This is a genomic window from Paenibacillus sp. J31P316, from assembly GCF_056269105.1.
Window position 1 is genome coordinate 1 of record NZ_JBWDNI010000012.1, and the last position, 115343, is coordinate 115343.

Annotated in this window: 89 protein-coding genes and 1 pseudogene (1 of these 90 running past the window's edge); 71 read left to right on the forward strand and 19 right to left on the reverse strand. The window is 56.3% G+C overall.

Features of this window, described 5'->3' with window-relative positions; all coding sequences use genetic code 11:
* Nucleotides 1-901 precede the first annotated feature (901 nt).
* The 5 genes and pseudogenes from AC0YNU_RS24405 (at nt 902) to AC0YNU_RS24425 (ending at nt 4859) form a co-directional block, all read left to right on the forward strand.
* Nucleotides 902-2176: an ABC transporter substrate-binding protein gene (locus AC0YNU_RS24405; protein ID WP_475761292.1), complete on the forward strand. Its 1275-nt coding sequence runs from the start codon at nt 902-904 to the stop codon at nt 2174-2176.
* Between the two features lie 3 nt (nt 2177-2179).
* Nucleotides 2180-3217, forward strand: a complete 1038-nt coding sequence (locus tag AC0YNU_RS24410) for a FecCD family ABC transporter permease (RefSeq protein WP_475761293.1) — start codon at nt 2180-2182, stop codon at nt 3215-3217.
* Nucleotides 3214-4014, forward strand: a complete 801-nt coding sequence (locus AC0YNU_RS24415) for an ABC transporter ATP-binding protein (protein ID WP_475761294.1) — start codon at nt 3214-3216, stop codon at nt 4012-4014. The genes AC0YNU_RS24410 and AC0YNU_RS24415 overlap by 4 nt, the downstream gene beginning before the upstream one ends.
* Before the next feature lie 23 nt (nt 4015-4037).
* Nucleotides 4038-4433 (forward strand): annotated as a pseudogene (locus tag AC0YNU_RS24420) (hypothetical protein); the annotation flags it as partial.
* Between the two features lie 30 nt (nt 4434-4463).
* Nucleotides 4464-4859: an antibiotic biosynthesis monooxygenase gene (locus tag AC0YNU_RS24425; protein ID WP_475761409.1), complete on the forward strand. Its 396-nt coding sequence runs from the start codon at nt 4464-4466 to the stop codon at nt 4857-4859.
* Between the two features lie 198 nt (nt 4860-5057).
* On the opposite strand, the gene AC0YNU_RS24430 is transcribed toward AC0YNU_RS24425, so the two are convergent.
* Nucleotides 5058-7433, reverse strand: coding sequence for a discoidin domain-containing protein (locus tag AC0YNU_RS24430; RefSeq protein WP_475761295.1), 2376 nt, complete (start codon nt 7431-7433; stop codon nt 5058-5060).
* A 332-nt stretch (nt 7434-7765) separates the two neighbouring features.
* Between AC0YNU_RS24430 and AC0YNU_RS24435 the strand changes: the two genes are divergently transcribed.
* From AC0YNU_RS24435 to AC0YNU_RS24465, 7 genes are all read left to right on the forward strand, one after another.
* Complete coding sequence (locus AC0YNU_RS24435) at nt 7766-8872, forward strand: Gfo/Idh/MocA family protein (protein WP_475761296.1); 1107 nt, start codon at nt 7766-7768, stop codon at nt 8870-8872.
* A gap of 500 nt (nt 8873-9372) precedes the next feature.
* Nucleotides 9373-10131: a sugar phosphate isomerase/epimerase family protein gene (locus AC0YNU_RS24440; protein WP_475761297.1), complete on the forward strand. Its 759-nt coding sequence runs from the start codon at nt 9373-9375 to the stop codon at nt 10129-10131.
* Entirely contained in the window at nt 10128-11207 is a 1080-nt protein-coding gene (locus AC0YNU_RS24445; protein ID WP_475761298.1) for an oxidoreductase, read from the forward strand. Before AC0YNU_RS24440 ends, AC0YNU_RS24445 begins: the two co-directional genes overlap by 4 nt.
* Nucleotides 11208-11234: 27 nt before the next feature.
* Nucleotides 11235-12065 (forward strand): sugar phosphate isomerase/epimerase family protein, encoded by an 831-nt coding sequence (locus tag AC0YNU_RS24450; RefSeq protein ID WP_475761299.1) that lies wholly within the window; start codon nt 11235-11237, stop codon nt 12063-12065.
* A gap of 641 nt (nt 12066-12706) precedes the next feature.
* Nucleotides 12707-13654 (forward strand): carbohydrate ABC transporter permease, encoded by a 948-nt coding sequence (locus tag AC0YNU_RS24455; protein ID WP_475761300.1) that lies wholly within the window; start codon nt 12707-12709, stop codon nt 13652-13654.
* Nucleotides 13651-14493 carry a carbohydrate ABC transporter permease gene (locus tag AC0YNU_RS24460; protein WP_475761301.1) on the forward strand — a complete coding sequence of 281 codons (843 nt, stop codon included), beginning with the start codon at nt 13651-13653 and terminating at the stop codon, nt 14491-14493. The genes AC0YNU_RS24455 and AC0YNU_RS24460 overlap by 4 nt, the downstream gene beginning before the upstream one ends.
* A 107-nt stretch (nt 14494-14600) precedes the next feature.
* Nucleotides 14601-16046 carry an ABC transporter substrate-binding protein gene (locus AC0YNU_RS24465; RefSeq protein WP_475761302.1) on the forward strand — a complete coding sequence of 482 codons (1446 nt, stop codon included), beginning with the start codon at nt 14601-14603 and terminating at the stop codon, nt 16044-16046.
* A gap of 109 nt (nt 16047-16155) precedes the next feature.
* Here AC0YNU_RS24465 and AC0YNU_RS24470 read toward each other — a convergent pair whose 3' ends face one another.
* A complete protein-coding gene (locus AC0YNU_RS24470) occupies nt 16156-16917 on the reverse strand; it encodes an SDR family oxidoreductase (RefSeq protein ID WP_475761303.1) in 762 nt (253 codons plus the stop codon).
* Nucleotides 16914-17300 carry a MerR family transcriptional regulator gene (locus AC0YNU_RS24475; protein WP_475761304.1) on the reverse strand — a complete coding sequence of 129 codons (387 nt, stop codon included), beginning with the start codon at nt 17298-17300 and terminating at the stop codon, nt 16914-16916. Before AC0YNU_RS24475 ends, AC0YNU_RS24470 begins: the two co-directional genes overlap by 4 nt.
* A gap of 245 nt (nt 17301-17545) precedes the next feature.
* Between AC0YNU_RS24475 and AC0YNU_RS24480 the strand changes: the two genes are divergently transcribed.
* Nucleotides 17546-18253 carry a DNA alkylation repair protein gene (locus AC0YNU_RS24480; RefSeq protein ID WP_475761305.1) on the forward strand — a complete coding sequence of 236 codons (708 nt, stop codon included), beginning with the start codon at nt 17546-17548 and terminating at the stop codon, nt 18251-18253.
* Nucleotides 18254-18326: 73 nt separating this feature from the next.
* On the opposite strand, the gene AC0YNU_RS24485 is transcribed toward AC0YNU_RS24480, so the two are convergent.
* Together AC0YNU_RS24485 and AC0YNU_RS24490 are read right to left on the reverse strand one after the other, a co-directional pair.
* Nucleotides 18327-19202: a DUF6999 family protein gene (locus AC0YNU_RS24485; protein WP_475761306.1), complete on the reverse strand. Its 876-nt coding sequence runs from the start codon at nt 19200-19202 to the stop codon at nt 18327-18329.
* Nucleotides 19199-21064: a 3-oxoacyl-[acyl-carrier-protein] synthase III C-terminal domain-containing protein gene (locus AC0YNU_RS24490; protein ID WP_475761307.1), complete on the reverse strand. Its 1866-nt coding sequence runs from the start codon at nt 21062-21064 to the stop codon at nt 19199-19201. Before AC0YNU_RS24490 ends, AC0YNU_RS24485 begins: the two co-directional genes overlap by 4 nt.
* Nucleotides 21065-21269: 205 nt before the next feature.
* Here AC0YNU_RS24490 and AC0YNU_RS24495 point away from each other — a divergent pair, with 205 nt between their 5' ends.
* From AC0YNU_RS24495 to AC0YNU_RS24505, 3 genes are read left to right on the forward strand one after another with little or no spacing between them, the layout of a single operon-like run.
* A complete protein-coding gene (locus AC0YNU_RS24495) occupies nt 21270-22562 on the forward strand; it encodes a spore germination protein (protein ID WP_475761308.1) in 1293 nt (430 codons plus the stop codon).
* Entirely contained in the window at nt 22559-23641 is a 1083-nt protein-coding gene (locus AC0YNU_RS24500) for a GerAB/ArcD/ProY family transporter (protein WP_475761309.1), read from the forward strand. Before AC0YNU_RS24495 ends, AC0YNU_RS24500 begins: the two co-directional genes overlap by 4 nt.
* Nucleotides 23628-24680, forward strand: coding sequence for a Ger(x)C family spore germination protein (locus tag AC0YNU_RS24505; protein WP_475761310.1), 1053 nt, complete (start codon nt 23628-23630; stop codon nt 24678-24680). Before AC0YNU_RS24500 ends, AC0YNU_RS24505 begins: the two co-directional genes overlap by 14 nt.
* A gap of 51 nt (nt 24681-24731) precedes the next feature.
* Here the strand turns inward: AC0YNU_RS24505 and AC0YNU_RS24510 are convergent, their stop codons facing one another.
* Nucleotides 24732-24923 (reverse strand): hypothetical protein, encoded by a 192-nt coding sequence (locus tag AC0YNU_RS24510; protein ID WP_475761311.1) that lies wholly within the window; start codon nt 24921-24923, stop codon nt 24732-24734.
* Between the two features lie 79 nt (nt 24924-25002).
* Between AC0YNU_RS24510 and AC0YNU_RS24515 the strand changes: the two genes are divergently transcribed.
* The 10 genes from AC0YNU_RS24515 (at nt 25003) to AC0YNU_RS24560 (ending at nt 38326) form a co-directional block, all read left to right on the forward strand.
* Entirely contained in the window at nt 25003-26958 is a 1956-nt protein-coding gene (locus AC0YNU_RS24515; RefSeq protein WP_475761312.1) for a GTP-binding protein, read from the forward strand.
* Between the two features lie 1162 nt (nt 26959-28120).
* The gene (locus AC0YNU_RS24520; RefSeq protein WP_475761313.1) at nt 28121-29065 is read left to right on the forward strand and encodes an ABC transporter permease; all 945 of its coding nucleotides are present in this window, start codon (nt 28121-28123) and stop codon (nt 29063-29065) included.
* A 16-nt stretch (nt 29066-29081) separates the two neighbouring features.
* Nucleotides 29082-30011 (forward strand): carbohydrate ABC transporter permease, encoded by a 930-nt coding sequence (locus AC0YNU_RS24525; protein WP_475761314.1) that lies wholly within the window; start codon nt 29082-29084, stop codon nt 30009-30011.
* A gap of 100 nt (nt 30012-30111) precedes the next feature.
* Nucleotides 30112-31638 (forward strand): ABC transporter substrate-binding protein, encoded by a 1527-nt coding sequence (locus AC0YNU_RS24530; RefSeq protein WP_475761315.1) that lies wholly within the window; start codon nt 30112-30114, stop codon nt 31636-31638.
* A 143-nt stretch (nt 31639-31781) separates the two neighbouring features.
* Nucleotides 31782-33545: a sensor histidine kinase gene (locus AC0YNU_RS24535; RefSeq protein ID WP_475761316.1), complete on the forward strand. Its 1764-nt coding sequence runs from the start codon at nt 31782-31784 to the stop codon at nt 33543-33545.
* Entirely contained in the window at nt 33520-34281 is a 762-nt protein-coding gene (locus tag AC0YNU_RS24540; protein ID WP_475761317.1) for a response regulator transcription factor, read from the forward strand. The genes AC0YNU_RS24535 and AC0YNU_RS24540 overlap by 26 nt, the downstream gene beginning before the upstream one ends.
* A 6-nt stretch (nt 34282-34287) precedes the next feature.
* On the forward strand, nt 34288-35919 hold the full coding sequence (locus AC0YNU_RS24545; RefSeq protein WP_475761318.1) for an ABC transporter substrate-binding protein: 1632 nt from the start codon (nt 34288-34290) through the stop codon (nt 35917-35919).
* Between the two features lie 88 nt (nt 35920-36007).
* Complete coding sequence (locus AC0YNU_RS24550; RefSeq protein WP_475761319.1) at nt 36008-37048, forward strand: dienelactone hydrolase family protein; 1041 nt, start codon at nt 36008-36010, stop codon at nt 37046-37048.
* Nucleotides 37035-37409, forward strand: a complete 375-nt coding sequence (locus tag AC0YNU_RS24555) for a VOC family protein (protein WP_475761320.1) — start codon at nt 37035-37037, stop codon at nt 37407-37409. Before AC0YNU_RS24550 ends, AC0YNU_RS24555 begins: the two co-directional genes overlap by 14 nt.
* Nucleotides 37410-37480: 71 nt before the next feature.
* A complete protein-coding gene (locus tag AC0YNU_RS24560; RefSeq protein ID WP_475761321.1) occupies nt 37481-38326 on the forward strand; it encodes a hypothetical protein in 846 nt (281 codons plus the stop codon).
* Nucleotides 38327-38812: 486 nt separating this feature from the next.
* Here AC0YNU_RS24560 and AC0YNU_RS24565 read toward each other — a convergent pair whose 3' ends face one another.
* The 3 genes from AC0YNU_RS24565 to AC0YNU_RS24575 all read right to left on the reverse strand — a co-directional run bounded on the left by AC0YNU_RS24565 (nt 38813) and on the right by AC0YNU_RS24575 (nt 40689).
* Nucleotides 38813-39307 (reverse strand): hypothetical protein, encoded by a 495-nt coding sequence (locus AC0YNU_RS24565; protein ID WP_475761322.1) that lies wholly within the window; start codon nt 39305-39307, stop codon nt 38813-38815.
* Nucleotides 39308-39498: 191 nt separating this feature from the next.
* On the reverse strand, nt 39499-39666 hold the full coding sequence (locus tag AC0YNU_RS24570) for a hypothetical protein (RefSeq protein ID WP_161698522.1): 168 nt from the start codon (nt 39664-39666) through the stop codon (nt 39499-39501).
* 165 nt (nt 39667-39831) lie between these two features.
* Complete coding sequence (locus tag AC0YNU_RS24575; protein WP_475761323.1) at nt 39832-40689, reverse strand: helix-turn-helix transcriptional regulator; 858 nt, start codon at nt 40687-40689, stop codon at nt 39832-39834.
* Between the two features lie 190 nt (nt 40690-40879).
* Between AC0YNU_RS24575 and uxaC the strand changes: the two genes are divergently transcribed.
* The 3 genes from uxaC to AC0YNU_RS24590 all read left to right on the forward strand — a co-directional run bounded on the left by uxaC (nt 40880) and on the right by AC0YNU_RS24590 (nt 44180).
* The gene (gene uxaC, locus AC0YNU_RS24580; RefSeq protein WP_475761324.1) at nt 40880-42289 is read left to right on the forward strand and encodes a glucuronate isomerase; all 1410 of its coding nucleotides are present in this window, start codon (nt 40880-40882) and stop codon (nt 42287-42289) included.
* A gap of 297 nt (nt 42290-42586) precedes the next feature.
* Nucleotides 42587-42925, forward strand: a complete 339-nt coding sequence (locus AC0YNU_RS24585) for a hypothetical protein (RefSeq protein ID WP_475761325.1) — start codon at nt 42587-42589, stop codon at nt 42923-42925.
* Complete coding sequence (locus AC0YNU_RS24590; RefSeq protein ID WP_475761326.1) at nt 42819-44180, forward strand: peptide ABC transporter substrate-binding protein; 1362 nt, start codon at nt 42819-42821, stop codon at nt 44178-44180. Before AC0YNU_RS24585 ends, AC0YNU_RS24590 begins: the two co-directional genes overlap by 107 nt.
* Before the next feature lie 166 nt (nt 44181-44346).
* On the opposite strand, the gene AC0YNU_RS24595 is transcribed toward AC0YNU_RS24590, so the two are convergent.
* Nucleotides 44347-45519, reverse strand: coding sequence for an MFS transporter (locus AC0YNU_RS24595; RefSeq protein WP_475761327.1), 1173 nt, complete (start codon nt 45517-45519; stop codon nt 44347-44349).
* Between the two features lie 168 nt (nt 45520-45687).
* Nucleotides 45688-46911 (reverse strand): CobW family GTP-binding protein, encoded by a 1224-nt coding sequence (locus tag AC0YNU_RS24600; RefSeq protein WP_475761328.1) that lies wholly within the window; start codon nt 46909-46911, stop codon nt 45688-45690.
* 143 nt (nt 46912-47054) lie between these two features.
* On the opposite strand from AC0YNU_RS24600, the gene AC0YNU_RS24605 reads away from it, so the two are divergent.
* The 4 genes from AC0YNU_RS24605 (at nt 47055) to AC0YNU_RS24620 (ending at nt 51145) form a co-directional block, all read left to right on the forward strand.
* The gene (locus AC0YNU_RS24605; protein ID WP_475761329.1) at nt 47055-48149 is read left to right on the forward strand and encodes a CobW family GTP-binding protein; all 1095 of its coding nucleotides are present in this window, start codon (nt 47055-47057) and stop codon (nt 48147-48149) included.
* A gap of 100 nt (nt 48150-48249) precedes the next feature.
* Nucleotides 48250-48753 (forward strand): hypothetical protein, encoded by a 504-nt coding sequence (locus AC0YNU_RS24610; protein ID WP_475761330.1) that lies wholly within the window; start codon nt 48250-48252, stop codon nt 48751-48753.
* Between the two features lie 237 nt (nt 48754-48990).
* Nucleotides 48991-49983, forward strand: coding sequence for a hypothetical protein (locus AC0YNU_RS24615; protein ID WP_475761331.1), 993 nt, complete (start codon nt 48991-48993; stop codon nt 49981-49983).
* A gap of 130 nt (nt 49984-50113) precedes the next feature.
* Nucleotides 50114-51145 carry a phosphotransferase gene (locus tag AC0YNU_RS24620; protein WP_475761332.1) on the forward strand — a complete coding sequence of 344 codons (1032 nt, stop codon included), beginning with the start codon at nt 50114-50116 and terminating at the stop codon, nt 51143-51145.
* Between the two features lie 107 nt (nt 51146-51252).
* On the opposite strand, the gene AC0YNU_RS24625 is transcribed toward AC0YNU_RS24620, so the two are convergent.
* From AC0YNU_RS24625 to AC0YNU_RS24640, 4 genes are all read right to left on the reverse strand, one after another.
* Nucleotides 51253-52647, reverse strand: a complete 1395-nt coding sequence (locus AC0YNU_RS24625) for an ADP-ribosylglycohydrolase family protein (protein WP_475761333.1) — start codon at nt 52645-52647, stop codon at nt 51253-51255.
* A 91-nt stretch (nt 52648-52738) separates the two neighbouring features.
* The gene (locus tag AC0YNU_RS24630) at nt 52739-53704 is read right to left on the reverse strand and encodes an AraC family transcriptional regulator (protein WP_475761334.1); all 966 of its coding nucleotides are present in this window, start codon (nt 53702-53704) and stop codon (nt 52739-52741) included.
* Between the two features lie 314 nt (nt 53705-54018).
* Entirely contained in the window at nt 54019-54300 is a 282-nt protein-coding gene (locus tag AC0YNU_RS24635; protein ID WP_475761335.1) for a chorismate mutase, read from the reverse strand.
* A gap of 243 nt (nt 54301-54543) precedes the next feature.
* On the reverse strand, nt 54544-55653 hold the full coding sequence (locus tag AC0YNU_RS24640; protein ID WP_475761336.1) for an undecaprenyldiphospho-muramoylpentapeptide beta-N-acetylglucosaminyltransferase: 1110 nt from the start codon (nt 55651-55653) through the stop codon (nt 54544-54546).
* A 70-nt stretch (nt 55654-55723) separates the two neighbouring features.
* Between AC0YNU_RS24640 and AC0YNU_RS24645 the strand changes: the two genes are divergently transcribed.
* Both AC0YNU_RS24645 and AC0YNU_RS24650 read left to right on the forward strand, forming a co-directional pair.
* Complete coding sequence (locus AC0YNU_RS24645) at nt 55724-56248, forward strand: SgcJ/EcaC family oxidoreductase (protein WP_475761337.1); 525 nt, start codon at nt 55724-55726, stop codon at nt 56246-56248.
* Between the two features lie 207 nt (nt 56249-56455).
* Nucleotides 56456-57493 (forward strand): ABC transporter substrate-binding protein, encoded by a 1038-nt coding sequence (locus AC0YNU_RS24650; protein ID WP_475761338.1) that lies wholly within the window; start codon nt 56456-56458, stop codon nt 57491-57493.
* A 371-nt stretch (nt 57494-57864) separates the two neighbouring features.
* Here AC0YNU_RS24650 and AC0YNU_RS24655 read toward each other — a convergent pair whose 3' ends face one another.
* Both AC0YNU_RS24655 and trpS read right to left on the reverse strand, forming a co-directional pair.
* A complete protein-coding gene (locus tag AC0YNU_RS24655; protein ID WP_475761339.1) occupies nt 57865-58176 on the reverse strand; it encodes a putative quinol monooxygenase in 312 nt (103 codons plus the stop codon).
* A 115-nt stretch (nt 58177-58291) separates the two neighbouring features.
* On the reverse strand, nt 58292-59296 hold the full coding sequence (gene trpS / locus AC0YNU_RS24660) for a tryptophan--tRNA ligase (protein ID WP_475761340.1): 1005 nt from the start codon (nt 59294-59296) through the stop codon (nt 58292-58294).
* 616 nt (nt 59297-59912) lie between these two features.
* Here trpS and AC0YNU_RS24665 point away from each other — a divergent pair.
* From AC0YNU_RS24665 to AC0YNU_RS24695, 7 genes are all read left to right on the forward strand, one after another.
* Nucleotides 59913-61676, forward strand: a complete 1764-nt coding sequence (locus AC0YNU_RS24665) for a cache domain-containing sensor histidine kinase (protein WP_475761341.1) — start codon at nt 59913-59915, stop codon at nt 61674-61676.
* 1 nt (nt 61677) lies between these two features.
* Nucleotides 61678-63435, forward strand: coding sequence for a response regulator (locus AC0YNU_RS24670; RefSeq protein ID WP_475761342.1), 1758 nt, complete (start codon nt 61678-61680; stop codon nt 63433-63435).
* A gap of 1159 nt (nt 63436-64594) precedes the next feature.
* Nucleotides 64595-65944, forward strand: a complete 1350-nt coding sequence (locus tag AC0YNU_RS24675; RefSeq protein WP_475761343.1) for an ABC transporter substrate-binding protein — start codon at nt 64595-64597, stop codon at nt 65942-65944.
* Nucleotides 65945-66065: 121 nt separating this feature from the next.
* Complete coding sequence (locus tag AC0YNU_RS24680; protein ID WP_475761344.1) at nt 66066-66956, forward strand: carbohydrate ABC transporter permease; 891 nt, start codon at nt 66066-66068, stop codon at nt 66954-66956.
* Nucleotides 66957-66959: 3 nt separating this feature from the next.
* Complete coding sequence (locus AC0YNU_RS24685; RefSeq protein ID WP_475761345.1) at nt 66960-67796, forward strand: carbohydrate ABC transporter permease; 837 nt, start codon at nt 66960-66962, stop codon at nt 67794-67796.
* A 63-nt stretch (nt 67797-67859) separates the two neighbouring features.
* A complete protein-coding gene (locus tag AC0YNU_RS24690; RefSeq protein WP_475761346.1) occupies nt 67860-73556 on the forward strand; it encodes a carbohydrate binding domain-containing protein in 5697 nt (1898 codons plus the stop codon).
* A gap of 745 nt (nt 73557-74301) precedes the next feature.
* On the forward strand, nt 74302-77088 hold the full coding sequence (locus tag AC0YNU_RS24695) for a carbohydrate binding domain-containing protein (protein ID WP_475761347.1): 2787 nt from the start codon (nt 74302-74304) through the stop codon (nt 77086-77088).
* A gap of 211 nt (nt 77089-77299) precedes the next feature.
* Here AC0YNU_RS24695 and AC0YNU_RS24700 read toward each other — a convergent pair whose 3' ends face one another.
* Nucleotides 77300-78214 (reverse strand): Rossmann-fold NAD(P)-binding domain-containing protein, encoded by a 915-nt coding sequence (locus tag AC0YNU_RS24700; protein WP_475761348.1) that lies wholly within the window; start codon nt 78212-78214, stop codon nt 77300-77302.
* A 148-nt stretch (nt 78215-78362) separates the two neighbouring features.
* Complete coding sequence (locus tag AC0YNU_RS24705) at nt 78363-78674, reverse strand: hypothetical protein (RefSeq protein ID WP_475761349.1); 312 nt, start codon at nt 78672-78674, stop codon at nt 78363-78365.
* A 469-nt stretch (nt 78675-79143) separates the two neighbouring features.
* Between AC0YNU_RS24705 and AC0YNU_RS24710 the strand changes: the two genes are divergently transcribed.
* The 29 genes from AC0YNU_RS24710 to AC0YNU_RS24850 form a co-directional block, all read left to right on the forward strand.
* Nucleotides 79144-79563 (forward strand): antibiotic biosynthesis monooxygenase, encoded by a 420-nt coding sequence (locus AC0YNU_RS24710; protein WP_475761350.1) that lies wholly within the window; start codon nt 79144-79146, stop codon nt 79561-79563.
* A 383-nt stretch (nt 79564-79946) separates the two neighbouring features.
* A complete protein-coding gene (locus AC0YNU_RS24715; protein ID WP_475761351.1) occupies nt 79947-81263 on the forward strand; it encodes an outer membrane lipoprotein-sorting protein in 1317 nt (438 codons plus the stop codon).
* Nucleotides 81264-81524: 261 nt separating this feature from the next.
* Entirely contained in the window at nt 81525-82718 is a 1194-nt protein-coding gene (gene alr / locus AC0YNU_RS24720; protein ID WP_475761352.1) for an alanine racemase, read from the forward strand.
* A gap of 510 nt (nt 82719-83228) precedes the next feature.
* Nucleotides 83229-83510 carry a CopG family ribbon-helix-helix protein gene (locus tag AC0YNU_RS24725; RefSeq protein ID WP_162359351.1) on the forward strand — a complete coding sequence of 94 codons (282 nt, stop codon included), beginning with the start codon at nt 83229-83231 and terminating at the stop codon, nt 83508-83510.
* A gap of 2 nt (nt 83511-83512) precedes the next feature.
* Nucleotides 83513-83863, forward strand: a complete 351-nt coding sequence (locus tag AC0YNU_RS24730; RefSeq protein WP_125664969.1) for a type II toxin-antitoxin system PemK/MazF family toxin — start codon at nt 83513-83515, stop codon at nt 83861-83863.
* A gap of 280 nt (nt 83864-84143) precedes the next feature.
* Nucleotides 84144-85115 (forward strand): ABC transporter permease, encoded by a 972-nt coding sequence (locus AC0YNU_RS24735; RefSeq protein WP_475761353.1) that lies wholly within the window; start codon nt 84144-84146, stop codon nt 85113-85115.
* A gap of 23 nt (nt 85116-85138) precedes the next feature.
* Nucleotides 85139-86026, forward strand: a complete 888-nt coding sequence (locus AC0YNU_RS24740) for a carbohydrate ABC transporter permease (protein ID WP_475761354.1) — start codon at nt 85139-85141, stop codon at nt 86024-86026.
* Between the two features lie 68 nt (nt 86027-86094).
* Entirely contained in the window at nt 86095-87837 is a 1743-nt protein-coding gene (locus AC0YNU_RS24745) for a type 2 periplasmic-binding domain-containing protein (protein ID WP_475761355.1), read from the forward strand.
* Nucleotides 87838-88108: 271 nt separating this feature from the next.
* The gene (locus AC0YNU_RS24750; RefSeq protein WP_475761356.1) at nt 88109-90025 is read left to right on the forward strand and encodes a cache domain-containing sensor histidine kinase; all 1917 of its coding nucleotides are present in this window, start codon (nt 88109-88111) and stop codon (nt 90023-90025) included.
* 1 nt (nt 90026) lies between these two features.
* Nucleotides 90027-91634, forward strand: coding sequence for a response regulator (locus AC0YNU_RS24755; RefSeq protein ID WP_475761357.1), 1608 nt, complete (start codon nt 90027-90029; stop codon nt 91632-91634).
* 38 nt (nt 91635-91672) lie between these two features.
* The gene (locus AC0YNU_RS24760) at nt 91673-91831 is read left to right on the forward strand and encodes a hypothetical protein (RefSeq protein ID WP_475761358.1); all 159 of its coding nucleotides are present in this window, start codon (nt 91673-91675) and stop codon (nt 91829-91831) included.
* Nucleotides 91832-91834: 3 nt separating this feature from the next.
* Nucleotides 91835-92524, forward strand: coding sequence for a hypothetical protein (locus AC0YNU_RS24765; protein ID WP_475761359.1), 690 nt, complete (start codon nt 91835-91837; stop codon nt 92522-92524).
* Nucleotides 92525-92541: 17 nt separating this feature from the next.
* On the forward strand, nt 92542-93216 hold the full coding sequence (locus AC0YNU_RS24770; RefSeq protein ID WP_475761360.1) for a polymer-forming cytoskeletal protein: 675 nt from the start codon (nt 92542-92544) through the stop codon (nt 93214-93216).
* A gap of 175 nt (nt 93217-93391) precedes the next feature.
* On the forward strand, nt 93392-94114 hold the full coding sequence (locus tag AC0YNU_RS24775; RefSeq protein ID WP_475761361.1) for a CpaB family protein: 723 nt from the start codon (nt 93392-93394) through the stop codon (nt 94112-94114).
* The gene (locus tag AC0YNU_RS24780; RefSeq protein ID WP_475761362.1) at nt 94111-94974 is read left to right on the forward strand and encodes a CpaE/TadZ family protein; all 864 of its coding nucleotides are present in this window, start codon (nt 94111-94113) and stop codon (nt 94972-94974) included. Before AC0YNU_RS24775 ends, AC0YNU_RS24780 begins: the two co-directional genes overlap by 4 nt.
* Nucleotides 94971-96443 carry an ATPase, T2SS/T4P/T4SS family gene (locus tag AC0YNU_RS24785; protein WP_475761363.1) on the forward strand — a complete coding sequence of 491 codons (1473 nt, stop codon included), beginning with the start codon at nt 94971-94973 and terminating at the stop codon, nt 96441-96443. The genes AC0YNU_RS24780 and AC0YNU_RS24785 overlap by 4 nt, the downstream gene beginning before the upstream one ends.
* The gene (locus tag AC0YNU_RS24790) at nt 96440-97375 is read left to right on the forward strand and encodes a type II secretion system F family protein (RefSeq protein WP_475761364.1); all 936 of its coding nucleotides are present in this window, start codon (nt 96440-96442) and stop codon (nt 97373-97375) included. Before AC0YNU_RS24785 ends, AC0YNU_RS24790 begins: the two co-directional genes overlap by 4 nt.
* 19 nt (nt 97376-97394) lie before the next feature.
* Nucleotides 97395-98285 (forward strand): hypothetical protein, encoded by an 891-nt coding sequence (locus tag AC0YNU_RS24795; protein ID WP_475761365.1) that lies wholly within the window; start codon nt 97395-97397, stop codon nt 98283-98285.
* A gap of 17 nt (nt 98286-98302) precedes the next feature.
* Nucleotides 98303-98467: a hypothetical protein gene (locus tag AC0YNU_RS24800; protein WP_475761366.1), complete on the forward strand. Its 165-nt coding sequence runs from the start codon at nt 98303-98305 to the stop codon at nt 98465-98467.
* A 31-nt stretch (nt 98468-98498) separates the two neighbouring features.
* Complete coding sequence (locus AC0YNU_RS24805; protein ID WP_475761367.1) at nt 98499-98645, forward strand: hypothetical protein; 147 nt, start codon at nt 98499-98501, stop codon at nt 98643-98645.
* Nucleotides 98642-99067, forward strand: coding sequence for a hypothetical protein (locus tag AC0YNU_RS24810; protein ID WP_475761368.1), 426 nt, complete (start codon nt 98642-98644; stop codon nt 99065-99067). Before AC0YNU_RS24805 ends, AC0YNU_RS24810 begins: the two co-directional genes overlap by 4 nt.
* A gap of 42 nt (nt 99068-99109) precedes the next feature.
* The gene (locus AC0YNU_RS24815; RefSeq protein WP_475761369.1) at nt 99110-99589 is read left to right on the forward strand and encodes a hypothetical protein; all 480 of its coding nucleotides are present in this window, start codon (nt 99110-99112) and stop codon (nt 99587-99589) included.
* Between the two features lie 425 nt (nt 99590-100014).
* Nucleotides 100015-107232 carry a sugar-binding protein gene (locus tag AC0YNU_RS24820; RefSeq protein WP_475761370.1) on the forward strand — a complete coding sequence of 2406 codons (7218 nt, stop codon included), beginning with the start codon at nt 100015-100017 and terminating at the stop codon, nt 107230-107232.
* Nucleotides 107233-107456: 224 nt separating this feature from the next.
* Nucleotides 107457-108488 carry an S-layer homology domain-containing protein gene (locus tag AC0YNU_RS24825; protein ID WP_475761371.1) on the forward strand — a complete coding sequence of 344 codons (1032 nt, stop codon included), beginning with the start codon at nt 107457-107459 and terminating at the stop codon, nt 108486-108488.
* A 260-nt stretch (nt 108489-108748) separates the two neighbouring features.
* Nucleotides 108749-110395, forward strand: a complete 1647-nt coding sequence (locus AC0YNU_RS24830; protein WP_475761372.1) for a response regulator transcription factor — start codon at nt 108749-108751, stop codon at nt 110393-110395.
* 159 nt (nt 110396-110554) lie between these two features.
* Entirely contained in the window at nt 110555-111628 is a 1074-nt protein-coding gene (locus AC0YNU_RS24835) for a glycoside hydrolase family 88/105 protein (RefSeq protein WP_475761373.1), read from the forward strand.
* Between the two features lie 38 nt (nt 111629-111666).
* Nucleotides 111667-113454: a sensor histidine kinase gene (locus tag AC0YNU_RS24840; RefSeq protein ID WP_475761374.1), complete on the forward strand. Its 1788-nt coding sequence runs from the start codon at nt 111667-111669 to the stop codon at nt 113452-113454.
* A 210-nt stretch (nt 113455-113664) separates the two neighbouring features.
* Nucleotides 113665-114759, forward strand: a complete 1095-nt coding sequence (gene bglB, locus AC0YNU_RS24845) for a beta-galactosidase BglB (protein WP_475761375.1) — start codon at nt 113665-113667, stop codon at nt 114757-114759.
* Between the two features lie 102 nt (nt 114760-114861).
* Nucleotides 114862-115343, forward strand: the start of a protein-coding gene (locus tag AC0YNU_RS24850) for a heparinase II/III domain-containing protein (protein WP_475761376.1). 1417 nt of this gene lie beyond the right edge of the window; only the first 482 of its 1899 coding nucleotides appear in the window; it begins with the start codon at nt 114862-114864; its stop codon lies off the right edge, out of view.

Genomic DNA, 115343 nt, shown 5'->3' on the forward strand with positions numbered 1-115343 from the left:
GTTCATCGCCGAAAATGTGCGGTAAGTTCAGGCCTCTATTTATGGTTAGCGTTGGTCTTATAGGTCGGAACGAACGGCTGTGAAGCCTAACAAAAAAGGCTCCAAGATGGGCGGCATGATGTAAGAAGGGGGCGCAACCCGTTTTACATCAGTTAAATCCGATGGCTTACGCTTGGAGATTTAACAGTTGTTTAACGGATTTCGAACCGGAGGCACCTTTCAGGATCGCACTTGATCCCGAGGGGTGCTTCTTTTTTGCGTTCTTTCATAACGTGCGGGCGAGCAGGACAATTCTACATACTCGGCATTGGCCCATTTCTGATAATTGCCCATGCACGATAGACCAAACGACATATACTGACACGTACCTAAAAAAAGGAGCTGACTACATTGGGATATGGAAATAATAACGTTGGTGGCGTAGGTATTGGTGGCCCAGGTTACGGCGGCCCGGGTTATGGTGGCCCAGGTTGCGGTGGCGTTGTCGCTGGTTACGGTGCGGGCGGGATATTGGTATTGTTCATTTTGTTGGTCATCATTTTGCGAGGATGTTTCTAACCGTCTAGACACCGTTGAAGATCCGTAACAACCTCCTGAATTCAATAGCATGATAAACGATGACCGCCTGCAAAGCGGACCGCGGGCTCCCTAGTAGAGTCAATAGGATCCCAACGAATTGATAAGCACTCCTTAGGGGGTGCTTAACGATTCGGTAGCAATTTATACGGCAAGAAGCGTAAATATAGCGGCGCGAAATAGACAACCAAGAGGGGGAATAAGCGTATCTTATCACTCGATCATCCCCGTTTATAAATACTAATTGACAATGATTATCACTATCGATTACAATCAATTCCATGATAATGATAATCGTTATCAATATAATAGAGGGAGTGGTAGTGTGTTTTCCAAAGGATTTATTCGTACTTTATTAGCAGCAGCTTTGGTGCTGTCCCCTGTCGCCTCGACAGGCTCGATTCAAACCGCGGAGGCAGCAAGCGCGGCTGTGAAAGTAACGCTGGACGGCAAATCCGTCGCGTTGGAATCGGCTCCGAAAATCACCAATGGAAGAACACTCGTGCCTTACAGCAGCTTGGTTACAGCCCTTGGCGGCAAGGCATCCTGGGATGCGAAGAACAAGGTCGTCTCGGCCGTGCAAGGAAGCACAACGGTGAAGCTGACCGTCGGATCCACGTCTGCATACATAAACGGAACGTATCACGCGCTTGAAGCTGCGCCGCAGCTCATTAACGGCAAAACCTTCGTACCGCTTCGCTTGATCTCGGAGGCCTTCGGCAAATGGGTTACTTACAGCAAAGCAGCAAGCACCGTGTCCATCAACAGCACGCTGACGGTAACGACAAGCACGGGTCCGTTCACGCTCAAGAAGAAGCCGAGCCGGATCGTAACGCTGTCCTCCTCGGATACGGAAATCATCTATGCGCTGGGCGGCACGGTCGTCGGACGTCCGACAGCTCTCGGGCCGGTCATTCCGTCCGCGGCCGCATCGGCTCCTGAAGTCGGCAGCACGCACGGCATCGAGTTCGAGCAGCTGGCAGCCGTCAAGCCGGATCTCGTTATTGCGAGCCCTGCACTGAAGTCTCAGCAAGGAACGATCGAGAAGCTGGGTGCACAGGTAATGTTTAACTCCCATAACACGGTTCCGGAAATCCAAGCTTCGATCAAGCTCTACGGTCGTATTCTTGGTCAAGAAGCGAAGGCCGAATCGATCGTAAACGGCATGAACAGTCAAATCGCGCAGCTTCCTAAATTGGCATCGAAGCCGAAAACGCTGATTGTCTACGGCGCGCCCGGCAGCTTCGTAATTGCCCTGCCGACAAGCTATCCGGGTAACTTCCTGACGCTTGCCGGCGGTCAAAATGCCGCCGACAAATTCCCGGGCATGAGCACGATGCCGCAATATGCGGAAATCAGCCTGGAGCGGATCGTTGCCGCCAACCCGGAGCTCATCTTGTTCATCGCGCACGGCGATGCCGACGAAGTGAAAGCAAGCTTCAAGAAGGAGTTTGAAACGAATCCGGCTTGGAAGAGCCTGCCGGCCGTGAAGAACGACAACTTCGAAGTGCTGCCATCGGATTTGTTTGCCGCTAACCCGGGCATTAGAGCGCCTCAAGCGATCGCGGCGATGAACAAGCTGCTGCAGCAGGTGGATTAGTCCATGGCCGCAACAACAGCCTCAACCTCCGCGCCGCGAGAACAGCAGGCTGTTCTCGCGAAGGGGGTTCGGAATTTAAGCGCTGTCCTGGTAAGTCTTCTCCTTCTGGTTACTGCATCGTTATATGGTTTTATGTCAGGTGCGATCTCCATTCCGATGCATGACGTATGGACGTCGTTGTTCCACGCCTCCGATTCGGAAGCGAGGCAAATCGTATGGAATTTGAGGCTGCCGCGCGTATTGACCGGCATGCTCGCCGGCATGTGCCTGGCGATATCGGGTGCTTTCCTCCAAGGCGTGTTCCGCAATCCGTTGGCGGACCCCGGTATAATCGGCGTATCCTCCGGCGGAGGGCTGGCGGCGGTAACCATCATGATTTTGTTTCCCGAACATATTGCCTTCCTGCCTATCGCTGCATTCCTTGGCGCATTGGGCGCTGCCGTTGTCGTGTATGCATTGTCCTGGAAAGGAGGAGCTTCCCCGGTTCGGCTTATCCTAGCCGGGGTGGCTGTCAATTCGCTGCTCGGCGCAGCGATGACGGCGCTTATGATTCTGAACAGCGAGAAGGTTCAGTCCGTGCTGCCATGGATGTCGGGAAGCCTTAACGGAAGAAGCTGGCCGCATTTTGACACGCTGCTTCCTTACACGCTGGTCGGTATTGTCGCTTCCTTCTTCTTGATGAAGACCGCGAACCTGCTCGTACTCGGGGACGATGCCGCTAAGCTTCTTGGCAGCCGGGTGGAGCTGGGCAGACTGCTGATCATCCTGCTCTCGACGTTTCTGGCCGGAGCGGCAATCAGCATCGTCGGGATGGTTGGTTTCGTAGGTCTTGTCGTGCCGCACATGGTAAGGCTGCTGATTGGAAATGACTATCGGATCTTCCTGCCGGTTTCCGCGATCGGGGGAGGCACGCTCGTCATTGCAGCGGACACGGCTGCGCGCAGCTGGTTCGATCCGATCGAATTCCCGGTGGGTATCCTGCTTGCCCTGCTTGGCGCACCTTTCTTCCTCTACTTGCTTCGGAAAGGGGTCAAACGATGAGCGCAGCTCTGACGGCTGTCCAATTGAAATACGGCTACGAGCGTTCGGCGGCAATTGTGAAGGACTTCGATCTTAGCGTCAAGACGGGGGAATGGCTTGGCATCGTAGGACCGAACGGGTCGGGTAAATCCACCGTACTGCGCATGCTGGCAAGATTGGCCTCGCCGCAGCATGGCAGCATTGAAATTGAAGGCCGAAGCTTAGCCGACATGAGTACCAAATCAGCGGCCCAGGTGATGACGATGCTGGCGCAGCATCAGGATAACGGTCTCGACATCTCCGTCCGCGATCTCGTGCGAAGAGGACGGAATCCTCACCTGAAATGGTACGAGGAATGCCGCGGCAAGCATGAGGACGTGGTCGATTGGGCGCTTCGGGCGACGCATATGGAGCAGCTTCAGCACCGCTCGTTGCTTGCGCTGTCGGGTGGCGAGCGTCAACGGGCATGGCTGGCGATGTGCATGGCGCAATCCCCGCGCATCCTGCTGCTGGATGAACCGACGACATACCTGGATATTGCGCATCAGCTGGAGCTGATGGAGCTCATTCGCGGCTTGAATCGGGATCAGGGCATCACCGTTATCATGGTCTTGCATGATTTGAATCAAGCGGCACGCTATTGCGACCGTATCGTGGCCATGAAACAAGGAGAGGTCGTACGGAGCGGTAAGCCGGTTGACTTGTTTGAGGCAAATTTCTTCCGAGAGGTATTCGGCATCGAAGCGAAGATTCATCTGGATAACGGCATTCCGGTATATTTGCCGCACGGTGTCGTCAATCGCCAGCATAATGGATGAGCCAAATCTAAACGGAATGAGTGATGAGGGTAATGGCCAAACAAGCGCTTCAAAACGAGTTGGTAAGAGAGTTTGTCGGCGCGGCGCACGCGGATTTGGATAAGGTTCGGACCCTGCTGTCGCAAGAACCGGCCCTGCTGCATGCTTCGATGAACTGGGGCGGCGATGATTGGGAGACGGCGCTCGGAGCGGCTTCGCATGTCGGCCGCCGAGATATCGTACATTTTCTATTATCGCAGGGAGCGAGGATCGACCTGTTCGCGGCCGCGATGCTCGGGGACCTGGAATTCATTCGCACGGCGCTCTCGCATTACCCGGATTCGCTGCGCGCGCGCGGACCGCATGGCATCTCGCTGCTTCAGCACGCGATGATGGGCGGAGATCAGGCGGTAGAGGTCGTTAATTATTTGAAATCGCTTCTTGGAAGCGGGGAGAGCGGGGATCAAGCGATGATCGTAGTGGAGAATCGAATCGAAGTGAAGGCAGGCTTTGCAGAGGCGGTCATGGAGCGGTTCAAGGCACCGAAGAGCGTACATACCTTCCAGGGGTTTGTTCGCATGGACGTCCTGCATGCCGCCACATCCGAAGGCACGGAAGAAGTCCGCGTATGCACGACGTGGGAGAAAGAAGAAGATTTTCATGCCTGGGCCAACAGCGACTCCTTCCGTCACGCGCATGCGCGCCGGGAAGCCGCGCAAAACGGCGAACAGGGCCGTGCACATGGCGATGGAGGAGAAGCTGCGAAGGAAGCGTCGAATGGTCCGATCGTCGGTAACAAAGTGACCGTCTACAAGCTTGTGGCTTCGCATTTGCCTGAGAAGGCTGCTGTTCAAGCGGAGCGTTAAGAGGCAGTTGGATTCTTGGATGGGGTTATAACAATATTTCGAAAGAGAGGAGCCTCCGCGAGAGGCTCTTTTTCTGTAGGAGGAAGGAGATGTGGGAGAGGAATTTGGAAGGAGAGAGGAAAGGAAGTTAAAAGAGAGGAAGCCGAAAAAGCCGCTCGGGAGCATGTACTCCCAAGCGGCTTGAGCTGCAACAAAAGCTTAATTCACGACGACATGGTCGATCAGATCCGTATTGTCCCCGCTCGCATTCGTGCCGACGAAGCGGATCGTATGATTGCCCGCCGTTGCGGTGAAGCTGCTCGTCGTGAACGTAGCGAACGTCGACGACGACGGCGCGAAGGTACCGATGACCGTGGAATCGTAATAGACGGTGATGGACTGCGTCCCGGGATACGTAGCGCGCTTGGCCGCGCTGAAGCTAATCGTATGCGCGCCCGCCGAGAAATTGACGACCTGATTCATCTCCGAGCTGTTCTGCAAAAACGCCGTCTGCGATCCGTCCGGCACGGAGGTCGTATTGAAGGAACCGCCGTTCCGCTGCACGCCGGCGCCGTTCAGGAAGTTCCAGCCGTTCGTGAAGGGACCGTACTGGAAGTCGCTGACGGCCGGCGATTCGAAGCCAGCGTTGACGAATGTATTAAGCGGTCCGGTGGAAGCAACGTTGTACGCTTCGAACTCCGCAAGCTGCAGGCGATAGAAGCTCGGTTCGTCGGAGGCCGGGGCTCCCAGTCCGGTGGCGCTGATACGCACATAACGGGCTGTCGTCGCCGCGAAGCTATACGTCTGGGCAGCGCCGTTCGGGTTGGCCTGGCCTGTAATGGTGGCCGCGGTCGCATAGGTAGAGCCGTCCGTCGATGTCTCGATGGTGAAGTTGACCGGGAAGTCGGCCGAGCCGCCGCCTACCCCCGTTGCGTTCGTACGCGGATACAGCTTCACTTGGTTGACGGTTTGGTTCGATCCCAGGTCGACCGCAAGCCGAATCGGACTCGAGCTGACATTGGCGGAGCCGAAGTTCGTGCTCGTGTAGCCATTCGAGCCGCTGACGCTCGTCTTGATGCCGTCCGTTACGCGGCTGATTCCCCAGTCGGTCGATTCAAGCGAACTGTTGGATGATGCCGTCTTGTTCAGAGCGAGATTCGGCGCGGACGGGGCCGTGCCATTGACCGAGAACTCGGCCATCTGCGCGTAGTGGTTGCCGAAGGAGTCTGCCCCGAGCTTTGTAATGTAAAGACGAACGTAGCGCGCCGATACGCTGCTCGCGAAGTTGAACGTCTGCGAGGCGCCGCCCGGATTGACGTAGTTCGTGTACGCTTGTCCCGGCACGTCCGTCCAATTGACCGCGTCGTTGCTGGTTTGGAACTTGAAGTCGACCGGGAAGCATTCGCCCGAGCTGCGCGGCGTCAAGACGACGTTGTTCACAGTCTTGGCGCTGCCGAGATCGAGATAGACCCATTCCGTGCCGGCCGAGGAGCCGCTCGGATTGCTGGACCAGTTCGTCGAGGAGTCGCCGTCTACGATGCGAGACGCCGCCCAGCCCGAGAGCGACGATGATGCCGTGGCCGTCGCCGTGAACGTGCCCGTCGAGATCGCGATCGGATTCTCGTACGTATTCCACTGCCCCCAGTTGTCGCCATAGGCGTAGGCGATGAAATTATTTTGCGCCGGATCGAGCTGGCCGAGCTCGTTGCCGCTGATGCCCATGTTATGGATCTTCGTCTGCAGGCCGCTCGTGATCGTGCTGGATAACGTGTAGGTGATGCCGTCCGTGGACTCGTAGAGCTTAACGTAGCCGCTGTCCGTGAAGCGCTGCGCGGTCCCGACCGCGATGAATTTGTTCAGGGAAGGAACGTACTTGTGGTCGGTGGAATCTTCGCCGTTATTCGGCACGCGGGCGATCGCGACGCCCTGGTAGGTCGTGCTGCCCGGCCAGTTCGCGTTGGTCGTCGAGGCGGTGCGGACGCGAGTCTGCTCGATGGAATTGCCGCTGGCGTCCTTGGTCATCCAGGTGTAATAGATGTAGAGGGTCGTGCCTTTGACGACAAGGCTTGGTTCGCCAGCGCCGTAGGGGTCGGTATACGGATCGTCGAAGACGATGAAAGGCTGCGGGTTGCCGCCCCAGCCGGAGCCGTTCCATTTGTCCCACGGTCCGGACGGGCTTGTGGAACGGGCGACGTACACATCGTTGTCCGTGCCTCGGCTGTCTTCGGTCGAGGTATAGCCGATGTAGTAGTAGCCGCCGAACTTCACGGCTCCGGGATCGCAGGCGGAGAACTGGTCTCGGCTGCCCGGGGTCGGCTGGATCGCCACGCTATCCGCGGACCACGTCGCTCCGCCGTTCGTCGAATGGCGGTAGTATACGAAGTCCCACGCTCCGCCGGAGCCGGGCGCGCAGGTCCACATATCGGCGCTGCCGTCGCTGTTTAGGATAATGGAAGGGCCGTAGCGGTATTGGCCGGCCGTGTAGATGACCGAGCCGGAAGATAAGGTGCCGGTGATGGCGGCATAGACGGAAGCAGGCAGCAGAAGGGTGACGGACAGCAGAATCGATAGAAGAAATACGGTTGCTTTTTTCATTTTAACACTCCCTTTGCGTATGGTTTAAAACCGGCTGACGGATTCTTCACCTCCCCAATGGAAACGTTCTGGAGCTATAATAAAAGCGCTTTCATTAAAAGCATAGAAAAACGTTTTAATGTTGTCAATCGCATCCAAGACGCGCGCTTGCCGAAATCGCCGCTTGTTTTATAAGCATTGATGCCCTTCGGAATGCGGAAAGCCAGGCGAATCGCCTTTCTAGCGTAAAACGTTTTAGGAAAAAGCGCGTTGATTTTTATAAGAGAATGGGGAGGAATCCGCGCGCTTAAGCTGAATTGTTAATACGAATACGCAGATGAAAGGTGAGTGCGATGCAGAAGACGAAAATCGGCATAATCGGCTGCGGCTTTATCAGCGGTATTTATTTGGAAAACTGCACGAAAACATTCGGGATCCTTGAAGTCGTTGCGGTTGCTGATCTAGCGGTCGATCTTGCCAGAAAACGGGCGGAGGAATTCGGTATTCCGAAAGCCTGCACCCCCGAAGAGCTGTTGGCTGACCCTGAAATCGAATTGGTCGTGAACTTGACGGCGCCCCAGGCGCATACGGAAGTGAACCTGCAGATTCTGCAAGCCGGCAAGCATGTCTATGCGGAGAAGCCGTTCGCGCTTAATCGGACGGACGCGGACCGCGTGCTGGCGCTGGCGAAGGAAAAAGGGCTGCGGGTCGGCAGCGCGCCGGATACGTTCCTTGGTGCGGGACTGCAAACGAGCCGAAAGCTCATCGATGACGGCTGGATCGGAACGCCATACGCGGCAAGCGGCTTAATCCTCATGGGGAACGCTTACGACGGGATGCATCCGGGCTTCCACAATTACTTGCAGTTCGGATGGGATCCGCTGTTCGATATGGCGCCTTATTATATAACCGCGCTCATTCATCTGCTCGGTCCGGTGCGGAGCGTCAGCGGCTCGGCCCGCAGCGTGAAGGACGAGCATACCGTCACGAATCCGTTGTCGCCGAGATACGGCGAGACGGTGCCGATCGGCGCGCCGATGCATGTGAGCGCGATGCTCGACTTCGCGAACGGAGCCACGGCAACGCTGCAGGCGGCGAAAGAAAGCTTCGGCTATACGCCGCGGCTCGAAATATACGGGACGGAAGGCATTTTGCATGTTCCGGATCCGAATGCGTTCGACGGCGCGGTGACGCTTCAACAGCGCAACGGGACGACTCAAAGCTTCCCGTATTCGCATGAATACGCGAAGAACAGCCGAGGAATCGGCGTGGCCGACATGGCGCATGCGATTCGTTCGGGACGAAAGCACCGCGCAAGCGGCGAGTTGGCCAGCCATGTGCTCGATATCCAGCTTGGCGTCCTGGCGTCGTCCAAGGAAGGCCGCCATATCGCCATCGAGGCCGGATGTGAGCAGCCGGCGCCGCTGCCGATGGGGTTGAAGTATAATTTGTTGGATTAAGGCGATTGGTTTGCGTTCTCCGACGGAGGTCGGAGAACGCAGCATTCGCCAGCTTCCTCGAGTTAGAATGGTTTGCGTTAAGGCGATTGGTTTGCGGTCACCGATGGAGGTCGGTGAGTGCAGCATTCGCCAGCTTCCTCGAGTTAGATTGGTTTGCGGTCACCGACGGAGGTCGGTGAGTGCAGCATTCGCCAGCTTCCTCGAGTTAGAATGGTTTGCGCTCACCGACGGAGTCGGGGAATGCAGCGTTCGCCAGCTTCCTCGAGTTAGATTGGTTTGCGGTCCAGGCGATTGGTTTGCGGTCACCGACGGAGGTCGGAGAACGAGCATTCGCCAGCTTCCTCGATTAGATCGGAGAAAGCAGCATTTGCCCACTTCCTCGAATAGGTCGAGGAAATTAGTTCACCTTTCTCAAATAATTAAGTTTGCATAACAAACTACTGGTTTGCGTCCCAAACGTTTCTCCCTTCACATTCCCTAACAGAAAGGTTGAGTAAACCATGAAATTTCCAATTGCGCTGCAGCCGTATACGATTCGCGAGGAACTGAAACAGGATTTTCTAGGCAGCTTTACGAAAGTGGCCGAGATCGGCTATCAAGCCGTCGAAGCGGGACCGCCGCCGGCAGGCGTGTCGATTGACGAAATGAAGGCTCATTTCGACCAGCTCGGTCTGCAAGTGATGGGCTGCCATACGGGCCTGGATCAGCTGACCGACGAGAACGAGCGCAATGCGCTAATCGACTTCCTGGAGTTGTTCGGTGCGCGTTATGTCGCGCTGTCGTACCGGTTCGAATCCCGCGAGGCCGTGCTCGAAGCGGCAAAACAATTCAACGCCGTTGGCGCGGCATTGCGCGAGCGTGGCGTGCAATTCCTTTATCATAATCATGACTGGGAGTTCAACGAATTTGACGGCGAGTCCGCAATGGATATTTTGCTGCAGGCGACCGACCCGGAGCTGGTAAAGCTGGAGCTTGACGTCTACTGGGCGCAGAAGGGCGGCGTGGATCCGGCTGCCTATATTCGCAAGCTGAAGGGCCGCTGTCCGGTGCTGCATGTGAAGGATATGGAGCCGGGCGACGAGCGTTTCTTCGCGGAGGTCGGAGAAGGCGTGCTGGATTTCGGGGCTATTCTCGCGGCGGCGGAGGAAATCGGGACGGAGTGGCTCGTGGTCGAGCAGGATGCCTGCCGCCGCTCGCCGTTCGAGAGCATTGCGATCAGCTATAACAATCTGAGCCGAATGGGGGTTGCCGCGCAATGAGCGATACGGTCAAGGTCGGTCTGATCGGGTACGGTTTTGCCGGAAGCGCTTTTCACGCGCCTGTCATAACGTCCGTGCCCGGCATGGAGCTGACCAAAGTCGTCGAGCGCCGAAGCGACAAGTCGAAGGAGCGATATCCTTGGGTGGAAGTCGTGCGGGACGCGGAGGAGCTCTATGCGGATGAGTCGATCGATCTCGTGGTCGTGACGACGCCGAGTACGGATCACTATGCGTTCGTGAAGAACGCGCTGCTTGCGGGCAAGCATGTCGTCGTCGAGAAGCCGTTCACCCCTTCCTCCGCCGAAGCGGAGGAGCTGATCGAGCTGGCGAAGAGGCAGGGCAAAGTGCTGACGGTGTATCATAACCGCCGGTTCGATGGGGATTTCCTTACGCTGCGGGAGCTGCTCCGTCAAGAGCTGCTTGGCGAAGTGAAGGAAGCCGAATTCCACTGGGACGGCTTCGACCCGGTACTGCGTTCGACCAACTGGCGCGAAGGAAACGAGCCGGGAACCGGCGTGTTTTACGATCTCGGCGTCCATTTTCTGGATCAAGCGGTCAAGCTGTTCGGCATACCTGCCTCGATCTCCGGCGACGTCCAAATCCAACGCGAGGGTGCGGAGGCGCATGATTATTTCGATGCGACGCTTCTCTACGACAGCGGGCTCAAGGTGCGTCTGAAGTCTTCCAAATTCGTACGGGAACCGTTCCCCCGTTATTCCTTGCATGGCACGAAGGGCTCTTTCGTCAAATACGGCATCGACCCGCAGGAAGCGGCGCTGATCGCGGGATTGCAGCCATCCATGGCGCGCAATTGGGGCAAGGAACCGAAGGAGCTGTGGGGCAAAATCAATACCAACGTCGGCGGGCTGCATGTCGAAGGCGTTATCGAGACGATCGCAGGCTCCTACGTGGAATACTATCGCAACGTGCTGGAACATATTAATGGCCAAGCCGAGCTGGAAGTGAAGCCGGAGGAAGCAAGGCTCGCCATTCAACTCATCGAGCTGGCGCTTCAGAGCAGCAAAGACGGCCGGGCATTGCCTGTTCCGTTCGCCGCGACGGCATCGATTATCTAAGAAACAGAAGAAGGAGCGATAACGAATATGTTTCCATTCAAAGCGGCCCTTAACGCCTCGACCTTGTTTCCGTTCAAGCTGAACGTGCTTGAGCAGGTCCGCGTGGCGGCCAAAGCAGGATATGAGGGCATCGAGCTGTGGGTTGGCGAAATCGAGGCTTATTTGCGTGAAGGAGGTTCGACGGCGGAGCTGCGGGAATGCCTGGAGCGCTCGGGCGTCGTGCTGGCGAATGCCATTGCGTTCTTCAAATGGGCGGACCAAGACGAGGCAGTGCGCGAGGAGGGCTTCGCGCAGGCCGAGCGCGAGATGCGCATGCTGGCGGAGCTCGGCTGCGTGGCTGTTGCCGCACCGCCGTTCGGGGATGTGGCGGATGTGCCTTTGAGCGAGATGGCCCGCCATTACGCGCGTCTTGCGGCACTGGGTCGCAGCATCGGCATCGACGTGTACCTGGAATTCTGGGGACGCGCAAGCACGCTGTCACGAATCGAAGAAGCGGTTATCGTGCAGCGGGAAAGCGGCGTCGAAGGGGCGAAGCTGCTCCTCGATCCGTTCCATATGTATACCGGGGGCAGCGCCGTCGACGATTTGAAGCAAGTGGCGGGAAGCGGCATCGGTATCTTCCACGTGAACGATTACCCGGCAGATCCGCCGCGGGCGGTCATTACGGACGCGGAGCGCGTCTTCCCGGGCGAAGGCGTTGCGCCGTCGGCGGCCATCGCGCGGCAGCTGTACGATTCCGGCTACCGCGGCTTTCTGTCGCTGGAGCTCTTTATTGCGGACTTCGGCGGCTTGACGGCGGCAGACGTTGCGGAGAAAGGCTTGGCGGCGTTGAAGGCGGCGTATAACGTAGAAGATTAACCTTGAATTGAATTTTTGATGGCTGTCAAAATAGTAGAGAACCCCACCGTTTTCAACGCGGCGGGGTTCTTTTTTTGCTTTCACTAGAGCTGGAACGCTGGCGTCTCTTAGATGCTGTAACCAATAAGTGCAGATTTGCAGTTATTTCTGACGATTTTGACTGGAAAACGGAAATAGCTGCAAATCTGCAACTAATTCGAGGACCTCTAGCCGTTTCAACCAAAAATGGAGAAAATAGCTGCACTTTTGCAATTATTTCGATGAAAACATGCTGGTACTTGAAAATAAGTGCAGATTTGCATTTATTACGTTGGGAGAGAGGGGGAGGGCAGAAGGGTAGGAGGTCGAGAGATCGGGAGGTAGGGAGGTCGGGAGGGCAGGAGGTCGAGAGGTCAGGAGGTCAGGAGGTCGGGAGGGCAGGAGGACAGGAGGGCAGGAGGGCAGGAGGGCAGGAGGGCAGGAATGCAGGAGGGCAGGAGGACAGGAGGTAGGTAGTTAAATGCTACCTTTGTTTCTCCCATTATTTCTAAAACTGGATCGCGATTACAATTTCTTCACCTGCGGAAAACACCCGTCGAACATGCCAAGCTTATCCTACGAAAGAAATCCACGAGGACAATCACGAGGAAAGGTGGCTGGCAATGAACACGACGGAAGCCGATCTCGCCGTTAGGCGCGTGAACGCTCGGGCTCGAGGAACGAAGCGCTCTCTGGCTGTCATCGGCAAAGAAACAGTGGCAGGCTATCTCTTTATGGCGCCTTCGCTGGCGCTGTTCGCGGTATTTCTGTTCTATCCCTTAGCCAAATCAGTCTATCTGAGCTTGTACTTGACGGATCCCCGCGGCCGCGTCGCGATGTTCGTCGGACTCGATAATTTCACCTCGCTGTTTCGGGCGGATGCGTTCTGGAACAGCATGCTCGTTACGCTGAAATTCACGGCGCTCACCGTGCCGACAGGCCTGCTGGCCGCGCTGCTGCTGGCGGCGCTGACCTTCGGGCGGCTGCGGGGCATGCGCACGTTTCGATTTATTTTCTCCCTGCCGGTGGCGCTTTCCGTGAGCACCTCCTCCGTCATTTGGTCGATGCTGTATCATCCGACGACCGGCACGTTCAACTATTTTCTTGCCAAGCTCGGCATCGCGCCCGTTCAATGGCTGACCGATCCGGCATGGGCGCTCGTCTCCGTCTCCATCATGACGATCTGGATGAACTCCGGCTTCTCGTACATCGTGCTCCTGAGCGGGCTGCAGGGCATAGGCGACGATATTTTCGACAGCGCGCGCATCGACGGCGCCGGTCCGTTCCGCAGCTTCGTCCAGATTCTCGTGCCGCTCGTATCGCCGACGCTTTTCTTCCTATCCGTCATCTCGGTCATGAGCGCCTTCCAATCTTTCGGCCAAATGAACATTTTGACCAAAGGGGGGCCGGCGGGCTCCACGGAGGTGTTCGTCTATTCCATCTACAAGGAAGCGTTCGTTAACTACCAATTCGGCACGGGCAGCGCGCTGGCCCTGGTGTTGTTCGCATTCATTCTGCTGCTGACGCTGCTGCAGTTCCGCTTCGGCGAAAGGAAGGTGCACTACCATTGACGACTCTGCCACGGCCGACGCTCCTGCTGGTCCGCCGCCTGCTGCATTACGCGATTCTGGCTGCCTGCGCGGCCGCCGTTATCTATCCGCTTGCCTATACCGTGCTCGCATCGTTCATGACGCCGGACGAATCGTCCCAATATCCGCCCAAGCTGCTGCCATCGCATCTCTACCTTGGGAGCTTCCGTACGGTGCTGGACCTCGTGCCGCTTCAAACGTTCCTGGTAAACAGCTTCGTTATCTCCGCAGCGGTCATGCTCGGGCAAATCATCACGGCCAGCATGGCGGCGTATGCCTTCGTATACGTGACGTTTCGCGGCAGAGCCTTCTGGTTCGCGGTGTTCATCGCCACGATGATGATTCCCTGGGAGGTGACGGTCATCCCGAATTACCTCACCGTCAAAGCATGGGGCTGGCTCGATACGTATCAAGGCATGGTAGTGCCTTTCCTTGCATCCGGCTTCGGCGTGTTCCTGCTTCGGCAGTTCTTCCTCCAGCTGCCCCGCGAACTGCACGAGGCGGCGAGAATCGACGGCTGCGGCCATGTGCGGCATTTTACGGGCATCGTGCTGCCGCTGTCGCGTCCCGCGCTCGCATCGCTTGGCGTCTATGCGTTTCTGAACGCCTGGAACATGTACCTGTGGCCGCTGCTCGTCACGAACAGCGACGCGATGCGCACGGTCCAAATCGGGATCAGCATGCTGCAGTTTCAGGAAGTGACCGTATGGAACCTCGTGCTCGCGGGCGTCACGCTCGTCCTGCTGCCTTCGATGCTCCTGCTCGCGCTCGGGCTGAAGCAGCTGGTGCGCGGATTGACCGCCGGCGCCGTCAAAGGCTGAACATAACGCATGCTGGAAGCTGCGGTTTACTTGCGGCTTAGTTTGGGGGAATCGTCTTCGGACGTGCATCCATATATAAAAAAAGTAACGGGAGTGAGAAAACGAGGATGAAATCACTGAAGCTACAAGCGGGGCTGCCGCTGGCAACGGCAAGCTTGATGGTACTGTTGTCCGCCTGCGGAAGCAGCAATGCGGGGAACGAAGCAAACGGTACGAACAATACGGCTAACGCGGCGGCTGCGAATACGGCGAATGCGGACACGGCGGCGAACGCGAACGACAGCGCAAACGCGGCGAATGCTGCAGGCGACACGCAGAAGGAACCGGTCAAGGTCGTCTGGTGGCACTCCATGAGCGGGGAGCTCGGCGAGGCAGTCAAGCAGCTGGTGACGGATTTCAACGCGTCGCATCCCGACATTCAGGTGGAGGAAGCTTACCAAGGCACCTACGACGACAGCTTGAACAAAATGAAGGCTTCGCTCGATTCCAAGTCCGGGCCATCTCTTATTCAGGTCTACGAAATCGGATCCAAATTCATGGTCGATTCCAAGGCGATTACGCCGGTCCAGGATTTCATAGATGCGGAGAGCTATGACGTGTCGAACCTGGAACCGAACATTCTCGGTTACTATACGTTCAATAACAAGCTGTACTCCATGCCGTTCAACACGTCCAATCCCATCCTTTACTATAACAAGGACATGTTCAAGGCTGCCGGCCTCGATCCCGAGAAACCGCCGGTCACCTACGAAGACGTGAAGAAGGACGCGCAGGCGCTGACGAAGGACGGCAAGACGGGCGCGTCGTTCGCCATCTACGGCTGGTTCATGGAACAGTTCTTCGCGAACCAAGGCGCGGAGTACCTCGATAACGGCAACGGCCGGACCGGCACGGCAACGCAATCGCTCGTGAACAGCGAAGCAGGCCTCAAGACGATGGACTGGCTGAAGGACCTTATCGACAGCAAGGACGCGCTCAACCTCGGCCGCAAAACCGACGATACGAAGAAAGCGTTCTTGGCCGGCCAAATCGGCATGACGCTGGATTCCACGGCAAGCTTGCGCGGCATCGTCGACGGAGCGAAGGATAAGTTCGAGGTCGGCACGGCGTTTCTTCCGAAGCCGGACGGCGCATCGGGCGGCGGCGTCGTGGTCGGTGGCGCGAGCCTCTGGATCATGAACAACAAGCCGGCCGAGGAGCAGAAGGCGGCATGGGAATTCATCAAATATCTGGCCCAGCCGGACACGCAGGCCAAGTGGCATATCAACACGGGCTATTTCCCGATTACGAAGAAGGCTTACGATGAACAAAGCGTAAAAGACAATATGGCGGCATACCCGCAGTTCAAGACGGCCGTCGACCAACTGCACGCGACGACGCTGACCCCGGCTACGCAAGGTGCCGTAATGGGCGTGTTCCCGGAAGCGCGCCAAATCGTGGAGGGCGCAATCGAGGAAACGATCGGCGGGCAGAAGGATTCGAAGAAGGCGCTCGATGACGCGGCGAAGGCGATTACGGAGAAGATCGAGACGTATAATAAGACCGTCAAGTAAGCAAGTTGACTGAAACAACGGCATTACGAACGGGAAACCCCGACCGCGCATCATGTGCGGTCGGGGTTTCCTTCGTCGTATCCGAACCCTGTTCTTTCGTTATTCTGTATTATTCAATGAGATTTTTCGTTGACGCGTACATTTGCGCTGCATAGGCGTCGATATCATCTCGCGACATGCGCAGGCGATTCACGGAAGTGCCATAGCCTATTTCCGCTAGCCCGGCTTCCAACCCTGTGAAAATGCCGTCCGCGAAGGCATCCAGCGGTTCTCCGTGCACATGCAGCCCCGTTCCGCCTAAATCCGTATTGACCGCCGGAGGAGCGATTTCGATGACTTCCACGGACGTTTCGGAAAGCTGCAGCCTGAGACTCATCGTAAAGGAATGGAGCGCCGCCTTCGTCGCCGAATAGATGGGCGCGACCGCAAACGGCGTGAAAGCTAACCCGGAGGTCACGTTAATGATCGCCGCCTCTTCTTTTGCCGCAAACCATGGAGCGAACAGCATGGATAGATGGATAGGCGCTTCAAGGTTGGTCGTTATTTCTTTGCCGTACTCCTTCCAATGATTCCGAACATCCGCAGTCTGCACGTTAAAGCGTTGCTGGATACCGGCATTATTGACTAGCACGTTCACGTTGGAATAGTTCGTTGTTACCCAATCGAACAATGCGATCCGCTCGGATTCGATATCCAAATCGCTTACGCGCGTAATAAGGCCGGGCAGTTGTTCTTTCGCCTGATCCAGCACGCGTTCGCGTCGTCCGGTGACGATAACGGTATTTCCGGCTTCTATAAATCGTTCCGCAAATGCGAATCCTATGCCGGTGCTTCCGCCCGTTAAGAGAATCGTATTTCCTGAAAGTTTCATGATTGTTTCACGTCTCCTTTATTCTGCATGCGATCGGTATAACGGTTGATTTTGAATTCAATTCCGCCTAAGGATGCCGTCATCAACGAAATTTCATCCAGCACGGCTTGTTTGTGCGCAGTCATTAATTCCAGCCGGCGTTCGATGGTGCGGTCGCCTTCTACGACCCAATTCATGTATTGCTTGATGCTGCTGATCGGCATATGCGTGTTCTTTAAACAAATCACGGTTTCTAGAAGCGCCATTTGATCGTCCGAGAATAACCGCCTCCCGGCATCGTCGCGTTCAATCAGGGGGAGCAGGCCTTTCTTTTCATAGAAGCGCAGCGTCGATTCCGAGAGGTTGACTTTGGCTGCCGCTTCGCCGATGGAACAATACTTCATTCGGAGTCCCTCCATATTCATTCGCAGCTTGTCGACTTCATTAGCTTACGACTTAAACCGCGGTTTAAGTCAACCCCATTCGTTCGGAAAAAGTTTAAAGAGGCGGCCTGCCGCGGTCGTCCTCTACTTTCGTTTGCGACAGGCCTGACGAATGTCCGCCGGAACCGCTTTATGCTATATTCAACTAGAGACGCAATATCCTATCCAACTTGAAACCAATAGAAAGGGCGTGCAAAACGATTACGATGAATCTAGAAACGGTCATGCAGGAGCTTGAAGCGCTCGGCAAGGAACGAACCAAGAAAATCTACCAATCCAATGGCGCGCATGAACCGCTATTCGGCGTGGCTACGGGCGAAATGAAGCCGATCTTCAGAAAAATAAAACGCAATCAACCGCTGGCGGAGCAGCTCTATGCCACGGGGAATTACGACGCCATGTACTTCGCAGGGGTGATCGCGGACCCGAAAGCGATGACGGAGGCGGATTTTGAACGGTGGATAGACGACGCGTATTTCTTCATGCTATCGGATTATGTGGTTGCCGTAACCTTGGCTGAAACGGATATTGCGCAAGAGGTTGCCGATAAGTGGATGGCAAGCGATCAGGAGCTGAGAATGTCGGCGGGCTGGAGCTGTTATTGCTGGCTGCTCGGCAATCGGCCGGACAGCCAATTCGAAGAAAGCAAATTAGCCGACATGCTGGGGCTAGTCCGGAACGCGATCCATAATGCCCCCGACCGCGCGAAATACGCGATGAACAATTTCGTCTACACGGTGGCCGTCTCTTACACGCCGCTCCATGATATGGCGGTTCAGGTCGCGAAGGAAATAGGTCCGGTAGAAGTGAATACCGGCACTCCCAAGAGCAAGCTTATTAACGCGTCCGTCAATATTCAGAAGGCGGTAGATCGAGGGCAGCTCGGCTTTAAACGTAAATATGTAAGGTGCTAGGACGTTCTTCTTATAGATGAACCGTCCTGAGCCAGCCCGTATCCATACCAAATAACGCATAAACAGGCTGCCCTTAAGCAGCCTGTTTGTGTTTTAATTCCACGAGCAAAGCATGGAGCTGCTCGGTGGCGAGGCCATGAAGCACTAACCGGAATCCGGCTCGCAGCGTGGAGAGCGGGACCATCGGGTGCTTATTGTTGATCAAGGCCAACCTGTCATTGCTGCCGATGATTTTGGAGGCTAGAATCCCGATCGTTTCATCGAGCTGCAAGGAGTTCGTCGCCCGCCAGAAATCGTTGTCGGTCAGGAAGAACTGGTAGACGGGCGTGAAGCATTCGATGGCCGTCATCAGATCGAGCACATTGGTCCATCGGTCGGGCATCCGTTCGATCGGGAGAGGGCTTGAAGTAATGGCTTCGAAATTCAGCCGCTCCTGCTTGGTCACTTCGATGTTGTTCTCGCGCATTTGGAGATTCAAATGAATGATGAAATTGTACAAGTTGAGGTCGTGAACGAGAAAGAGATCGTCCTTGACCGGCTCGAGATTCATCGGTTTCAGCGGATTCATCTCGATCTGGACGCCCGGAATGTTGTCGCGGATGAATTGCAGAATCTCGGAACCGAGATAGAAGTGCCGCAGAATCATATAATTGGCGTCCGGGCTCACGAAGGTTTTCATGCCCCAATACAAGAAACGATGCAGGATTTTAGAGGACGTGAACGCTTTCGGAACAATGATTTTGTAGATTTGGAAGAGAATGATCATCAGCCGGGACAGCGGCCTTAGAACCGGAAGCACGAACTGCCGGGACTTGCTCGAGCAGTCCTTCAAATAAGAGGCTTTCGCTTCTTCGTTGAACGGAATGCTTTGATCCAAGTAGATGGCAAGGAACGGGTTCGGGTTCTGCTTATCATGCGGCATGTTTTTGAAATAATCGGCATGGCTCATACGTTCCCCAGCTCCTCTAACTGTAATAGATACAAGCGAGCAGTCGTTTTAGCGGTTTTGACGATCCGGTCGGCCAGCTCCATCGTAAGCATCGGATGCTGAATGCCGGCTTCGAGACGTTCAAAATGCTTCTCGTCCGAGTCGCTGTGATAGAGCAGGAAAGAAACCTGGTCGTCGTTCAAGCGGAGTTGATCGCGAATCGCCTCGCCCCAGTACCTCGCCATCCGGCAGCCAAGACCTTCGATAATCCACATCGCGCCCATCAGATCGACCGGATTTTCCCGGCTTGCCCGTTGAAACAGATAGGCGGACAGCGCTTCGCTGCCGATATTTTTCTCGCCGGCTTGAATGGCTGCAAGCTCGCCTCCTACGGCCACGTAATTGCGTTCCAGGATTTGAAAGTCGCGATGCTCGTCGCGGGCATGGGCAATGAACATGGAGCGCAGCTCGATATGCTCGATCGCAATGTAAGAGGCGGCGCGCGCGATCCACTGCGACCCGTCAATGACCTGCTGCCGAATGTTCTCCATGAGCAGCATGTAGTCTTCCAGCGTGAATTTGCCCTTGTACAGTTTATGAATGATCGGTACATGAGCAAGCTTTTGTTCGAAATCAATCCAAATCTGGACCAGCTTCCGCACCAGATGGGCTTGAACCGAACTTGACGAATCAAAGTCCAAATGAGGCGCTTCCGGCTGTCGCTCGGTATCGGCGACGGTCCCGTTCTCTGTGCCGACGACCGTCAACAGCATATACGAGGTCTGAAATCTTCCGCTCTCCGGCACCATGCACAGTACCTTCTCGCCTGGCTTCAGATGCCCTTCGTTGAACAGCTCCTCCAGCATGATATAGATCGAGGCTGCTCCCGTGTTGCCCTTCGTGTAGAGATTCGTAAACCATCTCTCTTCGGGAATGGTCATCCCGCCAAGCTGCATGAGACGGAAAATCTCTTCGCGAAAATAATGGGATGAGTAGTGACAGACCATCCAATCGATATCGGAAGGATTCACTCTTCCTTCGTCCACCAGCTCGAAGAATCTTTTGACGCCTACTTTCGGCATTTCGTTGACGAGGCGGATGTCCTGTTTTAAATTGATAGCTCCGTCGTCTGCCGCCTCGTGGATGGACGCATAATCAAGCCAGCAAGGTTGACTCTCCGCGTCGCTGTCTTTATTCATGCCCGCGTACATGCAAGTGTCGTAGAGATTGGCGTACGATTGATTGTCGATCCATTCGATCCGCAGGGACAGGCCGTGATCGCTCGGTTTATGCTGAAGCACGGCGGCACCGGCGCCATCGGATAACATGAACCGAAGGAAATCCGTATCGAAAGGTATCGCATGATCCATGAATTTGGCCTGCGCCTCGAAGCGGGTATGCTTGAAGACGCGGCTGGAGAACTCGCTGGCGCAGGAGATCGCGGCCTTCTTCTCTCCGGACTGCACCTGCAGGTACGCATTCTTGATCGCTTGCATGCCGCTGCCGCAGACGCCGTGATGGGTCGCGATTTCCATGACGGGCAGGCCGGTCTCGGCATGAACCATGCTGGCGAAACCGGGTACCAGCAGATCGCCTTGCGTCGTGCCGACAGCTAGAAAATCGATGCGGTTAGCCAGATCATCGTGATTCCGTTCAATAGAATCGCGTATGGCGTTGGCAGCCATTTCCGCATTGGAATAGAGGCTTTTTTGATTTTTATCGATGGCATAATGGCGGGTTCGAATTTTATTCTGATCCAGAATACGCCGCATGGCTTTCGAGCTTTTTCCTCCGATTTTGCCGAGATAGGCTTCCATTTCCTCGTTATCGATCGGAGTGCCGGGCAGGAACTTCCCGATACTGGTTATATAGACGGCATTCATAGGAATTCTCCTTTATGGAAAATAGTTGGTACACGATCTATCATCGACGATATGGGGTCGAATGCCTAGTACTAAGTTGTTCTGGTACCGGATAGGAGTACCCCTTTCTAACCGCATAGAACCGTATAGAAACCCCATTTTCTGCCAAAAATAGACTGACGTCTATTTGAGGGGGCAGAGTGAAATCGATAATGTAGTGCAGCAAATGAAATCGACGTTCTCTGACCATGATGATTTTTTCATTCAGGAAGAGCCATTTGGCGAAACGACCATTGTTCTTATGGGGTATAACACGCTTCTGAATTTTACGAAGTCCAATTTATATGTTCGGCAAATGGCCGATCGTTCTGCTTCCGTTCATGAACTATTCCTAAACCTTGGCGGCCAGCTTGACGTAGATGCAGCGCAAATCAAAAAGGCCGTCTTGGACGGCAAATTAGTGGTCGTCGCGGAAAGCGAACGCAACGCGATTATCGAGCCCGTCCCCCAAAGCCTCAGGCGAAGCATTGAAGAGCCCAGAAACGAAAGTCCCATTCAAGGTCCACTGGACGCCTTCGGAGAGGATATCGATCTTAATATCGGCATGATTCGAAAGAGACTGACCACCGAACGCCTGTGCCATTGCTCGTACCAAGCAGGAGAGCTGGCAAAGCAGAGGATATCCATGCTTTATATTAGCGGTAAAGCCGACGCTGCGCTTGTCGAGAAAGTCGACCGCCGGCTAAAACAAATCGACGCGGATTTGGAGACGATTGACGACCTGAACAAGCATTTCGGCCCTCGCAGGTTCAGCCCCGTCAGTCATCTGTTCTCGACCGAAATTCCGGTTCAAGCCATCCATTCGTTAAAGAAGAACAGGATCGTGCTTTTTCTGGAGAATCAGCCCTCCGCGCTTGTTTTTCCTCATCTCATTACGGACATGCTGAGCACGGCGAACGATCGCAATTTCCCCAGCGGCCTGTCATTTATGATTCGAGCCCTAAGGGTATTGGGACTTTTCGCCACGCTCGTCCTTCCCGCTCTATATGTTGCCTTAACGTCGGTTAACCCGGATGTTCTGAAAATGGATCTCGCCTTGTTTATCGCGGAAAGCAGAGAAGGAATTCCGTTAACGCCCGTACTTGAAACCCTTACCATGACCGTGTTAGTGGACTTGATAACGGAAGCGATCGTGAGACTTCCCAAGAGCGTAGGCCCGACCGTTACGATGGTTGGCGGCGTCGTCCTCGGCCAGGCGATGGTCGAAGCGAAATTAGTCAGCAATTTGTTGGTTATTGTGGTCACTTTCATGTTGATTGCAAGTTCGGCCGTGGTAGGGATGCAAAACGCCCTATACATTCGAGCGCTAAAATACCCCGTTTTTATTTTGGCATCGGTTTACGGCATCGTAGGTTTAATGGCCGGGTTTGCGTTTATATGCATCTATTTGGCGGGCCTGACGTCTTGCGACGTTCCCTATCTGACATTTCGAATCAAAGGAAAGGAAGGCACCCAGTGACGCAAAGGCTGCAGATCGGATTCGTTTTTATCATCCTGCATATGAGCTTCGGTTATTTGATGTATCCGAAGCTCGTCTTCTCGTTAACGAATTCCGGTCATTGGGGAGTCGTTCTTTCTTACGGGGTGCTGCAGCTGATTTTAATGACGATCTACAAGAAAGGGCTTGATCGCTTTCCGAAGAAAGACGTGATCGATATTTATTTGAGAATGGGAAAATGGGTGGCGTTTCTCGTTCTCCTTCCCTATGCCATCAACTTGACTGCGCTGACAGCGGTGGATCTTCGCGCCCATACGGAAGAGATGATTTCGATTTTCTTGATTCGGACGCCTTTTTGGGCGGTATTAATCCTGTTCTTCTTTATTTCAACGTATACGGCGATCAAAGGCATAGGCACGATTTTACGTTCATCCGTCGTTTTTTTCTTCTTTATTAATTTGTTGTTGCTGTTCGTCATTGCGTCCTCGACGGTGAATTTCGATTTTCGGAACGCCTTGCCGGCGTGGCCGTCATCGCTGGATTTCTTCGTAAACAGCCATTTTTTTTATCTTATGGGGTTCTCGGCAATCTTGTTTTTGGGCTTCGTACCGTCCGCGACGAATTTGACGATGCGCCAACTTGTTGGAGCATGGTCGCATGTGATTATCTTCCTGGTAATCGCCGTCTATCTGCCGCTTCTCATATTCGGTCAAGAAACGGTCGTTACGTTTGCCTCGCCCGTTAAGGAAGCGGCGGATTCGGTCGACTTGGAATGGTTCGTGTTCAACCGGCAAACGCTCTTCTTCGGTATATCGCTGATCGGGTTTACGATTATATTGAATGCCGTCAAACTATGGACGATCGGATTAATCATGCAGAAATTGTTCCGGTGGAAGAAAAGCAAAGCTTCTTATTGGATCGGCGCGTTCTCGCTTATCGCCTTTATATTCGCGGCATGTATACCGAACCGGGCCTGGATTGAAAAATTCGTTCTCTTGAGCGGCGGTATTAACGTCTATATGATCGTTATTCTCCCATTGACCGTTTTTATCTATGGCGCCTTGGCCGGGAGGGGGATAGTAGGTCATGAAAAGAAATAATCCCTGTAAAGCGATCGCCGCTCTGTTAGCGTTAACCTTCCTCTGTGGATGCTGGGATTTTAAAGAAATCAATCGGCGCGCCCTTCCTTTGGTCATCGGGATTTCCAAGAGCAGCGGCAAACAATACCAAGTGTCCCTGTATATTCCGATCATGAAGAAGGGAAACGGCAAATCGACGATCGAAACGGAAAAAGGGGAGTCCGTGTCGCTTGCTCTGGGCAAATTGCGTACCAACTCCGACAAAGCCTTGGACTATTCTCAAGTACGGTTAATCGTCATCGAAAACCGGTTGGCCAGCAGCAATCAAGAATTGCGCGAGATGCTGAAGTATTTCATGACATCCAAAGTACTGCCGTCCATCGCGTTGGTGGCGATTACGGATGACAATATCGAGAACATGTTTTCAAACTTTAACGAAAAAATAGGCGTCGATGCCACATCATTATATGATTTCTTTAATAAGGGGGCCGTTTGGGCACCGGAATTTTCGAACACGCGCATATGGGAAGCGTATCTCAGTTTGTTTTCCTATACCAAAGACGTAACCGTTCCCGTCGTGAATGCGGCAAAAGGGTCGATACTGAATTTCGAAGGTTCCGCAGTATTGAAAAACGGCAAAATCATAGATCGAATCAGCCCGAGCCAAAACCAGCTCGTTAGTTTGTTTCGAAATCGCAATACGGAAGGACAGGTAGCAAGCCTAGGCTTTGCCAGCATCTTGGTCATGCACAACTCGTTGCGAATTAAACCGTCCATGAAAAATGGGAAGCCTCGGGTATCGAGCGATTTATCCGTAAAAATAAGCATTTTGGAAAAAAAAGAAGGCGTGACGGAAAAGCGGGTCAAACAGGAACTCGAGAAGCTGATTGAGAAGCGATTTAACGCGATGCTCGAACAAGCCCAAAGAAATAAAACGGATATTTTTGGCTTTGGCCAGTATTTCCGCAAACGGATTCCCTACCGCGAGCTGGAGAATTGGAGGGAAACCTATTATCCTCGGTTACAAGTGAACTTCCAAGTCCATGTGAAAATGGAATAACCCTATTGCATCGAAATGACCCGCATCGCTTGGACGACGATAATCGTGCCGCTACTGCGGGTCATTTGCTTTTTTGCGTATCCGTGAGTAAGCGAACGTGCACATGGCCAGCAGAGGAATGTAACCGTAGAGAAGGCCGCCTCCGACCCACTTTACGGTTTCTTCCAGGCTTTTGATGGACACCAGATGGTCCGGCCATGAGGAGAACACGAAGATGACCGCTGCGGCGCAAAGCGCTAACATCCCCCTCTCCGTGATGTGATATGATCATTCGAGAGGCAGAGGCAGGCAAGACAACTCATAATGAAATCAAGGGGATACGATGAAGCATACAACCATTGGCTTGTTCGCTCACGTGGATGCGGGGAAGACCACGTTTGCCGAACAATTGCTTTACCATACGCACAGCATTCGGGAGCGGGGCAGAGTCGACCATAAGGACGCTTACCTCGACAGTCATGATATCGAACGGGCAAGAGGCATCACGGTGTTCGCGGATCAAGCGGTCATGTCGTATAAAGGATCGACTTACTATTTGGTCGATACGCCGGGACACGTCGATTTCTCGCCGGAGATGGAGCGGGCGATTCAGGTGATGGACGTTGCGATCCTCGTCATCAGCGCGGTGGAAGGCGTTCAGAGCCATACCGAGACGGTCTGGCAGCTGCTTCATAAGCATCGCATTCCGACGTTCTTGTTCATCAACAAAACCGATCGGGTCGGCGCGGACGTAGACCGCGTATTCGAGGAAATCCATATGCATCTCACGGCGGATGCCGTGATGATGACCGGCAGCTTCGCAAACGGCATCGTAGGAGAAGAATTGCTGGAAAGCATGGCGGAGCGGGACGAATCGTTGTTGGAGACGTTTCTGGCGGAGACGGAAGACCAAGCCTTTTGGCTGCGGACGCTGCGGGAGAAGATTCGCGGACACCGGCTCTTTCCTTGCGCGAGCGGTTCCGCCTTGCAGGATGTCGGCGTGACCGAATTCATGGATCAGCTGCATCTGCTGGCATCCGCGGATTATGACGATCAGTCGCCTTTCGGGGGGCGCATCTATAAAATTCGCCATGACCAGAAGGGCGTGCGAATGACCTATATCAAAGCCTTAAGCGGCACGTTGAAGGTTCGCGACGAATTGTGCTACGGGAGCGGCGACGTTCGGATTTGCGAGAAAGTGACCCGGATTCTCATTGTCAACGGGAGCAAGTCGCAGGCGGTCGACCAGGTCTCGGCGGGCGATCTGTTCGCGGTGACGGGGCTGTCAAGCGCCGAAGCCGGGCAGGGCTTGGGCATCTATTCGGACAAGCTGGTCTACGAGATGGTGCCGACGCTGACGTCGAAGGTTGATTTTGCCGATTCCCTGCACGTGAAGGACGTGCTGAGAGCTTTTCAAATCCTCAATGCGGAAGACCCTTCCTTGAACGTCGTTTGGGAGGAAAGCCTGCAGGAAATCCACATTCACGTCATGGGACTTATCCAGCTTGAAGTGTTGGAGCAGCTGGTGAGCGAACGCTTCCGGATCGCCGTCTCCTTCGGCACACCGGAAATTCTGTATAAAGAAACGATCGCGTCCGCGGTGAACGGCTACGGCCACTTCGAACCGCTCAAGCATTATGCCGAGGTGCATCTGCGTCTGGAGCCAGGGGAGCGCGGCAGCGGAATAACGTTCATGAACGCCTGCCACGTAAGCGATTTGAGCGTGGGCAATCAAAATCTCGTCAAGACGCATCTCTTCGAGCGCGACCACCATGGGCTATTAACGGGAATGCCGATCACCGATATCCGAATTACGCTGCTGAAGGGCGGCGCGCACAATGAACATACGCACGGCGGCGATTTTCGCGAAGCGACCTTCCGCGCCTTGCGGCAAGGGTTGGAGAAAGCGGAGAACGTCCTGCTCGAGCCCTATTACGCGTACAAGATCAAAGTGGAAATTGACGATATGGGCAGGGTGTTATCCGATATCGAGCGAGCCTCCGGGCAGTTCGATCCGCCGCAGACGACGGCGACCCATGCGGTCATTACGGGGAAAGTCCCGGTTGCCACCTTTATGGACTACAGCAAGGAACTTGCTTCGTTCACGCATGGCAGAGGCATGGTTCGTCTGACCTTCGGCGGTTACGAGCGCTGCCATTACGAACAAGCGGTGATCGAGCGCATAAGCTACCGCAAAGACGCGGACCCGCTGTACAGCTCTTCGTCGATTTTCTGCGCCAAGGGCCATGGGTATACGGTGCCGTGGGAGGAAGCGGAAGCGAAAATGCATTTGTTATAGTGTGGATCGCGCTTGGCGCTGATGGCCGGGACAGCTGCGCTTCAATGCCGGCCATGCCGATGAGCGCTCCCGTGGTGCTCCGCACCAAAGTCGCTCTCCTTCGGCATGCCGGCGCTTGCGCTTGGCCTATCGGCCAGGGGCATGGAATGCGCTTGGCGCTGACGGCTATAGCAGCTGCGCTTCAGTGCCGGCCATGCCGATGAGCGCTCCCGTGGTGCTCTGCACCAAAGTCGCTCTCCTTCGGCATGCCGGCGTTTGCGCTTGGCCTATCGGCCAGGGGCATGGAATGCGCTTGGCGCTGACGGCTATAGCAGCTGCGCTTCAGTGCCGGCCATGCCGATGAGCGCTCCCGTGGTGCTTCGCACCAAAGTCGCTCTCCTTCGGCATGCCGGCGCTTGCGCTTGACGCCGATGAGCGCTCCCCTGGTGCTTCGGTCCCGTGTCACACTGCTAGTCCGACACAAGGCTATCGTGCCGCCTCTAACTTGATATAACGGCAAATCTGCACTTATTTCTCTTCATCCACCGACTACATTCAAAATAAATGCAAATCTGCACTTAATTCGCGTAGAAACACATGAATCAGCGCGAATGCATGAAATTAGCTGCATATTTGCACTTATTTATCGCAAATCATCCATTTATCACGAAATAAATGCATAGTTGCATTTATTTAGATCATCCACCAACTCTGATTTTAGTTGATGCCCCTGGCATTCGGACGAATGTATCCTCGAATACGTGTTCGCGAAAAGAACCTCAGCCGATCATGCCCCTTGTTGCCGGAGGAAGCCTTCAAACTGTCGAATGATGATGGTCGAGGGCTTCTTTTTTTTGGCATCCTCCAACTTTATTCCTACAAATCTAACGTTTGTTGACTGCGGTCTCATGTTTGTTGTCTAGAATGGAGGGGTTCGAATTCTTTACAATAACAACAAGCAGCTGGAATTGATTGCGCTATATATGAATTTGATCACGCTGTATATGGAATTAGCGACAAAAGTTGGATAGTGATTATTGGGAATACCGCTTACTTAGGCGCTGTAACCGCGCAAATCGGATCGGCGCAGGCTCGAAAGCCGCACGGATGTCGGCCAAAGAGCTTACCGGAATCTGAAAGCGTGTACACACTAGAATTTGAACAAACGTAAGGAGTGGCTAACATGGACAAGAAGAGCGGGCGAAAACGCTTGCGGACGCGCTGGCGCACGCAGGATACCGAACTGACGCTTCTGGCCTTACCGACAACGATCTGGTACATCTTGTTTTGTTTCCTGCCGATGTTCGGCCTCATTATCGCCTTTAAGGATTTCAAGATCCACGGGGGCTTCCTGAGCAATGTCATCAACAGCAAGTGGTCCGGCTTCAAAAACTTCGAATTTCTGTTCAAGTCGAACGACGCTTGGGTCGTCATTCGCAATACGCTCGGCTACAATTTGATCTTCATCGTCATGGGTATTTTGGTACCGGTTACATTGGCTCTGATGATCGGTCAGCTGCACAGCGGCAAGGCCGGAAAATTGTATCAAACGATGATGTTCCTGCCGTACTTCCTATCCTGGGTCGTCGTATCCGCCGTCGCTTGGGCGTTCCTGAGCTTCGACAAAGGGATCGCCAATCAGTTCTTGGGCAGCCTGGGCAAGGATCCCGTGAACTGGTACATGGAACCGAAATATTGGCCGTACTTCCTCGTGTTCATGAACATTTGGAAAGGCCTCGGCTACGGCATGGTTGTCTATCTGGCGACCATCACCGGCATCGACAGCACGTATTACGAAGCCGCGGTCATCGACGGCGCTTCCAAGTGGCAGCAAGCGAGATACATTACGCTTCCGCTCATGAAGCTGGTCATCGTCATGATGTTCATCTTGGCCGTGGGCCGCATTTTCTACACGGATTTCGGGCTGTTCTTCCAAGTGCCGCGGGATTCCAACTCGCTGTTCAACGTAGCGACGACCATCGACGTTCTCGTGTACAAGCAGCTTAAGACCGCTACGGTAGGCATGGCTTCGGCTTCCGCATTCGTACAATCCGTGATGGGTTGTGTGACCATTCTGATTGCCAACTGGGTCGTTCGTCGCGTAGACCGAGAGAGCGCAATGATGTAAAGGGAGGAAGCGAAATATGTCTGCAAAAGCGAAATACGAAACGGGTCTGGACAAATTCAACCGGATCGGAACCGGAACGAACATTGTTTTCAATCTCATCTTCATCATACTGGCGCTGCTTTGCCTCGTGCCCGTCCTTGTGGTGCTGTCCGTATCGCTGACGAGCGAGGATTCGATTCGCAGCAGCGGGTACCATCTCTTCCCGGCGGCGTTCTCCGGAGACGCTTATCGCTATATCGCCGAGCAAGGGGCGATGATCACGAAGGCGCTCGGCATCTCGGTGCTCGTCACCGGCGTCGGCACCGTGCTTGGCGTCATGCTTACGACGACGATGGGCTACGCGCTCTCCAGGCCGAATTATAAGATGAAGGGCTTTCTGACCTGGATCGTCTTCATCCCGATGGTGTTCAACGGCGGCCTGGTGTCCAGCTATTACATCAACTCGAATTTGCTGGGCCTGAAGGATACGGTGTGGGCGCTCATTCTGCCGCTGGCCGTCTCGTCCTTCAACGTCATCATCTGCAAAACCTTCTTCAGGAGCACCATTCCGGATGCCCTGATCGAGTCCGCCGAAATCGACGGCTCGAGCCAGCTGCGCATCTTCTTCTCGATCGTGCTGCCGATCTCGCTGCCGGTGCTGGCTACCATCGGATTGTTCCTATGCTTCTCTTATTGGAACGATTGGTTCCAATCCATGCTGTACATCAACAACCAGGACCTGTACTCGCTGCAGGCGCTGCTGAACAGCTTGATGAGCAACGTCGACGCCTTGGCGAAGAATGCGTCCACCATGGGCATCAGCTATGCGGAGCTCGTCGCCACCATGCCGAAGGAATCCGCGCGTATGGCCGTGGCCATCGTCATCGTCGTTCCCGTGGCCGTCGCCTATCCGTTCTTCCAGAAGTACTTCATTTCCGGTCTGACGGTCGGCGCCGTGAAAGGTTAACAAATGCATTCCGAAATAAACCTGGCTTTGCCTCGTTTATGATACCCGCCGCACAATGATGAAGGCGGGAACAAGCAAGAATTATAGGGAGGAAATGTACATGAACAAGACAAAGAAAAGATTGCTTGCAGTCAGCGCCGCGGCGCTCCTGACAACCGCGCTTGCGGGTTGCGGCAACTCGAATTCCAATTCCGAGTCGAATAACACGCCTGCCAACACGAACGCCAACGCCGGGACGAACGCCAACGCCGGCACGAATTCGAACAAGCCTGCCGATTCCGGCGATGTGCCTACGCTGGTATGGTGGACGATCGGCGGCCAAGTGCCGGCTAACTTCGACAAAGCGATCGCAGCCATGAACGAATACACGGCCGAGAAGATCGGTGTGAAAGTCGATATCAAAGTAGCGAGCTGGGGCGACTGGGACACGAAGATCAACACGATCGTGAACACCGGCGAACCGTTCGACATCATGTTCACGAACAACGGCAAGTACAACCAGCAAGTGAACATGGGTGCTTTTGCCGACCTGACCGACCTGGTGCAAAGCGAGACGCCTGACCTCTACAAGCTCATTCCCGAGAAGGTTTGGGACGGCACGAAAGTCGGCGGCAAAGTGTATTCCGTCCCGACGTACAAGGACTCTTCCTTGACGCAATATTGGGTATTCGATGACAAGTATGTACAGAAGTACAAGATCGATACGACCGCAATCAAAACGTTGGCGGATCTCGACAAGCCGCTCCACGATATCAAGGCCGGAGAAGGCAAAAGCTTCTATCCGATGCCGCTTACGCAAGGCGACGGCTTTAACGGCTTCTTTAACGGTTACGACGATATGACGTTGGGTCTGCCTCCGATCGGCGTAAAAGCCGACGACGCTTCCCGCAAAGTCGTGTCCGTTCTGGAACAGCCGGACGTCATGGACGGGCTGAAGCTGCTGCACAAATGGTACCAAGACGGCATCATCAACCCTGACGCGCCGACGAAGACGGAAGCGGACAAAGCTCGCCCGTTCTTCGCAGCGCAAGCGTTCCCGGGTGCGGAAGCAAGCTGGCAGATCAACGAAGGCGTAGCGAAATACGACATGTTCCAAATCTTCGGACCGATCTACACGACGAGCACGATCCAAGGCTCCTTGAACGCGATTTCGGCCAACTCGAAATATAAGAGCGAAGCGCTGAAATACCTGCAGCTGGTCAACACCGATCCGAAGCTGCGCAACATGCTGGCCTTCGGCGAGCTGGGCGTCGACTATGACAACGTGGACGGCGAGAAAGTCATCGAGCGCAAAACGGATACATGGCCGCTGGCAGCGTATACGCAAGGTACGTTCTTCGATCTGGCCGTCACGAAAGGCGCTCCGGTCGATCAATGGGACCAAGTACGCAAGCTGAACGATCAAGCAACGTCCTCGACTACGCTGGGCTTCGCGCTGGATATCAGCAAGCTGAGCACGGAAGTAGCCAATACGAAAGCCGTATGGGACAAATATCGTTATGAACTGATGACAGGCGCCTCCGATCCGGAGAAAGTAGTTCCGAAAATCGTGGCGGAAATGAAAGCAGCCGGCATGGACGCGATTACGAAAGCGGCTCAAGAGCAAATCGACGCTTATTTCAAATAAATCGTGCATGCGATTGGCATCCAGAAGACCCGAACGGATTATGCCGTTCGGGTTTTCTGTTCCGCGGATTTGATTTAGGCCGCATGACGTTATATGGTTGAGCGGTGGGATACGACAAAAGCCTGGTGCAAAGGAGACGCCGCATGCGTTCATTTATGCAGATCAAGATCTACCGCGGCAAATTCATTGCCTATGCGATATTCGTCGTGTTCATCGGCTTGGCGGTAGGCGCGCTCACCTGCGCGGTGCTGCTGGACCAATGGGTGGGCAGCTCGCGGAATGAGGCTGACGGGGCCTTCTCGCGGGTTGAAAATACGCTGCAATTCGATGCCGACCGCATCGAAGCTTACATGCAGCGGGTCTACTCCAATGACGGACTGGTAACCGATATTCGTAATTTCCTCGGCAACAGCGCGCAGGGTTACTTGACGAACAGGCTTCAGGACAGCCGTTATAATCGGCCGCTCGTCTCCTTCCCCGACGACTTGAAGTCCTTTCTGAGCAGCGGGGGACAGGGAGATATCACGCAAGTCAGTTTGCATACGGCGGATGAAGGAAATGTCGTGCGGTTCGACAGCAACGGGAATACGAGCTTCAAGTTCCGGCTGCCGAACGCGGACCCTACGTTCAAGGAGTCGATTCAGAGCGGCTTCGTCTATCGCAAGAAGCTCTCGGATCCGAATCGGATATCCCGCCAGCTGGGCGAATTCCGGTTCCTCGTCAGCAGCGACCGGATATTCAAGACGGCGCAGCAATACGCCTTGAACGAAGCCGCGGCGGTCAGCGGTTCCGGAGACGTGTATCTCATTTCGGGCAGCAACCGCGGCAGTACCGAGGAGCTGGTTCGCCGGGCGGCGGCGGACGGCCGAAGCCATGGCTTTCTGTCGACGGGCTTGCTGGACCGGGCGTATTTCGTAACCTTCCAGTCCACCGAGTTCGATTATCAATTCGTCAGCATCGTGGACCTGGCTTCGCTGATCCGTCAGAAGGCCGACGTGCTGCTCATCGTGTTTCTTATCGTGCTCGCCGCGATGATCAGCGTGCTGCTGCTCATCGTGTACAACCTGCGCGAGGACGCGAACTTCCTGCGTCGGATCATCAATTCCATCGGACGCGTAAAGTCCGCGGATTTCACGCCTGTTCACCAGGCCAGCTACCGGCGCAATGAGTACGGCATGATCGCACGGGAGCTCGATGACATGATCCATCAGCTCGATCGGCATATCCGCACCAATTACTTGTTGAAGCTCAAGCAGCAGGAGACCGAGATGAAGGCGCTTCAGCATCAGATTAATCCTCATTTTCTGTATAATACGCTTGAAGTGATTCGTTCCTTCGCGCTCGTGAACCGAGCTTCCGACACGGCGGATGCCATTACCACCCTTGGCGCGTTGTACCGGGATATCGTGAAGAACGAGAACATCATTACGCTCGGCGGAGAGATGGCGCTGCTTCAGAAGTACTTGAAAATCATGGAGTTCAAATATCCGGACCGATTCTACTATCAGGTCAACGTGGAAGATTCGCTGCTTGCCCTGCCGACGGTCAAGTTCTGGATGCAGCCGCTTGCGGAAAACTTCTTTATTCACGGGTTTAACCCGGAGAGCGAGTTCAACCTGATCGTCGTCAGCGGCTGGGAGGAAGAGGAGCGCTTCGTGCTGGAGATCTCGGACAACGGGAACTGGATCTCCGAAGAGCGCTTGGCCGAGATCCGGAGCAGTCTTGCCAGAGACGACGACGCGAATACGCAGAGCATCGGCCTTCGCAATGTATATACCCGGCTCCATTTCTTCTATGGGCAGGGGTTCTTCATGACCATCGACAATAACGAGCAAGCCGGCGTCAAAATATCCGTTATCCTATCCAAGGGGGCGATTCGAGATGTACAAACTGCTCATCGTCGATGACGAGCCGCAGATTTTGGAGGGAATGAAGGCATCGCTGGATTGGGAGAAGTACGGCTTCGGGCAGATCGAGACGAGCGAGACGTACGAGGGCGCGATATCGAAATCGGTGGAATTCATGCCCGATCTGGCGATCTTCGACGTCTGCATCGGCAAGAAGCGCGGCTATGACGCGATCCATAAGCTCAATGAGCTGCGGCTCCCGGCGAAATATATTATCATGAGCGGCTATGGCGAATTCCAGTATGCGCTGGAGGCCTTGCGCTGCGGGGCGAAGGACTATCTGCTCAAGCCCGTGGATCGCACGAAGCTTCAGCATCTGGTCGAGCGGATCATCGTGGAGGATTGGCACGGCACGCTCGAAGGCGCGGACCGCGGCGACCAAGACGTGGATCCGGTGCTCGGCGTGCGCTACGACAGCCTGTCCAAGCTGACCAATCGCATTCTGCTGATCGTCAAGGCGGAGTACGATCAGAACATCAACCTGAAATCGGTTGCAGAACGTTTTCGCATGAACGGGACGTACCTCGGGCAGCTGTTCCTCAAGGAGGCGCAGATGAAGTTCTCGGAGTATTTGATGGCCTACCGGATGCTCCGGGCCCAGGAACACATTCAGAACACCGACGAGAAGATCGCGAATATCGCGCTTTCCGTCGGCTACCCGAACGCCAACTATTTTTACTCCCATTTCCAAGCGTACTTCGGCAAATCGCCATCGGATTTGCGAAAGAAGGAATAGCGGTCGATGCGACAACTATGGACATGGGCATCATCGAAATGGAATTGGAAGCGGGATCGGGAACAGGATCGGGAACAGGGGGAGAAACGGCAGCTTGAGCGGGAACAGGGACGGGAACGGATTCGTCTCGCCGCCGGCTGCGTGCTTGTCGCTATGCTGATGCTGCCGCTTGCGGGCTGCTTCTCCGGATCCGATAATCGCGAGAATCCCGTATCGTCCGGCACCGCGGTGAATTTGATCTATTACACGATCGGGGATCCCGATCCGGACCTGCGGATGGTCAACGACAAGCTCAACGAGATTTTGGTCAAGAAAATCGGCGTCACCGTCACGTACATCAAGGTGGGGTGGCAGGAGTACGAAGCCCGGCTGAATACGCTCGTCTCGGCAGGCACGCCCTTCGACATCGCGTTCGCGCCGGAGTACACCACGTATGCGCAGCGCGGCGCGTGGCTGAAACTGAACGACTATCTGTCCAATGTGGGGAAGGACATGTACGATGCGATCGATCCGCTCTTCTGGCAAGGGGTGCGAATGGATGACGGCGGCATCTACGGCGTGCCGACCAACAAGGAGTTGGCCGTACGCGATCAGTGGATGTACCCGGCTGCGCTGATCAAGAAGTATGGCATCGACATCTCGAAGTACACCACCTTGGCTTCGCTCGAACCGCTGCTGAAGATGATCAAGCAGAAGGAACCGTCGTATCAGCCGATGGAGCTGGACAAGGGCTCTCAGAATTTCTTTGCTATGGACGGCTACGAGTACTTATCGGATAAACCGCTTCCGTTGATGGTGAAGGCCACGGATCCCGATGCCAAGGTCGTGAATATATTCGAAACCGCGGAAGCCCGGAAAGTGCTGGACATCCTTCGACGCTATTATGTGGCGGGCTATATCAATGAAGATGCGGCCATGAGGGAGAGTCAAGGGCTGGAGCGAGGCGCGAAGGTCTTCTGGAAAGCCGCGGGAGGCGGTCCGCTGTCGGAGAATAGCTGGAGCAAGGATCGCGGCTACAAGCTGGTGGCTTACCCTGTAACGCCTGCATTGATTACGACGACATCGATCCGGGGAGGGGTCATGGCCGTCAGCGCGGATACGCAGCATCCGGTCGAGTCCGTCAAGTTTCTCAATCTGCTGAATACGGATCCCGAAGTGCGCAACCTGCTCAATTTCGGCATCGAAGGCGTGCACTACACCTTGGACCGCAACGGCCAGGTGGTGCCGATCTCGCCTAAGGACAGCAAAGGCAACCCGATCCCGGACGCGCCGCGGAGCTATGCGGGCGTGCAGTACACGCAGGGCAATTGGTTCATCTTGAAGACGATGGGCGGCGAGTTTCCGGATCCGCTCGACAAATGGGATCAATTCCGCGCCGGCAACAAGGAAGCCGTCAATTCGAGCACGCTTGGTTTTACCCCGGATTTGTCCCGCATGCCGATCCAGATGCAGAACATCCAGATGGTCTGGGACAAATACTTTCCCAGCCTGATGACCGGCAGCGTGGATGTCGATACGGAGCTGCCGAAGTTCAATCAGGAGCTTCGGCAGGCGGGCGTCGACGAGCTGCGGGCCGAGGTGCAGCGCCAGCTTGACGCTTGGCGGGCCGCCCGTTCGCAGAGCGGAAGCGCGGGATAATTTCCGCGCGAGACAGGAGTTCCGCCGCCGACCGCGAACAAGGTTCAGAGCGTGTAACGAGCGCATTCACCCTGGGAGGGATTCGGCCATGTGGAAGATGGACGGGTATTTGGAGCATTTGGTTGCGATTGCGCCGGAGGAGCGCTTCAGCGCCCAAACGCGCGAGGAATGGCAGGCTTGGCGGGAGCGTCTGCGGGAGCGGTTCGCGCAGTTGCTCGTAGAACCGGACGGGAAGCGGGAGCTCTCGCCCGAGCTGCTGGAGTCGGTGGACTGCGGCGATTATACAAGGGAACGAATCAGCATCGCGACGTACGGTCCGCTGTTCATGCCGGCGTACGTCTTGATCCCGAAGGCGTACGAGCCGGAGCGAGGCGCGGTCATTGCCATTCACGGTCATGGCTACGGAAGCCGAGATCTCGTCGGCTTGAATCCGGATGGTACGGATAAGACGGGCGACGCGGCGGGCTATCAGAAGAACTTTGCCGTAGAGCTGGTGCGGCGCGGCCATCTGGTCATCGTGCCCGAGCTGCTCGGCTTCGGGGACCGCAAGCTCGCCGAGGATGCCGAGAAGGGAGATTCGTGCTACAGATTGTCCACGAATCTGCTCGTTATGGGGCAGACGATGGCCGGCCACCGCGTGTTCGAGACGCTGCGCTGCGTGGATTACGCGCTTGCGCGCGGAGACGTGGCGGCGGATCGGATCGGCTGCATGGGCATTTCCGGCGGCGGGCTGGTCTCGGCATTCGCCGCAGCGATCGATGAGCGGCTGTCGGCCGCCGTCGTCAGCGGCTACGCCAATACGTTCCAAGCGAGCGTTTTGGCCGTCCCTCACTGCATCGACAATTTCATTCCGGGCTTGTCGCAGCTCGCCGAGATGCCGGACCTGATCGGCTTGATCGCTCCCCGGCCGCTGTTGATCGAAGCCGGCACGAGAGATCACATCTTCCCGCTGCATGCCGCCGATGAGGCGGTGGACAAACTCAGCAGTATTTATGATCTGCTGGATGCGGAGACGCAGCTGGCGTACGATCGGTTCGAGGGCGATCACGAGATTTCGGGGAAGCTCGCATTCGATTGGTTCGGAAGCCTATGGCCGTCCCGGGAGGCAGACGCAGATGGACGCGCGTAAGCTTAGACCTTTCGTTCCGTCGGGGGAGGATTACGCGCTCACGCAGCGATTCTTCGAGGAGCTGGGGTTCGAGAAACGGTACGCGGACGAATCGATCAGCCTGTTCCGGGTTGGCGATCAGGAGTTTTATTTGCAGAACTTCCATGACCAAGCGGTTCAGGATCAGTTCATGCTGGAGCTGGCAGTCGAGGATTTGGACGGCTGGTGGACCCGCATTCAAGCCATCTCGCAGAGCGGGGCATACCGGATCAAGGCAAAGGAACCGACGAATTATCCTTGGGGGAAGCGCGAAGTGCATCTCATCGACCCGTCAGGGGTATGCTGGCATTTCTCGGAATGGCCTGTCGCGGAAGGGCCGTGACGCTGCCGATGAATTCCTTTACAATGTAGGAAGCTAAGCATCATATCCATGGAATTACGAGGTCAGAAGAAATGACGGATAAACCGACCGCTGTTGAAGACGCGCGCGGCAAGGCGCCGCAAGAGAATAAATCGCTGCTCGTGCCCGTCCTCTACGGCGGGTTTGCTTTTGTATTCATGCTCGGTGCCGTGTTATTCCTGCTGGTTCGTCCTTTCGGCGGCCAGCCGAAGGATGACGAGCTGAACATGCCTCATGCTTATAGCTATAGCGAGGTAGCTGCTGCGAACGGCATGGACTTGCATGTTTTGATGACGCGTCCGGATAACGTCCGTCCCGCGTCGATCCATAAGAACGTGGCGGTCGGACCGTATTACGGCGTGAACGGCGGCTTCTTCTTCCAGGAGTCGCTGCTCAGCATCGCCGTCGTGGACGACATGCCCGTCAATGCGGCGCCGAATGTCTACGGAGCGGGCGATCTCAATGCGAAGTACGCGCGCGGAACGCTCGTGTGGGACGGAGCGGCGGGAAAGCTGAGCGTGCAGACCGTCAGCTCCGCGGCGGATTTGCGCGTCACGGACCGCTCGCGTTACTGGGCGCAGGGCGGAATCTCCATGAGCCTTGGCCAAGACGATAGGTGGCTGGCGCAGGCGGAAGCGGAGCAGGCGCCGAATATCGATGACAAGCGGCTCCGTTCCGCGGCCGTCTACGACGACGCCGGCAGCCTGTATCTCGTCGTCAGCACGACGAAAGGAACGCTCGCCGATTTCCGTTCCGCGATCCTGGAGCGGATCGGGGCGGGCAAGCTCTCCGGCGGCATCTTCCTCGACGGCGACGGCTCCTCGCAGCTGCGCAGCCGCGAAATCCGGCTGAGCGGGGACGGGCGGCCGGTCGTGCAGATGCTGCGGCTGTTGGAGTGAGGCATTGCATTGCGGCCAGCACTTGCCGGCACAAAAAACGGAGCGCCGACTGGGCAGAAGTCGGGCGCTCCGTTTTTTTGTTGATTCAACGTTTGCGAGCCGTCGCTGCGAGATAGGCGACGGCGGCTTCCGTGGGGCGATGATAGTCCCCAATATTTCGACGGCCTAAGGTTGGTGACGTGCATACAACCCACCTATCTAAACGCCCAAGCCACTACATAGCGAGGGAAAGCCGTTATTTAGCAGCTTTCCAGGCCAAGCCGCCACCGAGGAAGGTACGAAAGCTGCTGTTTTGCAGCTTTATGACCTAATTGGACTGCCTGAAGCTTGAAAAACTGCTATCTAGCTGCTTTCAGAACCAAATCACCACGAAGGAAGGCGCCAAAGCTGTTGTTTGGCAGCTTTCCAATGTTTTTTGACTATAGGAGATTTAAAAAGCTGCTATTCAGCAGATTTTTAAGCCAGGACTAGGGTGAATGCCCCGATTCATCCCTCGACTTCGCCGGCGGTCCCATCCGGACCACCGGTGATTTCAATAACGAACACGGAGCTGGAATCCCCTTCGGCAATGCGCTTATTTTTGTTTTTCAGCCATGTGGCGGACAGCGCGTAGTAGTAGATTCCTTTTTCTCCGGGAGCTTGAAAGGAATTTTCGGATATCGCTATTTGCTTGTAGACGCCGTCATGAAATTGAGTCAGGCTGGTCTCGGTCGGCTGTTTTCCTTCGTACTTAAACATCATGTTAGCATTTGCGGCCACGGCGTCTTTCTCTTTATCCTTTAGCATTTCTTCGGCGCTGACATAATCCGCGCATTCATAACCCCAGCAGTAACTGCTCTGATACACCTTAATGGCTTTTCCATTAGCGGTGACTTGCGGCAGAGGAGGCGAATCGCTCAGCTTCGATTTGTTGTCTCCTATCCTGCACGCACTCAACAACAAGGCAATCGCAACGAAAATAGGCAGCCATTTACGAATCATGGAATCCCTCCGTTCAATTATGCAGACGAAGCGACAATCCAATTTGTTCCAAATACATCCACTAGAACCAAACCAAAAAAAACAGCCTCCTAGTCGAGGCTGCGGGGTTAAACATGGATTCAAACATAATGGCATTCAGTTAAGCGATCGGTTTATGCAAGTGGCGACCTTGCAGACTCTTTCTGAGAACGCTATTCCTTCGCTGCGCGCGCCGCTTTACGCTTCTTATACGCACTGACGTTCATCCAAACGCCAATGAGCAGCAGCGCGACGCCGAGGACATAATTCACGAACAAAATATCGACGATTCCGTATCCGATAAAGAAGATGCTGACAACTACAAGCAAACGCGGATTCACTTTACTATGCACCTCGCTTCATCGCTGGGTAAGCTATTGCTAGAAGTATAGCGTAATCGGCGGCGATTGGCTAGATGAAGATGTTAGATAAAATGACATGAAACTACTGCTGTGCGGTCCATGCGCACAAGCTGTCACGTGTCTTAGCGTCCTGCTGCGCCCCGTTTACAGCCGGTTCAGCTTCCGATACAGCAGCGGCGTCGTGCCCGTCAGCTTCTTGAACATGCGGTCGAAATGACCCGCGCTTTCGAAGCCGGTCCGCTCCGCAACGGAGATGACCTTGAGGTTCGTCTCCCGAAGCAGCCGCTGCGCCTCGCGAATGCGGGTCAAATTCACGTATTCGATCAGCGTAAAACCGGTCACCGCCTTGAAGGAGCGGCTGAGGTAATACGGGCTGACGAAGAATCGTCCGGCCAGGTCTGGGAGCGTAAGCTTCGTCTCGAAGCTGCCGCCAATGAACGCGGCAACTTCGGTGATCTTCCGATGCAGCGAGTCGCGCTGTCCGCCGTCTTCGGGCCGCTCGTCGACGGGATGGCGCGCGGCGAACAGCAGCAGCTCCGTGAGCAGCACGCGCAGATAGACCTCGCGGCCGGGTCGCTGCTGGGCGGCTTCGGCGACCATTTTGGCGAGCAGCTGTTCCGCGAAGACGCGCTCCTGCGAGCTTAGCTTCAGCACGCAGGCTTGCTGCGCGAATGGTTCAAGGAGCAGCGGGTCATGCAGCGGATGGGCCGCGCCGAGGAAAGCGTCGCTGAAATTAATGACGATGCGCTCATGCTCCGGCGGACCGATATCGGAAGCGTTATGGACGACGCCTTTATTGACGAGGACGAGATCGCCGGCCGTTAGCCGAACGGTCCGACGGTCGATGAAATGCACCCGCTCGCCGGATTGCAAATAGTAGATTTCGTAGGTAGGATGGAAATGGTTTACGCGCCCGAACGGCTTCGTCCGATGCACCTGGTGGATATAGAAATCCCCTTCCTCGTCGCCGAACGTGACGGGTTGATCCGGTATGAGCTTCATGGCGTTTCCTCCATTCGTTCGCGAGATTGCAGACATGCCGTGGCGAACTTGCAGCCTGCCTATTCCGTTTGATTTTATCGCAAAATAAGTGAAGTTTGAATGGCATTGAGCAAGAAAAGCCGCGATTCAGGGCAAATGTTGCGGTATGCTGGCAATATATGATTGCCCAAAGGATGGTGTCTGCTCGATTATGAAAGCGTTTATGGATGACGACTTTATGCTGAACAACGAGACTGCCAAGCAATTGTACCGCGAATACGCGGCCGACATGCCGATTATCGATTACCACTGCCATTTGAGCCAGCAGGAGATCTACGAGAATCGCAGCTATGCCAACCTGACGGAGGTATGGCTGTACGGCGATCATTATAAATGGCGGGCGATGCGCGCGAACGGGGTCGAAGAGAAATATATTACCGGCGGCGAAGGCGTCAGCGACTACGACCGGTTCCTGGCTTACGCCCGCACGGTGCCGATGACGGTAGGCAATCCGCTCTACCATTGGTCGCATCTCGAGCTGCGGCGGCTGTTCGGCATCGAGGAGCTGATCAACGAACGGAACGCGCCGGTCATTTGGGAGAAAGCGAACGCCAAGCTGCAGGGCGGCGGCTTCTCCGTTCAGGATTTTATCCGGGGAGCGGGCGTCGAGGTCGTGTGCACGACGGACGACCCGGCCGATTCGCTGGAGCATCACCAGTTGCTCGCGGAGCAGGAGGCGAAGTTAGGCTTCCGCGTGCTCCCATCCTTCCGTCCGGACAAGGCGCTGGAAATCAACCGTCCGGCGTTTCTCGGCTATCTCGAGAAGCTAGGCGATTCGGCTGAACGCAAGCTGGCGAATTACGACGATCTGCTGCATGCGCTGGAGACGCGGGCGAGGTTCTTCCATTCCGTCGGCGGCCGGGTATCCGACCATGCGCTGGATTACGTGCCTTGGGCGGAGACGACGCATGAGGAGACGACTCTTATTTATGAGAAAGCGCTGCTCGGCGAAGGCGTAACGCTGGAGGAAGAGCGGAAGTACAAGACGTATACGCTGCTGTTCTTGGGACGGCTGTATGCGGAGCTCGGCTGGTCCATGCAGTATCATATGAATGCGCATCGCAACAACAACGCTCGCAGGCTTGGAACGCTCGGGGTGGATACCGGCTTCGATTCCATCGGAGACAGCCCGGTGGCGGTGGCGCTCGTCCGGCTGTTGGACCGTTTGGACGCCGACGACCAACTGCCGCGCACGATCGTCTATTCGCTGAATCCGTCGGACAACAACGTGCTGGCCGCGCTCATCGGCAGCTTCCAGGGCGGAGGCATCCCGGGCAAAATCCAGCTTGGCGCCGCCTGGTGGTTCAACGATACGAAGGACGGCATGCTGGAGCAGCTGAAATCGCTCGGCAATATGGGGCTGCTGCCCCGTTTCGTCGGCATGCTGACGGATTCCCGCAGCTTCCTGTCGTACACGCGGCATGAATATTTCCGCCGGATCTTCTGCAATCTGCTCGGCGAATGGGTGGAGCAGGGCGAAGCGCCGAACGATCCGGAGCTGCTGCGGGAGATCGTGCAGGGCGTTTGTTATCACAACGCGAAGGCTTATTTTAGGTTTTAGATAGTAGCTTTTGAAAGTAGCTTTTGAAAGTAGCTTTAAGAAAGTAGCTTTAAGAAAGTAGCTTTAAGATAGCAGCTTTTAGATAGCGTCTTTTAGATATTAGGTTTAGATTATAGGTTTTATTGGTTTTCAGCTGCAGCTGTCCGTAATGAAAGAGGACCCGGGGTTCACCGCTTTGGCGGGCCTGAGGTCCTTTTCAGCGTTGCATGGCCCGGAGACTGGGCTTAGTTTCTTCTACCAACGACCTCCTATGCATGATATAGTTTTGGATGATTAGACAGCATGGGAGGATATATCGTGATTGGATTAAAGTTATTATTGGCGGGCGTGCTCGGAGTCGGAGCGGCCGGGGCCGGAGCGAGCTCCGTACCTGCGCCAAACTGGAAGCAGCAGCTTGCGATCGGTTCGTATTCAAGTCCGTCTTCGCTCGATCCGTCGGATGCCGCCGATTCGGAAACCGCTTCGGTCGTGGGCGGGCTGTTCGAGGGTCTGGTCCGGCTCGACGAATCGGGAAAGGCCATTTCCGGGCATGGCGACCGGTTGGAAGGTTTCGGCCGATGGGAAGACATATACCTTTACGATTCGTTCCGGCGCAAGGTGGAGCAACAAGCAGCCGGTGAAAGCTTCGGACTTTGAATATGCTTGGAAGAACAGCCTCGCGCCGGCATCGTACAAGCCTGTGGTCTATAAGCTGTTCGTCTTGGAGAATGCAGAGGCGTACAACGCGGGAACCCTGAAGGATACCTCCAAGGTCGGCGTCAAAGCCATCGACGAGCATACGCTGCAGGTGACGTTGAAGGAGCCGATCGCGTATTTTCCGCGCATGCTGGCGGAACCGATCTTCGATCCCGTGTATGCGCCGGAGGCGAAGGCCAACCCGCAGTGGGCACAGCGGCCCGGAACCGTCGCGACCAACGGTCCCTTCAAGCTGAAGGCTTGGGACGAAGACGGAGTGAAGCTTGCCAAGAACGCGGACTACTATGACGCCGCCGCCATTCATTTTGCCAACGTTCGGTTTGACGCATCTACGGGAGAATCGCAGGCGAGCAAATATGTAAGCGGCCGGATCGACTGGTTCGACGCTACCGGTATGGACATGTCCGATATCCCGGTCAAACTAGGCAAGCCGTTGAGCCAAGACATGGCGCTCATGCCTCTAGCCTCCACGTACTATTATCAGATCAATTTGAACAAACGGCCCTTTACGAACCTAAACGTACGCAAAGCGCTGGCCATGGCAATCGATCGCCATTCGATCGGCTTCGGGACGCCGGCGTTCGGCTTCGTTGCGAACGGAATCGCGGGAGCGAAGCAATCCTTCCGCGACGAAGTACCCGACGGCGCGTATTTCGCGGAAGACGCGGCGGCGGCGCGGAAGCTTTTGGCGAAAGGCTTGGCGGAAGAGGGGTTGAAGGAACTGCCTCCGATTACGATTATCATGAACGCGGGCGTTCACGAATCGATCGCGAAGTCGGTTGCCGCAGCGTGGAAGCGTAATTTGGGCGTCTCGGCCTCCATCAAGGTGCAGGAATGGGGCGAGCTGCTGAAGAACCGCCACGAGCAGCGCTTCGATATCGCAAGGGCCGGATGGGGCGCCGATTATAACGATCCCGCGACTTTCCTTACGTATTTCGCGTCTTGGAGCGCCGACAACGATTCCGGCTGGAGCAGCCCGGCCTACGACGACATTCTCAAGCAAGCGAACCGAACGACCGATATCGCGGCCAGAACGCAGCTTTATGCCAAGGCGGAGAAGCTGTTGATCGACAATATGGTCATCCTTCCGCTCTATTACTACGTGTCCAACATCGTGCATCGGCCGAATTTGAAGCATGTGTACATGGAGTCTGGCGGCAGCGTGGCGTATGCGAGAGGATATTTCGAAGCCTAGCATTAGAATGTAACAACAAAGCCCGGCGGGGGTCGCCGGGCTTTGTTGCGTTGCTGAGGGTGTCTCTTGACGGAGTATAGGGTGCACCGAATGTGAATGACCAATTGCGCTGCAAGATCGCCTATTCGCTTCATCGGACGAATGCATGTTAGGCGTGAAAGGCCGCTCAGCTAGCGAGCCGTGCCTCAGCCGCTTCCTTCCGCTCCTGCGACCGGAAGACGAGCGCGAACACGAGGACGCAGAAGACGGCAGCCAGCGAATTGTAGAAAAACATGTTACGCATGCCGAACGCTTCGCTGCCGACGCCGCCGACCAGACTGCCGATGATGCGCGCGAGGCCCATGGTGATCAGGCCGTTCAGCGTTTGCCCGCTGGCTTTCAGCTCGCTCGGCACTTCCTTGTTGATGAAGTTGGCCATGGTAACCGTCAGCACGATGAAGATCAGCCCGTGCAGCGCCTGCGTCGGCAGGAGCCAGACCGGACTGTGGATCGCCGAGAACAGGTACCAGCGCAGCGCCGCGGCCGCTCCCGCGCCAAGGAGGATATGCCAGGTTCGGAACCGTTTGAAAATACGGCTCGACAGCAGCAGAAACGGGACCTCGCTTAAGGACGAGATGACCATGGACCAGCCGAGCCAGGCGCTGTCTCCGCCCATCTCCTTGAAGTAGAGCGGGAAGAACGCGTAATAGTAGCCCAGCGTTACCTGAAAAACGAAATTCGCGCCGATGCAGAGCATCAGCTTGCGGTTGCGCATCAGCCCCCATACGGACACTCGCCGGCGGCTTCTCGCTTGATGGCCTTCGATCGCCGGAAAGCGCAGCACGAGCAGCAAGCAAATCGCCAGCAGCCCGGCATATACGCCGAACAAGAGATCGATGCGTTTCTCGGCGAGGATACCGAATACAATCGACATGATGGCGAAGCCTACCGTACCGCCAAGGCGGATGCGGCTGAAATCCCCTCGTCCGCGCTTATCCAGCGCCTCCAGCGTGACGGCATCGCTGAGCGGGAAGATCGAGGATTGGAAGAACGTAAAGATACAGATGATCAGCAGCAGCAGCATAAAATTACTGGTCAGCGGATAGAGCAGCGACGAGAGTCCGGTACAGACGAGCAGCAGAATAAGGACGCTGTTCTTGGTCTTCGCGCGATCGCTCAGCAGTCCCCAGAACGGTTGGGCCAATATCGCGATCAGCGGTCCAAGGCCGAGCAGGGTTCCGATTTGCGACTGCGTGAAGCCGGCGTGCTGGAAGTATAGCGGAATAAACGTGCCGTAAACGGCGTTGCCCATGTAGAAGAAGAAGTAGAAGAGCAGAAAATACACAAGATTAACCGGCATGAAAGGGACCTCTCTTGGTGCTCGGGAGCAGAATGTGAACGTGCTTCATATATGTAGTTCCCCGCGCGCCGGCGAATTCCTTCCTGCCCCGCAAGGCGACACGGTTGTGAAAAAAGGCACGGAAGGCAAATTGCGTCGCCTCCCGCGCCGAATATTGGTGAGCTGTCCCTATTTGCGAGCGAGCCGCTCCCATTCCTGCTTGATCTTGGTTTCATCCAAATCGATGCCGATCATAACGAAATACGGCGCGCCTTCGTAGGTGCTCGGCGACCATTCGAGCCGCTTGCCCGACAGCTGGAACAGCATCAGGCGGCCGTCCTTGCCGTACGGCATATAGCCTTTGGCGCGCAGGCAGACGTTGCCCCGACCGCCGAGGAAGGCTTCGAATTGTCGGCGGGTGATACCCGCCGCTGCCTCATCGGGATAGATGGCGGCCGTGCGAATACGCGAGAACGAACTGCCGGATGCCGCAGCCGCAGCCGCATTCCCGCGCGAGGACTTACCCGCTGCGGATTGCCCGCTGCCTGCGGCAGCGGATGCGCCGCCGGAAACGTTGCCGGCAACGCCGCCGGATGCGCCGCCTCCAGCCGCCCCCGCGCTAACGCGCACGGCCGGCTGCGAAGCCGCGCCGCCGGCAGCGCCGGCGAACGCGCTGCCGCCGCGCGGCGCCGCTGCCTGCGGCAAGCCCGCGGACCCTGCCGCGGTGCGCGCGCTTGAGGCGGACGGCCGCGTGCCGGTTATAACGGGCTGCCGCCGTTCGGCCGGGGCCGAGATGCCTTCGAAGACGGCGGCCGCATCGAGCTCGCAGCGTACCGCGCTGACGAACATGGCGGAGCCGTTGCGATCCTTCACGAGCGTTCGGACTTTGTCCGCGGTACGGTTCGAGATCAAGTCGAATTTGTTGGCCACGATGATATCGGCGACCTCGATTTGCCGGCGCAGCGTGCGGATCAGCTCCCGGTCCGAGGAGAATATGCTGTTATAGTCAAGCGCATGCTCCGCGTCGAGCACGGTGACGATGCGATGCAGCGCCGCTTTGCCGATGACGGACGGCTCGGTCATCGCTTCCACGATTTCCTCCGGATTCGCTACGCCCGTCAGCTCCATCACGATGACGTCGGGGCGCATGAGCGCCAGCCGCTCGAGGCACTGCGCCAGCTCGCTTCGCTTGCTGCAGCACAGGCAGCCTTCGGTAATGCGTTCCAGCAGCTGGTAGGCGGATTCGCTGCTCACCTGCGTGCCGTCCACGTCGACGGCGCCGATCTCGTTCATGAGCACGGATGCGCGCAGTCCGCTGGATTTGGCATGCTGCAGCAGCCTTAGCAGCAGGGTCGTTTTGCCGCTGCCCAGAAAGCCGCTCAGGACGATCACCGGTATCGCATGTTGCTCCATGTTGGCCACACCCTCCCTCCAAGGTTTACATCCATGAACAATATGCGGCTCGCGTACGAAATAACACCGATTTCGGCGCGTCTGTTAAATTCGGGCGGAGAACGGTATAATAGTGCCAGTTTATTCGAGAGAGGAAGAAGCGTATGACCCCATCAGGCGGAGAACAGATCAACGAAGCGAAGGGACGGGACAGCCGCGCGATCGCGGTGCATTTGCTGTCCGGTTTTCTGGGAAGCGGCAAGACGACGCTGCTGAACCAGGTCATCGATTACTATAAAGAGCAGGACATCAAAGCGGCGGTCATCATGAACGAGCTCGGCGACGTCAACCTGGACGGCCAATTCATCGACGGCGACGTGCCGATGGCCGAAATGCTCGGCGGCTGCATCTGCTGCACGATTCGCGGCGATCTCGGCATAGAGCTGAAGGAGCTGGTCGACGAGCACGCGCCGGACGTCGTGCTGATCGAATCGACGGGCGCGGCGAATCCGATGGAAATCATCGACGCCGTGACGGAAGCCGCGCTGTTGATGCGCATCGATTTGCGTACGATCGCCACCGTCGTCGACGGCCCCGAGCTTCTTGCGCGCAGCAAGCGCGGCGGGCGCACGTTCAAGCTGATGCAGGAGCAGATCCGCTGCGCGACCGATCTGATCGTGAACAAGGCGGACAAGCTGCAGCCGGAGGAACTGGTCGAGGTGCAGCAGCTCGTCCGGGAGCTGAACGCGTTCGCTCCGCTAACGGTGACGGTGCGCAGCGTGATCGATCTTGCGATCTTCGATGCGCCTGCGGAAGATCAGCCTGCAGTCGTGCAGCCAACAGTGCGCCAAGCAGCAGACGATTCAGACAGCCATACATGCGGAGCGGACTGCCATCATCACGATCACGACCATGAGCACGGCCATAGTCACGGCGATAGTCACAGCGATAGTCACAGCCACGACCACAGCCACACTCATGACTCGCATGCCCATGTAATGACGCTGACGCATTATTTTACCGGGCCGATCAACAGCCATGACTTCGAGGAGCTATTGAACGGGCTTCCGCCGGACGTGTATCGAGCCAAAGGCATCGTGACCTTCAATGACACCAACAGCCGGTTTCTGTTCCAGTTCGCCTATCGCGAAACGGAGTTCATCCGTATCACGCCGCAGGGAGACGTGCACGACGTAGCGGTGTTTATCGGCGAGCATTTCAACAAGGACGCGCTCTTGGCGGAACTGGCGAAGCTGTAGCGTCGAAATTAATTGGGCAATGTTGGATAAAAGATTTCCGCGATGGACAAGCTACCTCAGAATGGGTCGAAGCATGGCCCGCGAAAGGAGCTGATTAGAGATGAAACAATTTTCATGGCGCAAACAAGCGGCAGTGCTCGGAACGGCCGCGGCGCTGCTATTGACGGCAATGCCGATGCACGCGCAAGCCGCGACGCCTTCCTCCGAGCAGCTGCAGGCGCAGCATGAGCAGGAGCGAGACCATTGGCGCTTTGGCGGCCACGGCCATAACCGCGAGGAGCGTAAAGCCCGCAAGCTGGAATTCATGACGGAAGCGGCGCAATATTTCGGCATCTCCACGGAGGGCAAAACCGCCGAGCAGCTGCATAAGGAATTGAAGGCCGCCCGCGACGCCAATCCGGCGAAATGGGAGAAGTTCAAAGCCCAGAAGAAGGCGCAACGCATGCTTCGCATGCAAGAGACGGCCAAGCAGCTCGGCATCTCGACGGAAGGCAAGTCGGCGAGACAGCTGCACGAGGAAATCCGCGAGAAATGCAAGAACCGCATGATCAAGGAAAAAGGCGACAAGCCGTCCGCGGACACGAAAGCGAAAGAACCCGCGTAACGCGTAACCACAAACAGCAGCGAGCATCGGCGTTTCGGACGCCTCATGCTCGGCTGCTGTTTTTTATTTGGATCCACTAACGGATGCGACTGCTGCAATTTTTTCTAAGGCTATTCGAATCGGTTATTCAAATCTGTCCAAATCGGGTAAGTATTAGCGCGTTTGGGCCGTTCAGCAGTTCAATGGCAGCCTCGCGAATAACGAACTCATTTCATAACTCAAAACGGAGGTATCGCTATGATTAAGCTTCAAGCAGCCGGACCGAAAGGAAAGCCGCTGAAAATGCTCGCATCCGTCCTGCTCGCCATCCTGATGTTCAGCCTGTCGGCCTTGCCCGCAATCGCGGCATCCCCCGGGAAAACGGTTAACGCTTCGGCAGCGCTCGCGTACAATCTCAAAGGACTGAAGCACAACGCGGCCGTTCAAAAAGCGTATATCGCGACCAAATACGTGTACGTCACCCAGCGGTCCGGCGGAAAATGCTATCTCTCCAGATTGCGCATCAGCGGCAAGAACGCCTCCTACGTCAACGAGATGGCCATTACCAATTCGGGACACTGCCAAAGCCTCGATATGTATACGTACAAGGGCGTCGATTACTTCTATTTCAGCTCGAAGTCGGACCCTTCGACCTCTTATTACTGGTCGCTCCAGGTAGCCAGGCTGCAATACTCGCCCGGCAAGACGGTCGACTATACGAATCTTCGCCGCATCACCTATATGAATTACGCCAATCGGACCGGCGCGCGACTCGGCGACACCTATCGCGTCGACGGCGGCGGCAACAGCACGCACACGATTTTTCGGGTACAAACGAAGGAAGGTAAAGTCACGTGGTCCATTTACGACACGGTTGCCTTGAACAAGCTTCTCGACGGCAGCGAGCAGGTACGCTTGGACAGCAAGGCGGCGAAGAGCGCCTGCGTCGCCAGCTTTACGCAGTCCGGCAGCGGAATCGTCAGACCGAACGGGTCGTTCCAGGGTCTCGACATGCTGGGCAAAACGGAGCTCTATACGTCAGGCGGCGCGGAAGGCCAGGTTCCGCAGCTAGCGTTGATGTCGAACAAAGGGGCATTCAAAAGTCTCGTGAAAATCATGAACGTAGGCAAACACGAAATCGAAGGCGTGCAGACCAAGAACGGCAACGTTTATTTTACGATCGTGACGGACCCGGCGAACAAGCAAAATACGCAGAAAATCTATTACGTATCCGATAGCAAATTCAAGTAATCGCCTAGTATAATGGAGTTGCTCCGTCTCCATAAAGTGGGCGGAGGCGATGGCTGTAAATCGGCCTGCTGACCCGGATGATGTCCCGGATAATCTTCTAATTGATGCAAGATGAATTAAGGGGATGCGCATGAACGAACAGGTTGAAACGATATCGGACCAGGGCGGCATGGGTTTCGGCCGGCTGTGTGCGATGCTGCAATTAGGAGAGCTGATTCGTCCGCCGCAAGCCGTTACAGGCGGCTTGCTGCATCGGATGTATGCGCTAGAAACCGCTCAGGGGAAATTCGCGGTTAAAGCGCTGAACCCTCAAATTATGACGAGGCCCGAAGCGATGCCGAACTTCATCCGTTCGGAACAAATTGCTGCGATCGCGGCTAACGCCGTGCCGGCTCTGCCCGCGAAGCGATTCAACGGCACTGCCGTGCATCAAGTAGATGGGCGATACTATCTCGTATTCGATTGGGTCGAGGGAAGAAGCCTGAAGCCGAGCGAGATCACGGTCGATCACTGCGAGACGATAGGCGGGATTTTGGCGGATATCCATCGGACGGATTTTACGACGGCAGACCGTGAGGCAGCTGGTTTAAATCAAGCAAAAACGACGAATTGGAGCGCCTACTTGCAGCAAGGTCAGTCCCAACTTGCCCCCTGGGTGGACGCGATGGGGGAATCCATTGACCAGCTGCACGAATGGGAGGCCAAAGCGAATCAAGCGGCGCAATTGCTTGCCGCCGACACCGTCATCAGTCACTTGGATTTGGACGCGAAGAATGTGCTGTGGAACCAAGACGGTCCGATCCTGATCGATTGGGAAGCGTCGGGTGCTGTCAATCCGATGCAAAATCTGTCCGAAACCGCCGTGTACTGGTCGGAAGACGAGACGGGCGACTTGGACAAAGCTAAATTTTCGGCGTTCGTACGCGCCTATAAACAAAGTTTCGGAACCCTTCAAGGCAATTGGCAGGCTGTTGTGGCAAACGGCTATCATGGCATGTTGGGCTGGCTGGCCTACAGCTTGAAACGTTCGCTGGGGATCGATTGCACGGACGATCAAGAACAGCGGCTGGGGACGGAACAAGTGACCGGGACCTTGCATGCCCTTCGGCGTTATGCGCAGCGGGCTGCAGACATCGAACAATGGCTGATGGATGAAAGCTAGTAAGCGGAAAAAGCGATACACGCAAAAACAGTGGCAGCGCAGGGCGATCCTTTCTCGTCCCTGGCTGCCACTGTTTTTCTGTTTCGCTCCCTATGCCGACTTGCTTTCTATATCGCCGGAACGGCCTGCAGCTTGCGGAACACCTCGTAGCTGCGGCGCGCGCATTCCGAGATCGCGATCGGATGGAAGCCGTTCACGGCTGCGTACAGCTGGTCGTTCAGCGGAGCCGTCCAAGACGAAGGCAGCGCGCTGCCGCCCAGCATCGCGCCGAGGATGGAACCTACTGTCGCGCCGTTGCAATCCGTGTCCCAGCCGCCGAGTACGGCGGTCGTGATGCCCTTCTCGTAATCGCCGCCGGAGTAAATAAGCGCCGCCGCGCACAATGCCGCGTTGTTGTTCGTATGCACCGCGTCGTAGTGGCAGAAGGCGAGCCAGATGCGCTGCGTCAGTTCGACTTGATCGTTCGTGGAGTCGGCGATCTCAATGGCGAGCTTGATATCGTGGGCAAGCCGGCTGTTCGCCGGAATGACGCCGAGCCCGATGTTCACGATGCGGCGCACGTCCGTCTCCACGAATGCGGCGGAGATCATGGCCGCGCAGAACATGGCCCCATAGATGCCGTTCTTGATATGGGAGAAGGACGAGTCCTTCCAAGCCAGTTCGGCTGCCAGCTCCGGGTTGCCCGCTGCGCCGTAGGCATAGCCATCGACTCGGATTTGCGCGCCGATCCATTCCCGGTACGGATTGAGGTAAGTGCGCACCCAGTCCTTGTCGTCCGGCGTGAACTTGTCTTTCTGGTAGCGCATATGCGACGTGATTTGGGCGAAGTTCAGATAGGCCTGCGTTTCGGCCGTGCACACTTGGCCGTAGCTGAGACGGTTATGCCACATTTTGCCGACGTCCCAAGAGTCGAACGTCGTGCCCTTCTCTTCCAGCATGGCGAGTCCGAGCACGGTATAGCGGATATCGTCGTCGGTTTCCATGAATCGGATATGCTCGCGCGTGCTGTCCTTGCACCACATGGCGATATGCAGATCGGGATATTGGTTAACGCTCTCCGATTCGATCGGGGTGTAGCCTTGGATCGGCCATGCGTTCGCGCCTTCGAACCACAGCTTCACGTTCTCGGCGCCGGAACGGCCGCCGGAGCCGTTCATGAACGGGCCTGCTTCCAACGGCTTGCCGAGCGCGCAGCCGGCGGAACGGCCCAGCCAGGCGCCGTTGAATTTATCGAGCCATTGGGCATCGGTCAATGCCGGCGAAGCGACTTCAATCGCAGCCGGACGCTGTGCACGGATGTCTTCCAGCTCCGATGGCTCGCTGTATGGGAAGTCCGCGGCGATCGGAAGCGACATCAGCTCGCGATACAGCTTCATCAGCTCGGCCTCGTCTTCTCCTGCAGCCTGTACCCGCTCCGCAAATCCCTCCACGCTGCAGCCTTCTTCGCCGCGCTGTTTGACTTCTTCCTTCACCAATGCAAATAACGAATCCCAACCTGCCATTTCCGCCACATTCCCTTCTTGTACATGATACTTTTCATTGTACGGGACATCGGAGTTCCGTTCTTCTCAGGAATGCGGCGCGCGCTTCTCACTATTTGCGTTTCGCGGAACGGGAAGGGTCGTGCCGGTCGGCAGCGGGGGCGGGAGACGGAACAAATACATCGGACGGAGTAGGCACAGCAACTGGTAACGCAGACTGAGCCAGGCCGGGAGCCTCGAGGCCGAGCGTCTGGCGAAAATGAACCGGCGAGATGCCGGTCGACTCCTTGAACACGCGATAAAAAGTCGCGAGGCTCTGGAAGCCGCATTCGAATCCGATATGCGCTACTTGCAGGTCGCTGCCCGCAAGCAGCCGCTTCGCTTCCTGCACCCGCAGCAGCGAGACGTAATCGGCGAAGCGGCGTCCCGTCGTCTCGTGGAATACGCGGCTTGCGCGGGATACGCTGATGCCGAGCTCCTCCGCGATATCCTGGAGGCTGATCGGCTCGCGGTAGCGCTGCTCCACCAGCTGGGCCAGCGCTTTGGTTTGCGTCACCGACTGCACCATGGATCGCTGCTGCGAATCGGTGAGCCCGGCGTGGTAATGCCGAAGAAGCAGGCCGCTCAGCTGGATAAGGGCGCTTTTGGCCATGGCCATGTAGCCCGGCTTACGCTCGCGAAGCTCCCGTTCGACGGCCGTCATCCAAGGAATGACGGCTTCCGCGAGCGGCGATCCCGCCGGAATCAGATTGCTGAAATTCGCCGAGCGATAGGAGAAGGGCAGCAGCAGGCTCGGATCCTCGGCCATCAGGAGCGCGCTGTCGAAGTTCAGGAAGAGATAACGGCTGGGATCGTCCGGATCGGACTGGGCGATATGAAGCTCCTCGTTATTAACGAGGAAGACGTCGCCCTGGCGCACCTGATACTGCTTGCTGCCGAAGTAGAACGTTCCGGTACCCGACAGGCAAAGCCCCATCTCCAAGCTGGAATGCGCGTGGAGCGGCTGCCGGTACGTCTTGGGCGTCCATTGAAACGCGTTGATCGGCACGTCATGCTCGTAGGTGATGGTCAGCTTCATAATTCTCTCGTGCTCCTAGCGGGGAGACAGGTTCACCCCAATGGTAGACTCGCGAATAGGATACTACATGACGGCGCTTTCAACAATTGGCCTGCGGCAGAATGCTCGTCCGGGCAATTGCCTAGTCGCGGCAAGACTTGAATTGCCAAAGCTGGCTGAGTTTGCTAAGGGATAGCAATGAGTTTCGTTAAGTCATAGCAATGAGTTTTGTTAAATCAATGCGAATAACTCCGTCCTATGCGGCTGCAAATGAAGAAGGCTGCTCCGAAGCTCAGCTTCGGAACAGCCCCCGTTGGCGTATGATGTCCGGTTCGTTACTTGTTGACCGCGCGCAGCTCGATATGTCTGGCGATGACGAGGTCCATGATATGCCGGAAGATCGCCTCCGCATAGTCGGAGTTCAGCCCGTGCTGCTGGGCGTACGCCGCGATCTTCTGGAATTGCTGGGCTTCGCGGGCCGCATCCTGCGCGGGCAAGCCTTGACGCTCTTTATAAATGCCGACCTCTTCGGTGCATTGGAACCGCTGGGCCAGCAGCGAGACCAGCTGCCGGTCGATTTCGTCGATGTTCACTCTCAGTTCTGCCAAGTCTGCCATTGTCATGCACTCCTCGAATATTTTCACGCATAGACGCTTCTACGCAATAAAGTAATGATTCCTTCCACATTACCACATTCCCGCAAGGGATGTAAACGGTTCTATTAACCAGCCGGGGGCAAAGGGAGATAGGCGATGTGCGGCGGCTGAGCGGCTGTAATTTGATGGTTATATGAAAAAGCCCGACAACCGCTCGGTTTTCGAGCATTTTGCCGGGCTGTTGAATTGCCGTTACACGAGAGCTCAGCTCCGACTGGCGGCTTCGATGAGCGCGGCAATCGCGCCAGCAGGATCGCCGCTTTCGTTCCGTCCCATACGGGCGCGAATCGCTTCCCGGTCGGCATAGAGGCGGCCAAGCGCGGCCAGGAATGCTTCGTCGGTCAGCTCCTCTTCCTGAAGCACCTCGCAGTAGCCGGCTTTCCGGAACGACTCCGCATTCAGGATCTGGTCGCCGCGGCTAGCGCTTCTCGAGAGAGGAATGAGCAGCATCGGCTTGCGCAGAGCCAGAAATTCAAAGATCGAATTGGAGCCGGCGCGCGAGATTACGATCTCCGAGCAGGCGACGAGATCGGGAAGCTCTTCATGCACATACTCGTACTGACGGTAGCCGCGTACCCTGTCGCAGCTCTCATCGAGCTCGCCTTTTCCGCATAGGTGAATGAGCTGATACGTCTTCGTGAGCGCCGGCAAGTTGCGGCGAACCGCATCGTTGATCCGTTTCGACCCGAGGCTGCCGCCCATGATGAGCAGGACGGGCTTGCCGGGAAGCAGCTTGCTCCACTGCAGCCCTCTCAGGGCGCTGCCGCGAAGCAGCTCGCTTCTGACGATCGGACCGACGTGAACGGCTTTGTTCCCTTTAATATGGGCAGCCGTTTCGCCGAACGTCACGCAGACCTTGCTGGCGAACGGATTCGCGATCCGGTTGGCCAGCCCCGGCGTCAGGTCCGATTCGTGGATGATGACGGGCACGCGGTTCAGCCAGGCGCCGAGCACGACGGGAACGGAGACGAAGCCGCCTTTGGAGAAGACGACGTCGGGCTTCAGCTTGCGGATCAGCCGGTAAGCCTGAAAGACGCCTTTCGCCACTCGGAATGGATCCTTCACGTTCTGGAGATCCACGTAGCGGCGCAGCTTGCCCGTCGAGATGCCGTAGTAGTCAACGTCGGCAAGCCTGCTGACCAGCTGTTTCTCGATGCCGCCGCTGGAGCCCATGTAGAGGGCGTTCCAGCCTTGGGACTGGAGAAGGGGGATCAGCGCCAGATTGACGGTTACATGTCCCGCCGATCCGCCCCCGGTAAATAGAATCCGGCGCGGCTTCCCGCCGCGCGGGTTAACTGGAGTTGCATTTGGCATGGACGGCTCTCCTTGCTACAATTATTCCTATAAGCGTATCACAAAACCTTCTCGTAGGGAGTGAAAGCAGATGTCCGTTTCCGATTTGGATTACATGCTTCAACAGTATGCGGAGCAGCGGCGTGCGCATGACGAAATTATGCAGCCGGACGAAATCGAAGTGCTTCGCGTGTACCAGGCGATGCTGGCGGGCTGGAATGCGCGCAGCGCGGATGAGATGGCGGCTCCGTTCGCGGAGGATGGGGAGCTGATCGGCTTCGATGGAAGCGAGGCTGCCGGCAGGCAGGGCATTCACGATCATGTTGCGCCGATCTTCGCGCATCACAAGACGCCGCGATATTGCGTCATCATCAAATCCGTCAAGCTGGCCGCACCAGGCGCGGCGATAGTACGTGCTTATTCCGGGCTGGTGCCGGATGGCGCAGCGGATATCGATCCGAAGCTGAATGCCCAGCATTCGCTGACGGCCGTGAAGCGGGACGGCAAATGGGCGATCGCGCTGTTTCAAAATACGCCGGCGCAGTTCCATATGGAGCCCGAGCGCGGGGCGGCAATAACGGAAGCGTTGCGTAAGCTCCTGCCTGCAACGGAATAGCATGTTTTCGCCATGCGAGTGGTTAGGCGCGTGCAGATAACGAGAGTCGAAATACAGAACCGATAGGTCGGTTGTCGATGAGAGCGAGATACGCTCTTGCCGGCAGCCGATTTTTTTCCAAATCCTTCACTTGACATTGAAAATGAGATTCATTATCATCTAGGAATATGAGCAAATGAACGATCATTCAGGAGGGTTACTAGACAAATGCGCAACACGAGAACAGCAAGAAAAATGAGCTTCATTCTGGTTGGACTGCTGGCGGTCATGCTGGTATTGTCCGCATGCGGCAGCAACAACAATAACGGCGGCACTAATGCAGGCAATGCAGGTAACGGTGCAGAAACAACGAACAATAGCGGCAACGATGCCGCCGGTGCTGCGAACAACGAAGCCCCGGCTGGACCGCAAACCGTAACGGACGGCATGGGCCATGAAGTGACGATCCCGGCAGAACCGAAGAAAATTCTCGCTTCTTACCTGGAAGATCCTATCGTGACGCTGGGCCAAACGCCCGTTGCGCAATGGTCGGTAGCAAACGGCATTCAAGATTACCTAGCGCCGCAGCTGAAAGACGTACCGACGATAGCTTACGATCTTCCGGTTGAATCCGTACTGAGCTTCGCGCCCGATCTCATCATTATCGGTTCCGAATCGGCCGTTCAAAAAGGCCTTTATGAGCAATATGCGAAGATCGCCCCTACGTACGTACTAGGCGATAAAGTCAACAAAGATTGGCGCGAAGCGCTGAAAACGATCGGCGGGCTGCTCGGCAAGAGCGACGAAGCCGACAAAGCGCTGCAAGAATACGACCAAAAAGCGGCAGATGCGAAAGCGAAACTGGCTTCGGTCGTCAACGGCAAGAAAGCCGCCGCATTGTGGCTCGTGGCTAAAAACTTCTACATCGTCGACGAAACGCAAGCAAGCGGCGCGGTCCTCTACAAGGATCTCGGCCTGACGCCTCCGAATCTCGTGAACGAAATTCCGGCCGCAACCAAAGCGGTATGGAATCCGATCTCGCTCGAGAAGCTTGCGACGCTGGACGCCGATTATATCTTCCTCGTGAACAGCGACAAGGCTGACGCCGCAGAAACGCTTAAGAATCCGCTGTGGCAAGGCATTCCGGCCGTGAAGAACAAGCAAGTATACGAAATTCCGAGCACGAGCAGCTGGCTGTACTCCGGTAAAATCGCCGGCGAACGCATCATGGACGAAACCGTTAAATTCCTGACGGAAACGAAGTAATCGTTACCTGACGGAAACAAAATAATCGGTACAAAACCGGCGCATATCCCAAACGAATCTTCGGATTCTCGGGGTATGCGTTTTTTTGTTTATCGGTCTAGTATGAATAGGGGATGACGGATGACCGCCCAGCCAAGCAGCCCAGAAATGGAAGCATGAAGAAGGTTGACGTATTTTTCGGCGTTGCGTAGCAAACGACAATTTCAGCAGGAGAGAGCGTTCTGTTGGAGGCGGTTTCTCCAAGGAAATGCGTGGCATTAGAATGGAGAAAAGGAGCAGGCGCGTTGCCTGCTCCTTTTCTATGTCGCTTTTCATAATGAAACGCGCGTTTGCAGAAGCTGGCGCTGGCTGCGAAATCGTTGAAATTACGCTTAAGGGGTAACGCCTAATCCACCGAGCGGCACATGCTTGATCTGCTGCTCGAAGCCCGCGATGAGCGGCCTTGCGCGCTGGATCATCGCTTTGGTCGTATCCAAGGCGAGGGACGCTTGATGTGCCTCGGCACTGTTCCAGACCTCGGTGATCCAAATCGCGTCCGGTTCATCGGGCAGCACGCTGATGATATAGACCTGGCAGTCCTTCACGTCTTTCATCGCAGCCGATGCTTCCAGAAGCAGCGTCGCAAGCTCATCCCGTTTGCCGGGCTGTGCCATCATTTTACCGGATAGTCCGAATTTGGCCATCTCCACACATCCAATCTTGGCGAATTTATTGCATCTTATTACTAATTTACCCGGATTCGATATAATGCAAGCGCAGCGGGCGAGGAAGAATGTTGTCGGCGAGGGTGCCGGCGAGTCACTCGAGCGTCAACAAGCCCATTGCCTGCTTGGCTTTCAAGAGCGTACGCCCAGCGGATTCGGCTGCTCTCCGCGCGCCGTCCCTTAGAATCGCGAGCAGCTCTTCCGATTCGACGATGTCGTCGAACCGGCGCTGGATAGGGGCGACCTTCGCGATGACCGCATCGGCGATATCCTGCTTGAACGGTCCGTAACCGACGCCTTCATACCGACGCTCGATCGTTGCCACGCTTTCGCCGGAGAATACGGCGAGTATTTCGATCAGGTTGCTCACCTCGGGCTTCGCCTCCCAATCGTAGCGGATCATGCCTTCCGAGTCCGTCACGGCTCGGGAAATTTTCTTGCGAATCTCTTCCGGCCGGTCTTCCAGCAGGACATAGCTGCTCCGGTTCGGATTGCTTTTGCTCATCTTCTTGGCCGGGTCATCGAGGCCCATGATGCGGGAACCGATTTGCGGAATGATTGGCTCCGGAATCTCGAACGTCGCGCCGAACCGATGATTGAACCGGACGGCGAGGTCCCGCGTAAGCTCCAAATGCTGTTTCTGGTCATCCCCGACGGGGACATGCGTCGCCTGATGCACGAGAATGTCCGCCGCCATCAGGACGGGATACGTGAACAGCGCGGAGCTGACGGATTCCTTGCCGTCCGACTTGTCCTTGAACTGCGTCATTCGCCCGAGCTCGCCGAAATGCGCCTGCGTTTCCAGCAGCCATGAGAGCTCGACATGCGCGGCGACATGGGATTGGATGAAGATCGTCGCTTTCTTCGGGTCGATGCCCGCCGCGATGTAGTAGGCAGCGACTGCCTTGGAGCGCTGGAATAACAGCTTCGGATCCTGCGGCACCGTGATCGCATGCAGGTCCGGCACGAAGAAATAACAATCGTATCCCTCGTTCTGCATGTTCGCGAATTGATGCAGCGCGCCGCCGTACCCGCCGATATTCAATTCCCCGCTCGGTTTGATGCCCGATAACACCCGTTTCCTGTCCGCTTGTTTCATACCGTGACCTCCGCTCAACCGATTTGTTGGAGCATACAAAAAAAGACACGCCATCCCCAAAAAGGGGACGAAGTGTCTGCTCCGCGGTGCCACCCGAATTCGGCCGAAGGCCGCGCTCAGCTCATGTCAAAACGACTAACATGCTTCCCCGAGGTAACGGAGGGAACTGCCGTCGACGCCTAGTAAAGGCAATTGCTTCATTCTCCGCTTTAATTCGAAGAAGTGGGTGAATGCTGCATTCCTCGACTCCGTCGATGAACGCAAACCAATCACCCTCAATCGCCCTATTCGGATCGAAGCGAACGGAGCCATTCGTTCTGCTTGAAAGTGCCGGACCTTACACCAATCGCCGGCTCGCTGGGACAGTCGCTGCAGAAGTACTATTTCCGTTCATAGCCTTGAATATCTATTTTCTGGTTATGGTTAGCAATAACTATAAGGCAGGACGCGCACGCGAGTCAAGAAAGTTCAGCGGAAAGAGGCCCGACCAACAAAAAGCAATTGATCAATTCGACGGCCTTCGGTTACGATGGACATTAAAATGTAAACGATTGCGGGGATCGCCATGCAAGGAGCCGTACGATGGATCGGGTCGATGTTCAAGGTGCAGAGCAGCATGCAGAAAAAGCTGATCGCGGTGTTTATTTTCCTCATTATCACGCCGATTATCGCGATCAGTTATATCTCTTACCAGAATTACGTGGATTCCATCAACAAAAACACGTCGCAGTACATGAACCAGGTCATCGCCAACTTCCAAAGCAAGCTGGAGGAAACGATCGCCAACATGATGGTAATCACGAAAATCCCGCTGTATTCCACCGAGCTGCAGCAGTATTTGGTGACGCCGAGCCTGGATTTGGCCAAGCAGAACAAGATCGACTTTTACATCGGCCTTATGAACAATTTGAACAAAGATATGAGCTCCACGTACATTTTGGATCATTACGGCAACCTCTTCTACCGGATGAAGACGGATTCCGTCCGTCCGGACCTGAAGCAGCGTTACGCCGAGTGGAGCGCCATCGCGGAAGGAGCGGAGGGAAATCCCACGATTCTGAGCACGCAGGAAATCGCGATTCCTAATCATCCGCCCTATTATGTGTTTTCCGTCATTCGCGACATTCGCGACGTCAATTCCTTCGCCTCCATCGGCACGATCGTCGTCGATACGAAACTGGATGCCATTGAACAGACGGTGGAGCAAATGGACGACATCACCAAAGGCATGACGCTCATTATCGATCGGGACCGCAACGTGATCTACGACAGCCGGGAGCAGTGGATCGGCAAACAGCTCGGCAATCCGGCGATGCTGAACGGCATCGACGGCAGCCAGGGCAGCGTGGAGATGGCGGTGGACGGCATCGATTATATCGCCACGTACAATCGTTCGGACGTGACGGGCTGGAGCACGATCGTCTATATTCCCGTCGATCATCTGCATCATGACGCCAAAATCACGCGCAACGTAACGACGATCGCGACCGTGCTCATCGTCATTGCCGCGCTCGTCGTCTCGATCGTCATTTCGTTCCGGTTGTCCAAGCCGCTCCGCACGATGACGAACCTGATGATCGCCGTCCAGCAGGGCAATCTCGACATCAGCTTCCGCATCAAGAACAAGGACGAGGTCGGCGTGCTGGGCCTGCACTTCAACCGGATGCTGCGGCGCATCAAGGATCTGATCGACGAGATCTACGTCATTCAGAACCGGAAGAAGGAGGCGGAGCTGGAGGCGCTGCAGAGCCAGATCAATCCGCATTTTATCTACAACACGCTCGAGACGATCCGGATGAAGGCGCTCCTGAACGACGACACGGAGGTATCGGACATGACGTTCATTCTCGGGAAGCTGATGCAGTACAGCATCAACCGGGGCAAGGAAACCGTAACCGTGCAGGAAGAGCTACAGCATTTGGACAACTATTTGAACCTGCTCAAATACCGGTTCAAGAACCAGTTCCAGTGGGAGGCCGACCTGCCGCCCGACGTGCTGCGCTACAATGTGCTGAAGCTGACGTTCCAGCCGATCGTCGAGAATGCCATTCTTCACGGACTCGAGGGCAAGAAGGTGAAGGTGCATATCCGCGTCTTCGCCAAAATCGCCGGAGAACGGCTGTTTATCTACATCCAGGATGAGGGGAACGGCATTCCGTCGGATATTCTGCAGCACTTGCAGATGTATATCGGCGGGCAGACGGAAGAAACGGCGATGAAATCGGGCATCGGGCTCAAAAACATCAATGAGCGCATCAAGCTGTATTACGGCGAAGCCTACGGCGTGTCCATCGACAGCCGGATCAACGAAGGCACCATCGTCACGCTCGCGCTGCCGTATCCGTCGCCGAACGGTTTGAATGGACAGGGGGATTACTGAGATGCTGAACATCGTCATCGTGGACGACGAAGAGATTATCCGGCTGGGGCTTGCGAAAATGATCGGCAAGATAAGCGGCGAATACCGCGTCATCGGCAGTTTCGAGGACGGCGAGGAGGCGCTGGCCGCGCTGGAAGGATTGGAGCCGCGCGCGGATCTGATCATTACGGACATCAAGATGCCGTATATGGACGGGCTTAGCTTCATCGAGCTGCTGCGGCAGAGGGAGCCGGAGATGCCGTGCATCATCCTGAGCGGCTATAACGATTTTGAGTACGCGCGCCGAGCGATCCAATCGGGCGTCGACGATTATATGCTGAAGCCGGTCGACATGCAGGAACTGTCGGCGATGCTTGCGAAGCTCGCCGAACGGCAGGCCCGCCTGCGCGAGAATGAGGAGCGGCAGGAGAAATCCGTGCGCGAACGGAAGGCGGGCGAGCGAGAGGCGCAGCTTCGGCGGCTGCTTGCCGGAGACGGAGACGGCCAGGGGGTGGCGCTTCCGGAAGCGGGAGAAGGCGCGGTGCTCGTATTCCGCACTTCGAATCCGCTCGTTCAAGAGAGCCTGCTTAATTATTTGCATGCGCTCAAGGACCCGGTGCGGGAGGTTGCGGTGATGCAAGAAGGCTTGCTTGCGGCGGCTCTTATGCTGCCCGGAGGAGAGCAGGCGCAGCAACAGCGAGCGCTGCGGGCTATTAGCCTGCGCGTGATGGATCATTTGCAGAACCGCAGCGGAGGGTTCCTTGCGATCGGCGAGTGTCTGGTGGGAGCGCGGATTGGTACAGGTGGCGCGGCCGGTACCGCCAGAGTGAATGGCGCAGCCGGTGCGGGTAGTGTGGGTAGTGTAGGTAGTGCGGGTGGTGCTGGTGGTGTGGGCAGTGCAGGTGGTGCCGGTAGTGTGGGTAGTGCGGGTGGTTTGGGTAGTGCAGGTGGTGCCGGTAGTGTGGGTAGTGCGGGCAGCGCGGCGGTGCCGGTGGACGCAGCGAGCTGGAGCCGCGCTTTCCGCGATGCGCTCGCTGCGAGCAGGCACTCGTTCTGCGCGGAGCGGGGCAACGCCGTTCAGCTGGCCGCGGACCTGCCGCCGAAGGCAGAGCCGTGGAAGCTGAACGCGCCGGCGCTCGAGGAGCAGTTTAAGACGGCGTGCGAGATGCTGGACCTGCAGGCGATCAAAGCGGTGCTGCCGCGGTTTTTCGCCGAAGCGGAGCAGGGCAGGGCGGGGTATGACGAAGTCATCCATCTCGCCGGCCATCTGTTCTATACGCTGGCGACGAAGATCGAGGGCTTTCTGGATGCGCTTCAGGAGCTGCAGGGCGCCGGATTTGATTTTCATCAACGGGCTGCGGCGCTCTATGCGGTGCGGGACGTGCAGGAGTGGCTCATTTCCTTGGCAGAGCAGGTCGTGACGGCGCTCGAGCCGGGCAGGAGCGCGGGCGGCAAACGCGTAATCGAGAAGGCGAAGGCGTGGATCCAGGAGCATTATCGCGAAGAAATCGAGCTGACGGCGCTGTCGGAGGCGGTCTTTCTCAATGCGAGCTACTTCAGCTTTCTGTTCAAACGGGAGACGGGCCAGACGATTACCGAATACGTGACGCAGGTCCGCATGGCGAAAGCGAAGGAATATTTGAAGGAGCGGCTGGACTTGAAGGCGTATCAGGTGGGGGAAATGGTTGGCTACGCCGACGGCATTTATTTCAACAAGCTGTTCAAGAAAACGGTCGGCGTGACGCCGCAGCAGTACCGGAACCAGACAGTGGGGGGATAGGGCGTACGAGGCTGCATCGGCAAGTATAGCACGTTGCTGATACTGTCCCTCGTACGCCGACTAGCTGGCGATTGAGACTCAAACGCTGGCTAGTTGCTCCGGCAGTGTGCACCGACTAGTTAACGAAGTAAACTCGTACGCTGAATAGCCGACGAGTTAACGAAGCCAACTCATACGCCGAATAGCCGATTAGTAAACCCAACTCATACGCCGACGAGGTACTGAAGTAACCTCCGATTTGAAATAGCTCTCGATACACACCAGGTGCCGAGTGAAATAGCTGCGAATCTGCACTTATTTTCGACGATTTCGTCCGAAAAACGGAAATAGATGCAAATCTGCAGCTAATTGGCCGACTTCGAGCAATTTGCGCCATAGGTCGGGGGAAATAACTGCACTTTTGCACTTATTTCGATGATATCGTGTTTTTGATTGCAAATAAGTGCAGATTTGCACTTATTTCTTGGAAATAGTGGGCTGGGTAGTTTCCATTGGATGGGGATGCTGCATTTCCCGGATTGGCGAGGAAGTGGATGAATGCTGCATTCCCCGGGCGTATTCCGAGGGTAGCGGGATGAATGCTGCATTCTCCGACCTATTCGAGGAAGCGGATGAATGCTGCATTCCCCGACCTTCGTCGGCGAACGCAAACCAATCATCCTACGCAAACCAATCGCCAAGCCTATGCTTCCGATGTGGCGAATGCTGCATTCCCGTCTCTATTCGAGGAAGCGGGATGAATGCTGCATTCCCGTCTCTATTCGAGGAAGCGGGATGAATGCTGCATTCCCCGACCTTCGTCGGCGAACGCAAACCAATCATCCTACGCAAACCAATCATCCTTACGCAAACCATTCATGCTCCGAAGTAGGCGAATGCTGCATTCCCGTCTCTATTCGATGAAGCAGGATGAATGCTGCATTTCCCGGCATCCGCCGTGAAACGCAAACCAATCATCCTTACGCAAACCATTCATGCTCCGAAGCAGGCGAATGCTGCATTCCCGTCTCGCGACGGGAACGCAAGCCAATCGCCTTTACCCAAAACAAAGACAATAAATCCAAATCCGCTACGTGGAAAGCGCTCTCAAATCCCTCCATAATTGAACTTGTAACCGATACCATTTTGCTCCATACGCGATGAGGGGGAAGAAAAGATCATGAAGAAATGGGCATCACTTATGCTCTCGACCGTGCTTTGCGGCGTTGTGCTCGCAGGCTGCGGATCGAACGGCAACGACAACGGCAACACCAACGAGGGCGCTGCGAAGACAGAAGACAATCAGGCAGCGGCAGGCACGAATAACAACGGTGCGGCAGCAACTAACGAAGAAGCCGCAGCTCCGGAGAGCGCGATCAAAGGCAAGATCACGTTCGCGACGAACCGTACGGACCTCGTCGAGACGGAACTGAAGAACTACGCGCAGCGTTTCCACGAGAAATACCCGGAAGCGACGGTCGAATTCGAAGCGATCAAGGACTATGAAGAGTCCATGAAAGTCCGTCTCGCGTCCAACGAATTCCCGGACGTCATCCTCGTGCCGAAGACGGTCACGAAAGAGAAGCTGCCCGAGTTCTTCGCGCCGCTGGACGATCTCGGTCTGAACGACAAAGTTTACTTCAAAGACAATTACAGCAGCCAGGACGGCAAACTATACGGCATCGTTTCCGGAAGCTCGGCGATGGGCATCACGTACAACAAGAAGGCGTTCGAGAAAGCGGGCATCACGGCGGTTCCGAAGACGCTGGACGAATTCTACGCCGCTTGCGAGAAGCTGAAGGCAGCAGGCATCATCCCGATGTCCACGAACTTCAAGGACAAATGGCCGCTGATGGGCTGGGATCAAGAAGCATTCCTCTTCGCCAACGATCCGGCGCTGCATAACACGATGGCCGGTCAAGACGAGCCGTTCACGATCGACGGCCCATACGGCCAAGCGATGACGATCATCAAGACGATCGTCGACAAAGGCTATGCGGAGAAAGACCTCATGTCCACGAACTGGGAAGGTTCCAAGAAGGACGTAGCCTCCGGTACGACGGCGATGTACCTGCTCGGCAACTGGGTCGTGCCTCAGGTTATCGATAACGGCGCGAAATCGGAGGACGTCGGTTTCTTCCCGCTTCCGATCGACAACAGCGGCGAAGCCAAAGCACTGCTGAGCCCGGACTATGCGTATGCCGTCAGCAAGAAGAGCGGCAACCTGGAAACGGCCAAGGCGTTCCTGAAATGGCTCGTAGAAGAATCCGGCTATGACGATTTCGGCGGCTTCATTCCGGTCCTGAAGGACAAGAAGCCTGCGCTGCCTCAGTTGGCCGAATTTATGGCCTTCAACCCGAAAGTCGTGGAAATGCAAGCCGAGAGCGACGAGTATCTCAAAATCGGCAACAAAATGCAGTTTGACACGAGCGGCCTCGCGCAAGACGTCATCATGGGCAAAGACTTGGCAAAAGTATTCGCCGATTACAACAAACGTTGGAAAGAAGCACGCGCAGCGGTTGCCAACTAACAGGCACCGCGCAAGACTTCGCTAACGCCTGCCGAAGGGGCATGACATGACATTCAGGGTCGTGCCCCTTTTCCATCGGCCGCGGAACGCGGCAACAAATACGGTTAAGGAAGGGCTAACGATGTATTCCTCCCTATACAAGAAGCAGAAGACGGTCATTCTGTTCGCGTTTCTCCTGCTCCCCGTCACCTTGCTGATACTCTTCTCCTTGTATCCCGGCGCCAACCTGCTTTACCTGAGCCTGACTTCCTGGGACGGCTACAGCTCGGACAAGGGCTGGGTCGGGTTCGATAATTACCGCGAGATTTTTCACAACAGCGAGATCTTCAGCGTATTCGGGCACAACTTGTACTATTTCTTCGGCGGTATTCTGCAGAACATCGTCGCGCTTTATTTTGCCGTCATTCTGAGCCGGAAGCTTCGCGGCCGGAACGGATTCCGGGTACTGATCTTCCTGCCCTACATCATGAACAGCGTGGCGATCGCCTACATGTTCTCGTACGTGTACGATGCGCAGCATGGTTCGCTGAACGCGCTGCTCACGACGCTCGGGCTCGAGGATCTCATTACGAGCTGGCTCGGCAATAAACATATGGTCAACATTTCGCTCGCACTCATCTCCATGTGGAAATACCTCGGCTTCAACATGGTTATCTATATCGGGGCGCTCCAGTCGATCCCCGAAGATCTGTACGAGGCCGCGCGCATCGACGGCGCGAACGGATGGCAGTCCTTCCGCTTCATTACGTGGCCGAGCTTGCTCAAAATCATCGAGCTCAGCATGTTGCTGACCGTGACCGGCGCGCTCGAGGTGTTCGATTTGCCGTTTATCATGACCAAAGGCGGCCCGGCGGGCGCCAGCGAAACGTTCGTGACCAAAACGGTGGATACGGCGTTCCACTACAGCAATTACGGATTGGCATCGGCGATGGGCGTCGTGCTGCTCGCGATCGTCATCATCGTCATCACCGTGCAGCGCAAACTTATTTTACGGGAAGAGAAGGGGCGATAACGCATGCAGTTACTCAAACGCAACCGTCCCCTGCAGGCCGTTCATTACATCATCTTGTCGCTGGCCGTGTTCGCCGTCCTGTTTCCGCCGGCCGTCGTCGTGCTGAACGCGTTCAAAGGAACAGAGGAGTATAACGTTTCGGGCGTTTTCGATCTGCCGAACAGCTTCTTCAACATGGACAATTTCCAAACGGTCATGAAGATCGGACATATGGGGCGAGCCTTCTACAACACGGGCATCATTCTCGCGCTGTCCCTCGTCGGCAACATCCTGATCGGCACGACGGCTGCTTACGCGCTGGGCCGGTTCGATTTCAAGCTGAAGCGGGTCATCTTAGCCGGGTACGTGCTCGCGACGCTTATTCCTTCGGTGACGACGCAGGTCGCGACGTTCTCCATCATCAAGAATTTGGGTTTGTTCAACACGCATTTGGCGCCGGTGCTGCTCTATCTGGGCACGGACGTCGTGCAAATTTATATCTTCCTGCAATTCATCCGCGGCATCCCGTTCGACCTGGACGAAAGCGCGATGATGGAAGGCGCCAGCTTGTTCCGGATTTTCCGGTCGGTCATCTTCCCCTTGCTCATTCCGGCGACGGCTACCGTGACGATCATCAAGACGATCTCCATCTACAACGACATGTACATTCCTTACTTGTACATGCCGGCGCAGAAGCTCGGCGTCGTCTCGACGTCGCTCATGAAATTCGCGGGCGTCAACAGCGCGCAGTGGAATTTGATCAGCGCAGCGGTCGTCATCATCTTGATTCCGACGGTCGTCATTTATTTGTTCCTGCAGCGTTACATCTTCTCCGGCATCGTGAGCGGTTCGGTCAAATAGACCGGGCCGTCCGCCGGCCGGCTTGCTTGGTGCTTAGCCATTAACCTTCGGGAGGTTCGTACCTTGTTTAAACGACATATCACGTATTTGATGACTCTGCTGCTTGTGGTGTCATCTTTTTTATCGGTTTTTTCGGCGGCGCCGCGCGCGGAAGCAGCGGATTTGCCTTCGGATTCAGCGTTTTCGACCTTCATTACGCGTGACGGCGACCAGTTGAAAGACGGAAGCAACGTTTTCCGTTTCGTGTCGGCGAACGTGCCGACGCTCAGCATGATCGAGGATATCCATTGGCGGATTCCGACGGCGTGGGAGCAGGAGGACGCGTTCAAGGCGCTCGTGCAAATGGGCGGAACGGTCACGAGGCCGTACGTGCTGTCCGTGCGCAAGGCGGACGATACGACGGAGCAGCGCGCGGTCATGGGACCGGCGGCTCCAGGCGGACCGCTGCAGTTTAATGAAGACGTTTTCAAAGCGCTCGACCAAATGCTCCAGCTCGCCAATCAATACGGCGTTCGCATCATTCTGCCGCTGGTGGACCAGTATCAATGGCAGGGCGGCATCAAGGAATACGCGGCCTTCCGCGGCAAGAACGAAGCGGCTTTCTGGAGCGATCCGCAGCTGATCGCCGACTTCAAATCCGTCATCGACCACGTGGTGAACCGCGTGAACACGATTACCGGCGTGGCGTATAAGGATGACCCGGCGATCCTCGGCTGGGAGACGGGCAACGAGCTCGTGCCGGCATCCCATGCGTGGACGGCCGATATCGCGGCGTATATCAAGGGCCTCGATAGCAAGCATCTCGTCATTGACGGCAAGTACGGCATTGACGATGCATCGCTGACCGATCCCAACGTCGACATCGTTTCCAATCACTATTACCCCGACCATTATGCCGATTACGGCGCCCAGGTGAACCTGGATATGGCCAAAGCCGACGGGAAGAGAGCGTATATCGTCGGGGAGTTCGGCTTTAAGCCGACGGACCAGATCGACCACTTCCTCGATATGGTGGAGGAGAGCGGCGCGAGCGGCGCGATGATTTGGAGCCTGCGCATGCATAACCGCGACGGCGGCTTCTACCCGCATACGGAGAGCACGCAGGGCGGCGTCTTCTACGGCGCGTACCGTTGGCCGGGCTTCCCGTCCGGCGACGGCTTCGACGAGACGAATTTGCTGAAGTCGCTAAGCAAGCACGCGTACAGTATCCAGGGCATCGACACGGTGCCGCCGCTGCCGGTTCCGGAGACGCCGGAGCTGCTGCCGATCGACGCCGTCTCGACGATATCGTGGCGGGGCTCGGCTGGCGCGAGCGGCTATACGTTAGAGCGCGCGGAGGCTGCCTCAGGTCCGTGGACGGTCGTCGGCGATCATTTGTCCGATGCGGTCGAAGGCGAGACGCAGCTGTTCCACGATACGTCCGCCGTGACCGGCGAGGACTATTACTACAGGCTGAAGGCGAACAACGTCTCAGGTTCTTCGGACTATTCGGCGGTCGTCGGACCCGTGACGGCCAAGCATGTCATCCGCGACGAGCTGCGCAATTTCGGGAAGCTGTACGATTACTCGACGGATCTGGAAATCGACTACAAGAATCCGACCGGCTTCGGCGGAGATCCTTCCCGGTTGAAAATGCTTTCGGCATCGCAGGAGCAATACGTGGTGTATGCTCTGCCTGTTCCGGCTGCCGGAGGTACTGTTACGGCGCGATCGATTGCGGTAGACACGTATTTCGATCCGGATAAAATGACGGTGCCATACGTCTTCTCTGTCTCGAGCGACGGCCAGAACTATACTGCGCTGGACGTGACCGCAAAAGACAACGGCGGCCCTTGGCACGCGGTTACGTATACCGGCGCGCTTCCGGCGGATACGAAATTCGTCCGTCTTGCATTTCCCGCGGATGCCGGCGCCTCGGAGCTAGGCCGGGTGAACATCGAATACGACACCGACGGCGGCGCGCTCTCGTTCCCGGATTCCATTCAGCGTACGGAGATGGAGAACGGCGTCCTGATCGACGACATGAACAATTACATCAAAATGAATGCGCATGATGCCGATCTCGGCTTCGCAACGGACAACGCGGACACGTTTTTCTGGGGCGACAACAAGCGTCTTGCCCGCAATGCGGACGTGGAAGCCACGTTCACGTACAAGACGAGCGGCGACATGAACTACTTCAAGCTGATGACCTTCGCGCGGCAGGAAGCCAACACGTATGTCGTGCCGGATTTTCAAATGTTCACTTCGCCGGACGGCGCCGCGTATACGCCATACACGTCGGCCGCGAAGAACAGCAAGGCCGGCGAAGGCTGGTGGACGCGCACCGAATATATCGGCTACAAGCTGCCGGCAGGCACGAAATATTTGAAGTTCCAATTTCCGAAGAGCCGGGCCGATCAGACCTGGAATCCGCAAGTCGGCCAAGTCGCCATCGGCGTGGGCAGCGAGAAGCTCGATCCGCCGGCGGAGCTGTCGAAGACGCAGGTCATCGACGATTTCGAGAGCTACAGCGGCTCGAATACGGGCGTTCGCGGCGCGTATGCCGTCAATGACAGCGGCTCGCCGATTACGCTGACGCTCGATAACGCGGTCAAGAGCCAAGGAAACTACGGACTGAAGCTCGAAACGACGATGAGCGCAGGCTGGGGCGGCTTGGAGAAATCGCTCGACAATGCCGATTGGTCCGGCAACAGCGGCATTCAGCTGTGGGTGCAGCCGAACGACTCCGAAATGGGCCTTACGCTGCAATTGACGGAAAGCCCGGATACCGGCGGCGAAGTCTGGAAGAGCGATCTGCGCGTATCCGGCAAGGAGCCGATACTCGTACAAGTGCCGTTCAGCCGCTTCTACATTCCGCAGTGGTGGAAGGACAGCCATGCCGGCCAAGGCAACGGCGCGATCGACGCGAACAAAGTGGCCTCCTTCGGCTTGTACATGGACGGCGCAGCAGGACAGTATACGGTGAACATCGACGATATCCGTCTGTACCGCCAGCCGACCATCGACGACTTCGAATCCTACGGCGGCGACAATGCGAAGCTGCAGGCTGCCTATACGCCGAATGCCGATGGGGATGCGGTAACGCTGACGCTTGCGCCGGAGGAGAAACGCGGCGGCGACTTCGGATTGAATTTCGGCTATGAGCTGACGGATGCCAAAGGCTATGCCGGCATCTCCAAGAACATGGGCGGCATCGATTGGAGCAGCAGCAGCGGCATTCAACTGTGGGTGAAGCCGGATGGGCAGAACCGCGGCATGACGGTTCAATTCAAGGAAAACAGCGGCGAGTATTGGGAGGCGAAGGTTCGGCTCTCGGGCACTGAAGGCAGGCTCGTCAGTATTCCGTTCCACGCGTTCGCGCGACCGGGCTGGAATGCGCCGGTTAACGGGGTCGTCGATTTGAACGCGATCGCGGAGTTCTCGCTCTACGTGGAGAAGGGCGCCGGTTCCGCGGGCACGGGGTCGCTGTATGTGGACGATATCGCAGTCGCCAAGCTTGGCGCAGTCGACGGTTTCGAATTTTACCAAGGTTCGGATGCGCTGCTGGCCGGTGCATTCGTCGGCAAGTCGGACGGCGACGCCATTACGCCGACGCTGGACAACAGCCACAAATCCGGCGGCGACTACGGCATGAAGCTGTCCTACGAGCTTACGGACGGGAAAGGCTACGCGGGCGTAACCAAATCGCTCGGGGGCATGAACTGGACCTCGACAGGCAACGCCATCGAGCTGTGGCTGCAGTCGGACGGCTCGGGCGGCGGCGTGACGCTTCAATTAAAGGAGAAGGACGGGGATTATTGGGAAGCGCAGCTTGAACCGTCAGGTACGGAAGGACGGCTGTATCAGCTGCCGTTCAGCGGCTTTGCGCGCAACCAATGGTCGGCGGGCGACGGCGCAATGACCCTGACGGCGATGACGGAGCTGTCGATCTTCGTGAACAAAGGCCCGGGTACGGCGGGCAGCCATGTCCTTTACGTCGACGGCATTCAGCTTGCGAGCGTGCCGATGATCGACAGCTTCGATTATTACAACGGCGGCGAGCTGCTGGCGCAGAAGGCGTACACAAGCAATCAATGGGGCGGCCCCGTGTCGCTGACACCGGATGCCGAACATAAGGATGCGGGCAAATTCGGCTTGAAGTACGAGTACGAGCTGACGGAAGCGACGAATTTCGCGGGCATGACGAAGCCGCTGAACGGCATGTCATGGACGGGATACGACGGTCTTTCCTTCTGGTTAACGCCGGATGGGTCGAACCGCACGCTTACGATTCAGTTTATCGAAGCGGACGGCGAGGCGTGGGAAGCCTACCGAGTGCTCTCCGGCACGACGCCGGGCACCGTTCGGATTCCGTTCTCGGAATTCCGCAACGCGCCGTGGAATACGAAAGGCAACGGCAGCATCGATCTGGCAGCGCTGTCGGAATTCTCGCTTTACGTCAATCAAGGAGACGGAGCCATCGGCAAAAGCGCGCTGTACGTGGACAGCATCCAAGTGGTCAAGGGTGACGGAGACACCGATCCCGGTACGAATCCGGGCACGGATCCGGGCACATATATCCCTGTCCCGGGCGGTTCAGTCGATCCGCTCCTTGAAGGCCAGCAGCTGGCTGCGCTCCAAGATCTGCGTGCGGCGCTGCAGAACGGCGCAATCAATCTGACGCTGCAGGAGAAGAAGACGGAGCTTCTGATTCCGGCGGCCGACTTGAAGTCGCTGACCTGGGATCGACTGCAAGTGACCTCGAGCGACGGGACCGTTATCCGGCTTCCGGCAGAGGATGCGGCGGCACTGCTCGCCAGCGTCGATCAGCAGCAGCTGCCGAATGCCTTTATCTCGATTCGCATTTCCCGGCCGAACGGGGATGCTCCGCAAGAAGAGCTGCCAACCGGCTACCAACGGAACGGCTCGCCGTTCGAGCTTGAACTTGCGCTTGTGACGAAGGATGGCAAGCGGCATGAATTGGGTGCATTCCCGGCGCCAATCACGGTCAGCTTCCCGGTTGACGGTAAGACCGCACATCCGGAGCTGCTGAGCATCTTCGTGTGGAATCCGCTTACGGGTGCATGGTCGTACGTCGGCGGCAAAGCCGATGCGGCGGGACCGACGATCACGACTTCGCTGCCTCATTTCAGCACCTATGCGGTACTGGAATATACAGGCGCCTTCTCGGATGTCGGAAGCGCGCACTGGGCATTCGCGGCCGTCCGCGAAGCGGCAGCGCATCAATGGCTGAACGGCGTCGGCGATAACCGCTTCGAGCCGGGAAGGGCAATCAGCCGTGCGGAGTTCGTAGCGCTGCTCGTGCGTGCGCTCGGGCTCTCTCCTACGGCGGACGGCAAGGGCGTGTCCGCATTCAAGGACATTCCGGCGTCGGCCTGGTATCGTGATGCTGCTGCGGCAGCGGTCGATCACGCATTGATTACGGGTCGAAGCGCGGAAACATTCGCGCCGAACGCGCCGATCAGCCGGCAGGAGATCGCGGCGCTGCTCTCGCGGGCAGACCGGCTGATCTCGGACGTGACGGCCGACTCGAACGGCACGGAAGGTTCGGCCAACGCTGCAGACTCGAACACGGACGCTGCTTCGTTTGCCGACGAGTCCATGATTGCCGCCTGGGCGCTGGACGACGTTCGGGCCGCTGCGACGGCAGGCTGGATGCAGGGCGTCGGCGGAGGCCGATTCGCTCCGCAGCAGCCGACGACGAGAGCGGAAGCTGCTCAAGCGATCGTCAATTTCATGCACGGATCGGAACAATAGCTCGACACTCTGGCCGGCTGCCTTGCGCAGCCGGCCAAATTGTCGAGAAAGCCGAAAAATCGAGGACCTCTATCGGGTGCCTGTTTGCGGCTGCAACCCAATATAGTCATACTTGCGAACGTCAGTCAGGACCGTTAGAGCTTCGGAAACCGTATTAGTCGTGGATTAGCAACGCTGACAACCGTTAGGTTTTCGTCTGAGTTCAGGATGCATGCTCTGCGGCTCCCGGTGCTTGCTGAAGCCAGTTTGGGATGGATAAGCTCGGTTCGGCCCTGCCGCTTGCTGAGGCTAGTTAGGATGCTAAACTTGTTGTTGGCAACTTTGCAGCATGGTGAGAACGTACAACGAACAATTCGGCCCCCATTTGTTTCGTGGTTATCGTTTCAGTAACGAGACTGAGTTTCTTTAAAGGAAGCGGTTTCTCCACATCCTGACCGGCTGCCTGGCGCAGCCGGTATTTCTTGGATTTTGGCTCGGATTTTGACCCGAATATCGACCTGAATATCGAACTGGATACCGATTCCAAACAGAAGACTAGAAATCCAAATCCGCTCTCTATAATGCAGCGAGTCAAAGGTGTACGATCATTTTGTAAGCGCTACCAATAACTTGTACACGATTGACGACAGAACTGCGCTTGCGAACCTAATCCCATGAGTGAGAGAGGAGGCGATCACCGCCGCGCAGCAGCCGGAGCAAACCGCCAGGCCGCAAGTGCCAGACCATTCGAAGGAGGCGCATTGATTTGATTACCTTGAAAAAGTCCATTCAGTTGCTGCTAGCCGCCATTCTCGTCTTCACGCTGACGCCGTCGATCATCGGCGGCGGCCAGGCCAAAGCCGCGATTACCAGCTTCGTCACCCGTTCGGGAAGCCAGCTGATGGTGGACGGACAGCCGTTCCGTTTCGGCTCGGCGAATATTTATTGGCTCGGGCTGGACGAGAACGTGCCGCCGGGCACCGTGGACTACCCGACCGCATTCCGCGTGGGGGACGTTCTCGCAACTGCGAAGGAAATGGGCGTCAACGTCGTCCGCAGCCACGCTGCCATTTCGTTCGGCTGCCCGAAGTGCATCAAGCCGACATTGACGACCTACAACGAGACGGCGTTCAAGCAGTTGGACTATGTCATCAAGACGGCAGGCGATCAAGGCGTACGGCTGATTCTGCCCTTGATCGACCAGTACAACTACTACCATGGCGGGAAAAAATCGTGGACGAAGTGGTTCGGCTACCCGGACGACGGCATCAGCTATACGGGCTATGAATTCTACAACCAGCCGGCGATCATCGACGCCTTCAAGCAATACGTGAATACGCTATTGAACCGTGTCAACACGTATACCGGCATCGCCTACAAGGATGATCCGACGATTATGGCGTGGGAGACGGGCAACGAGCTCGGCTGGTTCGACAACCCGACGGCCTTCAAGAATTGGACGACGGAAATCGCGGGCTACCTGAAGCAGCTCGATACGCATCATCTCGTCGTGGATGGCAGCTACGGGGTCGTGGACAGCCATCTGACCATCCCGGGCATCGATATCTATTCCGACCATTTCTACCAATGGCCGAATGTCGGGAGCTGCTGCAAGGGATTGTCGGTCACCCAGCTGCAGACGCAGGCAACGAAGGTACAGAATGCGGGCAAAGTCATGTATGTCGGCGAGTATGCGTGGAATTACGAGGCGCAGGGCACGCTGAGCAATTTCCTGAGCGCGATCCAGTCGACGCCGGTCATTGCCGGAGATGCCTTCTGGGCGCTTTTCGGCCACGGCGACGACTATGGTCACGAGCAGCATAACGAAAGCTTTACGGTTCACTACCCCGGCGACACGCCCGCGATGCAGACGGCCGTCCAGCTGATGCGAAATCATGCGTTTGCCATGAGGGGCATGTCCGTGCCGGCCCATGGCATTCCGGGCGCGCCGCTCATCACGAGCCATGCGGTCAGCGGCGGCAAATACCAGCTGAAGTGGCGGGGCTCCGTGCCTTCCGCGACCTATACGGTCGAGCGATCGACGGCAGGCAGCAGCGGCCCTTGGACCGTCGTGTGCAACGCATGCGCGACGGACAACCAAACGCCGTGGACGGACCCGACGTCGACAAGCGGAACCGCGGCCTGGTACCGGGTGAAGGGCGTCAACCTCGGAGGCGTGGCCGGCGCATATTCGAGCGTCTACGCCACAGGCGGCACGGCCCTTCCGATTCCCGGCAGCTTCGCCCTTACCGCGCCGTCCGGCGGTTCGACGGGCGTCGGCGTGACGCCTGCTTTCGCATGGGGCGCCTCTGCCAACGCGGCAAGCTATACCTTGATCGTGGCGAACAATGCGGCGTTCACGAGCCCGATCATCAACGCTTCCGGTCTAACGGCGACGAGCTATACGCCTTCGGCCGCGCTTGCGAACGGCACGACCTACTATTGGAAGGTTACGGCCGTGAACGGAACGGGCTCGACGGCAGCATCCAATTCCGGTCTGTCGTTCACGACCGCGACGGCGCCTCCGCCGACATCGACGCTGGACGATTTCGAATCGTACGCCTCCGACAGCGCGCTGCAGACCGCTTACGTCCGGAACACATCCGGCGGGGCAGTGACGGTCAATCGGGATACGGCGAACAAGAACGGCGGGACGTACGGCATGAAGATGGCCTACACCGTCAGCAGCTCGCCGGATTTCGCGGGCATGACGAAGCAGCTCGGCACGGCGAACTGGACGGGCAAGACCGGGCTCGAGCTATGGTTGAAGCCGGACGGCTCCGGCCGGACGCTGACGATCCAATTCAAGGAAACGGGCGGCGAAATGTGGGAAACCTACTACGTCATGTCGGGAACTTCGGCCACGGTGCTCCAACTGCCGTTCACGAGCTTCGCCCATCCCGGCTGGTACAGCGGCGGCAACGGCACGCTCGATCCAGGCTCGATCTCCGAATACTCGATCTACGTAAATAAGGCTGCCGGTTCGGCGGGCAGCGGCACGCTGTACGTGGATTCCGTCGCGGCTCAAACCTTCTCGCCGCCTCCCGTCAACGTTGCCATCGACGATTTCGAGGGCTACGGCGGTTCCAATGCTTCGCTGCAAGCCGCCTACGTCCCGAATGCTTCCGGCGGCGCGCTGACGAGAACGCTGGATACCGCGAATAAGAACGGCGGCACTTACGGCATGAAGCTGACTTATACCGTCAGTGCTTCGCCGGACTATTCGGGAGCGACCAAGACGCTCGGAAGCGTGAACTGGAGCGGCACGACAGGTCTGTCGCTTTGGTTCAAGCCGGACGGGTCGAACCGGAAGTTCACCGTGCAGTTCAAGGAAGCCGGCGGCGAATTATGGGAGACCGCCGTAACGATGGGCGGCACGACCGCATCCGTCCTCCAGCTGCCCTTCAGCGTGTTCGCGCATCCCGGCTGGTACAGCGGGGGCAACGGCGTAATCGACAAGGGTGCGATCGGCGAAATATCCTTTTATGTGAACATGGCCTCCGGATCGGCGGGCAGCAGCTCGGTCTATTTGGATTCCGTGCAGGCTTATTGATGCGGGAGTACCACCAAAACTGCTAATCGTAAACTGCTAATCGTAAACTGCTAATCGTAAACTGCCAAGAGTAACCGGACAACCGCCAACCGAGCAACCACCTACCGGGCAACGATCAATCGATCAATCGCCTAATCTACCGACCGACAAAAAGAAGGCCCCGCGCTTCGCATTCGAAGCGCCGGGGCCGTCTTTTTGCGCATGCTGCGCATTATTTCTGAAGCAGATGCAGCAATAACGCCTTCTGCGCATGCATTCTGTTCTCCGCCTGCTGGTAGATGATCGAGCTGGCCGACTCGATCAGCTCTTCCTCGATCTCGAAGCCGGGATGGATCGGCATGTCATGCATGATATAAGGCGTATGGCCGTTCAGCGTCTGTTTGTTCAGCTGGTATGGAAGCATGGTGCTCATGCGGAAGTCCTTGATCGCCTCATAATCGGCATGATGGAAATACTCCATGTCCACCCAGGTATCCGTGTAGACGTAATCGGACTGCGCCGCCGCGTCCTGGAGCGATTCCATTCTCGTCACATGGCCGCTCGTGAAGGCCCGGTCCATCAACGCTCCGTCCCATGACGCTTCGTTAATGATCGGCGTAACGAGCAGAAGCCGGATGCCCAGCGTCAAGCAGCCCGCGATCAAAGAGTTGGCTACGTTGTTCAGAATGCCGACGTACGTGAGCGTTACGCCTTCGAACGTTCCCGACACCTCGTAGATCGTCATCAGGTCGGCAAGCGCTTGGCACGGATGATAGCGGTCGCAGCAGCCGTTAATTACGGGCACGGAGGAATAGGCAGCCAATTCCTGCAGATCGGCATGCTTCTTCAAGCGGGCGACGATGAAGTCGCAGTTGCGCGCAGCGTAACGGGCTTCATAACGAATGGGAGAAATGCTGAAGTTGCTCGCGTTCCAGTCCATTGGCACGGCATAGCCGCCCATCTGCCCGATGCCGGATTGGAAGGAAAGACTTGTCCGCGTGGACGTTTTCTGAAAGAGCATCAATATGCCTTTGCGTTCGCAAGCGTCCGCATAACGTTCGGGATGGTTCTTGACGGCGATGCCAGCCTGAATGAGATGAAGCAGCTCCGCTCGGTCCAACTCTTGCATCGTAAGAAAATGGTTCAATTCGAGCACCTCGCATATTATGAATAAATATTCATTATTATAATTATATATTCATGTTATATGCGAATATTCAACGTGTCAACTAATAATTATACAGTCATCCATCGGTTAGACTGTATTTTTATTCAGGCCTATCCAAGATTTGCAACTAGGAATAGCCAGTCACGATCCCGTTCTTCACCCGGTAGGCAAACACGATCTTCTCGTAGCCTTCCGATCCGTCGATGATGTAAACGCCGTTGTCCTCAACCTTGGCGATCGCGAGCGAAAGCTCGAAAGCCGGATCGATTTTGCGACGCTCTTCAATAAACGAGATGAGCTCGGCATTCGTGCGATTGCCAAGATCCGAGCAGAATTCGATCGCTGCCGCGCCGTCCGGGCCGCCGTAGATCTCGAGCGCGAGCAAAGAGTCGCGTGAAAGCGCGAAAGCGCCTGCGGTAGGTTTATATACGATTTTCATAGACGTACACTCCTTTAGGAATTATTCCTTTTATGCGAGCAGTCATGTTGAGATTGGATGTTCCGGGATGCGGGAGTATCAGGGCTGGTGCGTTGAGGACAAGGGGGAGCCTTGCGTTAAGTCGTTTGAAGCAATAGGAGGTCAGGAGCTGGATATGGTTAATAATGGGGTATGTATTGATTATAATGATATATTACGTATCATATTGCGTGCAATATGATATTCGTTCTTAATAAATGAAGATTTTTTCATTACTTTTTGTGGAGTAATGTAATTTTTAAGCAAAAAAACATGAATACCGAGTGTTGCTGTCGGCTTTTGACGGATCATGCACGGTGAATGAAAAATTTGGATTAAGTGCGAATTTGTATTACGATGAGGCATACCGATTATTTCGCCGCGTTGCTCCAAGCCATCGCTCGGGCCGCGGCAGCTAAAACGGAAGCATAACGAGGAGGCTTTTACGATCATGATTATTGTAGAGAACCGCTTTGAGGTCAGAGCCGGCGCGTCGGATGCGGTGCTGGAACGTTTCCGTTCGCCGAAGGGTGTCCATGCTTTCCCGGGATTCATTCGAATGGACGTGCTTCATGCCGCATTGTCGGAAGAGGCGGAAGAAATTCGGGTCTGCACGGCTTGGGAGAACGAAGAGGCGTTCAAAGCCTGGACCGAAAGCGATTCGTTCCGTCAAGCGCATGCCCGTCGCGGGGGTCAAGCAGGAGGCGGGCAGTCGTCGGCGCCGGCGGCTGGCGGAGATCAAGCGCAGGGAAACGGCCATGGCAGCGCGGGGGCACAGGGTACTGCGCCGGCAAGCCCGATCCTGAGCAGCAAAGTGACGACATACAACGTCGTTGCGACACATTTGCCGGCCTCATCCACGACGGCTTAAGACGGTTGCCGGCATCGTCCGGAAAGGCATTTACGATATCCAGTTACGATAGCTTTTAGGATAGCCATTAATGATAGCCATTAATGATAGCGATCTAAGACAGCTACTTTAGAAACTCATTAAAGCAACCTAATGAAAGAGCCTTCGCCCGCCGAGTCAGTCGTGGAAGCGAAGGCTTCTTTTCGTCCCCCAACCGCGTCAGTCTTTGCAAACGCTCTTTGGCCAAGCCGCAACTTGTCTGCATAATCGTCCAAGTCCCCTCATACACATGTACAAGTCAAGCGTAAACGGCTCTTGTCCCGTACGCTGCTCCTGCGCGATATCCGCATGGGCTGCCGTACAACTCCGGATACGTTTAAAAAATGTGATGAGGGGTTGATCTCATGCGTCGTCGATTCAGTTTCATTGCAGCTCTCTTGCTTTGCCTCACGGCGGTGCTCGCAGGCTGCGGGACTAAGGACGCGGAATCGGTTGTCAAGGATTTGGACAAAACGTTAAGCGGTTTGGACAGCTACACGGGCAAGGGCGTCATGACGTTGTTCACGGGCCAGCAGCCGCTGGAATACCAAGTCGAGGTGTCCTACCAGAAGCCGCAGTACTATCGTATCGCGCTGACGAACGCCAAGAAGGACATCACCCAGATCGTGCTCCGCAATGATGAAGGCGTGTTCGTGCTGACGCCGCGTCTCAACAAAGTGTTCCGCTTCCAAAGCGATTGGCCGGCGAACCAAGGCCAGGTGTACCTGTACCAGACGCTCGTCCAAAGCATTTTGCTGGACAACTCCCGCACGTTCGCGGTCGATAACGACGCTTACGTTTTCGACGTCATGGCGAATTATCAGAACGGTTCCTTGGCCCGGCAGAAGATTTGGCTGAACAAATCCGACTACGCCCCAAGCAAGGTCGAGGTCAGCGATGCCAACAACGCCGTCATGGTTTCCGTCAAATTCGATTCCTTTAAATTCGGCTCCAAGCTCGAGAAGAGCGTATTCGATACGCAGAAGAACATGGGCACTCCGGCAGCGGGCGGCGATCAGCCGACGATGGCGGATCCGGATAACAACGGCGCGAACGGAACGAATAACGGCTCGAACAGCGATAATGCATCCGCGACGACGGACAATAGCCCGAACAGCGATAACGCATCCGCGACGAACGATAACGGCGGCAATAGCGATAATGCTTCCGCAACGACGGACAACAGCGGCAATGGCACGAATAACGCGGCAACGAATGACGGTGCGAACAACGCAAGTGGCAACAATCCCGACGGGAATACCAGTACCGATGTGGACAGCAATGCCGATAATGCAGCGAATAATGATTCCGCCGACGAAGGCGCTATGGCCCCGGCAGACGGGACCTTCAGCGGCATGGATCCGACGTACTTGCCGGACGGCGTATCGGAGAAGGACAACCAAAGCATCGTCTTCGGCGGCAACCCGGGCATCATGATCCGTTATGCCGGATCGTATGACTACACGCTGATCGAGACGCAGCCGAAGGATGTCGCGGCCTCCGCTACGGAGGGAGATCTCGTAGACATGGGCTTCACCTACGGATTGATTAGCGGCGACGACGTACAGCGCACGCTGACATGGACTTACGAGGGCACGGAGTTCCGGATTACGAGCGCGAACCTGCCGGAGACCGAGATGGTCAAGGTCGCCCAGTCCGTCGAAGGCGAGATGTCCAAATAACGAGCTCGATTTCCAACACTTGCCCCCGCCCTTCAGGCGCCAATTCATTGACATCCCCAAGCATTACCGTATAACATAAAGGTTATGGGTAAGAAGGTGAACCGGTCCGCTCCGTCAGAATCGACGGTGCGGCTCGTTTCATTCGGGAGAAATACAAGCGCTGATCATAAGGTGAAACTTATACATGCTTGGATTTTGAGATAAGCGCCTGCCCATGTTTTGACGGCAGGCGTTTACTTTTGGAAATGAAGGTGGAGCATCTTGAATAAGGCGAGTCATTATCGTCCGACGCGGGCCGAAATATCGCTGGACGCATTGAAGCATAATTTGCTGGCTTTCCGCGCCGCTATCCCGGAAGGGATGCTGCTGATGGCATCCGTGAAGGCCAACGCATACGGCCACGGAGCCGTTGAAGTCGCAAGAGAAGCGGAACGCTGCGGCGTCGACTTTCTCGGCGTCGCTTTTCTGGACGAAGCGCTTCAACTAAGAAGAGCCGGCCTGACAACGAAGATTCTGGTCTTGGGCTTCGTGCCGCCGGAAGGGCTCGAGGTCGCGCGCGACGAAGACATCGCGGTCGCCTTGTTCCGGGACGACATCATCGATGCGGCAGCGGCTTTGCCGGAGAACGGCCGCAAGCTGTCGGTTCACGTGAAGATCGACACGGGCATGGGACGTCTCGGCCGATTGGCGGAAGGCGATGTGCTGCCGTTCATCAAGCGGGCGATGGGGGAACCGAACCTTTATGTAGAAGGCTTGTTCACGCATTACGCGCGAGCGGACGAAGCCGACAAAAGCTATACGAAGCTGCAGCACGAACGCTTCGGCGGCGTGATCAAGCAGTTGGCCGCCGCAGGGTTGAACATTCCGATCATCCATGCGGCGAATAGCGCCGCAGGCATCGATACGCCTGAGATGGGCGGCGGTATGCTGCGCCTCGGTATCAGCATGTATGGCCTGTATCCGTCGACGGAAGTGAACGAACGTCGAATTAGCTTGAAGCCTGTCATGACGCTCAAGACCGAGATCGTCATGGTTAAGGAAGCGCCGGAAGGCTGGGGAATCAGCTACGGCACACGGTATTTCACGACGGGCAAGGAACAGATCGGGACGCTTCCGGTTGGTTATGCGGACGGTTACAGCCGGATGCTGACGGGCAAAGCGGAGGTGCTTGTCCGCGGACAGCGCGTGCCGGTGCTCGGTACGATCTGCATGGACCAGTGCATGATCGCGCTTGATTCGGCCGGCGAAGCCGGGAATCCGGTAAGGAATGGCGAAGAGATCGTGCTGATCGGCCGGCAGGGCGAGAACGCGATCACGGTCGAAGAAGTCGCGGATAAGCTCGGTACGCTTAATTACGAAGTAACGTGCATGATCGCGGCTCGGGTGCCTCGAATCTATATGCGCGGCACGGAGATTGCGGCGGAGATCAATCCTTTGCTGTCCGAACAGGAATAATTTTCTAATCGGTTAATTAGGTTCCGTTTAAAGGATTTTATCGTCTAGCCTCGAATATTGTAACTTAGCCAATACGATTTGGACGCCGGGATTTGCCTATGGATGCAGCATACTTGATATACGGGTTGCATACATATGAGGGTGTATAATACGGACCAAACAATGACATACTGTTACTGTTTTTTGAAATATAAGCCAGAATTATAAGTTTTCTACCTGCTAGGCTTATATTTCTCGGGAATGAAACGTGCCTTGCCGTTAACACAGTGACAGCCGTTTCACCTTTAATTCTAAGCGCTTATAAGTTTCACTTTATACAGGGCTTAGAATTCTTCGGAATGAAACGCGCTGCACCATAAATGATGGTGCTCGGCGTTTCACCTTTAATTCCAAGCGTATAGGTTTCACCTTATACTATGCTTGGAATTCTTCGGAATGAAACGCGCCTCGCCGGTCAACACGGCGATAGCCGTTTCACCTTGCTTGAAATGTTTTGGAGGTGCGAGTTCGGTGGCCAATTTGCAAAATACCAAAAGGATTATGATCAGTTTACCGGATCATTTGCTGGAGGAAGTCGACGGAATCGTCGCCAGAGAAAACTCGAACCGAAGCGAATTTATTCGTCAGGCTATGAAACTGTATTTAATTGAACGGAAGAAGCGTCAAATTCGGGATTCGATGCAGCGGGGCTATCTGGAGATGGCCAAGATCAACCTGGTGATGGCTTCGGAAGCTTTTCAAGCGGAGGAAGATGCCGGCGACACGCTCGGCCGACTCGTAAGCGGGGTGTAAGCTTGATCGTTAAACGCGGCGATGTGTTTTTTGCGGACTTGTCACCTGTCGTAGGTTCTGAGCAGGGCGGCGTACGTCCTGTGTTGGTTATTCAAAATGATATCGGCAACCGCTTCAGTCCGACTGTCATCGTAGCGGCCATCACGGCCCAGATTCAGAAGGCGAAGCTGCCGACGCATGTCGAGATCGACGCGGCCTCCCATGGATTCGACCGGGACTCCGTGCTTCTGCTTGAGCAAATCCGTACGATAGATAAGCAGCGCCTCACCGACAAAATCACGCACCTCGACGACGAAACGATGCGCAAGGTAGACGAAGCGCTACAAATCAGCGTCGGTCTTATCGATTTTTAAACCGCTATCGAAGTTATGCCTTTATCTTGGCTGTTACGGATGTTAGTCGATCTTAGCCGCCACATGGCAGGCGTGAACGCCCAACCGCGTTCACGGCCTGCCTTTTTGTTGTCCGCGCCTATTATGGAAACCTCCGGATACCTCCTCGTACCTTCGCGCCGCCAACCTGAAATTTTGCGCCTCGAGTCAAAAAATGAGACCTTATGCGCGCCTGACCGGGGCGTATACAATAGGTACAGATCAATGAAAGCACTTACAATTCGGTTTTGGGGGTTTCAACATGAGCGCCAATCTGAGCTATGAGCTGGCCGTACAAGAGCAGGCGGTAAGCCGCAAAACGAGGTTCAAGAAGGTTGTCCGGAAGCTGGCCGGCCAGAAGTATTTGCAAGCGATGGCGCTGCTCGGCGTGGCATGGATGGTCATCTTCAACTATATCCCGATGTACGGCGTCATCATCGCTTTCAAGGAGTTCAATATTATCCATTCCATCGGCGATGCCCCGTGGGTCGGTCTCGATCACTTCCGCGAATTTCTGGACGACGACGAGCTGAAGGGCGTCATCTGGAACACGATCGGCATGAGCTTCTTCAAACTGCTGATCGGGTTTCCGCTGCCGATCGTCTTCGCGCTCTTCCTGAACGAGCTTCGCTCCCTTCGGCTGAAGAAGGCAGTGCAGACGATCTCGTATCTGCCCCACTTTCTCTCCTGGGTTATCCTCGGCGGGATCTTGACCACCTGGCTCGCCGATGTCGGCATCATCAATAAGCTGTTGATGGCGCTCGGCTTCATCCATGAGCCGATCAGCTATTTGGCCGAACCGAGTTACTTCTGGACGATCGTCGTTTCCTCGGATATCTGGAAGGAGCTTGGCTGGTCCGCGATTATCTATCTCGCCGCGATCGCCGGGGTATCGCCGGAAATGTACGAAGCGGCAACGATCGACGGAGCCGGACGGTTTCAGAAAATGTGGTTCGTCACGCTGCCGAGCATTGCGGGCACGATCACGATTCTGTTCATCCTCGCGGTCAGCGGCCTTCTGAATTCGAACTTCGACCAGATACTCGTGCTGCGCAACTCGCTCAATGAAAGCACAAGCAACGTCATCGACGTGTATGTCTACCAGACCGGCATTATCAACAGCCGCTTCTCCTATTCGGCCGCGGTCGGGTTGATCAAATCGATCATAGCGCTCCTGCTTCTGCTGACGGCCAACACCGTATCCAGGAAGCTGAACGACACATCGTTATTTTAACGTTAAAGGTGGTTTGACAAGCTATGTTCACACTCCGAAGGAAAACCGCCGGCGAGGCGACATTCGATGCGTTCAACGTGTTCGGCATGCTGGTGATCTGCTTCATTACGATTTATCCGATCTGGTACGTGCTCGTGAATGCGTTCAACGACGGGCAGGACGCGATGCGAGGCGGCATCTACTGGTGGCCGCGCGTCATGAGCTTGGACAGCTTCGAGGCGGTATTCAACAATCCCGGCATCATGAAGGCCATGGGCATTACGGTCATGAAGACGGTGGGCGGCACCGCGCTGCACGTGTTCTTCACGGCCATGGTCGCATACGCGTTCTCAAGGCGCGAGCTAATCGGCCGCAGGGTATACATGCTGATCGGAACGATTACGATGTTCTTCGGCGGCGGCCTCATTCCTACCTATCTGCTCGTTCGCGATCTCCATCTGCTGGATAATTTCTTGGTTTACATCATTCCGGCGATGTTTAATTTCTTCGATCTCATCATCTTCCTGGCCTTCTTCCGCGAAATTCCGGCGGGGCTGGAGGAAGCCGCGAAGATCGATGGCGCCAACGACTTCTCCATCTTCGTCCGCGTCGTCATTCCGGTCTCGATGCCGGTCATCGCGACGATCGCCCTGTTCCACGGCGTGTACCAATGGAACGATTATTTTACAGGCATGATCTACATTAACAACATGGACCTGCAGCCGATTCAGACGTTCCTGTACCGCGTCATCGCGCAGTCCAGCTCCAATCTGATGATGGCGAATATGCCGGGCGGCATTACGAAGAGCGTAAGCTCGCAGTCCATCAAGCTGGCAACGATGGTCGTCACCACGCTGCCGATCGTGCTCGCGTATCCGTTCTTGCAGAAGTACTTCGTCAAAGGCATGATGATCGGTTCCATCAAAGGGTAGGTTGTTCGTCCCCGCTGGCGTCACTGCCGGAAGGGACTTATAATAAGCGAAGCAAAGGGGTAGAACACATGAGACAAGGAACAGTGAAGCGCTGGTTGGCTTTGACGACGGTAACGGCTCTCGTAGCCACGCTGGCAGCATGCGGCGGCAATAACAACGGCAATACCGGCAATAGCGGCAATGGCGGCACGACAAACAATGCGGATACCGCGGACAACGGCAAATCGACAAATAATGCAAGCGGCAACAAATCCGGCAATGAAGCGACGGGCAATGCCAAGACCGTTAACGCGGATGAGCCGGGCTGGAAAGGCGACACGTCGCCGATTACGTTCGATTGGTATCTGAACTTCTCCTGGTTCCCGAACAAATGGGGCGTAGACGCCACTTCCCAGTACATTACGAAGAAGACGGGCGTGAACGTCAACTTCATCGTGCCGGCAGGCAACGAGAACGAGAAGCTGAACACGATGATCGCCTCCGGTTCGCTGCCCGATTTCATTACGCTCGGCTGGTCCGAGGATAACGTGAAGAAGATGATCGAAGGCGGCATGGTGGAACCGCTGAACAAGCTGGCTGATCAATACGATCCGTATTTCTACAAAGTGGCGGATCCGGCCAAGACGTCGTGGTACACGCAGACGGACGGCAATTTCTACGGCTATCCGAACGCTTCGTCCTCGCCGAAGGATTTCCAGAAATTCTCGGGCGACTATACGTCGAACCAAACGTTCGTCGTTCGCAAGGATATGTACGAAGCGCTCGGCAAGCCGGATATGCGCACGAAGGAAGGCTTCCTGAACGCGCTCAAGCTGGCGAAGGAGAAATTCCCGGAAGTGAACGGCCAGCCGCTTATTCCGCTTGGCCTGCACGAGTTCACGGAAACGGGCAACTATTCGCTCGAAGGTTACCTGCAGAACTTCCTGGCCGTTCCGTACGAGAAAGACGGCAAGCTGTACGACCGCAGAACGGATCCGGAGTACGTAAGCTGGCTCAAGACGTTCCGCAAAGCGAATGAAATGGGGCTGCTGTCGAAGGACATCTTCATCGACAAGCGTCCGCAGATGGAAGAGAAGATCGCGCAGGGCCGCTACTTTGCCATGCTGTACCAACGCAGCGATTTCGCGACGCAGGAGAACGCGCTGTTCGCCAAGGACCCGAATTCGGTCTATATCGCCATCGACGGACCGGGCAACGAAGCGCTTGACGCGCCGACCTTGTCGGGCCCCGGCATCTCGGGCTGGACGGTCACGCTGATCTCCAAGAACGTGAAGGATAAAGCGAGAGCGATTCAATTCCTCAGCTACCTGGTCAGCGAGGAAGGCAATAAGGATCTGTACATGGGCATTCCGGGCGAGACGTACGACACGGTCGACGGCAAGGAAGTCTTCAAGCCCGAGGTGCTTGACCTGATGAACAAGGACCGTTCCGCCTTCGATAAGAAATACGGCGCTTCGTTCACGTTCTGGATGCTTATGGACACGAACATGAACCTGAAATGGGCGCCGCCGAGCGTCGAGCCTTCGAAGCAAATGGAGGATTGGACGAAGGGCAAGACGAAGAGCTTCTCGCAATTCGATCAAATCGATCCGACCGGCAACTCCGAGGAAGGCATCGCCAATCAGAAGATCGGGCAGGCATGGGGCAAGGCGCTTCCGAAGCTGCTGCTCAGCAAATCCGACGAAGATTTCGACAAGCAGTTCAACGATTTCCTCGACAAGCGCAAGAGCGCCGGCCTCGACAAGGTGCAGGCGTACCAACAGAAGAAATACGAAGAGAACGTGGCGAAGCTGGCGGAGTTCCTGAAATAAGCCAATCGCGTTCAAGCATACGAACAGCCGGCGGTCTGACGCCTTCGGCCAAGCAGCACAGCGGGATTGCCGCCTGCAGCTTGGCTTCGAGGGACAGCCGCCGGCTGTTCATGCCCGTTCTGCGGTTATTTTCGCGGAAGGGTGTATCCTATAATAACCAAGACAGAAGATAGCCACTGCTCTTCGATCCATATTATAATAAGTCGTTACGGCGATGAGGGACTTTCGGCGGCAGGCCGTTACTTCTAGCGCATATTCCATCTTACGGACGGTGATTGCATTGGCCGGCAGGCTTCGCATTCGGGCACGCGAATTCCTCTTCAGACTCGAACGGCTGTCTTTGCAGAAGCGGCTTATCATTGCGTATATTCTTATTTTGCTGCTGCCGAGTCTATTGATCTCGTTCTATATCTTCAATGAACTGAACGACAATTATATGAAGGACATCGTCAAGAAAAGCGAGAACCAGCTTGAGATCGAACGGATCAACCTGAACAACAACATCGAGACGATGGAACGGGCCGCGCAGCTGGCGCTCTCGGACAAAGAAGTGCTTTATTATTTGGAGCGCACAAGCGAGCCGAACGCGTCGGAGCTGATCGAATTCGATACGAACGCGGTATCGAACATTTTGCGCCTGCAGTTCAACAATCCGAACATCGAGCATATTCGCCTGTTCTCCAACAACAAGCGAATCAACGAGATCTGGCCGGTGATCCTGCTCGAGAAGCGCATTCATGCGGAGCCGTGGTACAAGAAGGTCAACGAGCTGAACGGCACCGAATGGTGGTATTTCGACCGGATGGACCGGGAGCCTATTCGTCCGATCGTGGCCGACGCGAAGGAAGACAGACCGAAGCTTTCGCTGCTTCGCGAGATCGAATATCCGGCCGGGAAGCATGTCGGCATCATGCAGGTGGATATGCTGCTGACGAACGTCTTTCCCAACGTATACCGGGGCGGGAACGACGAGGGGCAGTCGCAAATGTTCATTTTCGACCGCGAAGGGAAAATGTTCAACGATCCGGGCATCACGCTGCTGAAGGATACGGGACTGACGGAGGCGGACATTCGCGGCGAGCTGAATCAACATGCGGCGGGCGCGCAGGGCCATTATTTGTTTACGCGGAACAAGACTCCGTATCTGAGCAACTACATCTACGTCGAGAAGATCGACGCGTACGTGCTGAACGTCGTTTCGCTCAAGCATGTATTCGCGGACATCGACCGGACGCGCAACAAGATTATTTTCGCGAACGTCATCTTGTTGGTCATTCTGTCCATCTCCACGTATTTTCTGAACGCGCTCATTCTGAAGAAGCTCCATATGCTGGCCCATTTCATGAAGAGGGTCCGTCAGGGCGACTTCAACTTTGACTTCACGATTCGCGGCGGGGGAGAGGTCGGCGAGCTTGCCCATCATTTCCGGAAAATGCTGAAGAAAATCAACGAGTTGATCGCAGAGGCGGTCACGAAGCAGGCGGCATCCAAAGAGACGGAGCTGCGGTCGCTCAAGAATCAGATCGATTCCCACTTTCTGTACAATACGCTCGAGAATATCAAAATGCTGGCCGAAATCGAGAATCAACCCGTTATTTCGGATGCGCTTACATCGCTTGGGGGCATGATGCGGTATAACCTCAGATGGAATAGCGAATACGTGCGGCTGAAAGACGAGCTGGGCCATATCGCCAACTATATCGCCGTGATGAATCTCCGGTTCGAACATATGGTCAGCTTGCGGATCGACGTGCCGCAGGATTACTTGAATCAGGAGCTGCTGAAAATGTCGCTGCAGCCGATCGTGGAGAATTCCGTGAAGCACGGCATGAAGATAAAGCCTTCGGAGGCGCGCAGCATGGTGATCTCCATATCCGCGACGTTGGCGGAGCATGCCATCGTAATTGTAATCGCCGACAACGGCGTCGGAATGACGGCCGGTGCGGCGGAGGAGCTGAACCGGAAAATCGCTGGCGTGGAGTCCGAATTCTCCGCTTCCGGCGCGCGAGCGGTCGTGCCGCCCGAGAAGCAGAGCGAGGGCAGCGGAATCGGACTGCGCAACGTCCATCAACGGATCCAGTTATTTTATGGCAAGGAATACGGCTTGTTCGTCGAGAGCGGCGAGGGGGAGTATACGCGCGTATGTATGCGAATTCCCTACTTTATCGTAAGCGGAGGGCTGGTCTGACATGCGTACTTTGCTCATTGTCGACGATGAGAAGAATATTAGGCTCGGTCTGAAGGCGATTATCGAGCGGGGTTGTCCGGAACGATACGAGCTGCTGTTTGCTTCCGACGGCGAGGAAGCGCTTGGCGTCATTCGGGAGCGGACCGTCGATATTGTCATTACCGACATTCGGATGCCCGGCATGGATGGGCTGACGATGATCGGCGAAATCGGAACCTGCGAGTCGAGGCCGATCGTGATGATCCTAAGCGGATATGACGACTTTCAATATGCGAAAGCAGCGATGCAGCACGAGGTCAAGGAGTATCTGCTCAAGCCCATCGTGCGCGACGAGCTGTTCGATGCCCTGCAGCGGACAGAGTCGGCTCTGGAGCGCAAGACGGAGCTGTCCGAGCGATTGGGTGCGGTGCAGCACTATCGCGAGGAGCTGCTTGCAAGCCAGCTGAATTATATTTTTCTCCATCCGGCCATAGAGGAAGAGGAAATCGCGGAGCGCTGCGAGAAGGCGGGTTGGGGAACGCTGTTTGCGCCTTCCCGGGGAAATGAACCTGGTGCGACGGCTGGTAGTGGTTCCCCCGTATCGGCGGGGGAGTTCTATGTGGGGCTGCTGCAGGCGCATGGCGGATTGACGAGCGTGAAAGCAGAAATGCTGATCGCCCAATTGGCGGCGGATCCGTGCGGGAATCGGTTTTGGTTAAAGGATCAGGACGACCGGCTCGTTATCCTATGCGATCGCGCGGAGCCGCTCCGACGGCTGCTGGTCTTCATGAAAGAGAATCATGTGTCGGGACGCATCGGTCTCAGCGAACGGGCGGCATCGGTCCGTCAAGTCAAGCAAGCGTATGCGCAAGCCCGCGAAGCATTAAAATACGGATTTCTTCAAGCAAGCCTCGAGCCGGCACTGCTCGTGTTCGACGGCAAGAAGGAACGGCTGGCCGAGCAGCCTATTCCCTTGGAGGATATTCGCAAGCTGGCGAATATGCTAGGTACGGATCGGGACAAGGAGATGAAGCAGATCTTGTCCGAACTGCTGGATTCGAAGAGGCTGGCATCTTTCGATACCGCGTATATGGAAGCGATCAGCAAGCAGTTGAACGAGCTCGTCTTCGACGGCGTGTTCCATCAGTACGGCGAGGAGTCGGTGGAAATTTTGCGGATTTATAAGAAGGTCGGCTGCTTGTACTGCTTCGAGTCGATTCACGATTATTATCATGCCGCGGAGGATCTGCTGCTCCGATTGAGCGACTATGTGAGGAGCCTGCGGTCGGTGCATGCCGAGCATAAAGAGATGAAGAGAGCGGTCTGCTACATTCACGAGAACTATCATCGCGATCTTAATATGGCGATCGTATCGAACCATGTATCGCTCAATTATTCGTATTTCAGCCAGACGTTCAAGGAGTTCACGGGCGAAAGCTTCGTCGTCTATTTGAAGCGGGTGCGCATTCAGAAGGCGAAGGCGCTGTTGGTGGAAAGCGAAGCCCGAATCTATGAGATCAGCGAGCAGGTCGGCTTCGAGAATACGAAACAATTCAATCGCGTTTTCCGAGAGCTGGAAGGGATCTCCGCCATGGAGTATCGGGAAAAGTATGCGGCGGTTGGGCGTTAACCGGCCTGCATAGAGCGAGGAGAAGACAAATGTGAAACATGCAACCCAGTACCGGATCGGTACTGGGTTTGTCGCATGCCGGCCGGCAGCGCGCTTCCATCCGTCTTGGGACGGAGCCGAAGTTCCATCTCACGCCGCTGTCTGCGCTTGCTTATAAGGCGCATAATGAAGACATCAGAAAAAACGTGGAGGAATGAGATATGCGAGTCACGAGTCGGCCAGATCTGGAAATTGCGGGTATCGGCAACGCTGCCGGAGGAGAGTATTACAATGTCAAAATGGAAGGCGTCTGCAGAATCGACGGGCCTATCGATTGCTTCGATTTTGAAGCAAGCGGCATGACGACGGTGGGCGGCCTGCGGGCGGAACAACGGATGAAGGTGAATGGCAAGCTGACGAGCCACGGCGCGCTTCAGGCGAGAAACGCGGAGCTGGAGGGACAGATTACCGTTAACGGTCCTTTGCAAGCGGATCAATTTCGCATGAACGGGTATGTGAGAGTCAAAGGCCATTGCGATTTGAAACAGAGCAAGGCAAGAGGCGCGTTGATCGTCGACGGATGGCTGACGGGCGAACAAATCGAGATGCAGCTGGAAGGCCCGCTGCAGGCGGAAGGCATCAAGGCGGACCGCATTATCGTCAAGCATTCCGGCAAAGGCGGACTGAGACGACTGATCGAGTCGCTGCTTCCGCATAATTGGCAGGCGCAGGCGCAAGCCCGTACGATCGAAGCCGATATCGTGGAGCTCGAGGAGACGGTTGCCCAAGTCGTACGCGGACGAACGGTCATTATCGGCCACGGCTGCAACATCGACAGGGTGGAATACGTATCGGAACTGATCATTCATCCGGAAGCGCAGGTGCGCTCGCAGCAACAAATCCTAGGATAACGGAGGGAGGTACGCGCATGCAGGCGACGATGAAGCGGAATATCAGCATTACCGGCAACGGTTCCACGAACGGCGGCAGCTTCCACAACGTTCGCGTCATGGGGGAAGCGAAAATCTTTGGACCGCTCGAGAGCGACTCTTTCCGCAGCACGGGCAACTTCGATGTATCGGGCACGTTGAAGACGGGAAATTACCGTCAAGTCGGCGAAGCGGCCATCCACGGAGATTTAGTCGGCAGCCAAATCAGCATTCTGGGACAGCTCCATATCTCGGGCAGTATTCGGGGCCGCGCGGTCAAGCTCAGAGGCCAGCTCGACGTTCAAGGCGGCGAATGCGAGGCGCTCCGCTTCGATGCCAGAGGAGGATTCCATATTCACGGGCTGCTGAATGCGGGCGAAGTCGATATCCGCACCTGGGGACCATGCAAGGCGAAGGAAATCGCCGGCGGGCGCATCGTCGTCCGCCAGAGCAAATGGGGGGGGCTGAAGCAGCTGTTTTCCGGTCAAGGAGCGATGTCCCTGACGGCGGAGCTGATCGAGGGCGATTATATTTACTTGGAGAACACGACGGCGGATATCGTGCGCGGAGCCAACGTGACCATCGGACCGGGCTGCAGGATCGGCCTTGTGGAATATACGAAGCAGCTGAGAAGGATCGGCAACGCGCATATCTATGAAGAAGCAAGGCGATAATTGGAGGTTATTGTAATTTTGTGTAGACAGCCCCATTAATGTTTGCTATTATGAGGTCAACATTATACGAGCAGATCATTAGCAATCGCTATGCGAAGAACGCAAGCTTGGGCACATGCCCAGCTTGCGTTCTTTTTTTATACCCGGTTAATGAGCGCTGCGGAAGGATGGGGTCATGAATCGAAAACGAAATGCGCTGATTTCCGTAACGGCTGCGCTGCTGTCGGGGATGCTTGTTTACGGTGTCTATGAATTGCAGCTTCGACAGGTGAAATTTCAAGAGACGGTGGAGGTCGTCGTCCCGGTCCGGTTCGTCGCTGCGGGAGAACGGCTGACGCCGGACCTGCTTGGACTGAAGCAGATTGCCAAAGCCTCTTATTCCGACGATATGCTGCTTGGCAAGGAGGGGCTCGGAGGTTTGGAGGTCGTCGTTCCGCTTGGCGCGGACGAGCCTCTGCTGCAGTGGAAGGTAGACAAGTTCAGGCTGCTGCCGAATAAGAGCCAGTCGACCTTCGGCATTCCGCGCGATTACGTGCTGTCCGTGTCGAACGGTATTAGGGCCGGCGATAAGGTGATTGTTTATGCATCGGGTGATGCGACCGTCTCGGAGCGCTTGTTCACGGAGGCGGTCACGGTCGCTTCCGTCAAGACGGCAGGCAACATGGAGATCGACGATGCCAACAACTCCAGCCTGCAATCGATGGCGAGCGGCGACAAGGAGGCCATGTATGCGTCCAGGCGCGATGCGATCGGAATGATTGACTATATCAACCTGAACTTGACGGAAGCGCAGTGGCTGCAGTTGGATTCGTTATGCAAGAACGGCAAAAGCAAAATCGTGATCGCCTATTCCCCGGAATCGCTTGACGTAAGCGAGCAGGCGGAGGAGGCGCCATGATCCGGATGGACGCGGGAGCCGGGAAAGCGGCGCCGCTGATCGCGTTCGTGGGAACGACGCCGAACATCGGCACCTCGTCGGCCGCATTCGCCGCGGCAGGCCGGATCGCGGAAGAAAGCGGCGGAAGCGTCGGCTTTCTCTGCCTCAACCTGAAGAGCGCGAAGATGCATCGGTATCTGGGCATCGACGATCCTGCCGGGACACTGGATGCGCTTAGGCCGGAGCTTGCCACCTGTACGCTCCATCCCGAGAAGCTGCTTCGTGCCATGCACCGCTGCAGCAGACTGTCCGGCGTGCGCGTACTGTTCGGCAATTTGCTGCGCGATCAGGCGGAATATTATGCGATGGAAGAGATGGAGCATCTGCTTGACGTCGCAGCGCAAACCTTTGACGTCGTCATCGCCGATGTCGGTGCCTATTGGGACAATGCGGCGACCTTGTGCGCGCTGCGCCGGGCGGCGACGCGGATTCTCGTCACGACGGGCGCATTGTCTCATTTTCAGGAAGACGGTCAGCGGTGGGCGAAGCAATTGGCTCCGCTCTACGGCATTCCGGCGGAGTCATTTCAAGGTCTGGTCATTCATTCGCCATGGGGCAAGGGAGGATTTCATGTGAAGGACATTTGCAAGGAGCTTGGCGTGCCGCTGTTGGGCGAGCACGCATTGAGCGAGCAGATGCTCGCTTCGCTCGATAGCGGCATGCTGGAGGAATGGCTGACCGAGAATGAGCGGGGCAGGAGATCGATGCAGGAGCCCGCGAAGACCATCGCCGCGGCGCATGGACTCCGAAGGCAGCGGAAGCTGTCGATGCAGCCGTGGTACAAGAAACTGCTCGTTCATCGCGGCGGGGTGAGTTCATGACGAAGGGGCGGGAGCGTTTCTCGCCGGCAGCTTATTCATCCAAGCTGCAGGAGGCGGACGGGAGGGAGGAGGCGGCCGCTGCTCTTGCGAACTCCGATCCGATGCAGGATTTTCGCCGGCTGGCCGAGGATATGCGCTCGTATTTGGCACAGCCTCGGGGCGAGACGGAAGAGGAGCGGCGGGAATACAACGAGTGCCTGAATCGTGCGGTACTGGGGTATGCCGATGACCGCGAGCGGATTCTGGCCGTCATCGCGGACCGGCTGCTGCGCCAACGGATTCATGAACTGCCGGGCGGCCGACACCCGTACGCGACGCTGGCGGAGGCATTGTTCGCGGAGGTCATCGGCATGAACGTGCTGGAGCTTGTCCTGCGGGAACGGGAAGGACTGGAGGAGATCCAAGTCGTAGGGACTTCGATCTTCGAGGTTCGGGATGGAGCGGCGCGGCCATCCGTATATGCCTTCGCATCGCTGCGCGAGGTGGAGCGGATCCAGCAAAATCTCGTGCTGTACAATAACGATCGCATCAATCCGCGCAAGCGCTGGGCGGAGGTTATGCTTCGGGACGGTACGCGGGTCACGATGACGGGCTTCGGGTTTACGGCGAAGCCGACGTTGACGCTGCGATTCTATACAGTCCGCAGGTTTCAGCTGGCGCAGCTGTGCGAGCCGGACTACGGTACGATCAGCGACAGGCTTCGGCTCATGCTGCTCGCCGCGCTGCAAGCCAGATTCAATATCGTCGTTATCGGTCCGACCAACTCGGGCAAGACGAATCTGATCAAGGCGCTGATCGGCGAGCTGCCTGACGAGGAACGGCTCGTGACGATCGAAGGCCGTCATGAGCTGATGCTGCAGCGGGATTTTCCGGCGAAGAACGTCATCGAATACGAGGTGGACGAAGAGGATCCGCTTCATCGTTCGGCGCAGGCGTTCAAGCTCGCGCTCAGGCAGTCGCCGCAGCGGATTATTCACGCCGAAATTCGGGACGAGGATGCGAACATCTACGTTCGCGCCTGCACCCGCGGACATGCGGGAAGCATGACAACGCTGCATGCTAGCACGCTCGAAGACGTTCCGGAAGCGATTGCCGATATGTGCCTGCAGGACGGGAGAGTCATGAACCCCGAACGTTTGACGAAACGAATCGCCGAATACGTGACCCAGCTCGGCGTCGAGATGCGGCTGGTTGAAGGCCGCCGACGTTTGGTTCGCCTCGCGGAGCTGGGTTGGGAGAACGGGGAGACGGCCGTGAGGGAGTGGGCGGCATTCGATGAAGAAACCGGGGAATGGCGGTATCCGCAGCCTCCTTCAGCAGGCGCGCTGGCCAAGTTGAGGCTAGCGGCGGGGTCGGAATGGAAGGCAGCGTGGCCTGAGCCTGGTAAGCGTGTAGGATCAGGAGCGACAGCGAAAGCTGCACGTGTCATTCTCCAGATTCGCGATGAAGGGAATGGGGCTGCGACATGATGAAGCTGGGGATGATTCTTGTTGGTATTGCCTTGTTTTGCACCTTGTTTGTTGCGGTCCGGGGCTTATTGGATGCTTGGTTCCAACGGCAGCAGATTGTCGGACGCTTGAACTACCGGAAGGAGCAGCGCTTCGGCGAGCGGTTGGCCAGGTACTTGCAGCGCTTCGACAAAGGATACCGGCATTTGTCCGAGCTGCTGGAGTCGCTGCAGTCCGGCTTGCGTCCAGGCTCGGTCGTCCTGCTCAGCCTGCTGTTGCTGCTCGTAGGCGCTGCGTTCGGCGTACTGTTCTTCAAGAGTATGAAGGGGCTGCTGCTCTTGGGCGGCGTGCTGGGCTTGCTGCCCTATCTGCTGCTTCGTACCATGCAGGTTCATCGGCAAATGAAGACGCGCATCGATTTCCTGCCCGCGATCGAACTCTTTTATCAATGCAGCCTGGTCAGCGGAGGCCGGCAAATCCGCACCGCGCTTCAGAGAACGGTAGAGGAGAAACGGATGCTGGGTCCGATGCAAGCCGTATTCGAGCAATTGTACCGGAATATTTCCGTCCGGGGAGACGATGAGGCCAGTTTGCGGATATTCGCGGCGTCGCTTGGCCATGTATGGGCGGATTATTTTATCAATATTGTGCGGGCGGGCTTGGCTGAGGGCCATCCGATCGCGGGCAATCTGAAGGATCTCATCACGGACATGCGCAAGGCGCGCCGGGCTAATCAGCAGGAGCGCAACAAGCTGCTGGAGATTCGGCTGGCGAGCTTCTCTCCGATCCTGTTTCTGCTGCTGTTCATGGGCATTAACTTTCATTACAGTCCCGAGAACGCGTATCGGTATTACGTGCTGGATGCCGGGGGACGGAACATGCTCCTCAACGCCGCCATCATGATTTTCCTATCCTTCGTTATGGGGCTATGGCTGTCGCGCAAAAAAATGTGAAGGGAGCACGAGAGGTCCGATGAGCAATGAAATCAGTGTCGTCCTCATGTGGGCTGCCCTTGTCGTGCAATACGTGCTAGGCATCGTGCTCGTCGCCTCCTTGTTGAAGGCCGCTTCGTTCAAAAAGCCGCGGTTCGCGCATTTGGCGCTGTTGAAATGGAAAACCCATACGGTCGACGACCGATGGCTCCGAATGGCGAGAATAAGCCGCGTCTCGCAGTCGTTCAAGGAAAGGGAGCGCGTGCTTGCCGGCTGCGGTTATACGGGGGATGCGGGACTATACGTGCTGCTTCGCCGGGCTTTTCTGGCAGGGACGCCGCTATGGGCTGTAATCGCCTACGGCATGACGAAGATTTCGATCACCGTGCTCCCAGCAGTGTCGGCGCCCTTGGCGCTGGCTGCCATCGTGCTTCTGCTGCTATGGGATCAGCCTTGGCTGGAGGCCATACGCCGGACGCGCGCGGTGCGCATGACCAAAGAGATTTACATCGTCAGCAACCAGCTCCTCTACCTGGCCGGCTCCTCGCTTCATATTCATACGAAGCTGATGCGCTGCCTGCCTTATACGCGCACGCTGAGGGGAGATTTGCAGACGCTGCTCGGCGAATGGTACCACGATGCGGAAGGCGCGCTGCGGCGTCTCAAGCTTCGGCTTGGCACGGAAGAGGGACTAAGCTTCGTCGAGACGATTGATTCGCTGCGCCTGCACGAGAGCGAGCGATATTATGAGCTGCTGCGCGAGCGGATCCAGGATTATAAGGAGAAGCTGGAGCTGGCCAAGGACAGCCGCAAGGAATCGACATCGTATGTGCTGTTCGTCCTTGCGGGCATCCCGATTATGTACACGTTCCAAATCTTCATTTACCCGTGGGTCAAGGAAGGCCAGCAGCTGTTTCAATCCTTGAACTAAGAAGGAGGTGAGTATACATGCGTAATATTTTGATTACTGTCATGATGCTGGTCGTTGTGGTTTTGTTGTTCAATGCCATCGTCTCCAAGGATACGACCGGCACGAAAGCGCAGATTCAATCGCAGGGGGATTCCGCGAACACGAAAATCGGTGCGCTGCTAACAACGACGACTACGCCGTAAGGCGTAAGATGCGAAGAAGGAGGCGACGCCGATGCGCTCTCTGCTCATGACGCTGCTGTTGATCATCGTCGCCGTCATGGTGTATAGCGAAGTAACGGGCGGCGAGGACGGCATGAACCGACAGTTGGAACGATCCGGCCATCATATGGGCGACGGCATTCGGAGGATGAGTCCGTGAAGAGCTTGCTGGTGTTCGTGCTGCTCGCAGCCATGATGTGCTGGTTCATGTTCTCGCCAATTTATAAGCATGTGCTCATCGTGCGGCAGGCGGTGCTTCAGCAGGAAGTCGACTATTTGCTGGAGGTCGGCGCGAGCGGCGATTACGGCTACGTCGATTCGTCGATGCTTCAGGACGCGAAGGAGCGTCTGGCGGGCTATGGCCTTGATCCGGCGCTCATCGAGTTCGAGGTCGTCTCGGACAACGGGGCCGATGCGACGAATCCTTCGCAGCCGCTTCCCCGCGGCGCTCCGCTGTCGGTCAGCGCCAGCTATCCCGTCGAAGGGCTGTTCAATATTGATCGGCTAATCGGCGTGGAGCCGCCGCCTGCCGATACGAGACTTAAAGCGGCGGGGACGAAAATGAGCGAATATGTGCCGTAGCGGAAATCGGGTGACGAGTCGACAGCAGGAAGGAGGCTGTTCATGTACAAGCTGGTGCTCGTGATGCTGATGGCGGTCATATGGATGCTGCTGCATGCGCTTCAGACGGATGAGGAAATGGCCGTCGCTGCTTTGTTCCAGGGCAAGCATGCGGTGAACCGGGCTGCCCATGCCGCCGCCCAGCAGATCGATGCCGCGGCGCTGGCCGACGGGCGGCTTCATATTGACGAGGCATTCGCCCGCGCCGAGGCGGACGAGTACTTACAGCGCAATTTGCAGCTGGACGAGGACGGTTTTCCGCTGCCGGATGCGTATTTGAAGGAGCGGGTGGATATCATCGACTTCCAGGTGATTAACGACGATCGCTCCTTTCCCTACACGTATCGCAACGAGCTATACGATTATGAAGTCACGCTGCATCGGCCGGGCGTCGTGCTCATTGCCCGAATGGTCTATCCGAGAGTGTTCAACGTCATCGAGCCAATTGAATGGATGATTAAAGGGGCTGCCGAGCTGACGTAAGCCGATTCTTTCGTCACCGTTTTAATGAATTCAAACCCAACAATAGCAGGCCGGCCGGCATTTCCAAATGCCGCGCGGCCTTTTTTGTCTTTCTGGAACCTTTTATGGAATCATTATCCAGAATTCTGTCTGTAATGGATCGAGCGGCTTTCGACAGGCAGTGACAAGATTGCAGCGTTATGTGTCAGCGCTCGACAGTCCGCCTTGAAGACTTTGTTTTTTTACCATAGAAACTAGAACATTACCATATGTAAGTGTTTACATTCTTTTTCTATAATGTATAGGGACAGACACTGAGGTTGTCAGATATGGTCGCGAAGGGAGAGGTTTTCGGTTTAATCGCCTTGGAAGTAAGAGTGGGGCGGGCATTGGAAGGAGTCAGTTCGTAACGTGAAGACAACAGATCGAAACAGGGAGGTAGCAAAATGGGAATGAAGCGCGAATGGCGACGGATTAATCGTTCCATGGCGTTATTGATGACGTTTTCGATGATTATATCGAGCTTTGTCAGTTTCGGCTTCTCAAGTAAGGTCCAGGCTGCGGCCAGCGACGCCGATAAATTCACGACGGTAACATCGCCGGCGTATCGCTCGGACATTAACGACAATACCATTACCATCTCGTTCCACAATACGCTCGGTACAACCGCTAAGGTCTACTCGCAGAAGCAGCCAAGCGATTTGAATAATAACAGCAACGGCACGAAGGATCTCGTCGGCGAAGTCACGCTGTCGAACGGGGACGGAAGCGTGCAATTTCCGGCTTCCCAATATCCGAAAGGCCCGATTTCCGTGCGTATCCAAGTGTTCCAGGGCAGCACCGAAATCGACAATGCCTACCTGCAGCTAAACAACAAGGTCGGCGTCGATTGGCGGGCCGGGCTTGCCGAAGCCCCGGTCAATCCGGTCACGGAGGGCATGCCTACCGTGTTCGAAGACGATTTCAAAACGATGCCGACGATCAACAAGACCGGCATCGGCGCGACGTACGCGTCGGCCAAGGTCGACGAGGCGCGAGGCGGCATGTTCGGTTGGGCGGCGTTCGAAGATGTCGACGGCGCGAACAACCCGTTCTCGATCAGCGACAACGAATACATGAAGCTGTCGACGATTTACCATCCGACAGGCTATGTCCGCAACGACTACTGGAAGCAGAAGGTCAGCACAGGCTACCTGTCCTCCATGAACCAAGCAGGCGGCGGCTTCCATACGGAAGGCGGACGCAATCAGTACTTCGAAGCTCGCATGTTCTTCGGTCCGAATCCGGGCATGTGGCCGGCATTCTGGACGTTGACGGCGAACGGTTACGCTCAGAATCCGGATCTGGGGAATCAACCGAGCGACGAGTTGGATATTATCGAAGGTTACCTAGGTACGCCTACCGGCTATCAGATCGCATGGCATCCGTGGGGTTACGATAAACCGGCGGCTGCAGGCTACGATGCCAGCAAGCTCGGCGGCGGCTACAGCGCCAACCTCGATACGGCTCCTTTCGGCAATATCAATTTGGCGATGGGCTTCCATACGCTGGCCGTGTACATCACGAAGGACTGGACGTACTACTACTGCGACAACGTGGAAGTGACACGCCACAAAACATTGCCGTTCAGCTGGCAATACGGCAATTATTTCATCATTAATGCTGCCGTGTCCGATCACTACGGCATCGACGGCAATGCCGCGGATCCGTTCGCGAACTTCGGCGTGCCAGGCGGCTTCACGCGTTACGGCAACGAGGCCGACACTTACGTGGACTGGGTACGCGTTTATCAAGATGCTCCAGGGACGGTTCGTTTCGAAAGCGATTCTTCGGTCAAAGCGCTATCCGGCGACGTCGTGCGCGTCAACGTCAGCCGCAACGACGCAGCGAAGGCGCTGTCCGGCAATTACCACGTCAATGCGCCGGCAGGCTGGAAGATCATGAGCGGCGAGCAATTCGTCGATATGAGCGGCACGTATAATGCGCCGTTCGCGGCAGGCGCGAGCAGCGACACGCTGACGTTCCTTGTCCCGAACGATTATGACGAGACGGCGAATATCACCATAACTCCTGTAGCGAGCGGCGGTACATCTTATGAGCCGATCGTGATCAGCGCTACGGCAACCGGCGCGACGGGAGAATTGATTCGCGTCGATTCCACTACCTATCCGTACCGCAACACGGGCGGTGGCGATCAAGGGTCATGGGCAACGTACGATCCGAGCACGAACCTCGGCACGTATTTCAACTTCATCAACGGCGGCTGGTGGCGCGACGGCTGGAGCTGGATGTACGTTCGCGAAGACGCTTCGACAGCGCTGGAGTTCAAATTCAACGGGACGTCCATTGCGCTCGATATGACGAAGTGCACGGAGTGCGGCGAAGGCGACATTTATTTGGACGGCCAGCTTCAGCAGCATATCGATACGAACGCAACATCGGACCAGACGGTTAGGGTATTCGAGAAGAGCGGACTCGCCGATGGCGACCATACGCTCAAGATCATGGGCGCGAACAACGCAGCTACGCGTTACCTGCGTATCGCAGGCTTCGAGTTCCGCCATTTCGAAGATCCGAACTTGCCGAAATTCTGGACGGATAATACGTTCTTCAAGGCAGGTCCGGGAGAAGAAATCTCGGTGAACATTAACCGCAACGGCGCGGCAGGGACTCGCTTCGGCACGTACAGCCTGACCTTCCCGACGAGCGGTTGGCAAGTGAAGGTGGGCGGTAATTGGCAGGCGGCAACGAGCCAGTCGTTCTCGACCAACCATTACGAGGATACGATTCAACTGAAGGTTCCTTCGAACTACACGAGCAAAAACGGTCAGGTCGTCATTACGCCGACGATCAGCGACGGAACCTATCCGCCGATGAAGGTGACCGTGCAGGCGCCGGACGCTCCGGAAGCCCCGGCAATTACGGGAGTCGGCGTGAAGCGTACGGTTGATGGCAGCACTTATCCGTATGTCAATGGCACCGGCGGAACGAGCGGCGCTTGGACCGCGTTCAACCACAGCTCGCAGCCGAACGATTACTTCGCGTTCAACGGCAACTGGTGGAACGACAACTGGGCATGGATGTATATCACGGCAGGCACGAATCAAGACGTGAAGTTCAATTTCGAAGGCGATGCCGTAGCGCTTTATGCCCGCTATATCGACGGCGGCAGCGCGTTCGACGTGTATATCGACGGCGTCAAGCAAGGCTCGGTCGACACGAACGGCAGCAGCGGCAAGAAGAGAGTATTCAGCAAGAGCGGACTGCCAGTCGCGAACCACGAGCTCAAGCTGGTCGTAACGAGACCTAGCGGTTCGATCGTGCTGGAAGGCTTCGAGTACGATTACGTGAAGTCGAATGAAATTCAAACGATCCGCGTCGATTCTACGACTTATCCGTACAAGAGCACTTCGGGCGGAGACGGCGGCAACTGGGCGCAATTCGACACATCGACCCAGGGCAAAACTTACTTCAACACAACCGGCGGCTGGTGGCATGACGGTTGGGGCTACATGTACGACAATGCCGGCAACAACGGCGACGTGAATGCCTTCACGTTCGACGGTACCGCGGTATCGGTCTTCATGAAAACCTACAGCAAGGGCGGTCTGTTGGACGTCTATCTGGACGGTGTATTCCAGACGACGATCGACTCCCAAAGCGAAACGGAAATCAATAACGTGAAAGTGTTCGAGAAAACCGGCCTTCGCGGCGGCGAGCACAAGCTCGAATTGAAGGTGAAGGCTGAAAGCGGCCGGGAAACCGTCGTCGTCAGCGGATTCGAGTATGTCTACGATCCGAACGCTGTCGTTCCGGGCTTCGCGGCACCTGCGTCATTGAATGTCGTGCAGGGCGAGAACGCCAGCATCACGATCACGCGCGACGAGAACGCTCAGGAAATGGCCGGCACGTACGAAGTAACGTTCCCGGACACGAACTGGTCCGTCGTATCGGGCGGCAGCTTCGCGGCCGGCAGCGCAAGCGACACGATCGTCGTCAGCGTTCCTGCGGCTTACGCGCTTCCGAACGGCCAAATCAAAATCGCGCCGATCGTCAATGGCGTGAAATATGCAACTCAAACCGTCTCGATCGTAGCGCCGAAGATCCCGCTGCCTGACTTGGTCACGCTGCAATCGCCGGCATACCGAGCAGACATCGAAGGCGATACGACGCTGAACTTCACCGTGAAGGGCGGATACACGGCTGCCGCGGGCTATACGCTGCATCAGCCTGACACCCAGCATACGGATGCCTCCGGTTACATCGTCAAGCTGGCCGATGTCACGTTGGACAGCGACGGCAAAGGCTCGATCACGTTCGATGCCGATCAATTCCCGCACGGCCCAGTTGCCGTGAAGGTGACGGCGACGAAAACGGACGGCTCGAAGACGATCGAGGATTACTTCCAGTTCTACAATACGGGCGGCGTTGAATGGAATATGGGTCTCGAGAACGCGCCTATGCCGTCGCAATTGGACGGACTGAACATGGATGTGACGTTCGAGGACGATTACAAATCAATGCCGACGATTTCGAAGACGGGCATTGACGGCCAAGGCCAACGTACGACGTATGCTTCGCATAAACCGGATTACGGCGATTACGGCAATGCCTTGTTCGCAAGCCGCGGAACCCCGTACGATCCGTTTGATCAAGTCGAAGATTACCTGAAGATCAAGACCAAATATTACGAGGATCCGCTTCCTGCAAGCGTTGACGGCTACCAACGCCATTACACGACGGGCTTCCTCAGCTCCGTCGGCGATGACGGCGTAGGCTTCCGCACCAAGGGCTATACGGATCAATATTTGGAAGCTCGCTTCTTCGTCGGCGCCAACCCGGGCCAATGGCCGGCATTCTGGACGCTGACCGGCGTACACGACGCGGCGACTGACGAGCTCGACATCATCGAAGCTTATCCGCCTAACGTCTCGGGTTATTCCATTGCAACCCATCCATGGGGCTACGATAATTTGGATGGCGGCGGAAAGGCCATTGATACGGTCGATCTGATCGGCAGCGACGCCGGCAACATTTCGATGGGCTTCCACACGTACGGCGTGCTGGTTCAGGAAGATTACACGACGTACTACTTCGATAACAAAGAAGTTTACAAGCAGAAGACGCTGCCGCTGTCGTGGCGCAAAGGAAGCTACTTCCTGATCAACAATGCCATGACGCAAAGCGACGCGTTCCCTCCGGGCTATGGATTCGATCGCTACGGCGATCAATCCGACATGTTCATCGACTGGGTGCGCGTGTACGAACAACCGCAAAACCCGTCCGCCGTGATTTTCGACACGGCAGCGTTCAGTCCGGTCAGCGTAACGCCTGGCCAAGATCTGAGCCTGGACATCAACCGCGTGACCGATGGAGCGAAAGCGCTTAGCGGCACGTACCAAGTCGAGATGCCGCAAGGCTGGTCGGTCGTCTCCGGCGGCACGTTCAGCGCAGGCTCGTCGAAAGACACGCTGGTGCTGCACGTTCCGGATAATTACGCGCAATACACGTTCAACGTGAAGATTACGCCCGTTGCGAACGGCACGAACTACAAGACGTTGACCGTGCAGACGAAGAACACGGACGATTCGCTCGGCGTAGAGATCTATCCGGTTCTTAACGCGGCGAAGACGGGATATGACGTGAAGGTCGCGCTCACCAACAAGAACGCTACGGGCTCCATTGCCGGAGGCTCCGTGGAAGTCGAAGAGCCTGCTGCGGCGGCAGACAGCTACAGCTTCGGAGACATCGCAGGCGGAGCGACGCAATACGTCACGATTCCGGCCGCGATGCTGTCGGCCGACAACCGTACGCATTTCACGTTCCATATTACGAACGCGGACGGGTACGACCGTTCCTTCAATAAAGACATCAGCGATTTGACGGCAACGCGCGTCAATCCGGAACATCCGATTCTCGTTGGCGGCAACCTTGACGGAACGATCGACGCGGATGCGTGGAACGGCTCCCAAGCCATTCACTTAATCGGTGACCAAGCCGGCGACCGCTCGGGCAATCAATACGTCAAGTGGGACGACGACTATCTCTACCTCGCCGTTCAAGTAACGGACGACGTACACAGCATGTCTGCGGCGAATGTATACGATTCGTGGGGCGCTGACAGCCTGCAGGTGTCCTTTGACCCTGAACGTCCGGGCAGAACGGCATCGAGCGACAACCATCCGCGGTTCATCGCGTCGCTGAACGCGACGACTGGCGAATCCGCGCTGGGCAACGAAACATGGGGACCGGTCACGACCGGCAACCTGAACGACATCAAGTACAAATTCACCCGTGACGAAGCGAACCATCTGACGAACTACGTGGTCGCCTTCCCATGGAACAGCATCCTGACCGACGCACGCAAGCCGGCGACGGCGGATCTGACCGATCTCGGTATTTCCGTCATCGTCAACGACAATGACGGCGCGGGCCGCGAGGGCTGGATTTCCTACATGGACGGCATCTCAAGCGGCAAGGATCCGCTCAAGTTCGGCGATTTGATCCTGTCGTCCAGCACTTCGCTGCAGCCGCAGGAGCCTGCGGATTCCCTGCATGCGACGATCGACGCTCCAGCGACGGCCTTTGTCGGCCAGCCGGTTGATCTGAATGTCGGCGTAGCTGGCGTAACGGATCGCTTCTCGATCGCCGATCTGACGGTGAATTACGATCCGAACAAGCTGGAATTCGCAACGGAGACGGATGATAACGGCAGACTTATTCTAGCCGATAGCGTCATCGCTTCGCTGAAGGAACACGTTGTCGTGCTTGGCGCGGCAATCAAGCCGGAGTTGGGTCAGATCCGTATTTTGCTGGCCAGTGAAGGAGCAAGCAACGGCGTATCCACAGATGGCGACTTGCTGGTGCTGCATGGCAACGTCAAGGCGAACTCGACGGTAGGAACGACTTCGATATCGCTGTCGGACTTTACGATCGGCGACGACGGCGACACCGTGGCGGTCGATACTACAACCGCTTCTGCCGGCATCGCGATCAGCAACGTCGACAAGGCAGCTCTGAGCTCGGCGATCACAAGCGCGCAATCCAAGCATGATGCTGCTGTCGAAGGCACGCAAGCCGGCCAGTATCAAGCAGGCGCCAAAGCCGCGCTGCAATCGGCGATCAACGCCGCGGCAGCCGTCAGAGACAATGCTTCGGCTACGCAACAGGAAGTGAATGCTGCTGCTGCAGCCCTTGCGGACGCAGTGACCTCATTCGAAGGCAAAGTAGTTGTCGTGAACGCGGATAAGGCTGCATTGACTGCGGCAATTACGAGCGCGCAAAGCAAGTACAATGCTGCTTCCGAAGGCACGAAGCTCGGCAAGTATGCAGTCGGCTCGAAGGCCTCCCTGCAAGCGGCAATCGATAGCGCAACAGCAGTGAAGAACAACGCTGCAGCGACGCAAGGTCAAGTCGACCAAGCGGTAACCGATTTGAACGCCGCGGTTCAAACCTTCGCGACGAAGCTGATTACGCTCGTACCGGGACAAACAAGCATTACGATCAAGGATCTGTCGCTCATCGTGAAATACTTCGGCAAGAAATCGACGGATGAAGGCTGGGATGCTATTGCCGCAGCCGACATCTTCGACAACGGCGAAATTACGATTCAATCGCTTGCTGCCGTTGCCCGCATGATTCTCGATGACTGGCTGGCGGAATAACCGTTGATTCAATCTAGCGGAGGAGGGCTTCCGAGCCTTCCTCTACAATGAAATCTTCATCTGCATTAGCGTCATTCATTAGCTTCATTTAGCACGTTGTTTAGTCTTCATTTTATTGCCAAGCTTAGCGTTTTTCCGCAATGAAACGAGCTCTGCCGTTGATTCATGACGGCGAGAGCCGTTTCATTTTGGGTTAACGATCCGGAAAGGAAGTGCCATCGCATATGCCGCGCAAACTAATTCTCGGTTTCCTCGTCTGCCTGCTGCTCGGTGCCCAAAGCCTTGTGCCTGCTCGGGCAGCGACGGCTCCCGTCTTCGTACTGACCGCGGCTCCGGCAACGCCGGCAGTCGGGCAGGAAGTGAAGTTCACGCTGCAAGGGAAGCAGCTCACCGACGTCTATGCCTTCGATGTTACGCTTAGCTATGATGCCAGCAAGCTTCGTTTTAAAGAGGTCTCAAGCGCGATCGCGGGGATGTCGACAGACCCGATTTTGACCGACGGCCAGGTTCGGTTTGCGCATACGAAGATCGGCAAGATTGCGGGCGTCAGCGGAAGCGCAACCTTGGCAACGCTCACGTTCGTGGCGATCGGAGCAGGCGAGGCCAATGCCTCCGTCAAAGAGCTGAAGACGGTCGATTCGCAGTTGAAAATGACCACCTTGCACCCGGATGCGAAGGCGACGGCGAAAATCGGAGCCGCGGCCACGTTCAGCGACCTCGGAGCCAAATGGTCCTGGGCTGCCGAAGCCATCCGTTATTTGTCTTCGAAAGGCATCGTAGGCGGAACCGGCAACGGCAAATACGAACCGGCGCTGCCCGTGAAACGCGGGGACCTCATGCTGATGCTCGTGCGAGCATTTGGCCTAAAGGCGCAGGCAGGCGGAAGCAGCTTTGCCGATGTCCCGAAGGGCAAGTACTATTATGAAGCGATTACGACGGCCAAGGCACTCGGCATCGCGACGGGAGACGGTGCAGGCTTTAAACCCGAGGCCGCGGTGTCGCGGCAGGATCTGATGGTGCTTATCGACCGAACGCTGAAGACGCTCGGAAAAGCATTGCCGGAGGCGGCCGGAACGGAGCTGGACGGCTTTGCCGATAAGGGGAAGGTCGCCGACTATGCGAAACAGTCCGTTGCCAAACTGGTGAAGGCAGGCATCGTGAAAGGCGGCACTGCAGGCATCGAGCCTGCGAAGGGTACGAACCGTGCCGAAACGGCGGTTTTCCTGTATCGCCTACTGATGATGAAGCCGCAATAATCTGAACTGCCAAAGAGCCGCTCATGTCCAATACGGACAGGAGCGGCTCTCTTTATCGGGAGACGAATCACACTTGTTTGCAGCCAGCGGGTGTCCGGATATTTAAGTTTACAGTGGCCGGCTTTCGGCGTATCATCTTTGCCAAACCTGTCTATCGTTGACTGTTGCAAGCGCTATCATTTAGGGGTTCTATTATCGGTGGTAGTTATCGGCTCTCGGCAGCCGGCCGCCGTTACCGACTTAGGGGGAGGTTGGCCAGCGTGAAGAAGACTGTAGTCGTCATCGACGACAAGCCGCTTATTCTACGGTCCATTGTCCAGACCGTCGATTGGAATAGCCTTGGCTGCACCGTTGTCGGACAAGCGGAGGACGGCATCGAAGGAAAGCGGATCATTCACGATAAGCAGCCCGATATTTTGATTACGGATATTAAAATGCCGGGCATGAGCGGGCTCGATTTGGCCGAATACATGCATTTTGCGTTTCCGATGTCGAAGACGATTCTCATTACCGGCTACCAGGACTTTGAATATGCCAAGCGCGCCGTGAAGCTCGGCGTCTACGATATTATTGTCAAACCCGTCCGAAACGACGAGCTGCAGCGGGTCATCGGATTGGCCGTGAACGAGCTGGACAGCGCCAGGCTGGAGCTGTCGCAGCGGGCGGAGCGCGACGAGGCATACAATCAGCTGGAAGAGCGCCATCAGAATTCGCTGCCCTCGCTTCGCAGCAAATTCGTCTCGGAGCTGATCGGCGGCAGCGTTCCGCAGGATGACAAGTTGGCCGAAACGTCCGCAAGTCTCGGTATGGCCTGGAATCGCTGCACCGTTCTGATGGTCCGTTCGAAACGAACGCTTGCCGCTTCTCATGGCGCGGATAGCCTGAGCATTAGCCCGATGTTGCACGGGACATTGGCGGAGATGGCCCAGCACGCGGCGGCACGCCGGGAATTTGAGATCGTCGACTCGTACCGTCACGACGATCTCGTGCTCGCTTGCCTGTTCCCCAAGCCGCTTACCCCGCGCGAGCTGAAGATGAAGCTGCAGAGCTTCTGTCACGATTTCATCGAGCTGGTCCGCCAACAGCACGGACTGACGATCTGCATTGCCGTCAGCGCGGTTTATCGGCAGCTGCAGGAGCTTAGACAGGCTTATGAAGGAGCGTCCGCTCTGATGGACACCAGCTTTTTTCATACGGAGGGACAAGTGCTGTTTCCCGAGATGGCAGAGCAGGCGGGGGAGGGCGGCAAGTTCTCCATTATCCGCGACCTTGAACAGTTTAACCGGATGCTGGAGCAGGTGACGAGCGACGAAATGATCGGCCATCTGGAGCAGATTATCGAGCACATCCGAGCCTACAGCGAAGGGAACATACGGGTGGCGAAGGGGTTGATCTCGGATGTCTGCCTCGCCGCGGCCCGCTATTATTATCGCGCGACCGGGGATGAATTCGGTTTCGACCGAAGCATCAACGAAGTGCTGGAGGATATTTATCGGCTGCGGGATATGCGGGAGGCTTCCGACTATTTGGCCGCATTCATCAAGACCGTGAAAACCAAGCTGTCGGGCGACGACAAAGAGTACAGCCTCGTCGTGAAAGAATCGGTCGATTACATCAACGGACATTTCTCCGAAAATATAAGTTTGACCGCCGTAGCGGAACATTTTGGCCTTAGCCCGAGCTATCTGAGCCGGCTGCTGCGCGCGGAGACCGGCATCAACTTCGTCGATTTGGTGGCGAAGGCGAGAATCGAGGCGGCCAAGCGGCTGCTGCGCGATCCGCGCCTGAAGGTGAACGAGGTCGGCGAAATGGTCGGCTACAAGGAATATGCCTATTTTTACCAAGTATTCAAAAAGACGGAGGGCATATCGCCGAAGGAATTTAAAAATCGAGGTAAAGAAAGCTAATAAAAGCATAAAATCGACGCATATTCCGTGCTATGCGAATGCGTTATAGTGAGGACTCACCAGGGAAATGGATGCTTACGATGTGAATTTAGCTCCGCTAAATTCAGCTCATGCTTACGAAGTGAATTTAGCTCCGCTAAATTCTGAGGAGGACAAGACATGGCAACCTTGCCACTGCAGCGGGAACGAATCGAAGCGTTGATCGAGCAGGTCGTTTCCGGCATGCAAAGTCTGAAGGTTCTGATCGAGGAAGATACGCCCGTCAGCATCATTTCGATGGATAAATGGGACTGGTCGCAGGGCGTCGGCTTGTTCTCGCTCTACCAGTATTACAAGGAAACGGGCAACCGCGGGATCCTCGCCTATCTGACCGATTGGTTCGACGACCGGCTGCGCGAAGGACTTCCGCCGAAGAACGTCAATACGATGTGCCCGATGCTGACGCTCAGCTATTTGTACGAAGAGACGCGCCGCCCGGAGTATTTGTCCGTCTGCGAGGAGTGGGCGAGCTACGCGGCCGACGATATGCCGCGCACGCCGGAATTCGGCATTACGCATGTCACGACGGAGAGCATGAACGAGGGCGAGCTGCGCGGCGATACGCTCTATATGACGGTGCTGTTCATGGGCCGCATGGGCGTCCTGCTGAAGAAGGAGCATTACGTGCAGGAGAGCATCCGGCAATTTCTCATTCATCTCAAATATTTGACCGACACGCGAACGGGGCTGTTCTTCCACGGCTGGTCGTTCATTCGAAGGGATAACTACGCCGGGGCGCTGTGGGGACGCGGCAATGCCTGGTACACGGCCGGGCTGGTCGACTATCTCGGCATCGTCGAGCTGCCGCTCGGCTTCGAGATGTTTCTGGTCGCCTCGCTCGAGCAGCAGGTGCGCAAGCTGAGCGAGCTGCAGGCGGAGAGCGGCATGTGGCGGACGCTGCTGGACGATCCCGATGCCTACGAGGAGACGTCGGCGACGGCGGGCTTTGCCTACGGCATCCTGAAGGCGGTGCGCAAAGGCTACATCAGCGAGACGTTCCTCGATTCAGGCATAGCCGCGCTGCAGGCGGTCGTTCGGAAGATCGACGCCGACGGCATGGTGCAAGGCGTCTCCTACGGCACCCGGATGGGGTATAGCCGCCAATTTTACAATGACATTCCGCAATGCCCGATGCCTTATGGGCAGTCGATGACGCTGTTGATGCTCGTGGAGAGCCTTCACCATCTCGATTAATGAACGTGTAGCGAGTACCGGGAGGACGCGGTGATGCCATGCGCAAGGTAAGACGATTCTTCGTGGACGCCAAGCTGAGAACGAAATTTCTGTTGTCGTTCGCCGTCATTATTCTCATTACCGTACTCATGATCAGCGGCATCAATTATTGGGTGTCGGTCGGCGCGATCAAGCGGAATTCCACCGAGTTCTCGCAATATTTGATCAGCCAGATCGGGATTAATCTGGACAAGCGGACGACCGACGTCGAGCAGATGGCGTTCCAGCAGTTCCGCAATTCCAGCCTCGGCGAGAAGCTGAAGGAGATGCCGGTCAAGGAGAACGACGTCTATTTTCGCGATACGTATATCAACGATTTCCTGAACGAGCTGCTGTTCAACGAGGATTATTTCTTGTCGGTGTTCATTATCGACGGCAGCGCGAAGCGGTACTCGATTCAGCGCAAGGCGGTCGTGAACTACAACCGGGAGCTGATGGACAGGCTCGATCTGAAGCAAATCCAGGACATGCGGGGCAGGGCGCTCTGGTTCCGCGGCGCGAACGACACGCTGTACATGGCAAGGGCGCTCTACGACATCGAGACGAGCAAATACGTCGGCATCATCGCGATCGGGCTGGAGAGCGACTACATCGGCTCCATCGTGACGGGCGTGCACAATTTAATGGACGGCGACGTTTTGATTCTGAACGGGGACAATCAGCTCTTCGTGCCGGGGGAAGTACGGGGCGCGGGAAAGTATTATTTGAACGAGAAACTCTATCTGTCGGATACGGGCAAGGAAGATTTCAAATTCGGCGGCAGGCGGTACATATCGAGCGTCCTCTCCACCGATTACGACAAATGGAAGGTCGTGCAAATCATCGACGTCGGCCAGCTGACCCGCGGCACGGAGAGCATCAAATATTGGACGATCAGCACCATTCTCGTCTCGCTGCTGTTCGCGTTCCTGATGGCGGCGCTCATCTCCAAGAACATCACCCAGAGCATCCGCCGGCTGCTGCAGAGCATGACGCTCTTCTCGCTCGACTTCCAGCACAACGCCATCGTGCCGAAGAGCCGCGACGAGGTCGGCCTGCTGACGGCCAAGTTCAATTCCATGGCGGAGAAAATCAACGATCTGTTCAATTCCGTCTATCGCGAGAAAATGCTGAAGCAAAAGGCGGAGTACCGCACGCTGCAATTCGAATACAAAGCGCTGCAGGCGCAGATGAATCCGCATTTTCTGTACAATACGCTGGAATCGATCTACAGCATGGCGAAGATCAAAGGCGAAGAGGAAATCGGCGAGCTGATCTACCTGCTGGGCAAGCTGCTGCGCGAGAGCATCGGCAAGAAGGGCGACACGCTCCGGCTGGAGGAGGAGCTCGACTTTATCCGCAGTTATTTGTCCATTCACAAAATCATCTACGGCGAGCGGATCGAGCTGGCCTACGAGCTTGATCAACGGCTGACCGGCTGCCGGGTGCCCAAATTCATCCTTCAGCCGCTCGTGGAAAACGCGATCGTGCACGGCATCGAGGAGAAGCCCGGGAAGGCGCTCATCCGCATCGCATGCCGCGAGGACCGCGGGGATTTGCTGCTGGAGGTGTCGGATAACGGCGTCGGCATGGAAGCGTCGACGGTCGACAGGCTGCTCAGCCCCGAGCGCTACGGCACCGTCGACGGGGAGAACAAGCACACCAACGTCGGCATAATCAGCGTGCACAAACGGATTCGAATCCTGTACGGCGACAAATACGGCCTCTCGATCGGAAGCGTCGTCGGGGAAGGAACGACCGTGCGCGTCCGGCTGCCGGCCGTTGCGGAGGAAGATGCCGAAGAGTGACTTAAACAGGTTTCGAGAGGGTTGGGAGCGCGAAAGCCGGTTCGCGTTTCGTCGATTCTCCGGCTCGCTCCCTAGAGCAAAAAATCTAATATAACCGCAAGATTCCACAATGGAAAGGCGCCTCCGTACCTGTGAAAATAAGAGCGACGAAGAAGAAGCGCCTTCGCCGCGCGGCGGAGCAAGCTTCTTCGGAATGAAGGAGCTGACAGTATGGATCGCATGCTTTCGAAGGAAGAGGCAAGCCGTTCGATCGAGCTCGTGCTGCAGGGCATGAAGAAACTGAAGCCGGCGTTCAAGGAAAACGTCAAGGACAGCATCGTTTCGATGGACGTCTGGGACTGGTCGCAGGGGGTAGGCTTGTTCGCGCAATATCTGTACTACAAGGAGACGGGCAGGAAGGACATTCTGAACGAGCTTGTCGCCTGGTTCGACCGGCATCTGGCCAAAGGGCTACCGGGCAAGAACGTCAATACGATGTGCCCCTTGCTGACGATGAGCTATCTCGGCGAAGAGCTCGGGCGCGAGGATTACTTGGACGTCTGCCGGGAATGGGCGCAATACGCCTTCACCGAAATGCCGCGCACGACGGAAGGCGGCATCTCCCACATTACCGTCACCGCCGACAACGAAGGACAGCTATGGGACGACACGCTGTACATGACCGTGTTGTTTCTGGGACGGATGGGCGTGCTGCTCGGCAGGGACGATTACGTGCAGGAGAGCGTGCGTCAGTTTCTCGTTCATCTGAAATATTTGACCGACGTGCGCACGGGGCTGTTCTTCCACGGCTGGACGTTCCTCGGCAACCATCATTTCGGGGAGGCGCTGTGGGGCAGAGGCAATGCTTGGTACGCCGCCGGGCTCGTCGATTATCTCGATATCGTACCGGTACAGCCTGGCGTGGCGCAGTTTCTGCTCACCTCGTTGGAACGGCAGACGGAGGCACTCGTGCCGCTGCAGACGGAAGAAGGCATGTGGAGGACGCTGCTCGATCAGCCGGATTCCTACCCGGAGAGCTCGGCGACGGCAGGCTTTGCTTACGGCATCATGAAAGCGGTACGCAAAGGGTATTTGCCCGAACGTTATCTGGAAATCGGCCGTAAAGCGCTGCGGGCAGTTATGGCGCGCGTCGACGAGGATGGGCTCGTGCAGGGCGTATCCTACGGCACCTGCGTAGGCGACGAGCTCGATTATTACCGCGGCATTTCGGTCTGCCCGATGCCGTACGGCCAGGCAATGACGCTGCTCATGCTGGTGGAGAGCCTGAAGCATCCGGAAACCGCCGGCGTCGTGCCGCAAGCTTAAGCGGGAAGCGACCGGCGTCGCGCCGGTCTTATCACTGTTGCGATGTTGCGGTAACCGAGTTATCGCGGTCCGAACGAGCATAAGACGGGGAGAGTGAACGGGATGAACGGCACGATGCGGATGGTGGAGAATTGGCAGGCGGTGCGCGACAAAATCGGGCGCTTCGATTGGGCGAAGGCAATCGTCGACAAATTCAAGCCGGATACCGACCGCTGGGTCGCCAATTATGCGGACGACGCTTCGCGGGTCGCCGGCTGGGGCCATCATTATTTCTGCGACCGCTGCTATGCGGCGCTGATCTTCGATCCTTACAAGCCCGGCGAGCACCGCTGCAGCGGCTGCGGGGAGCTGCGGCACGCCCAGGAGGCGGACGATGCCTGGTCGTACATGTACAGGATGTCGACATGCAGCCAAGTGTTCAATGCGGCCGTACTCTATCAGCTCTACGGAGACGAGAAGTATATGGCGTATATCCGCCGGGCGCTCACCTTCCTGTGCGACAACTACGGCCATTTCGAGGTGCGGACGCCTCCGCGCCAGGAAGGGCGTTTCACCGGCTGCGACCTGACCGACGGCGTCGCCGT

Coding starts and splice junctions, on each gene's coding strand:
- AC0YNU_RS24515 (WP_475761312.1), top strand. CDS start 25,003: ATGAAGCATACAACCATTGGCTTGTTCGCTCACGTGGATGCGGGGAAG.
- AC0YNU_RS24795 (WP_475761365.1), top strand. CDS start 97,395: ATGAGCAATGAAATCAGTGTCGTCCTCATGTGGGCTGCCCTTGTCGTG.
- AC0YNU_RS24760 (WP_475761358.1), top strand. CDS start 91,673: ATGCAACCCAGTACCGGATCGGTACTGGGTTTGTCGCATGCCGGCCGG.
- AC0YNU_RS24620 (WP_475761332.1), top strand. CDS start 50,114: ATGAACGAACAGGTTGAAACGATATCGGACCAGGGCGGCATGGGTTTC.
- AC0YNU_RS24835 (WP_475761373.1), top strand. CDS start 110,555: ATGGCAACCTTGCCACTGCAGCGGGAACGAATCGAAGCGTTGATCGAG.
- AC0YNU_RS24740 (WP_475761354.1), top strand. CDS start 85,139: ATGTTCACACTCCGAAGGAAAACCGCCGGCGAGGCGACATTCGATGCG.
- AC0YNU_RS24680 (WP_475761344.1), top strand. CDS start 66,066: ATGTATTCCTCCCTATACAAGAAGCAGAAGACGGTCATTCTGTTCGCG.
- AC0YNU_RS24775 (WP_475761361.1), top strand. CDS start 93,392: ATGAATCGAAAACGAAATGCGCTGATTTCCGTAACGGCTGCGCTGCTG.
- AC0YNU_RS24505 (WP_475761310.1), top strand. CDS start 23,628: ATGAAAAGAAATAATCCCTGTAAAGCGATCGCCGCTCTGTTAGCGTTA.
- AC0YNU_RS24755 (WP_475761357.1), top strand. CDS start 90,027: ATGCGTACTTTGCTCATTGTCGACGATGAGAAGAATATTAGGCTCGGT.
- AC0YNU_RS24675 (WP_475761343.1), top strand. CDS start 64,595: ATGAAGAAATGGGCATCACTTATGCTCTCGACCGTGCTTTGCGGCGTT.
- AC0YNU_RS24765 (WP_475761359.1), top strand. CDS start 91,835: ATGCGAGTCACGAGTCGGCCAGATCTGGAAATTGCGGGTATCGGCAAC.
- AC0YNU_RS24610 (WP_475761330.1), top strand. CDS start 48,250: ATGAAACAATTTTCATGGCGCAAACAAGCGGCAGTGCTCGGAACGGCC.
- AC0YNU_RS24615 (WP_475761331.1), top strand. CDS start 48,991: ATGATTAAGCTTCAAGCAGCCGGACCGAAAGGAAAGCCGCTGAAAATG.
- AC0YNU_RS24485 (WP_475761306.1), bottom strand. CDS start 19,202: ATGAGCCATGCCGATTATTTCAAAAACATGCCGCATGATAAGCAGAAC.
- AC0YNU_RS24450 (WP_475761299.1), top strand. CDS start 11,235: ATGTTTCCATTCAAAGCGGCCCTTAACGCCTCGACCTTGTTTCCGTTC.
- AC0YNU_RS24800 (WP_475761366.1), top strand. CDS start 98,303: ATGCGTAATATTTTGATTACTGTCATGATGCTGGTCGTTGTGGTTTTG.
- AC0YNU_RS24820 (WP_475761370.1), top strand. CDS start 100,015: ATGGGAATGAAGCGCGAATGGCGACGGATTAATCGTTCCATGGCGTTA.
- AC0YNU_RS24770 (WP_475761360.1), top strand. CDS start 92,542: ATGCAGGCGACGATGAAGCGGAATATCAGCATTACCGGCAACGGTTCC.
- AC0YNU_RS24425 (WP_475761409.1), top strand. CDS start 4,464: ATGATCGTAGTGGAGAATCGAATCGAAGTGAAGGCAGGCTTTGCAGAG.
- uxaC (WP_475761324.1), top strand. CDS start 40,880: ATGAAAGCGTTTATGGATGACGACTTTATGCTGAACAACGAGACTGCC.
- AC0YNU_RS24490 (WP_475761307.1), bottom strand. CDS start 21,064: ATGAATGCCGTCTATATAACCAGTATCGGGAAGTTCCTGCCCGGCACT.
- AC0YNU_RS24540 (WP_475761317.1), top strand. CDS start 33,520: ATGTACAAACTGCTCATCGTCGATGACGAGCCGCAGATTTTGGAGGGA.
- AC0YNU_RS24665 (WP_475761341.1), top strand. CDS start 59,913: ATGCAGAAAAAGCTGATCGCGGTGTTTATTTTCCTCATTATCACGCCG.
- AC0YNU_RS24565 (WP_475761322.1), bottom strand. CDS start 39,307: ATGATTCGTAAATGGCTGCCTATTTTCGTTGCGATTGCCTTGTTGTTG.
- AC0YNU_RS24440 (WP_475761297.1), top strand. CDS start 9,373: ATGAAATTTCCAATTGCGCTGCAGCCGTATACGATTCGCGAGGAACTG.
- AC0YNU_RS24445 (WP_475761298.1), top strand. CDS start 10,128: ATGAGCGATACGGTCAAGGTCGGTCTGATCGGGTACGGTTTTGCCGGA.
- AC0YNU_RS24635 (WP_475761335.1), bottom strand. CDS start 54,300: ATGGCAGACTTGGCAGAACTGAGAGTGAACATCGACGAAATCGACCGG.
- AC0YNU_RS24410 (WP_475761293.1), top strand. CDS start 2,180: ATGGCCGCAACAACAGCCTCAACCTCCGCGCCGCGAGAACAGCAGGCT.
- AC0YNU_RS24475 (WP_475761304.1), bottom strand. CDS start 17,300: ATGAAGTATTGTTCCATCGGCGAAGCGGCAGCCAAAGTCAACCTCTCG.
- AC0YNU_RS24630 (WP_475761334.1), bottom strand. CDS start 53,704: ATGAAGCTGACCATCACCTACGAGCATGACGTGCCGATCAACGCGTTT.
- trpS (WP_475761340.1), bottom strand. CDS start 59,296: ATGAAACAAGCGGACAGGAAACGGGTGTTATCGGGCATCAAACCGAGC.
- bglB (WP_475761375.1), top strand. CDS start 113,665: ATGGATCGCATGCTTTCGAAGGAAGAGGCAAGCCGTTCGATCGAGCTC.
- AC0YNU_RS24520 (WP_475761313.1), top strand. CDS start 28,121: ATGGACAAGAAGAGCGGGCGAAAACGCTTGCGGACGCGCTGGCGCACG.
- AC0YNU_RS24430 (WP_475761295.1), bottom strand. CDS start 7,433: ATGAAAAAAGCAACCGTATTTCTTCTATCGATTCTGCTGTCCGTCACC.
- AC0YNU_RS24575 (WP_475761323.1), bottom strand. CDS start 40,689: ATGAAGCTCATACCGGATCAACCCGTCACGTTCGGCGACGAGGAAGGG.
- AC0YNU_RS24655 (WP_475761339.1), bottom strand. CDS start 58,176: ATGGCCAAATTCGGACTATCCGGTAAAATGATGGCACAGCCCGGCAAA.
- AC0YNU_RS24495 (WP_475761308.1), top strand. CDS start 21,270: ATGAAATCGACGTTCTCTGACCATGATGATTTTTTCATTCAGGAAGAG.
- AC0YNU_RS24535 (WP_475761316.1), top strand. CDS start 31,782: ATGCGTTCATTTATGCAGATCAAGATCTACCGCGGCAAATTCATTGCC.
- AC0YNU_RS24685 (WP_475761345.1), top strand. CDS start 66,960: ATGCAGTTACTCAAACGCAACCGTCCCCTGCAGGCCGTTCATTACATC.
- AC0YNU_RS24510 (WP_475761311.1), bottom strand. CDS start 24,923: ATGTTAGCGCTTTGCGCCGCAGCGGTCATCTTCGTGTTCTCCTCATGG.
- AC0YNU_RS24625 (WP_475761333.1), bottom strand. CDS start 52,647: ATGGCAGGTTGGGATTCGTTATTTGCATTGGTGAAGGAAGAAGTCAAA.
- AC0YNU_RS24785 (WP_475761363.1), top strand. CDS start 94,971: ATGACGAAGGGGCGGGAGCGTTTCTCGCCGGCAGCTTATTCATCCAAG.
- AC0YNU_RS24840 (WP_475761374.1), top strand. CDS start 111,667: ATGCGCAAGGTAAGACGATTCTTCGTGGACGCCAAGCTGAGAACGAAA.
- AC0YNU_RS24715 (WP_475761351.1), top strand. CDS start 79,947: ATGCGTCGTCGATTCAGTTTCATTGCAGCTCTCTTGCTTTGCCTCACG.
- AC0YNU_RS24825 (WP_475761371.1), top strand. CDS start 107,457: ATGCCGCGCAAACTAATTCTCGGTTTCCTCGTCTGCCTGCTGCTCGGT.
- AC0YNU_RS24670 (WP_475761342.1), top strand. CDS start 61,678: ATGCTGAACATCGTCATCGTGGACGACGAAGAGATTATCCGGCTGGGG.
- AC0YNU_RS24455 (WP_475761300.1), top strand. CDS start 12,707: ATGAACACGACGGAAGCCGATCTCGCCGTTAGGCGCGTGAACGCTCGG.
- AC0YNU_RS24710 (WP_475761350.1), top strand. CDS start 79,144: ATGATTATTGTAGAGAACCGCTTTGAGGTCAGAGCCGGCGCGTCGGAT.
- AC0YNU_RS24640 (WP_475761336.1), bottom strand. CDS start 55,653: ATGCCAAATGCAACTCCAGTTAACCCGCGCGGCGGGAAGCCGCGCCGG.
- AC0YNU_RS24525 (WP_475761314.1), top strand. CDS start 29,082: ATGTCTGCAAAAGCGAAATACGAAACGGGTCTGGACAAATTCAACCGG.
- AC0YNU_RS24645 (WP_475761337.1), top strand. CDS start 55,724: ATGTCCGTTTCCGATTTGGATTACATGCTTCAACAGTATGCGGAGCAG.
- AC0YNU_RS24595 (WP_475761327.1), bottom strand. CDS start 45,519: ATGCCGGTTAATCTTGTGTATTTTCTGCTCTTCTACTTCTTCTTCTAC.
- AC0YNU_RS24745 (WP_475761355.1), top strand. CDS start 86,095: ATGAGACAAGGAACAGTGAAGCGCTGGTTGGCTTTGACGACGGTAACG.
- AC0YNU_RS24530 (WP_475761315.1), top strand. CDS start 30,112: ATGAACAAGACAAAGAAAAGATTGCTTGCAGTCAGCGCCGCGGCGCTC.
- AC0YNU_RS24705 (WP_475761349.1), bottom strand. CDS start 78,674: ATGAAAATCGTATATAAACCTACCGCAGGCGCTTTCGCGCTTTCACGC.
- AC0YNU_RS24815 (WP_475761369.1), top strand. CDS start 99,110: ATGTACAAGCTGGTGCTCGTGATGCTGATGGCGGTCATATGGATGCTG.
- AC0YNU_RS24600 (WP_475761328.1), bottom strand. CDS start 46,911: ATGGAGCAACATGCGATACCGGTGATCGTCCTGAGCGGCTTTCTGGGC.
- AC0YNU_RS24805 (WP_475761367.1), top strand. CDS start 98,499: ATGCGCTCTCTGCTCATGACGCTGCTGTTGATCATCGTCGCCGTCATG.
- AC0YNU_RS24790 (WP_475761364.1), top strand. CDS start 96,440: ATGATGAAGCTGGGGATGATTCTTGTTGGTATTGCCTTGTTTTGCACC.
- AC0YNU_RS24780 (WP_475761362.1), top strand. CDS start 94,111: ATGATCCGGATGGACGCGGGAGCCGGGAAAGCGGCGCCGCTGATCGCG.
- AC0YNU_RS24735 (WP_475761353.1), top strand. CDS start 84,144: ATGAGCGCCAATCTGAGCTATGAGCTGGCCGTACAAGAGCAGGCGGTA.
- AC0YNU_RS24415 (WP_475761294.1), top strand. CDS start 3,214: ATGAGCGCAGCTCTGACGGCTGTCCAATTGAAATACGGCTACGAGCGT.
- AC0YNU_RS24470 (WP_475761303.1), bottom strand. CDS start 16,917: ATGAAACTTTCAGGAAATACGATTCTCTTAACGGGCGGAAGCACCGGC.
- AC0YNU_RS24605 (WP_475761329.1), top strand. CDS start 47,055: ATGACCCCATCAGGCGGAGAACAGATCAACGAAGCGAAGGGACGGGAC.
- AC0YNU_RS24465 (WP_475761302.1), top strand. CDS start 14,601: ATGAAATCACTGAAGCTACAAGCGGGGCTGCCGCTGGCAACGGCAAGC.
- AC0YNU_RS24590 (WP_475761326.1), top strand. CDS start 42,819: ATGGCGACCGGTTGGAAGGTTTCGGCCGATGGGAAGACATATACCTTT.
- AC0YNU_RS24550 (WP_475761319.1), top strand. CDS start 36,008: ATGTGGAAGATGGACGGGTATTTGGAGCATTTGGTTGCGATTGCGCCG.
- AC0YNU_RS24545 (WP_475761318.1), top strand. CDS start 34,288: ATGCGACAACTATGGACATGGGCATCATCGAAATGGAATTGGAAGCGG.
- AC0YNU_RS24560 (WP_475761321.1), top strand. CDS start 37,481: ATGACGGATAAACCGACCGCTGTTGAAGACGCGCGCGGCAAGGCGCCG.
- AC0YNU_RS24650 (WP_475761338.1), top strand. CDS start 56,456: ATGCGCAACACGAGAACAGCAAGAAAAATGAGCTTCATTCTGGTTGGA.
- AC0YNU_RS24555 (WP_475761320.1), top strand. CDS start 37,035: ATGGACGCGCGTAAGCTTAGACCTTTCGTTCCGTCGGGGGAGGATTAC.
- AC0YNU_RS24435 (WP_475761296.1), top strand. CDS start 7,766: ATGCAGAAGACGAAAATCGGCATAATCGGCTGCGGCTTTATCAGCGGT.
- AC0YNU_RS24480 (WP_475761305.1), top strand. CDS start 17,546: ATGAATCTAGAAACGGTCATGCAGGAGCTTGAAGCGCTCGGCAAGGAA.